The sequence below is a fragment of the Pseudomonas sp. Pseusp11 genome (genome assembly GCF_047304405.1).
Lineage (GTDB): Bacteria > Pseudomonadota > Gammaproteobacteria > Pseudomonadales > Pseudomonadaceae > Aquipseudomonas.
Genome location: NZ_JBGLZF010000006.1, coordinates 1 through 113,706, shown reverse-complemented (window position 1 = coordinate 113,706; position 113,706 = coordinate 1). Strand labels below are relative to the sequence as shown.

Sequence of the window (113,706 nt, the reverse complement as noted above, 5' to 3'; positions counted from 1 at the left end):
GGCGACAGTTTTGCATGCTCCGCCTTCCACTCCAGTTCATCGAGTACGACGTGCCGGCTTTCATCCTTCCAGTGAAATTTGAAGACATCCTTGAATAGAGGGCACAACTCCTCGCGCGGTGCGATGCTCTGTGTGTAGTGCGCCTGAACAAACAGCTCGATATGACAGGTCAACGCCAGCACCGACCAAGTACTGGCTGCAAGTACCGCACGCGCCACATCGTTTGGATCGGCAACTTGACGATATCCCGCTGGCAATTGCGAACCAATCATCGCCTCCATGCGCCGGAATAATTCCTGGTGCTTGATCTCGTCGTTGGAAAAGCGCACCAGCGCTTCGAGTGCAAGCTGATCGTCAAATACATGGGCTCGACCTTGATCGAGCATTTTGGCACTGATAAACCGCTCGACCAGGCCAAAGATGTACGCATAGGTCCGGCCCTGAATCTGACTGAGCAGGCGTGCCTCGGCCTCGGCGAGAAAGGTCAGGCGGTCGATCTGCGAGAGTCCATCGGGCAAGAATTTGCGCGAGAAGTCGAAGCTCCGGTCCTGTAGCAAATCGCGATCGATCTGCCATTCGGCTTTTTTCGATGATCTGACCATTTGAGCATAACGGGCGGCGTTGCCTGACTCTGAGCCGGGTAGGGTAGCGATGGTGTTCATCTAGATCTCCTGCTGCCTTGGTCGAGTTGGAATGGGGCAATTACGGTTGACGTCGGAGCCAATGACCATCGATCTCTGAGTCCGCGTTGGTGCTAATCTAGGCATCGCGGTTCAGGTGGTGAATGACTGATGCGCCTGAATACCTGCTCCGGAGTCCGGAAAAGAGGACGGGCAAGTGTTGGATGCGCTTTCTGATGTCTTGCGTGTGATCAGGCTGTCTGGAGGGGTCTTCCTAGAGGCGGAGCTCACTGCGCCCTGGTGCATCAACGGCAGAATCTCGGCGGATGATTGCAAACCGTTCCTGGCGGCACCTCGACATATCATTGCGTCGCATTTTGTCGCCGCGGGGCACATGCAAATACGAATAGACGGTGGTGCCGCCCTCGACGTGGGGGCAGGCGAACTCGTTTTGCTTCCTCGCAATGACGCCCATTCCTTTGGCAGTGACCTGAGCATTGCGCCCATGCCGGCGAGGGACGTTATTCAGCCGCCGGAAGTCGGCGGCATTTCACGAATCAAGTATGGCGGGGGCGGCGAGGCCACGCAGTTATTGTGCGGATTCCTCGGCTCTGAAACACCCTTCAGTCCGTTGCTTTCGTCGCTGCCATCCTTATTGAAACTGGACCTTCGCGCGACGGCTTCGGGCACCTGGATCGAAAGCTCATTCCGTTTTGCTGTGAGTGAAATCGCGGCGGGACGCGTCGGCTCGACAACGGTTATCGCCAAGCTATCCGAATTGCTATTCGTCGAAGCCGTCAGCCAGTATGTCGCAAGTCTCCCCGCTGAGCGGCGCGGGTGGCTGGCGGGGTTGCGAGACCCGCATATCGGGCGCGCACTGGCGCTACTCCATGCTCGTCCAACCGAGGGCTGGACTGCAGAAGCCCTGGCGCTTGAAGTGGGCATGTCGCGCTCGGTATTCGCGGAGCGATTCACGGCATTGGTCGGACAGCCACCGATGCAATACCTGACGCTCTGGCGTATGCACGTGGCGGCTCAACACCTGCGCGAAGGTCGCGGCAATGTGGCGCAAATTGGCTTTGCAGTTGGCTATGAGTCCGAAGCCGCGTTCAGTCGCGCATTCAAACGCCAGTTCGGCACGTCACCCGGCACTTGGCGCAGACAATCAGCATGAGAAGATCCGGAGCCGATGGAGACTCACTCATCTAAATCGAAAGACCAAACCGACATTCGTGCTCTGCCCCTTCTCGAGACACATGTTCGATCAAGAAGCCGCACCGTTCGAGTACTTTTGCCGATCCGATATTTTCAGCGTATACGGTGGCCACCAGTTGTTTAAGGTTCCAATGCAACTGCGCCTGCTGGATCAGATGCCTCACCGCCAGCGTTGCCAGTCCCTGTCCGCAAGCGTTTTGGGCAATCCGGTAGCCGACTTCTGCCGACCGCTCGGTCATATCGATGCCTTTGAGGTTCGCTCGACCCACTATATTTCCAGCGTCATCTTCGATGACGAATGGGTGCCAGGTTCCGGCGGCAAAATCAGCTAAATAAGCGTCAATGTGGTCGGTGACGCCCTGCATCGAGTAAAAGGCAGAACCGCGCGCGTCAATGTGGCGCTCGAACCATTCGCGATTGTCCAGCTCGAACGCCAGCAACGCCTCGGCATCAGTACTTTGCAGGGTACGAATTCTGACGGGCTTCATAAGGTCGCTCTCCTTGCTGGTAGCACTACTTGAATAATTGCTCGATTCAATCCCGGGAAGGCGCAGACTATCACTTCAACCCGCAGTGACGGGTCGGCCAATTTTGCCTCGCCACAGGACCGGGCGGGGGGCATAGCCTGTCGGTATCCAGGAATCGCATTCGGTATGCCATGATCTATACTCGCTCGTTAGTTGAATTCCTCATGCCTAGAAGTTTGCCGTTGGGCGGATTGATCTCTTCCTTCAGGAGAGTTTCGTATGCCAGATGACGCCAATTTTGAAGCGCCCGTCGCGCCCGATGTAAGCGGTGTAACGGACTTGCCTCCGGAAATGATTCAACAGTTGAAGGTGCGATTGACAGACGCGGCCAAGTTGCATGATGTCTTGGCCGATCCGATCATGTTTAACGGCGGCACTATCCTGGTGTTGCTGTTGACGACACTGGCGACGCTGTTACCCGCTACAAACTTTACTTGGGTGGCACCTTTGTGTTCTGCGCTCGCTGGGTTGTTCGTCGCAATGGAGCGAGCCCTCGGATTCGGTGCCCGTTGGCGTTATCACCGTGAAATGCGTTTTGCCTATGAATCAATTATCGACATGCTGGATTTTCTTCCGGTAATTCCCGCCTCCGAACGCCCGAAATATATCCGCGATATCTTTACGGCATTGTATGCGGTTCGATCTCGGGAGTCGGCGATCCCGAATGCAGGGACTAATTCAGCACCTACCTGATTACGATTCCAAACTACCTGCTTCGTTTCGGCTCAACCGGGGGGGCTTCAGTCGGCTTCATATCTTTTAGGCGTCGGTTAGCCACGACGTTATAAATGGCTGCTTTGCGATTCACCGCACCAGTTGCTCCAGCAACTCAGGCGTCACGTAGTGCGGTCCGTCGAACAGGTAGAGCGGATAACCGTCATAGGCCGCGAGTTGCGGTTTGAGTTCGGCCGCGGTCGCGGAGCGGAATCCGCCGCCGAAGTTGGGGCGAAAGGCTTCGACGATGATTCGCACACGGTCCTTGCCCAAGCGCTGGCGCATGGCGTCGGCGTAGGTTCGGGCCACCGGTGCGGTGCGGGCGTAGACGCCGACGCCATCCTGGAAGAACACGCCGATGTCATCCGGCAGCCATTGCTTGAGCCAATCGGCGGTGGCGGCGGGGCCGATGTTGGCGCCGTCGTAAACACTGATCCATAACGGTCGCGGCAGCTTGGCCAGCAGGGCGGGCAGTTCTTTGGCGCGGGTCCAGCTGGGGTCGACTTCGGCCGGGAAATACCAGCCGGTGACGTGTAGCGGCGTAGGCAATTTGGCGATGCGTTCCGAGACAGCGGCCAGTTGCTCGATGTTGTCCCGTGAGCGGTTCTCGCTGAAGTAACCGGCCAGCCCGAGAATGACATCCTGCGCCCAGGGCGCCTTGGCGATACGGGTCCAGTCGGGCAACACCGGCACGGTGGGCAAGCCGGTACCGGGAACGAATGCCTGATCGTCGACGACGGTCCATTGCACCAGCAGCTCATGGGCGCCGAGTTTTTCCCAGTGGCCGTTGATGCCGACGGTCTTGTTGTCCGGCTGCCAGACGATGCCGACAATCCCCGGGTCAAGAGCCTTGGTGTGTGTCACGTAGAGCATGCCGGAACCTGCGCCGAGGGTAGCGATAAGCAACAGGGCGACAACGGTCGCGCGACTGGCGGTATAGCCAAAGATTTTCACAGGGCTGCCTTTTTCAGGGGCGGGGGATATGCCCACGTCGAGGGCAGGTTAAACCCCAGGCACAAATAAACTCGAACGTTCATACCAGTCCTCAATAGGAATACGTCAGGCGAGCGAACACGCCTTGAGCGCGGTCATCGCCCAGCACCTTCACGCGGTACTGCAGAGAAAAATCCACGTAGGAGCGTGGGGCGTTGTAGGCATCTTCGCGGAACCAGTACCGGACGTTGTTGCCGACGCCGATGCCTGCGGCCTTGCCGGATGATGAGCTCGTGCTGCCGTCGGTATCGGTCTCGCTGTTCATCTTTGAGTCATAGTCGAATGCGGCCACGACATGGGGGAAGCTCACCCAGTGTGAACCTGCGCCGCCGATGGCGTAACTGCGGCCGACCTGCCATTCGCTGTTGAAATAGTCACGCGAGTCATTGATGTAATGACCGCCTTCAGCAAACAGCTGCGAAGTCCACCAGCTGGAGGTATCGACCCGCAAATCGGTCCCGATACTTGAGCTATAGCCCAGGCGCACCAGCCAGTCACCGTTGACGTCTGACGACCCCAAGGGGACTGTGCGCTCAACGGCAGCCATCACGTTCAGCGCCGTGAACGGCTTGACCCGCACACCAACGGCGCCTTGCAGGGCATCGATACCGCTAGCCGAATCGCTGTTCTTGCTCCATAGCGTGTCGGTGACGCGACCGTAGAGTTCGACAAAGCGTGCATTGCGATAGCCCAACGGGCGCCAGGACAGTTCGGTGCTGTTTTGCAGGCTGTCGTTGCTGTTACTGCCGCTGCTCGGCGCTGAACTCAGACCGCTGCTGGAACTGTTGCCGCGATAACTGGTAGTGCTGATCAAGCCCCAGGTACGCGACACATCGGCCACCGCGCGACGGGTGTCGAAGAGCTGCTGCGGGGACGTGTCGAGTTCACCGGCATTTTTTGCGTCGATGACTCGCTTGAAATAGGTGACGGCTTGCTCATCGTCATTGACCCGCATGGCGTTGTAGGCGGCATCCTGCGTTGCCGTCGGTGAGAGTCGGCTGCCAGCATCGGCCTTGCGAAACGATTCACGGGCGTGGTCATCGTCGCCGGCCTGGACCGACAAGTAGGCGATCTGCAGGTCGCTCATCGTTTCCAGTTCGCCGGTGTCCCGCGCCTGTTGCAGCCGTTCGCGCGCAGTTCTTCTCTGGCCGATGGCGGCGTACAGACTGGCCTCTTCGTAAGCCGGCAAGCTGCCCAGGGCCAAGGCCCGGGTAAAATCCTGGCGTGCCCCGGTATCGTCCCCCGATTGTTGACGCAAGAAGCCGCGCTGGCTCAGCAGCCGGGCGTCATCGCCATTGGCCTTGAGACCATCGCTGGCCGCCGCGATGGCTTCGGGCACATGCTTCTGCTCGGTCAGGGCGCTGACCAGCAGGCGTCGATACGCCGGGTTCTGCGGTGTGCGGCCGACGGCTTGGTTCGCCTGGGCAACCGCCGTTTCGAAGTCCTTGCGGGCCAGGGCCGCGTAAGCCTGGGCGGCGAGGTCAGTTCCGCCGTCGCGCTGGTTGCCCGGCCAGATATCACACACCAGGCCAAAGGCCGTTTCCTGACAGTTCAGGGCCGGAGCAGGGACGTGAGCGACAGTGTTCAGATCCCCATTGTTTTTCTGCCGCAGCGCTATTTGTGCGGCGCTGCGTCGGCGGGCTATTTCGCCACCTTCATCATCGACCAGTGGCTGCAGATCATCGAGCGCCTGCTGAGGCTCGCCATGGGCCAGTGCGGCGTCGGCGGCGAAGAAACGAATGTTGCGGACTTGCGCTTGCGGCAGGCCATCGATGGCGAGGGCCTGCTTCAGGTCAGTTTGAGCGGCTTGAGTCTTACCCTGCCGATCAAGGGCGTAGCTGCGCAGAATCCACGGTGCGATTTCCCCGTCATCCTGTGCCAATGCAGCGGACGCGGCTTGCTCGGCCCCAGGGTAATCGTTGGCGGCGAGCAGGGCGCTGATCAGCAGTTGCTGGTTGGCGCCGATTTCCGGGGCCCAGGCGACGGCTTTTCTGGCCTGGTCCACGGCCAGCGGCACATGGCCTTGCTGCAGGGCGCGATAGCCCTGAACCGCCAGCGGCACCGCCAGTTGACGACGAATCGCTGCGCGACGCGTCAGCAATGCGTCGTCGTCCGGGAACATCGCAAGCGCCTGGGTGGTGGCTTGATCCGCTTCCTGCAGATGCGGTTGGCGCTGCAAGGACTCGATCAGCAGCAGTCGATAGTCCATGCGTTTGGGCGCCTGAGTGATGGCCTTGCGTGCGGCCTGGGCAGCAGCGCCGAAGTCATCGCGGTCATAGGCCTTGAAGGCCTGGGCAGCAGCACCGAAGCCCGGAGCCTGACGTGATTGCGGGTAGCGCCTGGGATGATCACGCAGGTCCTTGTCGCGCTGAGCCAGCACAATCAGCGTGTTCAAACGCTGGATATCGGCGCGCTGACGTAGCGCTTCGCGAGCCTTGGCGATGGCCAGGTCATAGTCTTTGCGCTCGTAAGCGCTGTACGCCTCGTTGGCGGTGACATAGGCCGGACCGGTCAATGGCAATGGCAGCGTCTGGGCATGAGCAAACGCAGGTATCAGGCTCAGCCCCGTGGCCATGAGGGTCAGTAAGGGGCGATTCATGCAGGAAGCTCCGCAGGGTAGTGGCTGTGCTGACGTGCCACGGCTTTTTCGATGGTGGCGCGAGGCAGCACGCCGCTGTCGACCAGATAGTCGCCAATGCGGCCATGATGCTGCGGGCGGTACTGCAACATCGCGCGGCTGAACACATCGCGATCCAGCAGGCCCATTTCGATCAACAGGTCGCCCAGCAATGGAGCTCGGGCATCCGGCACGGATTGGCCTTCGCGCACGTTCAGTTGACGCAATTGCGCGACGATTTCGCTCTCCCGGGCAATCAGCTGCACCGGTTCGCTGCCCAGTTCGTCGCTGACCTGTTGCAGGCCTTCGGCCGGCAGTGGGCTGGCCACGGCGACTTGCGCACAGCCGTCGGCATTCAAGCCAAGCGGCACCACGCGCCAGCGCAGGGCGAATTCATCGTCCAGCATCTGGTTCGAATCCCGCGCCTTGGCGGCCACATCGAACACCCGCGGCAAGTCGTTCTGAAAGGCGATGGCTTCCGCGAGCGTTTCGTCGTCCAGCCAGCCGTTGCTGAGTAAAATCCGCCCCAATGGGATGTGCCGGGTTTTCTGTTCGACGAGAGCATTTTGCAGGTCGGTTTCGTTGATCGCCTGCCAGGACAGCAACACGCTGCCCAGCTTGCGAGGTGCGGCAGCGACCAGGTCGGTGGACGGGAAGTCGTGCATGGTCTTGTCCCACACCAGTTTGCGGTTCAGCGCCTTGCCAACCAGGAACATGCGCCAGGCCCGTGACGCGGCCATGAAGTTGACGAAGTTGCCCACCACCATGCGCGGGATGGACAGCAAACCATGCTGCCAGCCGTATAGCACGGTAGTGAAATAGCAGCGATGCGCGATGCGCCAGGCCAGCGCGAGACCGTTGGCCAGCAGCAGGTATTGGATAAAACCGTTGGTTTCAAACGGCGTCGGGAAACTCACGTCCCACAGTCCGCTCTGGCGCAAAACAATCAGGCCCAGCAACTGCACCAGAATCACGTAGGCGATGATGCTGACGAACGCCGTCACTACGCCTTTGCGGTCGCGAAACAGTAGATAACGGTTGGCCAGCGAGCCGCTCCAGCCCATTTGTTCCCAGCCTTGCAGCCCGATGCCCAATGTCCAGCGGGCCTTCTGGCGGAACGCGGTGCGGAAGGTGTCGGGAAAGAATTCGCGCACGCACAACGGCATCTTCAGGGTCGATTCGTAAGGCTTGCGAAACCATGATTTGCGCAGCACGCGAAACTGCACCGGGAAGCGCACGAAGATCGCATTCATACCGACCTTGGCCAGGCGTGCGCCGACGTCGTAGTCCTCGGTGAGGCTGTCGGTGTTGAATGGCTGGTTCTGGGTTTCCCCGGCCAACACTTGCAAGGCACGATGTGAAAAACAGGTGCCGACCCCGGCAGATGGCACGGTATCGGTCATGCTTTCTCGCACCACCAGATCCTTGCCATGCCATTCGGCGAATTCGTCCATGTAGGTGCCGGCCACCCATTCGTACCAGTTGCGCTCCAGCGAAACCACGGGCAACTGGATCATGTCCTTGCGCGGCAGCAAGTAGTTGAACAGGCGCAATTCCAGCGGGTGCAGCACGTCTTCGCTGTCGTGCAGCACGACGCCGGCGAAGGTCATGCCGTGGGTTTTCTCGTGCAGGAAAATCGCCTGGATCACCCAGTTCAGGCAGTCGGCCTTGCAGGTCGGCCCGGCATGCGGGACTTCCACGCGATGCAGCTGCTTGTAGCGCCGACGCATGCGCTCCACTTCATCGATGGTGCGTTGGTCGTTGATGTAGGTGCCGACAAAGACCACATAGTTCTGGTAGTCCAGGGTCGACACCATGTTCTCGATCATCGGCGCGATGACGTCGTATTCCAGCCAGGCCGGAACCATGATTGCCAGCGGTTGTTCATCCCGGGCCATCAGTTGCTCGGCGGTCAGCGGCCGGTACTTGCGACCCACGGTGAATTTGCGGAACAGGCGACGAGACCAGTACCACAGGTCAATGAACAGATCGTCCAGGCTGGAAATCAGAATCAGCACCGCGACCACGATGGTCGAGGTCTCCAGGAAGCTGTAGTAGTGGGCCAGCCAATAGGGCCAATAAAGCGACGTCATCGAGGGTTACCGTTACTGGCGATTGCGACGGGCGTTACGGCCGGCCAGCAACAGGATGAGGACCAACAGGATGCCACCGGGAATCAGCCACAACAGCGACGGTGTGCGCCAGGCGTCCAGCCCCTTGGGTTCTTCGTGGTCGATCAATTGGCTGCCACTGGGGTCCTGGGTGTCGAAGGTGGTCAGCGTACCGTTGTCACCGAGGATGGCGACGTCGCCGCGACTCAGCAGAACCTGCCTGGCGAAGTGGGGGGCGTCGGTGCCCAGTGTGCGATAGACCAGACCGTGCTGGCCGCCGCTTTCCACGGCTTGCAACGAAGCCAGGTGGTTGAGGGGATGCACGTCGAGCAACACCTGATCCTTGTGATTGATACGCAGGCGGCCCTGCTCGTCGACCTGCACCGACTCTTTACTGTCCTTGATCGGCAACTCGAAGGCCAGGAAGGCTTTGTCTGGCGTGACTGAGACTTTCGGGTCTGCGCTGATATTCAATTGCGCACGCAGCGGCGAAACACCGGCGGCGTCAGCCACCGAAATCACCTGCGGCAAACTGCTTGCCGGGTGTTCGAGGTAGGCCTGCGGCACGAGGATCTGCGCGTTCACGGCAAAGCGTGCAGCCATGCCGGAAAAGTCATCATCCAGCGCAGTCTTTTCCAACACGATATGGCTGGTCGGCAGCACCGAGACCGGGAAGGCTTGTGGCGTTTCGAGGCAGCGATCACTGACCGGCTGGCGCTGGAACGACACACGCAGCACGTTGGTCGAGCCCACGGCGTAACGTGGTATCCGCGCTTCAATGCGTTGCTTTTCTCCGTTGGCCACGAGCTGTTGTGCGCCAATCAGATAATCGTTGAGAAACAGCGAGGCCACCGGCGCGGTGTCCGAGGCGCCGGGTGCGGCGGACACATCGATCACCGCCTTCACCGGCAGACGTCCGTCGTAGGCCACGCTGCCCAGAGGGAACGAGGTGCTCCAGTCGGATTTGGCCAGCACGTCGATCGCGCCGGGTTTGCCGCCCAGGCGCGACAAGGCCACACGGCCGTCGGCGCTCAATGGCAACTGTGCTTCGCTGACGGTCAATTGGCGGCTGCGTGCCAGTGTGTTCCAGGCCGAGCTGAACAAGGCCAAGGCCTTGCCGGTCGCTTGCGGCGCGATCGTCAGCACCGGGCGTGTCCCCAGCAATGCCAGTCGCACATTGTCCGTGCCGGTGGCGGCCAGGCCTGCATTGATATGCCGTACACGCCATTGCGCGAAGGCGCTGGCTGCGGTGGCGTCGAGACCTTGAATCTGACTTTGCAGCGCATCCAGAGACTCATTGACGGCCTTGAGCAGTTGCGGGTCGTTGATGGCCAGATCCGCCTGGACGTTCGGGGTTTGCCCCAACATCAGCAGCGCGCCGATTTGCGCCGGGTTCTCCAGGACGTGCGGGCCTTTGCCGTTGAGGCTGGCGAACGCTGGAATAGTTTGCAGTTCGGCCGGGATGCGCAGGCCGGTCAGGTCAACGCTGTCCTGTACGGCGGGAAAGGGCAGGATGTGGCTGTGCTTGCCGATCCGTTCCAGTGCCACGCCCAGACGCCAGGCGGCGTCGTAGCTTTCGGCGGATAAGGTGCCCGGCGCAACCATGATCCCCGGTTTGCCAGGTAATGCCGTCCAGGCCGCACCAACGTCCTGTAACTGGCTGGCGTCGTAGCTGTAGTTGAGGCGGGTGTCCGGTTCGATACGCAATACGTTGCCGATGGCGCGTTCGTCTTCGCACAACACGCGGGACACGATCGACGACCAGGCAATACCCAGGCGCACCGAACCGCTGTCACGCGCGGTCTTGTCCACGCCCAGCGTGGCGCTGGCGTCACCTTGAGCTTCGCTGAGCCCTTCGGCGCGCACCGGATAACCGTCCAGCGACAGCAGCAAGGTGTTACGGCCGCCTTCGCCGTTGAGGTAGCTGGCGTCGAAATTCAGCGTGGCATCGGTCAGTGGTACACCCGCCGGCACGGGTAAATACAATTCGCGCCGGGCATCGGTGGAACCCAGGATGATGGGGGCGTCGATCCCCAGATCGCTCAAGCGGATCTCACGCTCCTGCCGAGTGTCGGCGTTGAGTCGGTTGATCGCCTGGGTGAGCGGGCTGTCCGCGGCCAAGGCGAAGGTCGGCATGAGCGCGAGCAGGCTCACGCCACAGGCAAGGGCGCTGAGCGCACCCGTATGGATGGCAACGGAAGACTTCATTCAGGTAGATCTCGAGCTGATAAGGGGAGGAGCGGTTCGGTTTAGAGAGAGGTGAAAGCCGGGTAATTTTCCTCGGGCACAGGCACCGCTGTCGGGTAATGCAGGAACTTGGGCAATGACTGCCGAGCGACGACGAACTCATCGACCGGACGCCCCATCAGCGCGTCGACGATGCGCGCGCTGGCGCTGCCATCGCCGTATGGGTTGGCCGCCTGGGAGCATCGACGCCACAGCAACTCGTCATCGAACAACGCGTTGACACTCGCGATGATCGAGTCCGGCGAGGTCCCGACCAGGCGCACAGTGCCCGCCGCGACCGCTTCGGGGCGCTCGGTAACGTCACGCATGACCAGCACGGGTTTACCCAGTGAGGGGGCTTCTTCCTGCACACCACCGGAGTCGGTGAGGATCACGTGTGCCCGTTGCATCAGTCGCACGAAAGCCAGGTAGTCCAGTGGCTTGATCAGGTGCACATTGGGCAGGTCGCCCAACTGCTCGGTGACCGGGCCCATGACATTGGGGTTCAAGTGCACCGGATAGACGATCTGGATGTCGGCACGCCGGGCCAAATGGCTCAGGGCCTTGCAGATGTCGAGGAAGCCTTCGCCGAAGTTTTCCCGACGATGCCCGGTGACCAGCAATACCTTGCGGCCGGGTTGCAGGAACGAGAATTGCTCATCCAGGCCTGCACGCAGGTCAGCGTCCTGTTCGATGCGCTGCGCGGTCATCTGCAAAGCGTCGATCACCGTATTGCCGGTCACGAAAGAGCGCCCCTGCAAGTGCTCGTCGAGCAGGTTTTTTTGCGACTCGTGGGTCGGCGCAAACAGCATGTCTGCACCCAGGTCGATGCAGCGACGATTCATTTCTTCCGGCCACGGGCTGTAGATGTCACCGGTACGCAGGCCGGCTTCCACATGGCCGACCGGGATGCGTCGATGGAACGCAGCCATCGCGGCCACCATGGCCGAGGTGGTGTCGCCATGTACCAGCACCCGGTCCGGGTGGGCCATTTCCAGCACGGGATCAATCGCCTCGTAAAGCGCCGCGGTCAGCGAATTGAGCGTCTGGCGCGGCGTCATCACATCGAGGGTGTAATCGGCCTTGAGGTTGAACAGATCCAGCACCTGTTTAAGCATGCTTTGATGTTGGCCGGTGATGCATATCTGCGAATGAATGCCAGGTTCCGCAGCGAGGGCTTTGACTAAAGGCGCCATCTTGATGGCTTCAGGACGGGTACCGAAGATCGAAAGGACTTTAAGCCTTGAATGATGGCGGACGATGATGCCTTCCTCGCGCAGTTCTAGTGCGCAACACAAAAGCTGCCCCAAGTTATATTGAAACTTGAGCCACGCTAGCGTTATTTGAGTTTAGTAAAGGCCGGGATAGTCAGCGTGAGCGCTGATGTTCACTTCATGTGAGAGGGGACGTCGCCTGGAAACCCGGAAGCTGCCGGATTATTAGCATCAAAGGTGAATATTTTAAAGCGTTATGTGTGGGTTTTTATTTAATTATAAAGTTTGAAACTTTTATATTCGTGGTCGGTCACTTATGGTTTTTAATGATTTTATGAGGTTTTTATTTAAGTATTATTTAGGATTTATATTGTTGATTTGTATGGCTATTTTATATTCTTACTCCGTTCGTCAGTGCGTATGAATTGTTCATGGGTTGTAACGGTCGCGTCGGCGCTGTTAAGGGTCTGTCTCTCTGAAGAATGGTGGTTGTAGCGGTCACTTAAATGACGCCTGAATATTGTCGCGATGCAGTAGGGTAATAAGTTTTTGTGAAAGGGTAAATAACGTATTAATAGGGGATGATGTTTGAAGAAAGTGTTCGTCAGTGTAATTGGCCTGTATTTCAACAGAGTCAGCCGATAGCAGTTCCTTTGCCATCAGCGATTTCTGTGAGTCGAGCGCAAGTCCGCTCCAGGCCTATCGCAGCCTGTCATGGCTGACAAAAATAGACCTTGGCGGACAGTCAGGACACTAGCGTCAGGCTTCGGATTGATGAGCCGCCCAGTGTTTCATCTCTTCGGCAATGAAGTGGTTCACCAGGTCGCTGTACATCTTCTCGATGGCATCCGGGCTCAGGCCCTCGGCTTCGGCCCATTCACGTCGTGTTGCCAGCATGGCCTTGAAACGCTCCGGAGCGCGCACCGAAGTCACCGAGGTCTTGAACTTCGAGGCGGCCAGTACGTAGTGAAAACGCTTGCCCAGCAGCTTGATGACGGCCTGATCAAGGGCGTCGATTTCGCGTCGGATATCTTCCATGCCTGCACACTCTGCGGGCTGCAACTGATTGATGACTTCCATGTAGGTGACTCCGTTTGTTGAAAAAATCGTGGGATTCAAGTGCCGATTTTACGACGGCTACGCAGCCGCGCGAGCTCTGATAAATTCGATGAGCGCTTTCAAGGCGGGTGGCACATGGCGCCGGCTTGAGTAGTAAAGAAAGAACCGGCTGGGCGGTGCTTTCCACTCCTGGAGTATTTCTCTGAGATGCCCGTTCCGGAGATCGTCGCGCACCAGCTCCTCGTAGACATAGGCAATACCAGCGCCGTCTTTCGCTGCCTGGATCATCAGCGCATCGTCTTCCAGAATCAGCGGGCCGGTGACGGACAACCGTATCGGTTGACCGTCGGCTTGATACTCCCAGGCGTAAAGTTTGCCACTGGGAAAACGCCTGGCAATGCACGCATGGTCGAGCAAGTCGCGGGGGACGTGCGCGGTTCCCTTCGCGGCCAGATAGGCGTCCGCAGCAACGGTCACGAACGATTGAGGTGCGCCGACAGGGACTGCGATCATGTCACCGGCCAGGCTTTCACCAAAGCGAACTCCAGCGTCAAATCCCTCATTCACGATATCGGTCAATCCATCATCGGTGATCAGGTCCAACTGAATACGTGGATACCTGGCCACGAAGGGCGCGAGCACTTTCGCAAACACAATGCGAGCCGCCGGGCGCGCCACGTTGAGGCGAAGTTTGCCAGCGGGCACTTCCTGCATTGAGGTCAATTGCGCCAATGCATCGTTAACCTGGCTCAGGCTCGGGACCAGCGTCGCCAATAACTGCTGGCCGGCCTCGGTCGGGGTCACGCTGCGAGTGGTTCGGTTCAGCAGTCTGATGCCCAAACGTGCTTCCAACGCTCGCATTGCGTGACTCAACGCGGAAGCCGAAACACCACGCTCGTCGGCGGCTTTGCGAAAGCTGCGATGGCGAGCGACGGCGGCAAAGGCGTCGAGTTCAGAGAGATCGGGGTGATAACTCATGAATGTCGCTCAGTAGTTCAAATACGATTACCTATCTTATCGTCATGAGACCTCTGCCGGATACTTCCTCCATCATTGGTGGAGAGGTCGCTATGCAAAACAATCGTCTTGGATCGTCGGATTTTCTGATTTCGCCTATTGGCCTGGGGACATGGGCAATCGCCGGCACCGGTTGGGAGTACAGTTGGGGAGCGCAGGATGACAAGGACAGCCTGGGCGCACTTGAATATGCCATCGAACGCGGCGTGAACTGGATTGATACCGCTGCGGTTTATGGCTTGGGCCATGCGGAGCAATTAGTGGGGCAGTTGCTGCGGCGGGTGCCGACCTCACGGCGTCCTTTGGTGTTCACCAAAGGCAGTTTGGTCTGGGACCCGGTCACGAAGAAGATTTCGCATTCGCTGGCCCCTCAATCCTTGCTCGCCGAGATCGACGCAAGCTTGCACCGGCTTCAAGTCGAGACGATCGATCTTTATCAGATCCACTGGCCTGCTTTTCCTGCTGATGCCAGCAGTGAAGGCATTGAAATGGCGCTTTCGGCTTTGGCCGCCGCGCGCGATCAAGGAAAGATTCGCGCGATCGGTGTATCGAATTTCGATGTCGCTCAACTCAAACGTGCGCAGGCGGTGACGGAGATCGTTTCGCTCCAGCCGCCGTACTCGGCCTTGATGCGGGACATCGAGCAGGACGTTCTGCCATTCTGCGAGCAGGCCGGGATGGGTGTGCTTGCCTATTCCACGCTTCAATCAGGGCTACTGTCCGGCAGCATGACGCGCGAACGCATCTCGCAACTGCCCGATGACGATTGGCGCAAGGCCCGAAGTGCTGATTTCCAGGAACCCCGTTTGAGTGCGAACCTGGCATTGGTTGACGTCATGGCTCGCATTGGAGAAAGGCACGGGGTGAGCGCTGCCGCGGTCGCCATCGCCTGGGTACTTCGCAAACCGGTCGTGACGGGCGCCATTGTCGGAGCCCGCCATCGCGCACAAGTAGACGGGCTGATTGCAGCCTTGGAGTTGCGCCTTAGCGCTGCGGAAATCGACGAAATCCGACCGTTCCTGCCGGCGGGCATGGGAACAAATGTCCCTGGCGCCGCCTGACACTATTGAGCGGAGGGTGAGGGTTCGCTCCCGCATATTGAATGCAGGCATTCGATGGGTAGCAGAACGGTCGATCAAGATCGCAATGCTACCCATCACATGGGCGGGGGCACTCGTCACTCAGAAGCGAGCGCGGCATCCCCCAGTTCCTGCCGGGTGTCAGCGGCCGTCTGGCGACTCACCTTGAACCATGCGGCATACAACGCCGGGACGAAGAAGATCGTCAGTAGCGTCGCCACGGTAAGGCCGCCCATGATCGCAATTGCCATTGGTCCCCAGAACACACTGCGCGTCAGCGGAATCATTGCAAGCACGGTGGCCAACGCCGTCAGCATCACCGGACGGGCCCGGTGAATGGCGGCATCCAGCACGGCATTCCACGGGTCGCGCCCTTCGGCGATCTCGGTTTGCACCTGGTCGATCAGGATCACCGAGTTGCGCATGATCATGCCACCCAGTGCGATGATGCCCAGGATCGCGACGAAGCCCAGCGGCGACTGGAACACCAGCAGCGCCGGCACCACACCGATCAAGCCCAGCGGCGCGGTCAGCACCACCATCCACATGCGAGAGAAGTTCTGCAGTTGCAGCATAAGCAGCAGCAAGATGCTGATCATCATCAGCGGGGCCACCGCCAGCAGCGCCTTGTTGGCCTTGTCGCTTTCTTCCACCGCGCCACCCACGTCGATGCGGTAGCCCGACGGCAGTTTCGCTTCGATCTCCTTGAGCGACGGCTGGATCTCCTGCGTCACCGATACACCTTGCTCGCCATCCTTCACGTCGGCACGCACCGTGATCGCCATGTCGCGGTTGCGGCGCCATAGCACCGGTTCTTCCAGCTCAGAGTGCACCTGTGCGACTTGCGACAGTGGCACCACCGTGCCCTGGCGTGTGTAGAGGTTGATGTCTTTCAGTGTGTCGAGGTTCAAGCGTTCCTCAGGCACGGCGCGGGCCACGATGTCGATCAGGTCCTCGTGTTCACGCAGCTGCGACAGGGTTGCGCCGTTCATCACGGTCTGGGTCGCCAGCGACACGTCGGCCGGCGTGAGGCCCAGCGCGCTCGCCTTGTCCTGATCAAGCTGCACTTTCAGCGTACGCACCGGGTCGTTCCAGTCGAGCTGGAGGTCACGCACCTTCGGGTTGGACGCCACCACCTTCTCCACGTCGCGGGCGATCTGGCGCACCATTTGGGTATCAGGGCCGACGACGCGGAACTGCACCGGGTAGCCGACAGGCGGCCCCAACTCGAGCCGGGTCACCCGCACCCATGCCTGCGGGAATTGTTGGTCGGCCGAGGTCACCAGCCGCGCACGTACCCGCTCGCGTGCATCCAGGTCCTTGGTCATCACAACGAACTGGGCAAACCCGGGATTCGGCAGTTCGGGGTTGAGCGAGAGATAGAAGCGCGGTGCGCCGGCGCCGGTGTAGGCAGTATAGAAACGCACGTCCTCGTCCTTCGCCAGGATCTCTTCCATGTGCTTGACCTGCTCGGTCGTCGCGGCAAACGAGGAGCCTTCCTTGACGCGCAGGTCAATCACCAGTTCAGGGCGCGAGCTGTTGGGGAAGAATTGCTGCGGCACTAGCTTGATACAGGCCAGCGCCAGCACCAGGGCGCCAAACGTCGCGCCGATGACCACCCAGCGGTGCTCGATGGCGGCGTCGATCAGGCGGCGCAGGCTGCGGTAGAACTTCGTGTCATACAGATCACCATGCTGGTGCTTGCCCAAGTCGTTGGGCAGCATCTTCACTGCCAAGTACGGTGTGAAGATGCCGGAGCAGATCCACGAGAACAGCACTGCGGCACCGACGATCCAGAAAATGCCACCTGCGTACTCGCCGGTAGTGGACTTCGAGAGGCCGATCGGCAGGAAGCCCACGACGGTGATGAGTGCGCCGGTCAGGCGCGGCATGGCGGTGGACTGATAGGAGAAGGCGGCCGCCTTTACGCGGTCCATGCCGGTTTCCAACTTCGCCACCATCATCTCGATGGCGATGATGGCGTCATCCACCAGCAGTCCCAACGCGATAATCAGCGAGCCGAGCGAGATACGCTCGAGGTTCCAGCCCATCGCCAGCATCACCAGCGCCACGCCACCCAGCACCAGCGGCACCGTGGTCGCGACCACGAGGCCGGCGCGCCAGCCCAGGCTGGCCAGGCTCACCGCGATCACGATGATCAGCGCCTCGGCCAGCGCATGACCGAAGTCCAGGATGGCGTCCTTCACCGTGGTGGGCTGGTCGGCCACCAGCTCCAGCTCCACGCCGTGTGGAAGTTCGGACTGGATCTTGGCGACTGCCGTATTCATCGCCTTGCCAAGGTCCACGATGTTGCCGTCGCTGGTCATCGTGATGCCGAGCATCAGCACTGGCTGGCCGTTGTGGCGTACCGTGTAGGTGGGCGGATCTTCGAAGCCACGGGTAACGGTCGCAATGTCGCCGAGCTTGATCAGTCGACCGCCCGCAGTGATGGGCACGTTGCGGATAGCCTCTTCACTGGCGAATTGGCCGCTCACGCGCACCATGACGCGGTCGCCGCGGGTGTCGATCTGGCCTGCGGGCAACAGGGCGTTCTGGCTCTTGAGGCTTTCGGCGATGGCCAGCGGTGTAATGCCCAACGCTGCCAGGCGCTCGTGCGAGAACTCGACATAAACACGCTTGGCCTGTTTGCCGATGAGGTCGATCTTCTTGACCATCGGCACCTTCAGCATCTGGCGCTTGACGTCTTCGGCCGCGTCCGACAGGTCGGCGTGACCGATGCCGTCGCCCTTGACGGCGTACATCAGGCCATACACGTCGCCGTACTCGTCGTTTACGATCGGCCCGATCACGCCGTCAGGCAGCTCGAGGCTCAGGTCGTTGAGTTTTTTACGCGCCTGGTACCAGGCCTCGCGCTGGTCAGCCTTGGAGGTGCCGCCGCGCACGGTGAGCGTCATGCCCGCGTAGCCTTGGCGCGCGTAGGTGACCACCTTTTCGAAGTTGTCGATCTGCTCGAATTTCTTCTCCATGCGATTGAGGACCTGGTCCTGCATCTGCTGGGCGGTAGCGCCCGGCCAGATGACCATGGTGGTCATGGAGGGCACGGAGAAATTCGGATCCTCGAGCTGGCCGAGCCGGGTGAAGCTGAAGGCACCGGCCACCGCGACGAGGATGAGCATGAACAGGACGATGGCGCGGTGACGCAGCGCCCAGTCGGTGAGGTTGAAGTTGTTCATCGGGCGGCCTGCTGCGTGGTGTTCGCGTCAACAATCGACGCGCCGGGAAGCGCGACTTTCAGCCCGGATGCCATCTTCTGCACCCCGGCGGTGACGACCAATGCGCCGGCCTGCGGTCCGGAGACGAGCACCTCGTCATTGCGATAGCCCCACACCGCCACCTGCACCAGTTCGACGATGCCCGCCGGACCCTTGCCCTCGGGCGTGACCACCCACAGCGCTGGCTGGCCGCCGATTTGTGTCAGTGCCGTGGCTGGCACCGCCGCCACGGAGACATTTGTCATCATCCGCTCGGCAGTTACCGTGGCAGTGGCGCCCAGTGGCAGCGCCTGCACCGGTTTGAGCCGCGCGCGATAGGTGCGTGTCTGCGCCGCAGCCTGCGGCGACAGTTCACGCAGGGTGACATCGAAGACGTCGTTCGGCGCACTGGCCAGCGAAGCCTTGAAACGTGCCTCCTTGAAGACCGACAGCTGATCCTCGGGCACATCGATGACGATCTCGGACTCATCCGGATTCGCAACCGAGACGATCGGTTGGCCCTCGGCCACGACCTGTCCGGCCTCAAAGCGTACAGCCGTGACAACACCGCTACGCGAGGCGCGCAGCACGGTGTATTTGAGCCGGTTGCGCGCGAGTTCGAGCTTTCGTGCCTCGGCCTCGGCGGTCGCATGCGCGGTTTGGGCGTTGGTCTGCGCGCGCTCGTCATCCGCTGCACTGACCGAGCCGTCAGCCTTCAGCGCGGTCAGGCGCTGGCGGTCCGAATCGGCCTGGTGCGTCTGCTCGACGGCAACCGTCCATTGTTGTCGCGACGCGTCTTCAGCGAGGCGGTAGTCGCTGTCATCCAGCACAGCCAGGATGTCGCCTTCGCGCACAAACTGGCCGACATCGACCTTGCGCTGGGCGACCTTGCCGCCCACGCGGAAGGCCTGGTCGACTTCGTGCCGCGACTGTACGGTGCCGACATAGCGACTGATATCGCGGGCATTGTCGTAGCTGATTTCAGCGGTGCGAACCGGTCGTGGTGCCTGCACGGTGGGTTGCTCCGGGCTGCACGCGGACAGCATGACGGCTACGGCCAGGGCGCCGGCCGTAGTAAGGGAGGTTTTCAAGGCGGTTCCTCTTTGGAAAACGACAGATTCTTAGGAAAGTGGTGGCCGGTCGGCTTCGATGGTTGCGGTGGGAGTGGCGGGGTGTTCGAACACCTGCCAGCCTCCGCCCAATGCCTTGTAGAGCTGCACGCTGTCGAGCAGCAGGCGGGTGTTGCTTTCGTTGGCGTTCAGGCGAGCCGCCAGACGCGCTCGCTGTGAGTCCAGCAGCGGCAGCAGGTCGATTTGCCCTCTATCGTAGAGCGACTGCGCGTGGCTCAGTGCAGCCTCCGCGGACTCGGTGGCCGACTGCAACGATTGGGCACGCTGACGCTCCTGGGTCTGGGTGACGAGGGCGTTCTCCACGTCCTCGAGCGCGCGCACAATGCCGTCCTCGGCGCGCAGTAGCGCCTCACGTTGGCCGCTCTCGGCGACCTCGTTGATCGCGCGCGTGCGCCCGGCGTTGAAGATCGGCATCGTGAGCAGGGCGGCCACGTTGGTGAAGCGGGCGGCACCCAGGTCCAGACCGTTCATCTCAAGGCCCTGGCGACCATAGGATGCTCCGAGGAACAGCCGCGGAAACCACTCGGCTGCGGCTTGTTGACGGCGCGCATTGGCGGCATCGAGTTGCGCCATCAACGCCAATACATCAGGCCGGCGCTGTAGCAGGGTGGCGGGCTGCCCTTGTCGGGCCTCGGGCGCCATCACGTTGCCAGGGGAGGGCTGGATGCTCGCGGCATTAAAGGCCTGGTCACCGACCAATACCGCGATGCGGTGCCGCGCCACAGCCGCCTGGGTTTCCAGCGCAGGGATCTGCGCGCGCGCCGAAGCGGCATCGGTCTGTGCGCGCTCGACGTCGAAGGCGGTGGCCAGCCCGACACGGTGGCGGGCATTGACCAGGCGCAGTGTCTCGTCCTGCGCGGTCGCGATCGCGCGTAGCGTTTCGGCCTGGCGCAGCGCACCGACCAGTGTGAAGTAGTTACTGGCAACGTCGCTCATCACCAACAGACGCACGCCACGCACGCCGTCCTCCGCGGCCAGTGCCTCGGCCTCGGCTGCTGCCGCGCCAGCGCGCAGGCGTCCGCTGAGGTCGAGTTCCCAAGAGACGTCCAGGCCTGCGCCGACGGTCTTGGTGTCCGGGACTCCCTGCTTCTTGGCCGTGCTGTAGCCGCTGCTACTGTCGGAGCCGAAGGCGGACATTCCGACGCTCGGAAAGAGCCAGGAGCGACTGATCGTCTCGCCGGCGCGAGCGGTGCGCACGCGCTCGGCCGCAATCTTGATATCACGGTTCTCGTGCATTGCGCGGCGCACCAGATCGGTCAACACCGGGTCGTTGAACGTTTCCCACCACGCGGCTTCGGGTTCCATCTCGGAGGCTGTGCTTGCAGCGAACTTGGCCGCCAGGGGCACCGACGGTTTGGCGGTCTCCGTAGAGCAACCGGTTAAGACCAGGGCGATAGACGCGGCGAGCGCCGCACCCACGACGACGCCGAGCAGGCGTTCGGCATATTGCAGGGGCGTCAGCCCGGCGTAGCGGGTCAGCGGATGGGAGGTTGGAAGTCGCGGCATCGGATTGGACTCGTGTAGATTCGAGGTGGCATCAGCGTAGGGCCCGGTGTGTGCGAAGTCGTCAGCGAAGCGTCGCCGTTCGGTCGCCATATCGAGTGTTGATTCAGGTTGGAGGTGTCACTCGCTGTCGGCATCTGCCGCGTGCTCGCCGGTCGCTGACGCGAGGTCGGAGTCAATCGACTCCAGCAACGCTTCGGCGGACGAAAACTCGCTTTGACGCCCGGTGACCAGGTTTTCGAGGCGGCCCGCGAGCGCCCCGGGCGTGGCGTCGCTACGCAGCTTCACGACATACGAGCGGCGGTTCGGGTACTTGGATTCAGGGTTCAGGCTCATTGCAGACCAGGGGATCAGAAAGTTCGACGACAGCGTAGGCCGTCCCCCTGGTCGAGTCGTAAGCGAAAGGTCGTACTTCGGTCGGGAACACTGCAGCCCTTGTGGGAGCCTGCCTCTGTGGCGAGGGGGCTTGCCCCCGTTCGACTGCGAAGCAGTCGTAAAACCGGTCGCCGCTTTCTAACTCAAAATCGCGGTGACTGGATTCGGGTGCGCTTCGCGCCCCAACGGGGGCAAGCCCCCTCGCCACACACGCTCGCTCCCACAGGTTTTGCGTCTTTAATTCACGGGCTTTGCAGCCTGAAGCAGCGAGCGCGCACGTTTCACCAGCTCGGTTCCATCGGTTTCGGGCAATTGCTCAACCAGCGCCGCCAGGGCCTGGCGGTCCTCGGTAGCCGCGTCGTGGTGCTCGCACAACTCGACCAGCGCGAGCAACTCCAGCCACGGTGCCGCCTGGGCGCGCGACTCCTCAATTGCCCGCCGCGCTGCGGTATTGCCGGCATCGAGCCGGCCCTGCATCCGCGCAATCGCTGCTTCCAGCAGCAACAGTTGCGGCAGGTACACGCGCTCGCCCAGTTCTTCCCCCACTCGCAGTGCTTCCTGTAGCTCGACTTGCGCAGCGTTTAAATCACCCGCCAGCAGCAGCGCCTCGGCGGCGTAGCCGAGCACTTCGCTGGCACCGGAGCGCATGCCGAGTCCGGTGTGTTCGTCGTAGGCTTCGCGGATGCTGCGGTAGCCGTCACGTGGTGCGCCATTGCGCGCCTCGGCCCAGCCGCGCCACCAGCGACAAGCCGTGCGCCCCAGTGCCAGCGAATACTCGTCGACCAGCGCCTGCATGTCGTCAGCCAGCGCTGCCACCCGCACAGGGTTGCCCATCCGCACCTCGATCAACACCTCTTGCCAGGTGGCGACCAGCCAGGTCATGGGCTGGCGAAGCGCCTGCGCGCGGGTCCGCGCCCGCTGCATGTGATCCCGGCCTTGCACAACAAGACCGGAACGCACGAGTTCTATGGCCAACATACCGTGCAGCATGACCTGAGGATCAGCCGCAAAGATTTCGTTTGCCCCGATGTCCAGCGGCTCGGCGATTGCGAGCGCGCGCTCCAGCCAATGGCGGGTCGCTTGCGTGCGCCCCTGAAGATGATGCACCTCGCCCTGTACGATGCATGCCACCAGCATGAGCGTTGGATCATTCGCCTCGCACGAGAGGGTTTCGGCGCGTTCTGCTACCGCCAGCGCCTGCGCATAGTCGCCGCGCAGCCCGAGCAGATAGCCGAAGCCGTGCAGCAGGCGCCCGCGCATCGGATGTTCGGGTAGCTCCGCTAGCCGCGTGTACGCGCGTTCGAATGCGTTCCTGGCTTCGTTGCCGACACCAAGCGTATGGAACGCCGATACGCCCTGCAGCGTCGCCAGGGTAATTTCGAGCGTATCGCGCTCGATCCCTTCCGGTGCTTGCCGCAGCAGGACCAGCGCGCGCTCGGTGAGACCGATGCATAAGGCCGGGCTGAAGTGCAGCAGTGCGGCTTCCGCGGCTTCGGCGTAATAACGCAGCGCGATCATCGGCTGCCGAGCCCGGTCGAAGTGTGTCGCCAGTTCCGAGGCCGCCACCGGCACGCCGGCCATGCGTTCGTGTTCGAGCGCAGCGCCAACCTGGTGATGAAGGTGGGTGCGCAACGAGCGCGGCGTGCGGTCGTACAGTACCTGGCGGAAGAGGGCATGGCGGAACGAGTAGGGCAGCTCCGCCATTTCATCAGGTTCGGCGACCCGCGACCGCGTGAGCCACATCTGCTCACGCACCAGTTCCTCGCAGGTGTCGACCACGCAAGCGATATCGCGCTCGAGGGCCAGCGAAACCGTCTCGACCCGAAATTCGACGCCGCAGACTGCTGCCGCCGAGAGCAGCGCACGCTGCTCGTGCCCGAGCCTGGTGATGTAGTGATCAATGATGGCCGCGAGGTTTTCGGGAACCGCCATTCCCGCCAGCCGGGCTTCGATGGTGGCGTCGTCGTCCGCAGGGTCCATCACTTCACTGATGACTGACGACACGAACAGCGGTACACCGTCGGTGCGCTCGTGCAGGGCACGCACGAAGGATTCATCGCGCGCCAGCGACGTCGAACGTAGCGCGACATAGTCAGCGACTTCGGTTTCCGAGAACGGATCGAGCACCACTTCCTCGCACAGACGTTGTTGGCGCAGTTCGTGGCGCAATGAGTTAAGCGGATGTTCGAGCGCTACCACCTCGGCGACACGGAAGCTCGACAGCCACATAAGCCGCGCGCGGCCACGTCGCCGCGCCACATAGTCGATGAGCTGGACCGTGGCCCGATCGCTCCAGTGCAGGTCTTCAGTCACCAGCAACAGCGGTCGCTGCTCTGTGTAGCGGTCCAACAGTTCGCCCATTTCCCGCAGCATGCGATCCGGGCCGATGCCGGCAAGCTCGCGCCGCAACGCGTCTCGCTCTTGCGCTGTGCTCAGCCACGGCAGTTGCAGCAGCCAGGTCGGCGCCACGGTGCGCAGCAGTGCCGGCAGGGCAGGGTCGCTGCGGCACAGATCGGCCAACGCCTCCAGCACCGGCAGGTACGGTTCGCCGGTGCCGTAATGCTCCACGCAGTGGCCGCGGGCACAGGCGATGCCGCCAAGGCTCGCGAGGAAATGCTCGATCAACGTGGTCTTGCCAATCCCCGGTTCTCCGGCCAGCCAAACCACCGCACGCTGCCCACCGCAAGCCCGCTCCCATGCCCGTTGCAGTCTTGAGAGTTTGTCGGTGCGACCAATGAATGGTGTCGACGGATACGCGCCGACCACCGGCGTCGTCGTGGATGCAGACGGTATCGAAGGGGCAGGGGATGGCCCGGCGATGAACCGATAGCCGCGCCGCGACACCGTCTCGATGAAGCGGGGCTGCCTGGGGTCGTCGCCCAGCACCTTGCGCAGATCGCTGATGGCCGTCTTCAGCACCGAATCGCTGACAAACCGATGCCCCCACACTTCATCCAGCAAAGCATCCTTGGTCACCAGCGATCCCGGTTGGCGTGCAAGCGCGCAAAGCAGCATGAAGGGCGTTGGCGCCAACGCCACGGCTTCTCCATTACGTGACAAGCAGGCGTTGGCTTCGTCGAGTTCGAACTCGACGAAGCTGAGCTGGACCGGGTTCGGATGGGGCTGCGGACGTGCCACGTTGGATTCCTGAAGACTGAAACAAAGTGATGCGCCGTGAGGCATGGCACGTGGTCACTCCAATAACAACGCTGATTGGCTCAGAAGCCAAGCTTCACCGGTCGGAAACTGGCTCTGAAAAATTAATGACAGTAATTTCAATATTGAAATATGTTTCAATTTTACATACCTTCACCTTGCCTGACGATGAGACCTGCGCGTCTTACGACTTCAATCACAACAAGGGCTCGAGATGAACAACAACAAGAAAGGTTCCGAATTGCCTTCCACCGCTGTCGATGTGCTGGTCGTCGGTAACGGTCCGGTAGGGGCGACCATCGCGGCGTTGCTCGGCCGCTATGGTGTAAAAACGCTGGTATTGGACAAGTCCCATGAGGTCCTGCTGATGCCCCGCGCCATTGCCCTGGACAACGAGGCGCTTCGCATCCTGCAACTGGCCGGATTGTCGGAAGACGCGTTCGAGAAGATCGTTATCCCTGAAGTGAAGATGCATTCCCCGGTCCTCGGGCAATTCAGTCGGGCCAATACCGCGGGGTGCATCGACGGTCATCCCAAACTGGTGACGTTCTATCAACCCGATCTTGAACATGCGATGCGCAACCAGGTCTCCCGACTGAAGACAGTGACCAGCCTGGGCGGATTCGAGCTTGAGAATCTGGTCGAGGAGTCGGAGGGTGTCGTGGCCTCCGTACGGGATCAGGATGGCCATGTGCATTCCGTTCGCGCCCGATACGTGATAGGTGCCGATGGTGCAAGTTCCAGGGTCAGGGCCTTGATTGGCCAGGAATTCGAAGGACAAACCTATGCAGAGGATTGGCTGATTGTCGATACCAGGAACCGGCATCAATCAGCGATCGATCACGTTGAATTTATCTGTGATCCACGACGCCCAACGCCGCACATGCCAGCTCCTGGCGGAAGGGAACGTTGGGAGTTCATGCTGCACCCCGGCGAATCCCGGGAAGAGCTGGAAAGCCCGGAAAGCATCGCCCGGCTGATTGCGCCATGGATCAATCCGCAGGAGCTGGAAATCGAGCGCAAGGCGGTGTATCGATTCCACGCGCGCTGCTGCAACCGATTCAGCAAGGGGCGAGTCTTCCTTGCAGGGGATGCGGCCCACATCACCCCGCCCTTTGTCGGGCAAGGTCTCGTCGCCGGACTTCGAGATGGCGCCAACCTAGCCTGGAAACTGGCTTGGGTCCTTCACGGGCAAGCCGCGCCTTCAATACTCGATACCTATGACGTGGAGCGCCGGCCCCATGCCCAGGCGATGATCAATCTGGCGAAACTCATGGGCCGCCTGGTGATGCCGAGAAACAAGGTCGCCGCTTTCTTCATCCACGGCATGATGCGCACGCTGGCGTTGACGCCCGCGTCCAGAAAATACTTCGAACAGTTGGACATCAAGCCGAAGAATATCTTCAAAAACGGTCTGTTCATGCAGCATCGTCGTGGCGACAAACTGGTTCGTGGCAGTCTGTTTCCCCAGGCCTGGGTGCGCAATACGCAACAGCGGATCCAGCTGAGCGATGATGCGCTCGGACACAACCTGACCCTGGTCGGGTTCGGTGTTGACCCGTTATCACTGCTGAGCACTGCTCAAGTCTTTTCCTGGATAAAGATGGGCGGTCACTTCTTGCAGATCGGCCCCTGCGGTCAGCGCTCCGACAGCGGTTGCGACTTCATCGAAGACCTGAACCATGAGATCCTGCCGCTGGCCGGCAAAGGCACGCTCGTTGCGATTCGCCCCGACCGTATCATCATGCACCACGCTCCCGGCACAGAGGCAGACAGTCTGGTTCGAGAGTGCCAGATCCTGATGGCCAGCGTCGATTCCACTGCCGATAGCGTTTCCATTACCATCAACGAGCCCCCTCGATTAAGAGCGTGAAGATGCCATCCCCCACTTTTCCTTCAGAAGAAACAGCGCAAGAACCTCTCACTCGAGGTCACAAGAAGCGTGAACGCACCCGTCGCGGCCTGGTGGACGCGGCATTGCGTCTTGTTGCGCGCAAGGAGGTGGGGGAGATTGCACTGCTCGAGGTCGCCGCGGAGGCTGCGGTATCCAACGGCACCATCTACAACTATTTTCGAACGCGCGACGAAGTGCTCGAGGCGGTTGGCATCGCCATGGCGTCCGAGTTCTCCGATGCCATTTCCGCCTTGAGCTCGGACGTGCATTGCGGCGCACAGCGGCTTTCGATCGGCGTGCGCATGTTCGTCCGTCGGGCTGCCTACGACCATCAATGGGCTAACGCACTGCTGCGCATCATCCATTCCGATCAGGCCATGCGTTCGCGCCTGGCTGACCATGTGCTGGGCGACCTGCGTGACGGTCTGCGCGCGGGCACTTTCGCTTACGAGGACGAAGGGGTCGCCCTGGACATGGTCGTATCGTGCACAACCGGTGCCATGCGCTCGGTTGTCGAGGGGCGTGCGGCGGCAGAGCACGATCTGCTGGTCGCCGAGATGATTCTCAAGGCGCTGGGCGTAACGCCGGCCAGAGCCAAGAAAATCGCCGGTAAGCCGCTACCTTAGCCCCTGATGTCATTCTCGATTCGCCAGGCCTTCCGCTGAACATTAATGTTCATTTTTGTTGGTGAATAGAACTCCAAATCTTTTCGTGGACCTTGAAAAAACATTCGAGAAATCCGTTTTTATGCGGCATAGAACGGTTTTTTTGGATGGTTTCGTTCTTGATTCAAAAAACCTTGTTGACTGCGACTGAACACGAGTGTTCAATTGGGCCATAAGGTAATTTTGGAGAGAGAACGTGGAATCCCTGAATCCGACACAGCGCCGCATTCATCAAGCCGCTTTCCGTCTGTTCGCTGAAAGAGGTACCTCCCAGGTGAACATCCTTGACCTCGCACAAGAGGCAGGAGTAGCGCGCGGAACGATCTACAGCAACATCGACAGCATGGAAAACCTGTTCGAGGCAGTTGCCAGCCATCTCGCCAGGGAGATGCATGAGCGCGTCAACAAGAGCTTCGACGCTCTCACCGATCCGGCTCAGCGTCTTGCCAATGGCATTCGACTCTTCATTCGTCGCGCTCATGAGGACTCCCATTGGGGGGCGTTCATCCATAAGTTCGCCATGAGCAATGCTTCGTTGCGCGAAATGTTCAGCAGCCAGGCGACGACCGATCTTCTGAGTGGACTTGCCAGTGGGCGGTACACGTTTGCGCAGGAGCAATTGCTCTCTGTCTTGACGCTGATATCGAGCAGTGTGCTGGGCTCGATTTTCCTGGTGCTGGAAGGGCATAGAACGTGGCGCGAATCGGGCTCTGACACGGCCGAGCTGGTGCTGCGGGCATTGGGTGTGGCACCAGAGGAGGCCCGTGCGCTGGCGACTACAGAGCTGCCAACACTTCCTTCTCTCGACTAGTTCGTAAGCCGATTCAACTAAACGCCTCTGGATTTTCAGGGGCGCGGGGACGGCTTTACCCTAAAAACCCGGAAAACAAGAACAATGAACAACAAAAACCAATTGCACCGGTTGGCAACGCAACAACCCGCCCGGCATCCGCAGCCGACGGTGAAGGCCCAGGGGCTGACTCACCTGATCTTTCAAAGGCCGGACTTGAACGAGGCGGCGCGGTTCCTGTCGGACTTCGGCCTGACAGTCAGTCAGCAGGACGCCGATACACTTTATCTGCGCGCCACCGACCCCACTGCGTACTGCTACCGAGTCCATCGTGCAGAACAGGCACGTTTTGTCGGGTTCGCACTGGCCGTCGAGTCGCTTAAGGATCTGCAAAAACTGACGCGCATCCCAGGCGCCTCACCGATAGAAAAATCGGAACATCCTGGTGGCGGGTATTACGTCAGGCTGACCGATCCTTCCGGTTTCATCGTGGAAGCTGTTTGTGAGCAGATTCCAGGTAAAACGCTGGTACACAGAGCGCCTCTTGCCTGGAATCTGGCGCACGAGCAACCGCGAATCAACGCCACGCAGCGTCCGCCGATCGCTCCCCCTGAAGTACTCAGACTCGGTCACATCGTCATCGAAGTGGCCGACTACCAGGCGACCTGTGCCTGGTACACCAAGCATTTCGGGTTCATTCCCAGCGATGTGCAGGTGCTCCCCGATGGCACACCTATCGTCACTTTCATGCGCCTTGACCTCGGTGAAGTTCCCGCCGCTCACCATACGCTCGCGATAGCGCAAGGGTTCATGGCCACCTATAGCCATAGCGCCTATGAGGTTGTCGATGCCGATGCGGTGGGAATGGGGCAGCGCGTCCTGCGCGAGCGCGGTTGGGAGCACTCATGGGGCATTGGCCGGCACATTCTGGGCAGTCAGATCTTCGATTACTGGCAAGACCCTTGGGGCGATAAGCACGAGCATTACTGCGACGGGGATGTGTTCACGGCCGCACAGCCTACGGGTATTCATCCCGTAAGCCCCGAGGCAATGGCGCAGTGGGGGCAGCGCATGCCCAAGAGCTTTACAAAACCCAGGATGAGTTTGAGCAAGCTGCGTGCGCTGATCCGGAACCTGCGACGCAGCCCCGACCTGACCCTTCGCAAGCTGGTAACACTCATGCGGATGTTCGGGTAGGGCTGCCAGCCTTTCCACAGAACAACACCACAGATCTCGCGCCGCCGCGGGCGGGACAAACGCTGCTCCAGGAGTACCTTCAATGTCTGCTGTACACGTAGTCCACTTTGAATTTCAGAACGGTATCCACTGGGGCGTGCTACGCCAGGGCCGTATCACGGTTGTCCCCGGTGTTTTTGAAACCACCGGTGATTTCATTCGCCAGAACAGCCTCGACGACCTCGCTCAAATAAAAGGTACGGAGCTTGCGGAGGGCGAAGTGAAACTGCTGTCGCCGATCACCCGTAACCAGCAGTTCGTCTGCCAGGGCGCCAATTACCGTCAGCACATGATCGAGTCGGGCATGGACCCGGATGCGAAGAAATTCAACATGATCTTCACCAAGGCGACCAGTTGTCTGGTGGCAGCGGACAGCGACCTGATCAAGCCGCGCACCGTGCGCTTCCTTGATTACGAGATCGAACTGGGGCTGGTGATGAAACGCGCGATCACCGGCGCGGTGGCTGTTACCGACGCCAATCTGCATGAGTTCATCGCAGGCGTCGTCATCGTCAATGACTACTCGGCTCGTGACATTCAGATTCCTCAGATGCAGTTCTACAAGGGCAAGAGCTTCCGCACATTTGGCCCGGTCGGCCCGTATCTCTGCCTTCTGGATGCCAAGAGCATGCCTTACCTCAAGGCATTGCAGTTGCGCCTGACGGTCAACGACCAGGTGCGCCAGAACGACAGCACGGCCAACCTGGTTTACGGCCCGGCCGAAACCCTTACCGAACTCTCCGCCGTGCAAGATCTTGCCGTTGGAGACCTGATCGCCACCGGTACGCCCGCCGGCTGTGCGCTGACCGTTCCTTCGCCTGCCAAACAGCGCATTGCGGCCCTGATGCCAGAAGCTGCCAAGTGGAAGCTGTTCCTCAAGGCGCAGGAAAGCCGGACGCAGTATCTCAAGCCAGGTGACGTGGTCGAGGCGCGCATTCGCAGCGCTGATGGTGTGATCGACCTCGGCGTGCAACGTAACCGTGTCGTGGAGGAAGCCTGATGACGGTGCAGACCCTGAGTGACATCGAAAGTCTCGAACGAGTCCCCTTCTCGGAGCGTGGCCTGGCATCCAGCACTTATGAAGCGCTGCGGCAGGCCGCCAAGTGCACCCCCCGGGCGCCGGCGCTGAGCTTCTTCGCCAATGCCGCCGATTTCAAGCGCACCTGCGAGTGGAACTACTCCCAGCTCTTCGCGGATATCACCCGCGCGGCGAATGCCTTCCATGACCTGGGCATCAAACCGGGTGAGGTGCTTGCCTTCATCCTGCCCAACCTGCCGGAAACCCATTTCACCATATGGGGCGGGGAGGCGGCTGGCATCGTCATGGCGATCAATCCTCTGCTCGAGGCCAAGCAGATGGCCGGCTTACTGAATGCCGCGAAGGCCTCCGTGGTGGTGACGCTCGCACCGACTCCGGGTAGCGATCTGTGGCCAAAACTGGCTTCGCAGCTGGATCAGTTGCTCGCGGTCAGGTCTGTCGTTTGGGTCAGCATGGAGCCCTATGTCGCCGAACCGGTGCGCGGGATCCTGCAAGCCATGGCACTGAAGGAGCGAGACTTACACAGCGGTATCGCGATCCACGATTGGCTATCGTTGATGAATACTCAGCCGCACACACACCTGATTAGCGGTCGACAAATCCGCCAGGATGAGTGCTCTTCCTACATCTGTACGGGTGGTACCACCGGGCTCCCCAAGATCGCTGCGCGAACCCATGGCTCGGAAGTATTCAATGCATGGGCCATGGCCGCTCACATGCAACCTCGCACGAGTGGCCAGGTTATCTTTTGTGGCCTGCCGCTGTTTCATGTCAATGGACAAATGGTGACGGGACTAATGCCTTGGACCCAAGGCGACCATGTGATCCTCGGGACGCCTCAAGGGTATCGTGGCGAGGGGGTGATCCCGCGATTCTGGGAGATGGTCGAGCACTTCGGTATCAACTTCTTTTCCGGCGTGCCAACGGTCTATGCCGCACTTCTGCAAAATGAATGGCAGGGTCGCGACCTGTCCAGTCTTCGCTATGCAATGTGTGGTGCCGCGCCCATGCCGGCTGAGCTTCTGCGAGAGTTCGAGCGCCGGACCGGGTTAAAGATCCTTGAAGGTTACGGTCTTACCGAGGGCGCCTGCGTCTCCTCAATCAATCCGCCCCATGGCGAGCGCCGCATCGGCTCCATCGGGATACGGATCGTCTACCAGAATATGCGCGCGGTCGTGCTCAATGACGCGGGTGAATACCTGCGCGATGCCAACGTGGATGAAATCGGGCTCATCACGATCAGTGGTCCGAACCTCTTCGATGGCTATCTGGAGGAGCGTCATAACCAGGGCCTCTGGATCGATATCGACGGTCAGCGCTGGCTGAATACGGGTGATTTGGGTCGCCAGGATGCGCAGGGTTACTTCTGGCTGACCGGGCGCAAGAAGGAGTTGATCATCCGCGGCGGCCACAACATCGATCCGAAGCAAATCGAAGAGGTTCTGCAGGCGCATCCCGCCGTCGCCCTGGCCGCTGCAATCGGCAGCCCCGACGTCTACTCGGGGGAGGTGCCGGTGGCCTACGTTCAATTGCGCCCCGGGCAAGTTTGCAAGGCCGAAGAGCTGGAGGCGTTCGCCCATCTCCACATCAGTGAGCGGGCCGCCGTTCCCAAGCGCATTGAAATCCTCGAAGCATTGCCACTGACGGCCGTGGGCAAGATATTCAAACCCGCTTTGCAGCAGCGGGAGATTGCCAGAGTCGTCCAGCAGGAAGCGGGGCGCCTGGGGCTTTCGGATATTGCTGTCGAGGTCGTGCAGGACACTCGTCGTGGGCCTGTCGCCTGCATCCGGGCCGGAGCCGGCCAGGAAATCCTGGCGCCGCTCCTGGGACACTACAGCTTCCAGATCGAGTGGCTTGATTGAGTCTCTGATTCGCATCTGTCAGTCCAGCAGCCATGCCCTGGCGCTGTTCCGCCAGGGTCTTTTACACAACTTCGATTCAACTCCAACCGGTGCTGAAAAGTTCACAGGAAGGCGAAGCCTTGCCTGCGTGCAATCAACAAAAACAATAAACAGAGGTGGAAAATGAAACTGAATAGCCGTGTGATTCCGTGTCTTTCTGTTCAGCGAAAGCGTGCTGTCTGGATTAAGTTCGCCAGCGCCATGGCACTGCTCAGCGCCTCGACCATTGCCGGCGCCAATGGCATTGGTCTCAACGAACAAAGTGCGAGCAGTGCGGGAACTGCTTATGCGGGACGGTCGTCATCGGCGCTGGACGCCAGCACCATTTACGGAAACCCCGCAGGCCTGACCAAGTTGCGGCGCAGTGAGATTTCCGGCGGGGCCGCAATCGTCTCGGTGAGCGACGACATCAGTGATGCACAGAGCAGTGCCACAGGAACGAACAAGGGGGATTCGGTTCCTTTGGGGGTTGTGCCCTTCGCCTATCTGTCGACACCACTTGATGATCGTTTTTCGGCTGGCTTGGGCCTGTATGCGCCGAGTGGCCTGATCAATGACTACGAGAGCACTTTTCAGGGTCGTTACCATGGTTCCTACAGCACGACCAAGGAGATAACCCTGCAGCCCACACTGGCCTATCGGATCAATGATTACGTGTCCATTGGTGGCGGACCGACCCTGAACCATTTCGATGCAAAGCTTCAGAATTACATGGCAACCGGCGCCCTGAACAACGGCCAGGACACTCTGGTCACCATCAAAGGCGATGACACGGCAGTTGGCTACAACGTCGGCCTCTTGGTTGACTTCAGTGAGGCAACCCGTTGGGGGATTACTTATCACTCGAAAGTGAGCTATCACCTCAAAGGGCATACCGAGGTTTCCGGCTCCCCGAGCGTTATCCCGCTGGACGGAAACTATGACACCCGGATAGATCTGACGATGCCCGAAAAAGTGGATACGTCCATCACCCATCATTTCAATAGTCGCTGGACCGGATACCTGGGGACCACCTGGACGCGTTGGAGCCGGATCCAGAAGGTCGAGGCAATCAACAGTGGTGTTTCCGCCATGGGCCAGGCTGCCGGCCTGGGGAATGTGGCCGAACAAATGAACTGGCACGACACATGGTCCACCGCGGTTGGCGCCTCCTATCAATTGAACCCGCAATGGCTGATACGCGCAGGCTATGCCTATGACCCGGCGCCTGTTGGAAATGCCGATCGCAGCGTGCGCGTTCCGGTCGGCAATCGCCAGGCGGTGACCCTGGGCGGCGCTTATTTGCCGAATCCCGATCTGACGATCGACTTTGCCTATGGTTATCTCTGGGATTCAAAAGCCTCCGTAAAACACTCGAACGACTCCGGTCTTCAACCGGAATACAGTGCCCATTACAAAAACAGTGCGAATGGAATTTCAGTGCAGGCAACGTATCGGTACTAATTGCCGCTCCTATCAGTTTTTGCACTCCGCCATCACCACATGACAGGTCGTCGGCGTGCCACCGGATTGGCCGGCATAGCGTATGCAATTATCCATGGACTTTTGGCGAGCCATGTCCAGGGTCGAGCCCCAGGCCAGGCCGCCCTCGCCAGCGGTGGGTAGCGCTTTTGCATAGCAACTTGAGCCTGCGCTTGAGTCTGTACTTGAGGCCGAGTAGCGGGCCGTGGAAGTTTTGCCCGCACAGCCCGCGGTCAGGGCCAGGTTGATGGCGAGCAGGGAAGGGAGGATCCATGACGAGCATTGGCGTGCTGTTTTGCCGATCATCCCGTTTCCCCTGTATCAAGAGGCTGGAGGCGTGTTTGTGGTCGTGTTCTATTCAGATTAGACGGTGTTGCGCCTGCCTTGGTTAAAACGGCTCGTTAAATAAACGAGCCGTTGTTGTGAAGGTGTTCAGCGGGGCAAGTGCATGGATGTCAGATAACCTCAAAGGTGATCCGCATCAATCACAGCCTTGGCGAACGCCTGCGGATCTTCCTGCGGCAGGTTGTGGCCGATGCCGCCGCTGATCAGCCGGAACTCGTATTTGCCGGTGAAGCGCTTGGCGTAATCCTCGGGGGCCGGGTGCGGCGCACCGTTGGCATCGCCTTCAAGGGTGATGGTCGGCACGCTGATGGAAGGCGCCGTGGCCAGTTTCTGCTCCAGCGCTTCGTATCGGCTCTCGCCCTGGACCAGGCCCAGGCGCCAGCGGTAGTTGAACACGGTGATGTCGACATGGTCGGGATTTTCCAGCGCCTTGGCGCTGCGGTCGAAAGTGGCGTCGTCGAACGCCCATTTCGGCGAAGCCAGTTGCCATATCAACTTGGCGAAGTCGTGGGTGTTTTTCTCGTACCCGGCGCGACCGCGATCGGTGGCGAAGTAAAACTGATACCACCACTGCAATTCAGCCTTGGGTGGCAGCGGGTTCTTGCCGGCCGCCTGATTGCCGATCAGATATCCGCTGACCGAGACCAGCGCCTTGACCCGTTCTGGCCACAGCGCCGAGACGATGTCGGCCGAGCGTGCGCCCCAATCGTAACCACCGAGCACGGCTTGTTTGATCTTCAGCGCATCCATGAAGTCGATGACGTCACTGGCCAGCGCAGCCGGTTGGCCATTGCGAACGGTTTTATCGGACAGAAAATGCGTATCGCCATAGCCACGCGCATACGGCATCAGCACTCGATAGCCCTTCGCGGCAAGCAACGGGGCGACCTCGTCATAGCTGTGAATGTCGTACGGCCAGCCGTGCAGAAGAATCACCACTGGCCCATTAGCCGGGCCTGTTTCGGCGTATGCCACGTCCAGCAGGCCGGCGTTGACATGCTTGAGCGGGCCGAACGGGGAGGGTGTTGCATGAGTGGCACCAGCATTGACCGAGGTTGGCTGCGCCGCGGCGGTCGTTTGTGCGTGGGCCGCGCCGAGAATACCGAACAGGGTAAACGCGAGGATCGATGAACCGAGCAGGCGGTGGCGGGTTTTGCCGGTTTTGTTCTGCAGTGCCATCTTCATGTGATGTCTCCGTTGCAAGCCGTTGGCCAGGGGTTCTGGCTGATCCCCTCGAAACCTTGCTTGCATTTGAACGCGGCGACGTATCTGGCCTGTGTCGAATCGCAGGCCTGGTGAAAAATCATGTATCAAGAGGCTAATCAGACACACTGTGATACACAGCGGGGCGCACAGAGCCTGTTTCTGGTTAACTACGACTACTCAAATTATGGAGATATGTGGATGGCCGAAGGGATTTTGAAGTCGAAGCTGGTCGGTTTTCTGGTGGCCGACGCCCAGTTGAATCACGACAACGTGGACGATCTGTTCTCCATAGCCGGGAGTGGCAGTGTGGGTGCGTTGGCTGGGGTGCTGGAGGCCTTCAAGAACGCATACGGAGGGTTGTGGGTTGGCGGAAAGTTGGTGGTTACCGAAACCATGGTTCGCTTGAACGCCAATGCCATGAACCGCCTCGTTCAGGATGGGACCCTGGATATTGAACTCCCATTGGCAATGATCCGAAAGGTCAGCGTTGAAGGTGGGTTTGTGACGAAGATCGTCCGTCTGGATACCGACGCGGGCAGCGTTAAATTCCGGTGTTACGGTGCGAAGGACGTCGCCGCGCTGATAGAGAAGTTGACCCACTCGGCGACCTCGATACCCGCCAGGGGGCCATTGAAATTAAAGTTCAGCCACGTTGATGTTCTCGTCAAAGACCTCGAGGAAGCGTGCAGGTATTACGCCCGTATCTTCAGCGCCAAAATTTCAAAGACACTTGATTGGCAGCGCAACGGTTTGCATGTGCGCTATGCGATCGTCATGTTTGGTACGGAGCGCCTTATGCTGGTGCAACCGTTTACCGGAAATCTCAAGGCTCTGATGGACGCCAACGGCGAAGGCACCATCTACCGGCACTGCTATTCCACACCGGACATCGAGGCAGCCTACGACGAATTGATCGACGCAGGCGTCCAGCCGGAAGATGAAAACGGCAAGCCGCTGTCTCGCGATAATCTCCAGTCGCCAAGTGGGACACGCATACTCTGGTTACCGAAACGCTTCGGGCATTTTTCTATTGAACTGCTTGAAGAGAAAGAGCTGGAGGCATTTATCAAGGATGCATTTGCCGAGGAGGGCTGAGGGAGGGCGCTCGGCATTGCCACGCTGACTAGCCGATTGGTCCAGGCTCTACGTGGTCACTGCGAGCGGATGTCGAGACTGACCCCCATAAACCGTGGCGCTAAGGAAGAGCGTGGGCCATCGACTGTCGTAGAGTGAAATTTTGCTGGTTAGCGCCAGGGTGCTTCTTCATTGTGTCCACTGGCAACAAACTATGGTCGCTTGCTCCCGACAAAATAAAAAACAGCGCTGAGCAAGAAAAACACTATGCCAGCGATGATCAAACCGTACAAAAAGTAATGCTCATGGGACGTTAGATATACAACCGAACCGTGCGTATCCAGCGGGTAGGTTTTTCCACTTTGAAGATCCGGCGTTCTCAGTCCGTGAGCATCAAAGTATTTCCAGGCAAAAAATGAAGAAAACCAAAAGCCTAAGGCCAGTACTCCCACGACGCGTTTAAGTGCATTCATTCTCTCACCTCCCAGATTTTGTATCGCCAGATTGCCTCTGATTACAGATTGATCTTGTGAGCCGCTATCGGTATATCCCTCTCCTTCGGTGGTTTCGTCTTTTAATTGCAGCGTAGAAGATAAGGAAGATGGACGCGGCGTGCTCGATGGAGAATGCAATAAAGAAAAAGTTGTCAGTCATTGGGTGCGGCATAGAAGTGATTATTGTGTAAGCTTCCATTTGTCCGAATGTCACTGCGAAAATGGTCGCAATAGATACGGCTCCTCCTATTAATCTTTTCAGAAAATTGTCACGTAATCGCCGCAATGAACTCACATACCAAAGCAAAACGCCCCACTGAACAAAGGCAAATGGCAGGATTGCCAGCCTTCCGATAAATAAGTGTTCGCTTCCGTCGGTCATTTTTACACCCTGACTTTGATGGCTCACTTTCGCCCGCTAGCACCGCACCAATTGCGGGCAAGCCAATGGCCGGGCCGGACATGCTTTCTGATCTGGAAGCTCGCCGGGGTGGGGTATTTCCATGCAGATGCCAGGAGTGATCTCCATCTGTGTGTATATTTTTTATAAGTTATTTATCAGTCCCCATGTTAAGAAAAAAGACATTAGAAGAGCTAATGCGCCAACTGATCTAAGAATATATAGATAATTGCTTGACCTGATCAGGCTCTTGAATGGGTAATTTTTTGATGCGCCTGCCTGGTCAATCAACTTGATTATAATGCCTTGCGTTTTCTCAGAAAAAAAACAAGCACATTATTCCCAGTAAGCACATTGATATAATAAAAACTAACAGCCCAATACTCTTCATTCTCACCATCCTGATCCAATCTTCCATGCAGCCAGGAAGGAGTAGTTATAACTAGCACCTAGTTGTGGAGAAACGAATCCAAACCCTGATGCGGACCCATTACCTAGTGACCACGAATCAGAAACGCCCCCCAGTAGCCAGCGGTAGCGTTAATTCCATTTCCCGACAAGCGACGCCCTTACACACCACCACCAAAAAAAATAAAAACCGTAATAATAGCGATGAATTGAATCGGTATAAAAACAATCAACAACCAGTTCGGCAGTTTTTTTGAGAAGGTCAGCATTAAAGCGCTAATAAGAACTGATGCGGCTGGAAATAATACATAAAGCTTAAGTTGGCCGGAATCGGGGTGGCCAACGGCTTTTTGTGGTGCAATTCCAGAATACAGCTCAATGCCAATAAAAAAAACAATGCATGTCAATAACAAGACAATAGTTAATGCAATACGGACTCCTAATTTGCTCCTTTTTTCTAGTTGACTCATGGTCCAGTTCCTACACTAGGATTAAGCGCGTTTCAAAGAGCAGTACATGGCCAGTTATGGCGATGCCCAATAAGCTTTCTTAACTACTCGGCCACCTTCATCCAGTTCTATCGACCATGCTTCTATATCAAAGGATAAACGGTTTTCAAACCATAGTCGCTCAACGCAAGGATGTTGACAGTGGTGCGATGCGTAGCGGGTAAATAAAGTGCTTGGTTTTTCTACATGAGAAGGGATCCCGAGTCGGTTGATAACAACCCCTTGTGTATCGCCAATATTGATTGCTTCAAAAGCTATGCTTTTCTGTTTTGAAATAAATATGCATGATGTGACGTATGATGTTATGGCGAGTAGTAGCATCCAAAGCAGTATTTTTTTGATAGTGGTTTTTGGTGCGCTGCCTTTAATAGTATTCATCATTTTCTCTTCGCATCATTGCCCGCTGTACTTGGGGAGTGCATACAGTACAGGTCCATGAATCGGGCCACCTTGGGGGATGAAAAAGGTGGTTGTGCCTAGTATTGACTGTACATCTCGAGCAGTACCTCCGGGAAATGGAATGTCATCAGCCATAACCATGCCGGCAGGCAGGCAACAACACTAGGCACATGCTCAGGCAGTGCACTCTGCGCATGCTCAATTACTGGTACGTAGCGGGCTGAAATAGGGAGCCAGGATGCGAGGGGAGGTAGGGGAGAAAAGCAGAATGTTTTATATCAATACATTGGTGAATACTCAGCATTTGCTGCCGAAACTTTAGACCTGAAACTACCATAAGCACCTCCCTGTGAACCGGAGCCACATTGGGCTCGTCGTACACGTCGTATGCACAGCGGTTGGAACACTTGTGTGTTCACGATGGGGTCTTCATTCCATGACCTTGGGGGAGATCGAACGTCCGCGATCCCGAGCATCCAGCACGAGATGACAGTAGTACAGGGTTTGAAAACTTGCCAATGGGACTGGAAAGCGACCGGTCAGGATGGCTTTCTGCAGTCGAGGATTTCGCGGGTTTGCGCTTTCCCCTCGTTGACTTTGTCGCGAAGCGTTAACAGGCCCTGGGTTACGGGCAAAGAAGCTGTCGTCGTTGATGTGGATGCCAACCCTGAGCGGACACTCGTCAATGTCCGTCAGGGTCGAAAGCTGCTCGCTCCGCTATTGAAGCGGAACATACACGTCAGTTTGCCATTGATCCTGCGGCGTCTCGGGATAGACGCTCAGGTAATTGAAGAACAGCGGGTGGTCACGGAGTTCCTCGCCACTGGCAGGAAGCCAATCGCGGTAAATCGGATAGATCGTTTCGCCGATGTGATCCGGTGACCCCGTATGTCGCACCACGACGCAGCGACCGCCAGGAATGATGATCTCGCGTACGCCGAACTCATTCGGCGCCACAGCCTCGTGAATCTCGCCGCAGATGGCGAAGCGGAATGCTTGTGCAGGTGTCGTGTCGGGGTTGCCATAGGGAATGCCAAAGCTGCGACTCGATGCCACCGGCGACTGTCCGCTCTGCATGCGCCACTCGATGAACTTGCGCACGCTCTCATTGACGAGCCCGGGTGGTCCGCAGTGCTCAAGCGCTGCGACCCTGACTTCTGGGAATTCCACGATTCGTACTTGCATGATGATAGTCCTGGAAAAATGAGGGATGGCGAATACCGCATTCCAGACCTGCCAGTTCGGTTCCTTCCTGAACGCACTCGGGGTCATACCGAACGCCCGCCTGAACGCCCTGCAAAATGCCTCGGGGCTTTCAAAGCCGGCACCGAGCGCCGCGTCCAGTACCGAGTGATCAGCGAGGGAGGCCAGGCGATGTGCCGCGCGTCGTAGCCGCATCAGTTGCACATAACGTGAGACCGGCACACCTGCGAACGCGCTGAATTGTCGATGGAAGTGAAACACCGAAAAGTTCGCCACATGACTCAACGTCTTCACCGACAGGTCACCTTCAAGATTGGCATCGATGTAGGCGAGTACGGCGTTGAAGCGTTTTGTGTAGGCGAAGTTGCTCGGCATGTCAGACACTGGGAAAAGGCTCCTGGAAGTACGGTCGGCAATAGAATCGACTATAGCGGTGTAAACGCGCCTAGCCGCGTTTGCTCAAGGTACGTTTTGGGTTGGCCGATGCGGTTTCTTCCACGGCGATGTAAACGGTTAAAAATGCCAGTCCTCAGCGCGAACGACGCGACAGAATGGACCCGCCAGGGTCGCATTGTGATGAGCGATGATATGTTCGGCCTTCAACTCAGGGGTATCGGTGCAGGTATGACCATCGGCGATCAGTACTGCATCGAATCCAAGATCGCGTGCGGCGCGGCAGGTGCTGTCGACACAATACTGGGTCTTCATTCCGGCAATAACCACACCTTGAGATCCACAAGTCTTTAGCCGGTCGGCCAGGTCAGTCATGGCGAAAGCGTTGGGTCGGTTTTTTTCGAAGATTACTTCGTCGCCTTGTAGCAGCAGTTCCTGTACCAGTTGCGCCAACGGGCTTGCAGGTTCGATTGGCGAGCCAGGTGGGCCGACGTGGCGAGCAAGGAAAATTGGCGCGCCAGCCGTGCGGGCCTTGCTCAACAGGTTGTTCAAAGTGTTCAGCAGCGCTTCGCCAGCCCATGGTTTATCCGGACCATGAAACAATCCAACCTGCATATCGAGAATCAACAGTGCGTACATAGTGCTTTCCTTGCGTTTGGACCAGCGACACAAGGGCAAAAGAAAAGGCCCTGTCCATCGCTGGCGGGCCTTTGAAGTTCGTGCGTTATTGGCTCACGACACCTCTCACGACCCGCCTTGGGCGGTCGTGGTCGTGGTGGTCGAGGCAATGCGTGGCTGATTCATAAAGTGGACAGTATCTGCACGGTATCTGGTTGGCAAGGGGGCGTGACCTGCGTGGCGGTTACTGCTTGTATTGATCGTTGAGGTCCGTTTCTAGTCGGTGACATCTGTTGCGAAGGGCTGCAATCGACCCAATACGCCCGTGATTGCGCATTATTCTGCCGCCCTGAGCGTGTTGACCTGGACTATGAGTTTAGAAATATCGGCGGTTTCCACGAACAGATCATAGGCCTCTAGATAGAGGTATTCGTTACTTGTCTGCAGGGCATTATTGGTGACGCAAGTAACCTTGCGGGCCATGCCTTGCAGTGAGGCGACTGTATGTGTGGCGGGAAGGGATTCGCCTACCGAACACTCAAATTTCTGCACGAATGGTTTGCCGGTGCTCTGAGTGAAGTGTTTGCTGTAAGTGACAACACTCCCAGGTTTGAGTTTTTGCCAATCACCATCCAGGTCGATGTTCGTGAGGGTGCTTTGCTGGTCGGTTTTGCCAGCGAGCTCAGTGCTGCTCGTCGCGGCGAGTTCGATCAGCCCACGCCAGCGTAGGCTTACACGCTGGCTGCCCAGTGCTCCCGTCGCTTGCTCACGCCATATGCCGCGGGCCGGGCCCGATTGCAAATACAAGTCCATTGGATGGTCGTTGACCACGGCGCGCGGCACGAGCGGAGAGCTAGCGTTGTAGGTGAATTGCAAATGGTTGAGCGTGTGGGTCGGTTGTCCCAGGGGGAGGGCGCTGACCTGTGCCAACAATGTCGCCGGTAGCTCCGGTGTACGCATGTCCGGCGGCAATTTTTGCCGAGTGACTGGCGTGGCGAGTTTCGCCAGGTTGGTGGGCTCGGCGCACATGGCGCCAATTAGCCGGGCACGTTGTTCAGTGTCCAATGCACTGTCGATTGGCTTAACGGGCGGCGGCAGCAAAATCTGATCGCCTAAACGATAAGCCTGGCGAGTGCTGGCCTGGCGGGTTGCACAGTCCACCTCGACACGCTCGAACTGGCGGTCGTAGGGCTTTCCTTCGCTTTCGTCCAGACGGGTGCGCCTGAAGTCGATGCCCGCCCAGATCGAGCGTCGGGAATTCACGATGCCCAGGGTGCCAGGGTCCAATAACAAAAGGTCTTCGCTGTCACCGGGAAGCTGCTTCCAAACGCTGTCTCGGACCGCTTGGCACATCTGCTGAGCGATGTTCCGCGCCTTGTCTGCTGGCAGAACATAGGGACTGCTCCACCTCTTTGCCTGTCGATAATCCATCGCCAATGTCAACGAACCGCAGGTCGCGAAAAGCCGGGCCTGGGTAGCTGGCTCGGTGCCTTCAGCCGGTACGTCAACCGTCAGCACGGCAGTTTGGTCGAGTCTGAAAGTGCTATCCAACGGCAGCGGCCGGGATTGTACTCGGGTCGCCATGGCTCGATTTTGCGCCTCCTGCTCGGCAGCGTTGCGCTTATAGTAGTTGGCCATCCCGTTGCCTTGCAGGGCACAACCCGCCAGGGTCACAGCGATGGCAACACCCGCCAGGCGAAATAGAAGATTCACTGCAAACAGCTCCTTGGCGCACCCGTAATTCATCGTGATAGCGGATGCATCTTGTGAGGGGATCGAGGTTTTGACATTGTTGCGACGTGGTCGAGACAATGCCCGTGGTAGTCGAAGGCCAAGAAATATCGAGGGGAGACGGTCCTTCGTCGGTATCTGAGTATCGAGTTCATCTGATCGGCTTGACCATCAAAACCTTTAGGACGGGGAGAGGGCGAGGCTCGAAAGAGGCTTCTCCGGGCGGGCAGCAAAAGACCCCAAGCATCCATCGAAAAGAGACCCGACAGGGATACGCTAAAGTTATGCGGGTCGTCGATTGTCCGCCCTGCTTCCGTCCCTGGAGGGTCCGATGCCGCCCATCATTACATGCCTGGTGGCGCTGTCTGTTCTTGGCCTGACTCCTGTAGTGCAAGCCCAGACTAACGCCTGCCCACCTGGCGAGAAACAAGTGTGCCTGAACGGCTGCATCTGCCTGCCAGATTTGGGGCAGATGCCTGATGGCGTCTACCAGGTCGCGGCACCTGCCCTGGCGCTGTGGCTGACCCAGGCACGCGCTGAAGCAGCCAGCGCCGAGATCCAACCCATTCCACCGCACATCCGGGAGCAACTGCTGCGCTGGTACGACCCCAGCGTCCTCGATGCCGCGCACTACAAAGTGAGCGACAACGGCCAATTCAGCGCCGCCACTTCCATGCTGCAAAACCCCGACGTCGGTGCCGTGACGCTGATCGACATCATCCTCTTCCGGGACACTCAAACCGCAGAACAGGACATCGCGCTCTGGGCTCACGAACTGAAGCACGTGCAGCAGTTTCGGGAATGGGGAGTAGAAGGATTTGCCCAGCGCTATACACAAGATTTCAATGCTGTGGAGGCGCCGGCTTATGCCATACAGGCTGAAGTTCGACGGTCGGTGCGGGGAGGGACTCAATGAAGGGTAGCGAAGCCGCCTGACATTACAGGCATAAAGCAGTCATTATTGGCTGAAAGCAGCCTGTCAGTTAGGGAAGAGTTGAATGGTGTTCAGGGTGATGGTGGTCGGTGGCTATGGAAACTTCGGTAGCATCGTTTGCAGGCATTTGGCGGTGATGCCTGATGTGGAACTGGTGATCTCGGGCCGCGATCCACACAAGTTGCAGCGCAAAGTCGATGAGTTGAAAAGCCAATCGGGCACTGTCGCCGAAAGTTGGTGCGGCAATGCCATGGGCACTGAGTTCAAATCCGTTTTGGGCTCGATGGACATCCAGTTGGTCATCCATACTGGCGGCCCGTTTCAGGGGCAATCCTATGCGGTCGCCGAGAGTTGCATCGAGGCTGGCGTGAACTACTGCGACCTGTCTGACTGCCGAACCTTCGTCAACGGCGTTGGCGTACTCGATGCCTTGGCGAAACAGGCAGGAGTGGCGATCCTCAGTGGCTGCAGTTCGGTGCCGACGCTATCGTCAGCCATCATCGATCAGCAGCGCTATCGCTTCAGTCGTATCGACTCGATCGAGCATGGCATTTCCTCTTCGGCGAAGATGCCGGGATTGTCGACCGTCGAAGGCGTACTCGCCTACGCTGGTAAACCGATCAGGCAACTCAAGAATGGCAAGGTGCATGAAGTGTCGGGTTGGCAGGATCTGACGCTGCGCAAGATGCCGCATCTGGGCACTCGCGTGCTGGCCAATGTCGATGTGCCGGACATGGATATTTTCGCCAGCCGCTATGGCGCGCAAACCCTGAGCTTCAAGGCCGGCGCGGGCTTGAAGCTGGGTGGTGTCGCCAACTATCTGCTGGCTCAGGCGTTGAAGATCGGGCTGGTTCGCGACCATGCCCTTTGGGCCGCCAGACTGCATCGGCTGGGGACCCGGTTTGAACGTTTCGGCGATGGCAAAAGCGCGATGTACATCGACGTTCAGGGCAGGGGAGTTGACGGGAAACCGCTGGCCATGACGGTGCAACTGACGGCCATGAATGACAAGGGACCGCAAATTCCAAGCTGCGCATCCGTAGCCTTGACCGCAAAAATGACCCAGGGCTATGTGCCGCAACCCGGTGCCAGGGCTTGCGTGGGCGAAATTACCGTCGATGAATACATGGCAGCGATCAACGATCCGGACAATTTGAGCCTGTCTGTGCAGTTCTCTGGCGAGCTGCGCTGACATGCTCTATCTATGCCTGAAGTACCTCCACATCATTGCCGCGATTTTCCTGTTCGGATTCGGCATGGGCTCCTACCTCTACCTGATCGCTGCCAGCCGCACGGCCAATCCTCAAGTGATCGCGCATGTGGCCCGAATGGTCGTGCGCTTCGACACCTGGATTACCACGCCGGCAGGCTTTGTTCAGATCATCACGGGTTACCTGCTGATGAGGCTCTCCGGACTTCCCATGACCACGGAGTGGGTGCTGACTTCGTTGATTATCTTCTTCTGCGTGGGTTCGCTTTGGCTGCCGGTGCTGGTGTTGCAGAAGCGGCTGTACCTGATGGCGTCGTGCGCAGTTGAGGCCGGAAGCGGACTCGATGATGAATACCGATCCGTGTACAAAAAATGGTGGTGGATGGGGGTGGTCGGTTTTGTCGGGATGTTTGTGATTGTGCTGATGATGGTGACGAAGATGACGCCGGTGCAACTGGTTGGGCTATTGGGATAGCAGGATCGGCTGGCTCAAGACCTCTGCCAAACATGAACGCGAGGCGATCCAGTTAATGCGGGTGAGGGCGTTCATAGGGGCGCTTTCAAAAAGCGCTGTTCATGATCAGGATCCGGCAAAAGGCACGTGTCGTATTTCCCGAAGAGCCGATAACGATTAAGCGCAATGCGGTCGTATGCCCAATCTCGAAGCATGCGAGGGAAGATGCGCAACAGGTTCACTGGGCGCCAGAGTGCGGGTAACTGGGCGATGACTTCGAAAAATGCATCCGAACGCTCCCAGTAGTGTCGGTCGCGGATCACCGCCATGGTGTCGAACTGATTCACGGGTAAACCTGCCCACGCGAGCAGAGCTTGTCCCTCGGGTGACTGAACCGCCGCTAACCGCACGCGCTGCTGGCGGTCATGGCGAATCAAGAACCTCGCCCAGCCATTGCACAGCTTGCAGACACCGTCGAACAAGACCACCGTCTCTCTTGGTTTGAGCAGCGGCGCGGGTGAGGGGCGGATTTTCGAGGTGGGCATAAGCGTGGATCCAAGGGAACCTGATTATCCCGGATCATAACCGCGTGCCAGCGTTAAAGTCTGCATTTCGCCGAAGGGGGCTGCTCCTTGCCGACAGCTGCAATATCATTGTTCCTTTGAAATCAGCCAAGGAGGCATCCATGAGTGTGCGTGGTAAAGACCGGCAGATCGACAATATTGAATTTAATGTTGACGACATTGCCCGCAGCAAAGCTTTCTACGGCAGTGCGTTCGGCTGGACATTCATCGACTACGGCCCAACCTATACGGAATTCAGTGATGGTCGCCTTACCGGTGGCTTCACTACGGGAGAGCCGGTTCGACCTGGTGGCCCTTTGATCATTTTGTATTCGGATGATCTCGATGAGGCGCAGCAACGCCTCAAAGCCTTGGGCGCTGTTATCACCCGCGAAATATTCTCGTTCCCTGGTGGAAGCAGATTCCACTTCATTGATCCGGATGGCTATGAACTGGCCGTTTGGACATCTCGGCAGTAGGTCTCAGGTCGGCCCAAAGCGGTCCATTACCAGGGTTCGCTTTGGGCCGATACTCAAGCGGTAGGTGCGGGTCGAGCCATGACCCTGGTCGCATAAATTTGAAATGCACAGCGTTGCTCGCCAGAATCGCGGGCCGATCTGGTCAAAGGTGCCGGACGCTCGTGGTGAAAAGGGGCAGCAGTTGAACCAACAGACATTGTCCATGCGCCTGGAGCGCGTGGCGGCACATGTGCCAGCAGGTGCGCGCCTGGCCGATATCGGCTCGGATCACGGCTACCTGCCGGTGGCGTTGATGCGCCGTGGTGCCATCGTGGCGGCGGTGGCCGGAGAGCTGGCATTGACGCCATTTCGCTCGGCCGAACGCACCGTGCGCGAGAACGACCTGGACCAGTGGATCACCGTGCGCCTGGCCAATGGCCTGACGGCAATCGAGCCGGGAGACGGGATCACGGCAATCAGCATCTGCGGCATGGGCGGCGAGACGATCCGCGACATTCTCGACAGCGGCAAGGCACGTCTGAGCGGCCAGGAGCGGCTGATCCTTCAACCCAACGGCGGCGAGCAGCCACTGCGCCAATGGCTGATGGAAAATGGTTACTGCATCCTCTGCGAGGAAGTGCTGCGGGAAAACCGCTTCGACTACGAAATCATCGTCGCCGAGCGCACCGGGCCGGTGATGTACACCGCCGAGGAGCTGTATTTCGGTCCGCTGCAGATGCAGGCACGCAGCCCGGCATTCCTGATCAAGTGGCAGCGCCTGTTGCGCGAGAAGCAGCGGACCCTGAGCAACTTCGCCAAGGCGCGGCAGGCCGTGCCCGAGGAGAAGGTGCAGGACGTCGCCCGGCAGGCCCGGTGGATCACCGACCTGCTGGCTTGTGCCCTTGACTAAGTAATTATTTCAACCTGACTGTTGCTGCCCTTATAGGGTTTGCGGTCAGCGGCAGCACAGGCAACCGCTGATCAGCGGTTGGTCGGGGTCGTTTTCGAGAAATGTAACCATGACTTCCATACCCGTTCGGGGGGGCGTCATTTCACAACTCCAATTGGAGGTCGCCCTCAGCCAACAACAACTCTTGTCGTCAAATCTACCTTCGCGGTCCCAGGGGAACTTGACCTTGACCCTTCCGAGGCGCCTATCACCCTGGATCTCCTCGTCTTCCAGAGCGATGACCACTGCGGTGTGGTTGCTTGGTGCCTGAGGTTTCTTGTGAGCCAAAGGCGGACGATAGGACACCTCCCACGGAAGAACGATAAAGCGGTTGCGGTAACCCTGATGAAAGTCATCCTCGTTGTCTGTGCTGCCACTGGCGACGTTCTCGCTCAATACCTGTGGTTGCTTGCCTTCGTGGATGACCTGAGTCAGTAACCATAGGTCGTTCCATTCCTGGCGCGGGTGGCCAGAGATCTTCAGAACATGGCCACTGACTAACCGGGTCTGGTCACCTTGCCCTTCAGCTTGACGATAAGCCGCGTGGCGACGCTCCATAGCACGCAGACTTATCTGCTTGCCGTGCTCATGGCTTGTGAAAGGCTTCAGCTTGTTATCGTTCTCCATGCCTGGCTGTTGCTCGTTTCTCCCCAGGCGTAGGTTGAAGCGCTTGATCAGTGGCTCGTTGGCCACTCTATCGCTCTCTTGTCCATAAGCAGTGGGTTGCCTAATCCTGGGAAAAGCTGCCTGATCATCGCCAAAGACCAGCACGTGGCCTTGAGCGCTGTGTTGGAAGTGGAAGTGGATACCTTCTTCTTCGCACAAGCGCTGAATAAAGTGCAAATCCGTTTCATCGTACTGGGTACAGTAGTCGCGCTCGGGGTAGGTCGACCCCAGATGAAACCGATAAGCCTCACCGACAATCCCGTGTTCTTCCAGTATCAAGGCGACGATTTTCGGCACCGAGAACTGTTGATAGATCCTCTGGTTGATGCGGTGGCGCAAGTAGGACAGGTGCGGTACGAGGGCCAGATTGTAGCGTGTCAAACGCTGATCCTTACCGCTTTGGGCGATGTGATAGACCCGTCCATGGATGCCGTTGCCCTTCGTGTCGAAGGTCAGAAAAGCCTCTACGTCGAAGAGGCTTTCGAGATCCAGGTCAGACCGCTCGCTAACAAGCTCAACGTTGAAGAGGTAAGGCCTGCTGATCGCCTCATCTCCGGTGAATGCGAGTACTTGAAAATCGTGCGCAAAACCGTCGATGGTCAAACTGAAAGGCGTCTGATTGGCTGGGCTGAACATCCACTGTTCTCTTCTTGCATAAGGTGTTGAATCGGCGCTGTCGCAGATGTCAATGTCAGGAAGCCGGGTAAGTCCAGCTCAGGGCAAGAGCCTATAACAGGCACTAATCCACTAATTTGGCGCCCCTGTATATCGGCGTTTGCGTCTTACTTTCCGGACATAATTAGCCTCAGCCTGCTGCTCACAGCATGTCCGCGTATAAAACAAAGACATGCATGGAGCAACAGGTGACAAATCAAGTCAGATCACACACCACTCTTCACTTTGGTCCAAATCCGTGTGCGGATTCGCTCCAGCTTCAATGGCAATGGCTCAAGTGGGATAAGTGTGGCAACAGTCTTTTTATCTGGATAAATCCAGGGGTTGTCTCGCAACTTCTGTTCGACAAACTCAGCGGCATCTTTATTAGCGTTAGGGTAGAGAGTGTGGTTTGAGGTCTTGGCAATAATTTCTGGTCGCAACATATAATTAATAAACGCCATACCTTCCTTTGGGTGGGGCGCGTCTTTTAGAAGAACCAGATTTTCCGACCAGACCAGCGCTCCTTCGCGAGGAAGGCTGTAGGTAATCTTGCGTCCAGTGTTGGTCTTCTCGTTTATGGCCTGCGCAGCAAGGGCACCATTAGCCCATCCCACGACTGCACAAATATTGCCGTCAGCCAAGTCAGCGTCAATTCGGGAGGAGTCGAAATAGAGGACGTAGGGACGGATTTTTAACAGTAGGGCTTGAGCTTTCTGATAATCATCCGGGTTCCTGCTGTTGCTGGGGAGCCCAAGGTAATGCAAAGCAATCGAAATGATCTCACTTGGAGAGTCAAGCATTGCCACACCACACGACTGGAGCTTGCTGATATTTTCTTCTTTGAAGATCAAATCCCAGCTATTCACCGGAGCATTATCACCCAATGCCGCTTTGACTTTGTCAACGTCATAGCCAATGCCGGTAGTGCCCCATAGATAGGGCACGGCGTAGCGATTACCAGGATCATTGACCGCGACCTGGGACAAAATATCAGGATCGATATGGGACAAATTACTCAGTTGATTACGATCCAGCGGCTGAAGTACTCCCGCCTGGATCAGGCTTGGCAACACATTGGAGGTGGCCACAACCACGTCATACCCCGTGCGCCCAGCCATTACCTTGCTCTGCATGATTTCGGCGCTGTCGAAAGCATCCATATGCACTCTGGTGCCGGTTGCCTGCTCAAACTCCTTTGGGGTTTCCGGTGCGAGAAGCCCGAACCAGTTGTACAGATGCACCCCAGGCTCTACAGCTCCCACTGATGTGCTCATCCCAGCACAGAGAAGCGAGGCCGAAAAAATGGTTCGCAAACGTGATTTTCTCATGCAACATCCTTGTCAAGACGATGTGCCCTCATGGCCATCGTAAGTCCTGGTAGCGAATATACCGGGCGTTACCAAATAGTAAATACCTACGAATACTTACCTCTGACCTACGAATCCCTAACCCAAAAGGGGTAGAAAATGCCGTTCGACCTTCATAGCCTGGCTTGGCACCGATCGATTGGGAAACTGATCATGCAGTTGAACCGTCCAGAATTCTGGAGTTCGCTTGTTCGTATATTAAACGAATACGTGCAAATCGATAATTGGGTTGTATTGATCTTTAGCAATCAACAAGTGCAAGTTGTTAGTCTTCCTGAGGTCGCAGATGTCGAAGAGGTGGACGCGTTCACTCACCGCTATGTGAAGGGGCTTTACCTGTTGGATCCATTTTATATAGCTAATCGAGAAAACCCCCAGAGCGGTTTCTTTCATTTGTTGGATATTGCACCGGAATACTTTCTTGAAACTGAGTATTATCATCAATATTTTGCACAATATATCTCTGTGGATGAGGCTCAGTACAATGTTCAGCTCGACGCCGATAGAACGTTATGCATTTCCGTTGGTAGCAAAGTCCGTTTTAGTCAAGAACAAATAACAATGCTTGATATTATCAAGCCGTGGGTGACTGCGTTAATGCATCAGCGCATGTGTTTTGAAATTGATGTAGAGAAAAATCTCGCTGAGCCACCTCTATGGCCAGAAACGATTACCCAGCTTGGCACGCAAATAACAGCGCGCGAAAGCGATGTGCTCAGATTGTTGCTCAGTGGCTTCTCTAATAAAGAGATAGCCGGAAAGCTTTCCCTCTCGGTGGAAACGATAAAGGTTCATCGCCGTAACATTTATGCAAAATTAAATATCAAGTCGCAGTCCGAGCTGTTTGCTCGATTTTTTATGCCAAAACAAGATGTTTTCTCTACAAGTTGAAGTCGGTGTTTTAGTCTGGGTATTACCGTTAAATGGGCTCACGGCTTCAGGTGCGAACCTGGCCTGACCTCTAATCCTGGCTCGGGATGAGGGCATCACGCTAATTCGCGCGGGTAATCGGAGTCATGTTCCTGCAAGCATCAAATCCAGATTCTGCACTGCTGCTCCAGCGGCTCCCTTCCCAAGATTGTCAAACACCGCAGCCAACAAAACCTGGCCCGTCTCATCATTCTCAAACACTGACAGTCGCAAATCATCAGTCCCGTTAAGTGCCTGAGGATCAAGGTACGTCAGCCCTTTAGCCTCCAGCATCGACATCACCTGTACATGGCTCGCATCGGCATAGTGCCGCATCAGACATGCATGCAACTGCACCGCACTCACACCTGGCGCCAACAACCGGGTTTGCAAGGGGATGGTTAGTACGATCCCCTGCCGAAAAGCGCCATAGGCCGGCACAAACATCGGCCGCTCTGTCAGACCGCTTTGCTGCTGAATCTCCGGAATATGTTTGTGTGCCAGCCCCAGCCCATAGACCTGAAACGCCGACGCCTGTGCTGCGCCTTCTCCCTCATGCTCTTCCACCCCGACACGTCCTTTCCCGGAATAACCCGACACGGCATGAATGTTCATCGGGTAATCCTTGGGCAGTAATCCGGCCTCCAGTAAAGGGCGCAGCAACCCTATCGCCCCCGTTGGATAGCAACCGGGATTGCTGACCCGTCGTGCGGCGGCGATGCGTTGGCTCTGCTGCGGATTCATCTCCGCGAAACCATAGGTCCAGTCTGGATGGGTACGGTGCGCCGAACTGGCATCGATCACCCGAACGCCGGGGTTTTCGATGGTTGCTACAGCGTCGCGCGCGGCTTGGTCGGGCAAGCAGAGAATCGCGATGTCGCAGTTATTGATGGCTTCGGCGCGACGTTGCGGATCCTTGCGATATTCGGGGCTGAGAGTGATAAGCCGCAGATCGCTGCGGTCGCGTAGGCGTTGATGGATTTGCAACCCGGTGGTGCCTTGGTCGCCATCGATGAATACAAGGGGACTTGCCATGGAATGCTCTCGGACGTTGGAAATCAGGAGTTCCAATCTTCAGTGAGGCGCTAAGATAGGAAAAGTTGAATTTATAAACGATGAAATTCAGTTTTTCTGAACGAGGAGTCACTCATGCGCGAAATCAGCCTGGACCGTCTGCGCACTTTGGTGGCGATTGCCGACCTGGGTTCATTTGCCGAGGCGGCCCGCGTGCTGCACTTGGCGCCACCCACGGTCAGTTTGCATATCGCCGACCTGGAAGCGCGCGTGGGCGGCAAGCTGTTGTCGCGCACGCGTGGGCGCGTTCAGCCTTCGGCGATTGGGAACACACTGGTGGAACGTGCGCGGCGTCTGTTGGCGGATGCGGAGCAGGCGCTTGAGGACGTGGAACGTCAGGTGCAGGGATTAGCCGGGCGTGTGCGGCTAGGCGCTTCCACGGGGGCCATCGCACAGTTGATGCCGCACGCTTTGGAGACGTTGAGCCAGCGTCATCCCGCTATCGATGTGCAGGTCGCGGTGCTCACGTCGCAGGAAACTTTGAAGAAGCTTGCCGAGGGCGCTTTGGAGATCGGTTTGGTCGCGCTGCCGCAGTCCCCGGTGAAGGGCTTGCGGATCGAGCCATGGCGACGGGACCCGGTCATGGCCTTCCTGCCGGCTCGCTGGGAATCCCCGGAGGTTGTGACCCCCGACTGGCTGTCCACTCAGCCATTGATTCTGAATGACAACACCACTCGTCTTTCGCGTTTGACTGCGGAGTGGTTCGCCAGTGGTGGGCCGCAGCCTGCGCCGCGTATTCAACTCAACTACAACGATGCGATCAAAAGCCTGGTGGCGGCTGGCTATGGTGCGACGTTGTTGCCGCATGAAGCCTCCACGCCATTGCCCGATACCAGGATCGTCATGCGGCCATTAAAGCCCTTATTGTGGCGGCAACTGGGTATTGCCCACCGTAGTCGAGACATCGAACGGCCTACGCAACATGTGCTGGATGTGCTGTGGGAATTGAGTGCGGGGTAGGGGATTTTGTCAGAGGAGGGACAGCTTCTGGCCGGTTCCGGCCTGTCTCGACCGCAATAAAACGGCAAAAAAGCAGATGCTTGATTATGAAGCAGTTAAATCCAAAATTTTTACTAAAAGAAAATGTACATGAAGAAGCTAAGTAATGATTTCAGTGGAGCACTCCGAACGTTTGCATACTTCATGGCAAGTGGAAGCCATTACATGCTTGAAAACGTTGAGTACCTCGACATTTATGGCTCTGAGCCGAGTGCAATTGAGATGGTTTTCGCGATATTCGCGAACGTGATAGAGATGGACAGTGAAGGCAACGTGCTCAATTTCACCTACGCCCAAAGGAGAGCGACTGACTACTTAAGGTCATACTGCGACCCATTTTTCAAAGTAACGCCACCTCTTGAAGACTGGGAAATTGAGCTCTATGGGCCGCCCTCACTCGGACGCTAAGAAATGGCGTTAGCTCGCAGACACGAGGAACCGGAAAGGGTCGAAAGTATCTAGCCGAATGGCTGCTTTTGGCCGTTATCTACCTGATGCAAAAGCCAGTTTTCCCTGACAACGCAGCCGGCTATCGGTCCTGCAGAGGTGCCAGCAGTGCCGCGCCAGTGCGAACCTCCCAGTAAATCCGTTGGCGGGCGTCGCAGCGCAGGAAGTGCGAATCAATCGTGGGATTGCTAAACCAACTGGCGGACCCCCAGAGACAAAATCAAACCGCCGCACAGTCGATCGATAGCTTTTTTCCTCCCTTGATACGCGGACGCAATCTTGGGTTGCGAAAGAGTGATTGCAACCATTCCATACCAGGTCATTGAAATCACCACGACAACTGCCAGCATCGACAAAAACGTGCCTGGTGAAACGTGGGCGGGGGCTGCTGCTGAAAAAACAGCGGCATAGAAGGCCATGGACTTGGGGTTGCCGATGTTGGTAACCACCCCCTGAATGAAGGACTGCCGGCAACTACCGGCGACGGAATCATTTAGCGGGCCAAGCGCATTCTTCCCCGCGTTGATCAGCAGTCGGAATCCGAACCACATCAGGTAGGCGGCGCCCAGAACTTTTACAACAAGCGCAGCCCAAGGGAGCGCAGCAAATACAACCCCGAGACCTGCAATTGCACAGGTGGACCAGAACAAATTGACCAGTACGATGCCTGCTACCAAGGCCAGAGCTTCTGACCGTGTAGCAGCTACCGCTTTATGGACCACTGCAACGAAATTTGGCCCAGGGATAACGACACCGGCCAAGTAGACCAAAAAGACCGTCAAAACGGCGGAACCATCAATCATGTGTTTCCTCGCGAGTCCTGTGGACGGTGTTCATTACGCAAATGAGTGTTCTAAGAGCAGGGCACTTACCTGAAATGCCAATGGTAGTCAGTTTGTTCTAGATCGATGGCAACTCAGACATCTCCACCAGCAGTTGTCCAAATGCATTGGCCGCGGGCGTCTTTCCCGTGACACTCCATATCAGTCTGAAATCAGCATCCAGCAGCGGTGGCAGGCCATGTTGGCCGTCAATGACCACCATGCCAGGCTCTAGATCGCCCAGCGGTAGAGCGGTGACGGCAAGTCCCGCCAATACCGCCGCTCTCAGTCCTTGTTGACTTGGAGAGGTAAAGGCGACCCGCCAATCTACGGTGGAACTCTCCAACGCATCTACGGCCACCTGGCGGTGCAAGCAGGGTGCTGGGGCAAACGCCAGTGGCAAAGGGGCATCGCCGGTAAATTCGAAATTCTGCGCAGCGGCCCAGACAAACCGGGTTTCGCGCAGCACGGTACCGCCGGCCTGGCTGCCCGGCAGTGCCATGACCACGGCCAGATCGAGCCCGTCGGCATCAACCAGTGCGCGCAGATCGAGGTAGGTGCCGACGGTTACATCCAGGCGTACGGCGGGAAATTGTCTGGCGAACCGAGTCAGTAACGGCGGCAGGCCGTCGCCGATAAAGTTTTCTGGCACACCGAAGCGCACGGCCCCGAATACCGACGACGCTTCGAAACGTCGGGAGAGGGCGTCTTGTGCTCTGAGGATTTGTTCGGCATGGCGCAGAAAATCTTCACCATCTTCCGTCAGTGTCAAACGTCGGGTAGTGCGTACCAATAGCGTGGTACCGACCTGTTCTTCCAAACGCCGGATCTGATGACTGATCGCTGACTGGCTCAAATGCAGCCGCTCTGCGGCACGAGTGAAACTACCGGTGTCCTTGATCGCGACAAAAGCACGCAACAGAGCTGGGTCGAAGTCCATTAAGTCAACTCATGACGAATATTAATAAAACCTACGAAATTAAATCATTTCTGTCATTTTTTAATTGCTTCCAGAATGCGGCCGGTCACTTGGACTTGTGCCGGGTGACGCTGGCGAGGCTATCGCGTCTCTACTCCTGACGGCGTTCAGAGCGGTCTTGCCAGTGCCCATCAACTTGATCTGGAAGATCACGATGCAGTTCTCTTCTTCGCAAAAGGATATTTTCACCATCGCCGCCGTGTGCCTGGCGTCGCTGATGTTCGGCTTGGAAATCTCGAGCGTGCCGGCAATCCTGCCGACTCTTGAATCGGTTCTGCACAGCGATTTCAAAGATATGCAGTGGATCATGAATGCCTACACCATCGCCTGCACCACGGTGCTGATGACCACCGGCACATTGGCGGATCGGTATGGGCGCAAGCGAGTGTTTGTCATCAGCCTGGTGCTTTTCGGCATTACCTCACTGGGCTGTGGATGGGCACAAAGCGCCAGTGTGTTGATCGCAAACCGTTTCCTGCAAGGTATGTCCGGTGGTGCCATGCTGATCTGTCAGGTGGCCGTGCTGTCTCACCGGTTCCAGTCGGGAGTTGCGCGCGGAAAAGCGTTCAGTGCCTGGGGAATCGTGTTCGGTATCGGTTTGGGGTTTGGCCCGATAATCGGCGCCGTTATCGTGGCGTTGTCGAGTTGGGAATGGGTGTTTCTGGTGCATGCGCCCATTGCCGTGCTCGCGCTGGTGCTGGTGATCGCCGGTGTCGATGAGTCACGTGATCCGCAGCGTCGCAGGCTGGATGTGTTGGGCATTATTTCGCTGTCACTGGCAGTGTTTGGCCTTTCCTGGTTCATCACCCAGGGCGCGGGGGAGGGTTTCTCCAGCGGTTCGGCCATCACTTGTCTGGTTGTGGCAATGCTCAGCTTTATCGTCTTTGTCGTTGCGCAGCGACGCTATGTCGATCCGATGTTCGACTTCTCGGTATTGCGCATCCGTCGCTTCTCGGGTGCCTTGCTAGGGTCGGCAGGCATGAACTTCAGCTTCTGGCCGTTCATGATTTACCTGCCGCTGTACTTTCAAAATAGCCTGGGCTACGCCAGTGTCGGCACCGGTCTGGCACTGCTGGCCTATACGCTGCCGACGCTGGTTGTTCCCCCGTTAGGTGAACGGCTGGCGCTGCGCTATCGACCTGACGTGGTGATTCCCGCAGGTTTGTTCACCATAGGATTGGGGTTCCTGCTGATGAAATGGGGCAGCAGTGTCGCGCACGCCAGCTGGCTGACGATGCTTCCAGGCTGTCTGATCGCCGGAATCGGACTGGGGCTGACCAATACACCTGTGACCAATACCACCACCGGATCGGTGCCCAGTGAACGTGCCGGCATGGCATCGGGCATCGATATCAGCGCTCGCATGATCAGCCTTGCAATCAATATCGCGCTGATGGGATTCATCTTGGTGGAAGGTATCCTGTCTTCCCTGCGCAACCAGTTGTCTGGCTCGCCCGATGATGGGCAACTGAGATGGCTGGCGGAGAATATTTCGGCCGGCAACTCTGCCGTGTTGGTGCCGACTGGCCAAGGGATCACGATTCCGGTCGATGTCGCCAACGCAGCTTTGGCGCATGGGTTTGGCTGGGTGATGCTGTATGGCGGTATTGCTGCATGGGTGCTGGTGGTGGCAAGTTACCTGGTCTTTCGTTCGAGCAAAGCCGTTCATTCTCACCGCTGACTGTCATTCGAAGGACTGCTTCTGGCCGTTATCCATCTGATGCAAAAGCCAGTTGTCCCTGACCATGCAACCGAGCCGATGCGCTCGACTATCGGTCCAGCAGAGGTGCCAACAGCGCACACATGCCGCGCCAGTGCGAACCCTCCCAGTAAATCCGTTGGCAGGTGTCGCAGCGCAGGAAGTGCGAATAGAGGACGCCAACGCGTGGCGGCACTTGCGGCCGGGCCAGTTCCGGGCTGATTTCGTGCAGCGGCAGGTTGCAATGGAGGCACAGGCTGAAGGGGCGCGCGCTACGCGCCAGGTCGAGGCGCTCGTACAATTCGCGCAGCTGCAGCGACGGTTTCAGGGCATGCACGTAACAGCCGTGGCTGATGATCCGCCGCTTGAGCAGTTCGCGGTCGCGGGTTAGCACGATGCGTCCTTGCTGCGCGGCGATTTCGGCGATCTCGGCATCGTCGAAGCCATTGTCGTAGAGGGTGTCGAAGCCGCTCATGCGCAGCAGACTGGCCAATCCGCCAAGGTGCGCATCAGCGACGAAGCGCAGCACCCGTAAAGGTTGCGTACGAACCTTGAGCAACGGACTGATGTCCAGCGCTTCGAACTTGGGATACACCGCCAACCGGTCACCGTCGAAGATCACCCGCTCGAAGCCCACCGACTCGCCGTTGAGCAGCACCATCTCTACTTCGGTGTGCGGTATCCCGAGCGCCTCGATCATGTGCTTGACCGTCGCCCCTCGCGCGCACTCGCAAGTGAAGGACTGCCGCCGTCGCTCGGCCGGCAGGAAATCGTTGAGCTCCTCGTAGAAGCGGAAAGTTGCACGGGTCATGCTGAACAGTATGGCAGGGCTGCAGGAAGAATGAGTCCAGCGGCTCAGGGAGGGGTGGACTATCCGGTTGAGCCAGCGCCTTCGAGCAACCCTGCGGTCGCTCGAAGGCGCTCCGGTTACTTCAGGTTGCCGCTGAGGAATTGCTGCAGGCGCTCGCTTTTGGGGTTGCCCAATACGTCCTCGGGCGCACCTTGCTCTTCGACCCGCCCCTGGTGCAGGAACAGCACCTGGTTCGACACTTTGCGCGCAAAGCTCATTTCGTGGGTCACCATGATCATGGTGCGGCCTTCTTCGGCCAGCCCCTGGATCACCTTGAGCACTTCGCCCACCAACTCCGGGTCCAGGGCCGACGTCGGCTCGTCGAACAGCATGATCTCCGGTTCCATGCTCAGGGCACGGGCAATGGCGACCCGTTGCTGCTGACCACCCGAGAGAAACGCCGGGTATTGATCTGCAACCCGTGCCGGCAAACCGACCTTGTCCAGGTAGCGCCGGGCGCGATCCTCTGCGTCCTTCTTGCTGACACCCAGCACCCGGCGTGGAGCCATGGTGATGTTTTCCAGCACCGTCATGTGGCTCCACAGGTTGAAGTGCTGGAACACCATTGCCAGGCGAGTGCGGATGCGTTGCAGTTCGTTGGCGTCGGCCACGCGCATGCCGTGGCGGTCATGGACCATTCGAATCGGCTGGTTGTCCAGACTCATGGCGCCGTCGTTGGGCGTTTCCAGGAAGTTGATGCAACGTAGAAAGGTGCTCTTGCCCGAACCACTGGCGCCAATCAGGCTGATCACATCGCCGGTCCTGGCGTTCAGCGAAACGCCCTTGAGGACTTCATGGTTGCCGTAACTTTTGTGCAGGTTTTCAACGGTCAGTTTGTACATGAACAAGCATCCTGAATTAGTGAGCCGGGCCGAGGAAAGACAACCAACGGCGTTCAGCCAGGCGGAACAGGCCGACCAGGGAGAACGTGACTGCCAGGTAGATCAACGCGGCGAGGCCGAACGATTGGAAGGTCAGGAAGGTCGCCGAGTTGGCGTCCCGCGCGACTTTCAGGATGTCCGGGATGGTCGCGGTGAAGGCCACGGTGGTCGAGTGCAGCATCAGAATCACTTCGTTGCTGTAGTAAGGCAGCGAGCGACGCAGGGCGGACGGCATGATCACGTAGGTATACAGCCTCCAGCCGGTCAGCCCGTAGGCTTTGGCCGCTTCGACTTCACCATGGTTCATGCTGCGAATCGCCCCGGCGAAGATCTCCGTGGTGTACGCGCAGGTGTTCAGGGCGAAGGCGAGGATGGTGCAGTTCATCGCATCGCGAAAGAACGCATCCAGTACTGGCTGAGCACGCACCGCGGCCAGGCTGTAAATGCCGGTGTAGCAAATCAGCAGCTGGATATACAGCGGCGTACCGCGAAACAGGTAGGTGTAGAACTGCACCGGCCAGCGCACCCAGACATTGCTCGAGACCCGGGCAATCGACAACGGGATCGACATCACGAAGCCGAAGAGGATCGAGGCACTGAGCAGCCAGAGGGTCATGGCCAGTCCGGTGATGTGATTACCGTCCTGGAACAGAAAAGGTTTCCAGTATTCCTGCAGTAGCTCGATCATCGAACGGCCTCCCGGGTGCCTGCGGCGTAGAAGTTTTCCATCCGGCGCAAGACGTAGTTCGAAACGGTGGTGATCACCAGATAGATCAAGGCGGCCAGAATCAGGAAGAAGAACAGCTGATAGGTGCTCTTGCCCGCGTCCTGGGCCACCTTGACCAGATCGGCCAGGCCGATGATCGACACCAGCGCGGTGGCCTTGAGGATCACCATCCAGTTATTACCGATGCCCGGCAGGGCAAAACGCATCATTTGCGGGAACACCACCAGGCGAAAGCGCTGGGCGCGGGTCAGGCCGTAGGCGGTAGCCGCTTCCATCTGCCCTCGCGGTACGGCAAGGATGGCGCCACGGAAGGTTTCGGTGAAATAAGCCCCGTAGATGAAGCCCAGGGTAATGACCCCGGCGCTGAACGGGTTGATCTCGATGTATTCCCATTCCATGAAGTCGGTAAACGAGGACAGCCAGGTTTGCAGGCTGTAGAAGATCAGCAGCATCAGCACCAGGTCCGGCACCCCGCGAATCAGCGTGGTGTAGGCCTGCGCAGGGACGCGCAGCAGTGCCGATTTCGAAAGCTTGGCACTGGCGCCGATCAGGCCCAGGCCAACGCTCACCAGCAAGCACAGAAAGGATAATTTGACCGTCATCCAGGAGCCTTGCAGCAACAATGGGCCGAAACCCTTAAGGCTAAAGTCTGACATACCAAGAATCTGCAATAGGTTTTCTAGCATTGAGCAGCCCTACGTCAAATCAAAAAAGCGCCCATCGGGAAATGGGCGGAGGGTCATTATTTGCCGCTGTAGAGATTCAGATCGCCAAAGTGCTTCTGCTGGACAGCCGCATAGGTGCCATTGTCGTGCAGTGCCTTGATACCTTTGTTCAGCAAGGCCTGGAGCTCGGCGTTGCCTTTGACCAGACCCACGGCGGTCTTGGCTGGAAGCAGGGGATTTTCGACCGGTTCGCTGACTTGGAAGTCGGCGCCTGGTGGCGATTTCAGGAAGCCCAGTTCGGCTTGCAGCATGTCCTGGATCGAGGCATCGAGGCGTCCGGAGATCAGGTCAGCGTACACCTGGTCCTGGTTGGCGTAGGCCTGGGTCTCTACCCCGGCCTTGTCCAGCACGGCCTTGGCGTAGGCTTCCTGGATGGTGCCTTGCTCGTAACCGACTTTCTTGCCCTTGAGGGAGGCCGGATCGGTGCCGATGGCCGCGCTTTTCTTGAATACCAGCGCGGTCGGGCCAGAGAACAGCTCGTTCGAGAAATCGATGACTTTCTCACGCGCCGACGTGACGGTCATGGAAGAGATCACGCCATCGAACTTGTTGGCCTTGAGGCCGGGAATCATGCCGTCGAAGTCGCTTTCAACCCACTTGCACTTGACCTTCAGCTCTGCGCAGATCGCGTTGCCCAGGTCGATATCGAAGCCTGCCAGGCCACCATCGGCGGCCTTGGACTCGAACGGCGCATAAGAGGGGTCGACGCCAAAGCGCAACTCCTTGTACTCCTTGGCCAGCGCAGAACCGGCAGCCACACACAAAGCCAATGCAGAAAGAGTGAGAAATGCTTTTTTCATTATTTTATTCCCAGGGACCATCGAAAGCGCTTGTGCCGCAAGAGCGCGTGTACTGCGTTGCGAAATGTCCTATGCACACGCAAGTACTTGTACAGACAAGCATATGCAATCACCCGGCCAATTCGCCGATTGGGCGTTTGAGAAAACGCGTACAGCGCTCTGGGATGGGCTTGGCAGGCAGGTGAACGCTGGGGGGAGGCAGCCTGCGGGGCTGTTACCTAAGCAGGTTTTTACACCCGGCTGGGGTATGCGGTAACAAAGTGTGGGTTAAGGGTGCCGACTTTCCTGGCTCAAGCCTTGACCCAACGCTGACGGCTCCAGCTACTCAATGTATCGACGGCCAAGACCAATAACAGCATCGCCAGAATAACCGTGCTGGCTTGAGCTTCCTGGAACAGGCTGAGGCTGACATAGAGCATTTGCCCCAAACCACCGGCGCCGACGAAGCCGAGCACACTGGCCATGCGGATGTTGTTTTCCCAGCGGTACAGGATGTACGCCAGTAGCTGTGGCAACAGGTTGGGCAGGGTGCCGTAACAGAAAGCCCATACGGCATTGGCGCCCTGCAAACGGATCGCGTCGGCGGGTTCGGGTGGGGTATTTTCCAGTGCTTCGGCGAACAACCGGCCGAGCACGCCGGTGGTGTGCAGGGCTAATGCCAGGGTGCCGGCGTTGGGGCCGAGTCCGGCGGCCAGGACCATCAGCGCGGCCCATACCAGTTCCGGCACCGCGCGCAAGGCGTTGAGCACCAGGCGTGACGCGCTCTGCAAAGGCCAGCCGTAGCGCCCGGCTGCGGGCAATGCCAATAGCAGGCCGAACACCGCCGCGAGCAGGGTGCCAAGGGCCGACATGGCCAGGGTTTCCAGGGCGCCGTGGCCGATGGCTTGTAGATGGCTCGAGCTCAGGTCCGGGCTGAGAAAACGCCGGGCATAAGCGCCCATCTGCTTCAGGTTGCCGGTGCCGCCGAGCTCGCCGAGGTCGATGCCCAGGTAGTTGAACGAGGCGATGACCGCTGCGCCGATGCACAGAAGCAGTGCCAGGTTGAACAGGCGATTCATGTCAGCCTCCAGCGCAGCAGGCGGCTGAGTTGATCGGCGAGCAGCACCAGGACGAGGAACGTCAGTAACAGACTGGCCACTTCACCGCCGGCGAACATGCGCAACGACAAATCCATTTGCTGGCCCAGGCCGCCGGCACCGACGAAGCCCATCACCACCGAGGCGCGGATTGCGCATTCCCAGCGGTACACCGTGTACGACAGCAGTTCCGCAGCGACATTGGGCAGGATTCCGTAGCAAAAGGCCGCGAGCCGACCACTGCCGGACTGCAGTAGCGCGTGTACCGGGCGCTGGTCGACCGACTCGAAAATTTCCGCGTAGACCTTGCCCAACATGCCGCTGTAGGTGATGGCAATGGCCAGTACCCCGGCCGTCGGGCCGAGGCCGACGGCGCGCACGAACAGCAGGGCCCAGACAATTTCCGGCACGCTGCGCAGGAAAATCAGCAAGCCGCGTATGGGCCAACGCAGCAGTTGCCCCCAATAGCTCGGGTGGCCTGCGCGGGAGGCAGCAGACAGCGACAGAGCACGACTGGCGAGCAGGCCGGCGGGAACAGCCAACAGCAACGCCAGGGCCATGCCGGCCGTGGCGATGGCCAGGGTCTGCAGGGTGGCTTGCAACAACAGCTGGATGAACTCGTCGCCATGGGCCGGTGGCCAGAAGGCGGATACAAACCGGCCCATCTCGCTCTGACTGTCACTCGCCACCAGCACGCGGAGGTCCAACTCGCTGAAGCGGATGCCGGGCCACAGCAAGGCAAGGGCCAGCAGGGTGAGCAGCAGACGGGGCAGGGCGGCCGGATCGCGGGTGTCAGACGTCAGCATCGGGGGATCTGCACACTCAAGGGAGCCGGAGGAATCGGCGAGGATTGCAACTGCTCATTGGCGTAGAGCTTGTCGAGCAGCTCGCGGTCGACGGCGCTGGCCGCAAGGTCGAACAGGATCTGTCCATCACGCAAGCCGATGATGCGCGAAAAGTGCGCCAGGGCCAGCTCCACCGCGTGCAGGCTTGCGACCAGGGTGACGTTCTGCTCCCGGGCATGGCGGCACAGCACCGAAAGCGTGTGCTGGGCCAACACCGGGTCCATGGCCGATACCGGCTCATCGGCCAGCAACACCTCGGGCGCTTGATATAACACGCGGGCAATGCCTACGCGCTGTAGCTGTCCACCGGACAGTTGCTGGCAATGCGCGAACAACTTGTCACTCAGGTCCAGCCTGGCCAATGCCGCGCGTGCGCCCGGAACATCCAGCGGATGCAGCAGGTTCAGCAGGCTCTTGCCCAGACCCCACTGACCCAGCTTGCCGGCCAGCACCGCGGTGACCACGCGCTGGCGCGGGGGCAGGGGAGGCGCCTGATGAATCAGGCCGATGCGCGCGCGCAGCCGCTGACGCTGACGGGCAGAAAGCTGCCAGACGCGCTCGCCGAGCACCTGCAGCTCGCCGTTGCCCGGTCGCAGGGCGGTGGCCAGCAGGTTGAGCAGACTCGACTTACCCGCGCCGGACGGGCCGATGATCGCGACCTGTTCGCGTGCACCGATGTGCAGATCCACGCCACGCAGCGCCTGGACACCGTTGGCGTGGGTAAGGCTGACCTGGGTCAGATGCAATGTCATTTGAGCAGTTCGGCGGCGCGTGCGGCTTCCTCGATGCCCTTGTAGTTCTCAGGCTTGGTTTCGATGAAGCGGCTGGCGGCCTGCAGGTCCAGAATCTCCTTGTCCCTCGGGTTCGCCGGATCGAGTGCAAGGAAGGCTGCCTTTATCTTGGCTGCCAGTGCCGGGTCGAGGGTTCCGCGCACCGTCCAGTTGTAGTCGAAATACGCTGGGGTGGTCGAAAACACTTTGACCTTGGTGGTATCGACCTTGCCGGCGGCGACCAGTTTTTCCCACACGCTGGCGTTGAGCACCCCGGCGTCGACCTTGCCGGCCTGGACCCAGGCAACGGTGGCGTCATGGGCGCCGGAGTAGCCCACGCGGCTAAAGTACGTTTCCGGCTTGATGCCCTCCTTGAGCATGAAATAGCGCGGCATCAGACTGCCGGAAGTCGAGGACACCGAGCCGAAGGCAAAGGTCTTGCCCTTGAGATCGGCGAGGGACTTGACGGCTGGGTCGGCGGTGATGAATTTGCTGGTGAACTGGGCGTCCTGTTCGCGCTGCACCAACGGAATGGCATTGCCGGTTTTCAAGCGTGCCTGCACGAACGTGAAACCGCCCAGCCAGGCCAGATCGATGCGATCGGTAGCCAGTGCCTCGACCACCGCCGGATAGTCGCTGACAGGTACGAACTCGACCTTCATGCCCAATTGTTGTTCCAGATAGGCGCCAAGCGGCTTGAACTTGCGCAGCAGTTCGGTAGGGGCTTCATCGGGAATCGCGCTGACTTTCAGGGTCTCGGCGGCTTGCGCCAGCAGGGTGCAAAAAGACAAGGACAAGCCGACGGCCACTGCCAGGGTACGCTTGAGCATGGAACATCTCCGGTGCATTTACGAAAGAGTGTCGAGGCGCCTGGCACACGGTGATTGCTGCGTGGCGCTTTGTGAGGGTAGCCGAAATGGAGCGAAATTGACTGCTTTTGGGCTATTGCGGTTTATTGCGAAGGGCGGCATACGACCTGAAGCTGCCCGTTGAATCAGGCTGCAATCGGCCGCAGTCACCGGCAAGCAGCAGTTCGTAATTGTTATCCGATGCAAAGTTTGGCCATTGAATTTATAAAGGCGGCAAAGCACCGTATCAGGACGCCGTAAAGGTATTTACCATCGGCCAGCGCATTTCCAGATGTTCAGTCAAATAATTCATAAAAGCTTTGACCTTGGGTGTGATGGCGGCGCGTTCCTGGACGCATACATAAATATCGAGCGGTTCAGCGTAGGCATAAGTTGAAGCGTGGCGATGTTCAAACAGAGGAACGAGTTGGCCACTTTCGATAAAGGGCGCCGCCACGAACTCCGCCAAACGGGTTATTCCCGCGCCACGGACGGCCATTTGGGCTAGAGCGTCAACATCGTCGCTGATTGCGGTCGCATTGAGAGTAGCGTCGTAACGTTGTCCATCCCGGATAAAACCCCAACGTAGAAAGCGTCCGTCTAGCGGGTAGCGAAACGGTAGACAGGCGTGGTGCTGGAGTTCTTCAGGATCGCGTGGCCAGCCGGCTCGTTCCAAATAGATGGGTGACGCGCAGATGATAAAAGGGACTGAAACGATCTTGCGAGCGACGATCCCCTCTTCTAGTTGTGGTTTTATCCGCAGGCTCAGATCAATGCCTTCTTGAATATGATTAATTTTGCGATCTGTGGTTGAGAGTTCAAGTGTCAGGCGTGGGTAACGTGCAGCGAAGCCGGCGATTAGTGGCGCCAACACATGCCGCCCGAAAGCGGAGGTAGAAGCGATGCACAGTCGCCCTTGGAGTTGAGTCTGCGCGCTGGTGATCGCGCTTTGCGCCGATTCGAGATCACGCGCTATACGTTTCACTTTTTCGTAGTACACCATGCCGCTTTCGGTTAACGCCATGCTACGCGTGGTGCGCTGGAGAAGGCGCGTACCCAGGTGGGTTTCCAAGCGATTTAGGGTCTGGCTAATGGCTGCCGCACTGACGCCCAGGGTTTTGGCCGCGCCCACGATGGAGCCCGCTTCAACCACCTTGATAAAGCTAGCAATCGCCCCTAACAGGTTCATCTTTGTTCCAGCGAGAAGAGTCATTCATAAGATTTTATTTATAAAGCAACCACTGCTAGCCGTCTAGTTGCTAATTTTTGATCTTGCTATGGTGTTCATCACCTACTAATCGAAGATCAAAAAGGTCTGATATGAATCCAAAAACATCCTCTAAAGCTCTATTTTTCAACCAACGTAAGCTCTCGGTTCGCGCTACGCCTTATGTTTTCGCACTGTATATGGCCACCATCATGGCGCTCTTGATGTCATTCGTGATCACCGCGGCAAATTCCGGTATTGAGAATGATTACCTAAGTAATGCGCTGCACGCCTATAAATTGGCCATGCCAGTGGCATTCCTGTGCATACTCGTCGTTCGCCCCATTGTGCTCAAACTGGTGTCTTTGACTGTACACCCACATCGTTAAGGGCGGCCGCTTGCGGCCCAATTGATGGGGCGTTGTGGACAACCTTATTGGGTCGACTGTTGCCGGCCGTCACAGGTCGGAGTCGACCTAAAGCTGACACTGTCCGCAGTCAGCTCCAAGCCTTCTCTCGATCCAGCAGGTTGTGGGCTATTCAGCGGCGCCACGATCCCTCGGGCAATTCGACCTGCCGATGGGCCGCAGCCAAGGCAACCTTCAGCCCCTCTTTATCCAGCGGTATGCAGTAGGCGGGTTTAGCCCGTTCGAATCGCCAGCTTTCATCAAGACTGCCCGCATCTACCGCGTCGAATCCAATCTCGTCCAGTAACTTGATCACCAGCGCTTTCGCCGCCGGATCATCCGCCGCGATCGGCAGTGCGCGTCGGTCGGGCGCTGCTTTCGGACGCGCGTCTTGCACCAGGTCCTGGGCGAGGATTGCATTGAACACCTTGACCACACTGGAGTGGGGCAGATGCTCGGCGAGCAGGCGGCTGGTGGTGGTTTCGAATCGGTCGAGAGCGGCAATGTGACCGTCGCGCTCCGGGTAGTAATTATTGGCATCCAGCACAGTTTTGCCCTCTAGCCACTTGGCCGGCACGCTTCGGTAATGCTCAAGAGGAATTGCCACGAGTACAACTTCGCCAAATTGTGCTGCGTCCTCGATAGTGCCGACCTGACTGCCAGCAATGCCACTGCGCACGCTGCTCATGGTCTGCGGCCCACGTGAATTGCTGAGCATCGCCTCGTGTCCCGCGGCGATGACCAATTGCGCCACTGCACGTCCGATGAAGCCTGCCCCGATAATGCCGATACGCATGTCCTTGCTCCGCTGATTAAGTAAGAAGAAACCATGATGATTGCCAACCAATGGCAGATAAATAATCATCGACTACTTAGTCTCGTTACCAGGAGTGTTGAATGATGGACCGTCTGACGAGCATGGGAGCGTTTGTGATGGCGGCGGAATCCGGCTCCTATGCCAGTGCTGCCGAGCGATTGGGCCTGTCGGCGCAGATGGTGGCCAAGCATGTTGCCGCGCTTGAGCAGCGGCTAGGTGCGCGGCTACTGAACCGTACCACCCGACGCCAGAGCCTGACTGAGTTGGGCAGCGCTTACTACGAACGCTGTAAGCACATTTTGAGCGAGGCTCAGGCTGCCGACTCCCTTGCGCAGATCATGAACGACACCCCGCGCGGCAAACTGAAAATCAGTGCTCCCGTCACGTTCGGCTCCTATAGCCTCATGCCTTTTGTGACGGAGTTTTTGCGTCAACACCCGGAAGTCGAAATCGATCTGCATTTGACCGATCGCTTCGTCGATCTGGTGGAGGAGGGTTATGAGGTGACTTTCAGAATTGGCCCGTTGACCGCGTCCAGTTTGACCGCCAGGCCGTTGGCGCCTTATCGGTTGGTAGCCTGTGCGGCACCGAGCTACCTGGCCGACCGCGGAGTGCCGCAAATACCGGATGATCTGAAGAACCATGAGTGTCTGGGGTATGCCTATTGGTCCCGGCCGGCCGACCGCGAATGGGTATTCTGCAAAGGCTCCGCAGTTGAACGGGTACAAGTCGTCAGTCGATTGCAGGTCAATGAGAGCAAAGCACTGCTGTCGGCAGCGCTGGACGGGTTCGGGATTGTCCTTGGTCCGGAAGACTTTCTTGAGCCCGCGTTGCGCAGCGGTGAGTTGGTTCGACTGTTAGCTGATTACGAAGCACCGAGCCGACAAATGCATTTGCTCTACACGGCCAATCGTCAGAGAACAGCCAAACTCCGACGATTTATCGAGGATGCGCTCGCCCGCTTTGGTGCTCCTTGAGCAGGCTTTTGAGTTGTCTCAACCGCATTGAATGGTGATTAATCGCGGTCGCAGGCCGCGTCGTGCAAGATCTACCCGGTTGCGCCGCACTAGAGCATCACGCTGCGTCAATGCCTGTTGCAACCGCCGAGCCACTGCTACGCCAGGACAATACGTTTGAGCTTGGCGTTCAGTGCGGCGAACGCCGCTTCGGTACTGGCCTTGTGGTTGGTGATAAGCACGTCGATGCGTTCTGGCGGGCAGAAAGCGACGCGGCTCTCCACGCCGATCTTGCTGTAGTCGGCGAGGATGACCACGCCTTCGGCATTGTCGGCCATGGCGCGCGCCACTTCGGCTTCGCGGTGGTCGTAGTTGCTGGCACCGCGCTGGGCGTCGATGCCGACGGGCGATAACAGCGCGAGGTCGGCCCGATAGCGGCCAATTTCCGCCACCGTGGTGCCGCCAACCGTAGCGGGAGCACGGTCGCCGAGCGAACCGCCCAGTACGATCACCTCGTTGTGCTGGCCGCCTGGCACAGCGGGATTACGCAATTGCAACGCCACGTTGAACGAGTTGGTGATCACGGTCAGCCCTCCCAGCTTGGCCAGCTCTTCGGCGAGGATGACGGTGGTGGTGCCCGCGTCGATAAACACAGTCTGTCCGTGCGACAGCAGACTGACCGCTGCGCGCGCGAGGTCACGCTTGAATTTGACGTTGATGTTCGCCCGCTCGGCGATGGGCGCTTCGTCCTCAACGCGGATGGCGCCGCCGTGTATCCGCTTCAACTCCCCCTGTTCTTCCAGAGCGACCAAGTCGCGTCGCACCGTCTCGCGTGAAACGTTCAGCTCCGTGACGATGCGGTCGGTGGTGACGCGCTGCAAAGTCGATAGCAGTGCGCGGATCCGCTGGTAACGCTCTTCTTGCCACATACCGGGTGTCCCTGCTGTTCGAGTCGCTGTCCGAGCACGCATTGTGGAGAGGCGTCAGTCGCTGTCAAGTTTGGCGCGGCCTCATGATCATTGGGCTGGCGCAGCCTGCGCGTCATATTTGTGTGATATTGAGGCATTATTGTTTTTTTGTGTATTTGGAGCTAGCCTCGTGGCCGGACGGTTTCTTCCCCTCGTCCGCATTTCGAAACACGCTTTCGCCATCGCCTCGGTTGTAACCTCTCATCTAGAAGTAGGAGCAATGCCATGCAGCGTCGCCAGTTTCTGAACACCCTCGCCACCGTTTCCGTTGTCAGTCCGCTGTTGTTGTCATCCCGCATAACGCAAGCCGCCACGCCCCCGGCCACACCAAGTGCGCTGGACCCGGCGCGCTGGTCGCCGCTCAACCAAAAGCGTCTGCAGGCGGTGATCGATGAGCACGGCGTCAAGAGCGCGTCCTACCGCCCTGACCAGCGCCCGTACGCGGTGTTCGACTGGGACAACACCTGCATCATGAACGACTGTGAAGAAGCGCTGCTGGTCTACCAGATCAATCATCTGCAGTACAAGCTGACGCCCGATGAGTTCGCTGAGGTGGTGCGTCAGGACGTGCCGAACGGCGCGTTCATGAAGGACTACGCCACGGTGGACGGCAAGCCGGTCAAGATGGAAGACATCGCCAGCGACGTAGAAGCGGATTACCGCTGGTTGCACGCCAACTACAAGGGGCTCGCCGGCGACAAGAGCCTGGAAGAGATTCAGGCCAGCGAGCAGTACAAGGATTTTCTCGCCAAGCTCTACTTTATGTACGACGCGATCTGCGACAGTTACCCGGTGGAGATCGGCTATAAGTGGATTCTGTATTTCTACAAGAACATGACCACGGCTGAGTTGCAGGCGATGGCCGAGGCTTCCAACAACTACGCCATCGGCGACGCACTGCGCAAGGTCAAGTACGAGAGCTCACGCACGTTGCCGGGCAAGGCCGGGGTGGTGGCGGATACGCACTTTCATGGCATCCGCATCCATGAGGAAATCCGCGGCCTGATGCACACGCTGCGCGCCAACGGCATCGACGTCTATGTCAGCACCGCCTCGATCGACGATGTGGTACGCGTGTTCGCGGGCAATCCTCATTACGGATACGACGTGCCGCCTGAGAACGTGATCGGCCTGCGCATGGCGATGGAAGGCGGCAAGTACACCACTCGCTATCAGCCGGACTGGCACTTCAACTACGGGCCGGGCAAGACCGTCGGCATCAAGAACGTGCTGGTTAAACGGAAGGGCTATGGCCCGGTGTTGGTGGCTGGCGACAGCGATGGCGATGCCTGGATGCTGCGCGACTTCAACGATACGGCGGTGGGGGTGATCGTCAACCGCATGAAGAAGGGCGAGATCGGCGCCGACAGCCAGCAGGCCGCTACCCAGTTGGGCACCCCGAACGCCCGCTTCATCCTGCAGGGGCGCAACGAGCACACTGGCCTGATGATTCCAGACGAGAAATCGCTCAAGTACGGTAAAGACGAGCTTAAGCTGCTGGCTTGATGGCACTGGCTCGCGGGTGGCCGGCGGCCATCCGCGAGCCGCAGTGCAACTCGCCTTGTACCTGCGGGAATGATGATTCTGCGCCGGAAAGTCGTTACCGCTACCGGCCCGAGTGAGTCAGTCGTATCGAGTCAAAATTGTGAGTGGCCCTGGAATTACGAGGAGCGCCCCACAGACCGCTTTTTGGCCGTTTGCAGCCGGTCGCGAAGGGCAGAAATTCATCGCGTTCACTAAGATCTGAGGTGTTGGTAGTCAAACGGAGGCGCGCAATGAATCGGTCATCGCTATTTTTCGGATCGTTCAGCATCGCCTTTAGCGCGACAGCCGCTGTTCCACCGCCCATGGGCCCATTCGATGTGATCGAATGGCCGGCCACTCTGAAGGAGGCCCCTTCGCAAGGCGCTACGCTTGGGGCGTTCGTCATTCAATTCGAGAAAACAACGCTAGCGCAGGTGTTGAGCGAAGCTTCCGTTGGCACCCTCGCACATCGAGGCGATGCAGGTGCAAGTGTGTATTGGTTGTGCTTCACCCAGCCAAGTGTCGGCGTGCGGATATGGATTATCTCGAATGCCGAGATGGGCGGGGACAGCCACTATGTGACCAGTGTCGTCGCCGAAAAACTCAAGACTGCACAGCCGAGCAGTGACTGTCCTGCGTTACCGGCACAGTTGCATCCTGTGTCATTTGCCAATCACCTATGGCCAGGTTCTACAGATATAGATATTCAAAGAGTGCTCGGGATGCCTTCACATCAGAATGGCGCATGGCGGACTTTCGACTTCCAGGGCAGAAAGCAAGGCAAGTGCGAAGGCGGATACGACGTGTCTAACTGGCTGTGGACCCGGTCGGACAACGGGCGCGTCAACAGGATTGATGCGGGTCAAACAACCAGCTGCTAGCCGCACTGTTGATATCGCTTCTGGCCAATAGCTGCTTCTGATCAGAGGCAGCTTCACGTACTGAGGCAGTCAGACAACGGATATGGCCACCTTGAACGGCTGCCTATGGGCTAGAGGCAGGATGAATAAGCCAGACATATTGCGCCAGCAGTGCCGCAATCAAACCGATGTATGCGGGTGACGGACTTATGAAATAGTGCTTTGTAAAGGCGTACGGGGCCACATGTAATAGTCATGTGAGCCGCGCATGAGGCGGCTTTCAACCCAGAATGGATGCGACGGACAAACAATGAACACTGCTCAACTATCGATTCGACAGTACATCAAAGCCAAGGACGGCAACCGTCCACATTTGTTGCACCAGGCCTTTACGCCAGACGCGATCCTGGACATGGTCGTGCGCACCGGATCCATCTCGTTTCCACCCCACGTCGAAGGCCTTGGGCCTATCGGTGATGTGCTGGTCAGGCGGTTCGGCCAGACCTTCGAAAACGTCTATACCTTCTGCCTGGGACACCCACCTGAACCGCAGGCCAAAACCTTCCAGTGCAAATGGCTGGTCGGCATGTCCGACAAGCACTCCGGCGACGCCCGGGTCGGTTGCGGTCTGTATGAATGGCAGTTCAGCCCCGAGTCGGGACTTGTCCAGAGGCTCACTATCACCATCGAGCACATGAAAACCCTGCCAGCGACTGATCTGCACTGCATCATGGAGTGGCTATCGCATCTGGATTACCCATGGTGCCGCCCGCAAGCGTTAGTGAGCAATGCTCCAGACATAGACACGCTTGAAGAGGTGATCCAGTACGTTACGGCCAATATTCCAACTCGCTCCTCGCCGGTGGACGGGTCGTCGCTATCTCAATAGTCGCTCAACCTGCGCCAACTCCCAGGTGCTCAGCAAACTGACCGGGTCAGTGCCGTAACGCCAGGCCTGGAGCGTGCCTTCGCGACCGTCCGGACTTCGGCAGTGTTGGCAGTGGTGCAAGCGGTTGCCGTCGAAGTCGAGGGTCAGACGCCAGCCTTCGATATCGACCTGTACCTGACCGGGTTCACTCGGTTCGTGGAGGCGCCGCAACGGGAGGACTTCCAGGGCGGCGTCTCGCAGGCGTTGGCAGACTTCGCGGGCGGTGAGGGCGGGTATCGGGGTTAGGCTCTGCAAGGTCATTCTCATTCTAGGGAGTAACTTTTGGAGCATTGTAGCGGTCGTTTAGCCGCATTAAACAAGACTTCCAAACACCCCAACCTCCCCGTAGGAGCTGCCGAAGGCTGCGATCTTTTGATCTTGATTTTTACCAGGACCGCCGAAGATCAAGGTCAAAAGATCGCAGCCTTCGGCAGCTCCTACAAGGGGATTTGTTTCGCCATTCCGCTATCTGTGGCTCCGGTGGGGTGTCATTTACCGGATACGGATTTTCGGTGTCACGGACATTCCGACTCGCAGCTTCGCCGCCGCGGGCTGATCGGGATCGATGCGAATGCGTACAGGCAAGCGCTGGACGATTTTCGTGAAGTTGCCAGTGGCGTTGTGTGGCGCAATGGCGGAGTAGGTGACTCCGCTGGCCGGTCCCAGGCTGTCCACCGTTCCTTGCAGCGTCTCGCCCGGCAAGGCATCCACCTCGATATCCACGGCTTGACCCTTTTGTACGCGCGCCAGTTGCGTCTCCCTGTAGTTGGCCGTGACATAGACGGCATCAAGCGGAACAATCGCCAGCAAGGGTTTTCCGGCATTGACGAAGGCGCCGATACGTACCGATTTCTGCCCGATCGTGCCGCCGATCGGCGCAGTGATGCGGGTATAGGAAAGTTTCAGCTCTGCGGTGGCTTGTGCGGCTTGCGCGTGAGCAAGAGCCGCCCTGGCTTTCTCCAGATCAGCTTTCAGGATATCCACTTGCTGCCGAGCGGCCTGTAAACCTGCCTGGCTCGTTTCCCCACGGGCCTGTTGAATGCTCAATTGCGCTTCGGCCTGTTGCCGCGCTTGCACCGTTCCCGAGCCGTCGGTAGCCAGGTTGCGATAACGGGTCTGATTGACGCTGGCCAGCTTGAGCGCAGCATCGTCTGCGGCAACGGCCGCTTGGGCCTGGCGGATGGCGGTTTCCTGCTGAATCAGGTGCGCTTGCAGGCTGGCGATGCCGGCCCGGGCACTGGCGACCTCGGCCTTCGCCGCGTTCAGGGCCGCAACGAAATCACGGTCGTCAATGATCGCAAGCAGATCGCCTTTCTTGACCAACTGGTTGTCTTCGACCATCACTGAGTCGACCGTTCCCGACACCTGCGGTGAGACCGTGGTGAAGTCGGCGTGGACATAGGCATCGTCCGTGGACTGGGTCGATGCGCTGGATTCGGGGCGATTGAGATAGAGAACACCGCCGATCGCCACTGCAAGCAGTAGCACCGCGCTGATGATCCTGGCTTTCTTTGGCAAGGCCATGATGGGTTATCCGTGTGAGGAAGATGAAGGAGAGGAAGAGGGCGAGACCACACGCACATCGGGTGCGGGGATGTAGGTCAGCCGCAGCACCAGAGGAATCAATACCAGCGCCAGAATGCCCAGCACGCGATAGGCATCGGCGATCGACAGCACCAGCGACTGCTGGCCGATGAGGTCCATCAATTGGGAAGGCTCAAGCGCCAGGGCGTTGTCTGCCAGGGCCGCATGGTCCAGCAGCAATTCCCCATGGAAACGACCACGCACGGTCATCAGCTGTCCGACCACTGCCGCACCGGCCAGTGAACCGAAGGCGCGCAGGGTGTTGATGGTGCCGGACACATATGGTCCTTCGGGGGGCTGCACAACGCTGGTGACCAGAAACAGCATCGATACCACCGCCATTGGCTGGCCGAACGCTTGCAGCGTTTGCACCACGACGAACTGCTCGCGGTTCCAGTCGGAGGTCAATTGCGCGCCGCAAAAACACGCCAGCGCGATCAACAACAACCCCAAGGCGAACACGAGGCGCGCATCGATCCACTTCTGATACAGCAGCAGCGCCACGACAGGCCCCAGTACCAGTTGCGGCAAGGCGACGATCAAACCGATCGATGCCATTTGCAGGGGCCGGTAGTTCTGCAAAGGGCCGAGATAACTGGCCGGCAAGAGTGAGCTGGACATCAGCACCACCAGCAGGCAGACGAACAGAATGCAGCCCAGTCCCAGGTTGCGGCGGCCGAGGATCTGCAATTTGATGAACGGTGAGGGGTGATACCACTCGGTCAGCAGGTAGACGGCCAGCAGGGCCAGCCCGGCCACCAGCGATAACGTGATCAAGGGCGAATGAAACCAGTCCAGCCGCACGCCTTGATCCAGGGCGACGGTGATCAAACCGAGCGCCGGCACACCGCAGGCCATGCCGGACCAATTGGCCTGCCCAAAGCGTGGGATCTGGATGGGCTCTCGTGGCAATCCCCATCCGACCAACAATCCGGCGATGAGGGTCAGGGGAATGATCTGCCAGTACACCCAGCGCCAGTCGAACAGCCCATCCGTCCAGTACCCGGCCAGCCAGATCGAGAGATTGGGCGCGAAGGTCGCGGTCATCGCATACAGCGCCAGCCCATACAGCCGTATGGGCGCTGGCAGGAATTTCAGCGCCGCCATCATCAACAACGGAATCGTCGTGCCGCAGGCAATGCCTTGCACAAAGCGCAAGGTCAGCAGCAGGTTCAGATCGTGGATGAAGGGCAGGATCACCGCCAGCAGTGCACAACTGCCGAGCATCCACAGTTCGAAGCGACGCAGCGAAAGCGTAATGGCGAACCACGCCGCAAAGGGCATGGCAATCAGTTCCCCGGCGCTGTACGCGGTGGTCAGCCAGGAGGCATCGTCGAGGCCAAAACCGAGTGCACCGCGTACATCGGCCAACGCCAATGCGCCGACGCGGGTGTTCAAACCCGCCATCATGGCCGCGAGAAAAATCCCGACGAGACCTGCCATTGGGCGTATCGAGGGCTTGGCCACGGGCGCTGCGGTAGCAGGGACGCCCGCTGGCGACAACGCGACGCCGTTCATTGGTCGGCCTTCGAGGGTGCAGCGACCGGAGACGCGAGGGCAACCGATGGAGGTGCCGTCGAATGATCGATGCCAGCCTGTGGGTCCCAGCCGCCACCCAGCGACTTGTAGAGGTTGACCACGGTGAGCGTGGCGTTGGTTGCGCTGTCATTGAGACTGGTTTGGCTGGCAAGCACATTGAGCTGCGCCGTCAGTACGCTCAGATAGTCCGTAGCGCCTTGCTGATAGCCGCGTTCGGCAGACTGCAGTGCTTGCTTGTTCTGTTCATACGAAACCAACAATTCACCGTGCCGGCGTTGTTGGGCCGCCCAGGCATCCAGGGCGTTGTCCACTTCATGCCAGGCTCGCAATACCGTTTGCCGATATGCCAGCGCGGCGGTTTTTTGCCGTGATTCGTTCAGGGCCAGGCGTTGCGTCAACCGTCCCCCCTGGAAGATCGGAAGGTAAACCGTCGGGCCTACGGAAAAGAAGCGCGAGTCCCAACTCGCGAGATCGCTGCTTTCGAAGGCTTCCACGCCGACTTTTCCTTTCAAGCCGATGCGTGGGTAGAAATCAGCCTTGGCCACACCGATGGCGGCTGTCGCGGCATGCAGCTGGGCTTCGGCGCGCAGGATGTCGGGTCGCCGGTGAGCCAATTCCGAAGGGACGCCGACCGGTACGCGGGTCGGCAGCGACGGCAAGGGCATGGCGTCACGCAGTTGCGCATCGAGCGCGCGTGGCTGTTCTCCCATCAACAACGCCAGCGCATTCATCAGGGCGTTGCGGCGCTGGGTCAGTTCGGGAACCAAGGCCTTGATCGTCGCCAGTTGCGCGCGAGCGGACGAGGTTTCGAAGCGCGTCGCGACGCCGTTACGCTCGCGGCTTTCGGCCAGGCCGAGGGTGCGTTCGGCAATCCTCAGATTTTGCTGCGCAATGTCCAGTTGTGCCTGCGTTCCGCGCAACTGCAAATAGGTGCGCGCCACTTCGGCGGACAAAGCCACCCGTGCCGCTTCGCGGTCATACACCGTGGCTTCCAGGGTCGCCGCAGCACCTTCGCGCGTGCGCTGGGCACGGCCCCACAGGTCGAGCTCCCAACTGGCATCGAATCCAAGCTGCCAGAAATTATCGGGGGCAGTAGGCGCTCCCAGGGCGGCGAACTTGCCATGTTCGCTGAGCCCCTCACGCGTGTAGCTGGCATTGGCCGCCACGCTGGGCAGCAACAGCGAGGAGGCGATGCCCAGTTGCGCCCGGCTTTGTTCAATGCGTTCGGAGGCTATGAGCAGATCAAGGTTGTCAGCCTGCGCACGTGATTGCAGCTCGGCGAGCACGGCGTCGTTGAACAACAACCACCACTGGGAGGGCACTGCGGCGTCGGAAGTCAGGGGGATGCTTGGGTGGTCCTGTCTGGGCGCCAGCACCACTTCGCGAAGACCATTCTCAGGCTTCACGAAATCGGGGCCGACCATGCAGCCGGCCAGCGAGACGGCGCCTAGCGTTGCGATTGCGCACTGCCGAAATTGTGAAAGCAGCCGTTGAGAAGTCATTGCAGCGTCCTGTCGAGGAAGGGATCGCCCCAGGCCGATATCGGATGATGTCGGCCGAGCAGGGCGTCACCGAGCACGCAGCTGGCCGCGTGTGCGGGCGGTGCTGTCAGTGCACCGGAGTAAAAATGGGCTTGCTCTTGTCCTTCAACAGGACGACCAGAAACTTGGCGGGTTTGGTGAGGCTGGCGTTGCGCCCGACCGTGTGGATGTCGTCCGGGCCTTCGTAGAAGGTCTGACCCGGTGTCAGCGTGACGGATTCGCCACCGCGCACACCCATCACAATCGAACCCTCCAGCACATAGATGAATCCGTGTGCATTGTGCCGATGCACGGGATCGCCTCCACCCGGTGGAAACTCCACCGTGATCATCACCGCTTCCTTGCCGGGATAGTCCGCCAGTGCTTTGGTCATCAGCGGTGTTACCTGCGCCGGTGGCAATGCCTCCTGTGCGCCGGCGGTGCCGGTGGTCAACAGGAGCCCTATGGCGAAGGTTCTGAAAATGGACATGGCGTGTTCCTCGTTGTCGATTAGTAGATGGCGCAGCACCCTGGCGGGGCTGCGCCTGTGTGCCGATGCCTGATCAGGACAGGCCGGACTTGTCTACGCCGAATGCCTTGTCGTACGAGCCGGGCACGACCTGGAAGCCCACGTTGATGCGATTCCAGGCATTGATCGACATGATCAGGAAGGTCAGGTCCGAAAGCTCTTTCTCGGACAGTTGTATACGAACACGCTCATAGAGCTCATCAGGCACGCCATGGGCGGGAATCTGGGTGAGGATTTCGGTCCATGCCAAGGCCGCGCGTTCGCGTGGGCTGAACAGCGTTGACTCACGCCAGATGGCGACATGGTGGATCCTGAGGGGCCGCTCGCCATGGATCGTGGCTTCCTTCACGTGCATGTCCACGCAGAAGGCGCAGCCGTTGAGTTGCGATGCCCTGATATCCACGAGATCGCGCAGCGACTCCTCGATGGCGCATTGCTTGAAGGCAAGGCTGAACTCAACGAACTTCTTGAACAGCTCCGGGGATTGCTTCTGGTAATCGATGCGCTGGGTCATGGTGAATCCTCTGTGTGAGAAATACGTAGGTGGAGATTCGATAGCGTCCTGCCTGGCTGACTGGCGCGGTCCTTAAGCCGATGTGCGGCTGAGCCAGTTCAGGAAGCGTGTCGGACCGATGTGCGCGTCGTCGCCCGCGACCAGGGATCGATCATTCAACTCATCGCCGAAGTAGCGCGCATGCACGTCGGCGATGACCTGCCGCTTGTCGTGGTGCGCGGCAAGAAACTTGCGCGCCAGTTCATCGAGAGGGAAACGATCAGGTCCGCCCACTTCGACGATGCCATTGACCGGTGCCCCGACCGCGAGATCGGCCAGCACCGCCGAGACGTCATCCGAGGCGATGGGCTGGATAAGGGCAGGCGAGAGGCGAATCGTGTCGCCGTCGGCACCCGAATTGACAATGCCTTCGATGAACTCGAAGAACTGCGTCGAACGCAGGATGGTGTAGGGGATCTTCGACGCCTTGATCAGCGCTTCCTGGGCGACTTTTGCCCGGAAGTAACCGCTTTGCGGAAGACGATCGGGGCCTACGACAGAGAGCGCGACATGGTGCTCCACCCCAGCGGCCGCTTCGGCTGCAAGCAGGTTTCGACCGGACGTTTGAAAGAACTCCATGACGGCCCGGTCTTCAAACGAGGGAGAGTTCGCCACATCGACGACGACCTGAGCACCGGCAAGCGCTTCGGCCAGCCCCTCGCCAGTGAGGGTGTTCACGCCCGTACGTGGCGAGGCCGCCACCGTCTCGTGTCCATAGAGACGTAGCCTGCTGACAATGTTCGACCCGATCAGTCCGCTACCGCCAATAACGACAATTTTCATGTCCCGCTCCTCGGTTGGGTGTCGATCAAATTCGTTGCAGTGATCGATGTAGGGAGCATGCTCGCCAGCCGGGCGCGATACTTTGTCGAAGCCTTGGGTTTCCATTGAATTTGGCTTGGCTATTTGTCCAGGAACCCGTGTTATAAATCACGTCGCCTGGTCGCCAATCGTCGGCCGGTAACCACGGGCATGTGCCCGGCGCGTGAGTACGGGACAGGAGCCCTGAATGCTATTGGTGTTTGATGACTGCGTGCTCGACCTGGACCGGCGAGAACTCCTTCGGGCCTCCCAGGTCGTTGCCACTGCGCCCCAGGTTTTCGACCTGCTGGTTTACCTGGCGCAGCACCGCGAGCACGTCGTTAGCCGGGACGACCTGATCAATGCGATATGGACTGGCCGAATCGTCTCGGAGTCGACCCTTGCCAGCCACATCAATGCGGTGCGCAAGGCGGTCGGTGACAACGGTCAGCAGCAGCGTGTGATTCGAACGGTGGCCCGCAAGGGATTCCGGTTCGTCGCCGACGTCAAGTCGCTGGATTGCGTTGGCCTTCCAGGCACCGAATCCGCCCCCTCGGTTCAAGCTTCTGCTCCCGAGCCGGCGCTGCCGGCCAAACCGTCCATTGCGGTCTTGCCGTTCGTGAACTTGAGCGGGGACGAAGAGCAGGATTACCTGGCCGACGGCGTGGTAGGGGACATCATCGCGGCGCTGTCGCAGTATCGCTGGCTGTTTGTCGTCGCGCGCAACTCGAGCTTTACCTACAAGACCCGTACGGTGGACGTGAAACAAGTCGGTCGCGAACTGGGCGTTCGCTATGTGCTGGAGGGCAGTTGGCGCAAAGCCAACAATCGCGTGCGCATCACCGCCCAGCTGATCGATGCGACAACCGGGGCTCACCATTGGGCGGGTCGTTTCGAAGGTGTGCTGGGAGACATCTTCGAACTGCAGGACCAGATCACCGAAAGCGTGGTTGGCGCGATCGCGCCAGAGCTTGAGCGGGCGGAGATCGAACGTGCCAGGCACAAGCCCACCGAAAGCCTCGACGCCTACGATTATTACCTGCGGGCAATGGCCAAGCTTCATCATGGCACCCGGGAGGCCATCGACCAGGCGCTGCCGCTCTTCCATAGGTCCATAGAGTTCGACCCGGATTTTGCATCGGCCTATGCGATGGCGGCCTGGTGTCATAGTTGGCGCAAAGCCAATCGCTGGATGACTGATCACCCGCGGGAGGTCGCTGAGGGTATCCGACTCGCTCGCCGGGCAGTGGAGTTGGACAAGGGCGATGCGGTCGCTCTCACCAGAAGCGGCCATACGCTTGGCTATCTTGCCGGCGACCTGCGGGGTGGCATTGCATTGCTGGACAAGGCACTCGTGCTCAATCCGAACCTCGCCGCCGCGTGGTTCCTCGGCGCGTTCCTCAGGCTCTGGCACGGCGAAACCGATGCAGCCATCGAGTACTTTACGCACGCCATGCGGTTCAGCCCCCTCGACCCGGAGCTGTATAGAATGCAAGCCGGAATGGCAGTCGCGAATCTCTTCGTGGGGCGCTTTGATACGGCGTCGTCATGGGCAGAGAAAGCACTTCGGGATTTGCCAGGTTTTCTGTTGGCCGTCGCCATCCTCGCAGCGAGCCATGCGCTTGCCGGACGGATGGCCGAAGCGCAGCGTGCGATGGACCATTTGCGTAAGCTCGATCCTACGTTACGCCTCAGCAATATCTCTGATTGGCTACCGATCCACCGGCCGGAGAATCTCGCCACACTGGTGGACGGTCTACGCAAAGCGGGACTGCCGGAATAAAGGAGAATCATCCATGTTCACGTTCTTGCAGGCTCACCCCTTGATCTGCGCCGCCACCCTGATAGTGATTGAACTGGCGCTCTGGCAGTTCATTGGTGCCTCGCGGCGAAACCTGCGGATGTGTGTGCGCGTCGGTATTTTTGTGCTGTTCTGCTGGGTCATGCTGTCTGTCGGTATCAGCCCCTTGCAGCCACCACTCTGGCCGGAGGATCCGGTACTGAACCTGATCGCCACGGTGTTGGGCATCAGCTGGTGGCTGTTTGCGGCCAGAGTACTGACGGTGATCCTGGGCAATGGCCTGATCTCGCGCGCCGGTCACAACGCTCGATTTCTCTACGATCTGATGGGGGCGTTGATTTTCCTGATCGGCATTGTCGGCGCCGCGGCCTATGTCTTGCAGCTGCCGGTCAAGGGCTTGCTGGCAACTTCCGGGGCGATGGCGGTCATTATCGGTCTGGCGGTGCAAAGCACATTGAGCGATCTGTTTTCAGGCATCGTGATCAACACCACCAAGCCTTACCAACTGGATGACCAGGTTTCCATTGATGGTACTCAGGGGAAGGTCGTTGAGATTGACTGGCGCTCGACGCATTTGATCACCGAGATGGGCGGCATGGCGGTGGTCCCCAACTCTCTGGCAGCGAAAGCGCGAATTATCAATTTCAGTCGTCCCGGAAATGTGCACGGGGTCAGTGTGATCATTGCAGTACCCAGCAGCGTGCGTCCGCGCCGCGTCATTGATGCCCTGGAAAAAACCTTGCGCGGGACCCAGGCGTTGTTGCCCGGGTTGTCCGCTAAAGTTTCGGTAAAGAGCTCTCATCTTGAGTACACCGAGTACGAACTCAAGGGCTATATAGCGTCGGATCAGAACAAGACCGAAGTGTGCAACCTGATGTTCGATCTCGCCCACCGTCACCTCGAAGCGGCGGGTGTCTCCTGGGATGCCGGTCAGGAAAACCAACCCTGGAACCGTCAACGCCAGTTACTCGAGGACGTGCGTATTTTCCGCTCGCTGAGCAGCGATGAGCGTGAACGGCTCGCCAGTGACATGACCCCAGTGGACTATCAGGCTGATGAGGTGATTCTGGCTATCGGTGAGGTTGCCGATTGCCTGATGGTCATCAGTACCGGGGTGGTCTCCGTCTCGATTCACGATGGTGAAAAACTGATTGAGGCCATGCGTATGGGGCCGGGGGAGGTCATGGGCGAGGAGGGGATTCTCGCCGCAGGTCCTTCGCGAGCGGAGTTTCGCAGTATCACCAGTGGCCGACTTTTCAGGATTGAAAAAAACACGCTCGAAAACCAGTTAGAACACCTCAGCGATTTGAAGTCTGCCCTGAGCACTCTACAAGACAAGCGCCTGGAAATCCGTCAGGCCGTGGTCATGCAAAAGCCCGTAGAGATCAAGAAAAGCGGGTTGTTGCACTGGTTGCTGCAACGGAAGTGAAAATCGCCGCCAGTCGTCAGACTGTCGGACTTGCAACCTCCAGATTATTCAGCAGCCACTCGCTGAAGCTTCGCGCCAGCACATTGTTTTCACTGTCGCGATGGGTCAGCAAGGCCCAGTTCGGGCCGCGAATGGTTTGCTCCACCAAGGGTTGCAACAGCCCGTTGGCGCGCGCCTGCCGACTCAGTAATTGGCTGACCAGGGCGATACCGAGCCCCGAGCACGCGGCATCCAGCAGCAGGCCGGGGTCGGAGAAATTCAGTCCTTGATCTTTCTGCCCGACATCGATGCCGGCCTCTACTGCCCAGTGACTCCAGTCCATTTCCCGCTCGCCATGAAGGGTGGTGCGTTGCTCGCGGGGCACCGCCAACAGGTGCGGGTGACAAGCCGGGTAGAGGCGGTCTGCGTGCAGCACCTTGAAGCTGCATTCGGCTTGAGAACTGATGTCGTCACGCACGGCGAGGTCGATGGTCTGGCTGATCATGTCCGGGACTTCATCGGTACTGAAAATCCACAGATCGACTTCCGGATGCTCACGGCGAAAATCCCCCAGGCGCGGCAGCAGCCAATGACGGGCGAACGCCGGAGTGGTGTTGAGCACCAGTTGGTTGGGCTTCTGATACTGCCCAAGCCGGCGTATGCCGACGGCCAGTTGTTGCAACAGCGCCTGGGTGGTACTGAGCAGATCGTGACCCGCATCGGTCAGGCTGACGCTGCGGCCACTGCGAAAGAACAAGGGCTGTTCAAGGTACGCCTCAAGGCTGCGGATTTGCTGACTGATTGCCGATTGGGTGAGGTTCAGTTCGGCAGCAGCCTTGTGAAAACTGCCCAGCCGGGCAGCGGCTTCAAAGCCGCGAAGGGTGCTGAGAGGCGGCCAGTGCTTGAGCATGCTGATAAGTTCCTCTAATCATTTATCTACAAAATCCATCGTTTGTTTGCCCGTTTTTACAGCCGTAGCATGCATGCCAAGACCGCCAAGGCAGTTTTAGTGAACACAATAACTTAACTAAAAGGGCTTTTTGTCATGCAGCAGAATGAAATTCGAAACAGTGGTTGGTGGATGCCGGCAGAGTGGGCCAGGCACGCCGCGACCTGGATGGTCTGGCCGCACAACAAGGCACTCTGGGAGTCGGGTTGGGGCGTCACATTGGCGCTGGTGCAAGAGGACTTTGCTCGTGTGGCCAACGCCATCGCCCGTTTCGAACCGGTGAAAATGGTCGTCGACCCATCTGCTGTCGCCAGTGCCCAAGCGTTGTGTGGGCCCAACATCGAATTGATTGAATTGGCGGTGAACGACAGTTGGTGTCGAGACTCCGGTCCAAGTTTCGTCTGCCACCCGCAACAAGGGTTGGGCGGTGTGAGCTGGCGCTTCAACGCGTGGGGCGGCAAGTCGGCCCATGATCTGGATGAAAGCCTGGCGCGCCGCGCACTCAATCACCTCGGCGTGCAATGCTTCGGCACACCCCTGAGTAACGAAGGCGGTGCCATTCATGTGGACGGCGAGGGCACGCTGATCACCACCGAATCTGTATTGCTCAACGCCAATCGCAACCCGGGCATGAGCAAGGCGCAGATGGAGGAAATCTTCACGCGTCTGCTGGGTGTGAAGAAGACCATCTGGCTGCCGGGCGATCCGGACCATGTCACCGGCGACATGACCGACGGCCATGTCGATGGTGTGTGTGCTTTCGCCCGCCCTGGTGTGCTGCTGGTGGACGCCACTCACGACAAGCAGTCGGTGTATGCCGAGGTGGTACGGGAAAACCGTCGTGCTTTGGAGCTGGCAACAGATGCCCAGGGCCGACAGTTTGAGCTGATCGAGTTGTATGAAGCGAGCGATGCCGTGGACACCGACGCTGAAGTGTTCTGTGCTTCCTACACCAACTTCTACATCGCCAACAACGCCATCATCATGCCGGCCTATGGCATCAATGCCGACCATGCGGCTGCGAACGTGTTGGCTCAGGCTTTCCCCGAGCGCGAAGTGGTACCGGTGCGAATCAATCATCTGGCCCATGGCGGCGGCGGTGTGCATTGCATTACCCAGCAACAGCCCGCTTGGCCACTGGAGGGTTGATGCCATGACTCTATTGACGATTGCCACTACTCAGATGCCCTGCACCTGGGACTTGCAACACAACCTCGATCAGGCTGAGCAGTTGGTACGTGAGGCGGCGGCCAAGGGTGCCCAGGTCATCCTGCTGCAGGAACTGTTTGCCACACCGTATTTTTGTATCGAGCAAAGTCACCAGCACCTGGCGCTGGCCGAAGAATATCGAGACAGCCATGTACTCAAGCGCTTTGCCGCACTGGCCAGGGAGTTGGGTGTGGTGCTGCCGCTGAGCTGGTTCGAGAAGGCGGGCAATGCGTACTTCAATTCCTTGAGCGTGGCCGATGCCGATGGGCGCCTGCTGGGTGTGTATCGCAAGACCCACATTCCCAACGCCATCGGTTATCAGGAGAAGGAATACTTCAGCCCCGGCGATACGGGTTTCCGTGTTTGGGACACCGCTTTTGGGCGCCTCGGTGTGGGCATCTGCTGGGATCAGTGGTTCCCCGAGACCGCACGCTGCCTGGCGTTGATGGGCGCGCAAGTCTTGCTGTTTCCCACCGCCATTGGCTCTGAGCCTGGCTGCGCAGCGCTGGATTCACGGGACCATTGGCAAATGACCATGCGCGGTCATGCGGCTGCCAACATCCTTCCGGTCGTGGCAGCCAATCGCGTCGGCCGAGAAGTAGCGACCACCGATCCGACCCTGCAGATGAGCTTCTACGGCTCGTCCTTTATCTGCAACCACAAGGGCAAATTGCTCGCCGAGGCCGACCGTGACAGCACCGGCGTGCTGGTGCACAGCCTGGACTTGACCGCCATGGGCGAAGAACGCCAGAGCTGGGGCATCTACCGCGACCGCCGCCCGGAGATGTACGGGGCGCTGTTAAGCCAGGACGGTCGTCACATCCATGCACGCTGGAATACTCAGGGGATTTGACATGCGCATTTGCAAAAAGCTGTTGATCGGCACCCTGGGATTGGCACTTGGCGGTGTCATGCCGTCGCTGCACGCCGAGGAAAAAAACTTAAGGCTGTACAACTGGGCTGACTATTTCGCCGAGGACACCCTGACCCGATTCACCGCCGAAACCGGGATCAAAGTGATCTACGACGTCATGGATGGCAGTGAGACGCTGGAAGCCAAGATGCTCGCCGGCGGAAGCGGTTATGACCTGATCTTCCCCGGCGATACCGTTGCCGAACGCTTGATGCGCGCCGGCAGTCTGCTGCCGCTGGACCGCTCAAAGCTCGCAGCTCTGGATGACATCGAACCCGGCTTGCAGAAGCTGCGTACCCATTATGTGCATTCGAGCCAGGCCACGGTTCCGTATACCTGGGGCACCATCGGCCTGACCTACAATGCCGAGCAGGTCAAACAGCGCATGCCGGATGCGCCGGTCAACAGCCTGGACATGCTGTTCAAACCGGAACTGGCCGCCAGGTTTGCCGATTGCGGTATCTCGATAATCGATTCGCCCGATGAAGTGTTGGCGGTGGTGCTCAATTACCTGGGCCGGGAGCCACGCAGCGCAAAACCTGAGGACCTGGTCGCAGCGAGTGAGCTGCTGCTCAAGCTACGGCCGTACATTCGCAAGTTCCAGTCGCAGCCGGTGACCGATCTGGTCAACGGTAACTTGTGCCTGTCGCTGGGTTACAGCGGGGACATGACTCAGGCGCAACGGACGGCGGATACCGCGGGCAAGAAAACCACGTTCCAATACCGCATTCCCCGGGAAGGCACTACGGTGTGGATGGACACCATGGCGATTCCGGTCGATGCCAAACATCCGGAGTACGCCTATGCGTTTATCAACTTCATCATGCGCCCGGAGAATATGGCCGCGATCAGTAACTTCACCGGCTACCCCACCTCCAACGCCAAGGCACGTCCGAGCGTCGACGCAGTCATGCGCAACAACCCGGATATTTATCTCGACGAGGCCACGTACGAACGGCTGATCCCTGGCAAGGACATTCCCCAGCCCGATATGCGGGCGCGCATGCGAACCTGGACCAAGTTCAAGACGGCCACCGTGAAATGAGTACATATTCCAAGGATCAACCCATGTCGACTCGTCGCGAGTTCATTAAGCAGGCTTCGATCGTTGCCGGTTTGGGCGCAGTCGCGTCCCTCGGACTGGGCCTGACACCTTTGCGCGTGCAAGCAGCCACTCAGGGCCGTTGGCGTATGCCCGATGAGGCCGACAAACACCAGCGCGCCTTCGTCGCTTTTGGCGCACAGGAGGCTATCTGGAAAGACTTCACCCCTCACGTGCAAGAAGCCATTGGCCTGATCGCGAGCACCATTGCCCGATATGAACCGGTGACGGTGTTCTGTCGCGAGCACGAGCGGGATCTGGCCGAAGAACACTGCGGCACGCTCAATATCACTTACGTCACCACCGAACTCGACGATATCTGGATGCGTGATACCGGGGCCAACTTTGTCATCGACGGGGAGGGCGGGCTCGGCGCTGTGGATTTCAACTTCAATGGCTGGGGCAATAAACAGCGACATGCCGAGGATGCACAGTTGGCCGCTTTGGTTGCCCGCACCGTGGATGCCCGCCACATGCGCAGCGAGTTGGTGGGAGAGGGCGGTGGTATCGAAGTCGATGGTCACGGAACGGGGATCATGACCGAAAGCAGCTGGATCAATAGCAACCGCAACCCCGACTGGAGCAAGGCCGAGGTCGAGCAAGAACTGAAAGCCCGCTTGGGGTTGCGCAAAATCATCTGGCTGCCAGGCATCAAGGGCAAGGACATCACTGACGCCCACGTCGATTTCTACGCCCGCTTCGTCAAGCCAGGCGTGGTGATCGCCAACCTCGACAACGACCCTGAGTCATACGACCACAACGTGACACTGGCCCACCTGGAGATTCTCAAGCAGGCCACGGATGCCGACGGCCGCAAGCTGCAGGTGCACACAGTGTCGCCACCGCTCAACCCACGAAAGAGCCAGTTCAGCCGCAACAACCCGGACTTTGCCGCTGGCTACATCAACTACTTCGTCATCAACGGGGCGATCATTGCGCCGGAGTTCGGTGACCGGGCGGCAGATACCAAGGCCTTTGATTTGTTGTCTGAACTCTATCCGGAACGTGAGGTGGTACAGCTCAACATCGACTCGATCGCCGCCGGTGGTGGCGGTATCCACTGTGTGACCAGCCACCAACCGCAGGCTTAGTCTGAACCCGCGCGTCGGCGTGCCCTCGCATCCGACGGCGCTGGTTAACGCTCCAGAGCCGCTTCGATCGCTGCGATGTCGATCTTGCCCATCCCCATCATGGCGTCGAACGCGCGCTTGGCCGCCGCTCGATCTGGATTGGCTATCGCGGCGCTGAGGACGCGTGGCGTGATCTGCCACGACAGTCCCCACTTGTCCTGGCACCAGCCGCATACATTTTCCTGGCCGCCATTGCCAACAATCGCGTTCCACAAGCGGTCGGTTTCGGCCTGGTCGTCGGTCGCCACCTGGAACGAAAAAGCCTCGTTGTGCTTGACCCCCGGCCCACCGTTCAGTCCGAGACAAGGGATGCCCATCACCGTGAACTCCACCGTCAAGACATCACCCTGTTTACCCGCCGGATAGTCGCCCGGCGCGCGAAGGACAGCGCCCACCGAGCTGTTGGGGAACGTCTCGGCGTAGAACGTCGCAGCGTCCAGCGCGGCGCCGTCGTACCAGAGACAAATCATGTTCTTGCTGATCATCTTGGTTCTCCAGGGTTGTGATAGGTAGGTGGATTTTAGCAGTGCAGGTAACCGTATATCCCTGGTCTACGCTACAGGGCAGAACCGAGCGGCATATCTATGAGGTTGGGTTATGTCTGAGGATGGTTGTGGGCGCAGCAGGACAAGTATTTTCTTTCCGGTTTTCAGTATCGGACAGGCAAAGCTGATCATTGTAGTGCTTATCCTTTTACTGGTTGTGGTCAGCGCCGTTGTGCCCGATACGGCTAATGACGAAGGGTGGTTGCTAGTCCAGCAGATGATCTTGGTTGGGTACAAGGATATTGGGAGCCTTAGTGAAGGTTCAAGTTATAGGTTGGTAGTAATGGTTGGTTTTTCTATGGCGGTTATTCTGTCTTGGGTTGCCGCCATTGTGATGTCGTTGACTCGTATTAATATGCATGCTTTTCAGCCTATTGAGAGAAAAAGCTATTTATCAAGAGTTTCGACTGTTGTGGTCATGCTAGTACTTTTGTTACTTCCTATTTTTCAAGAGCTGCCAAACAATGATTTTAACTTCTCATATCATGTGTTTAAGGCGATGTGGGAAAGTAGATCTTTGATAATCGGGGCGAGCGTTACGTATTTTTTGCTCTCTTTGTCGTTTTGGGTGCTGATTTTATTTGAGGTTTCTAACTTGTTGGGTCGGAGGTCGTTATGAATGTGGCGACGGGCGAGCAAGCCCGACACCGGTCAGGTATACGAATGCAATCGCACTGGCGACAGAGTTGGAAAAGCATTACTCACCACTTGTGGGGAGAGTTCATGTACGACTTGTTAGCCGCTTTAGAAGCCCCCGAAACCGATAAACCAGGGAAACATAGCCCCGCCTTTATGCCCTTTATACTCCGACTTCCTTCTAAGCTGCCTTCGACAATAAAGCAAGCTGATCATTGCTGGGATAATTAATAAATTGAACAGCCATTGAAATGCATCTGTTGATTTCAAGGTGGTCGCCGCAAGTAGATTAATTAGAGCTATGCCAATGATTATAAGGTTGTATTTAATATGTTGGCGATTGATTAAGGCAAAACTTTCCCAATCATAAATCAGCCAGTCGATGGAGAATTCGTCGCATTTAGGGCACTTATGGGTTGGAGGAGGTTTGTCTGCGATATAACCACAGCCAGGGCATCGAACTTTCATGGCGCTATCCTGACACTCTCTCATTAGGTGACATGCCATGTCGCGTCTCTTGTCGCGGTAAGCGCGAGACCTATCGAGGGGAAACGCGACTGGGGCGACGGCAAGCCCGACTATGGTAAAGAGGGTAGCAGGGCACCCCCTGTTTGCCACTAGTCTGTCCACCGGTTGAATCCACAATCCAAAGCGGACCTAACCGGTTTCTGAAGCCATCCAGGTCAAAAAATTATGGAGCTGAGTCGTAAACTCTTTTGGCTTAGCGTACGGGTTCCTGGCCTGGGACAAGAAAAAAGAGATATGCATTCTCATGCACGGGTAATGCTGAACAAACAGCTCGGCATGCTCTTCCAGTGTTTGCGGCCACATCAGGTCCCGTTCAGAGCGAAGTACTTGAGTTGACCGGATGAGCTTGCGCGAGGCTTCGCGTTGCAAACGTAGCGATTGCGTCGGTGTGGTCGCCTGATCGATAAGATCGGCATATCGGGTCAGTACGGATTCAAAGTCACCATTCACGGCAATGGCAATATCACGCGACGGCTTGAACCGGTCGAAGCGCTTGGTCAGATCATTCCCCCATAAGCAACGACAGTGATGCTTGAGCCAATACCCCCAGCTCAATCGATTGTCAGCCGCCAATACTTCAGAGCGACTACCGATGTCGAAATCGATCTTGATGACTTCGGCATGCCGACTTTCCAGCGTGCGCCTTTTCGACTCCAGCATTTCCAGATCCTGCGACGTCGGAGGGCTGTGCAGAACAAGGGTCAGGTCCAGGTCAGAAACCCCCGGCACAGCGTCACCTCTAGCGACGCTGCCATAAAGATACATCCCGTCCAGCAGAGGTTCCGATCGAGCGAGCATCATGCAAACGTCCACCAGTAAACCCTGAAACTGTGGCTGCACCTCGACGTTGGGCACGGTGAGGATATAACCGTCTGCATCAATGCCACGAGGATGGAATCGTTCCATGAAGTCTTCCGTGAGTGGTGTTCAGAGAGGTACTTTAACAGAGCCAATAGTGGATGCTTCTGGTCGTCGAGCCTCGTGGCATCCACTTTTCCCTCCTGCTGACTCTTTCAATCCCACCTTCAAGGACCGAACCCGTGATCGCATCCCCCGACAAATTCCTCTTCCTGCCCGGAGCCTCAGGTAACACCCGGTTTTGGCATCCGGTTGCTGAGCGCCTGGCCCACCCGGCGCAGCAGGTCCATATCGGCTGGCCCGGCTTTGGAGACACTCCGCCCTTGCCTGGCATGACTGGCATGGATGATCTGGTGGCTCGCGTGCTGGCCGAGATCGACCGGCCCACAGCGCTGGTGGCGCAGTCCATGGGCGGCATAGTCGCTGTGCTTGCAGCGCTTGAACGCCCTGAGCTGATCACGCACCTGACGCTGACCGTCACCTCTGGCGGGGTGGATATGTCTGCTCTGGGCGCGCATGACTGGCGCCCGGATTTTGCTGCCGCCAACCCGACACTGCCGAGTTGGTTTCTCGACGACCGCACCGACCTCACGCTTCGGTTGGTCGAGTTGCGCATGCCAGTCCTGCTGCTCTGGGGAGATTCTGATCCGATCAGCCCCGTTCGCGTCGGCCAGCGCCTTGCTCAACTGTTACCCCGTGCTGAACTACACGTTTTCCCTGGCGCCGATCACAGTCTGGGCTTTACTCACGCAGCCGAAGTGGCGAGGTTGATCGAGAGACATCTGGCCTGCTGGTGAGCGCCTCGCTTAGATATGCAGCCAAGCCAGCGAACCCAACATGACGCCAACACCCGCTGCCCCAAACGAGAGCCGCTTGAGCCATTCCTTACGCGTCAGCAAGGTAATGGCCGCCAGTGAAATTGCTATTTGAATCGCTGTCATTGCCTGGGCCCAGCGGTGATGCTGATGCAGCGCCTGCTCTGACTTCTCGTCCCACTCTCTTGCCCCTTGTTCGAATGCTTCAGCCTTCTTGCGCGCCTCCTCCTTCTGTTCCCCGTACCGCCGCGCCTCAGCAACATAATGGGCGGAATCCAGCCCTGGGAGATGGCTTGCCAGATCCGACAGGTTCTGCCGGCTGGACTTGGCCTGGTAGTAATTCCACTCGTTGGCGGCTTCGGTTTTCTGGATGGCGGCGTTGTTTTTGTCCATGGCCGCCTCATTCTCCGTTGAGCCGGCCTGATAGCTCATCAGGGCGCCGACGGTCGCCATGATGGCTGTCATCACCGCAATCTTGCTGGCAAAGCTGTCGCCTTGTGCATGCGCATGATGGGTGGTGTGCTCAATATGTTGCTCGTGTGGGCTGGGGACTTCGAACTCTTCAGGCATGGGTGTCGATCTTGGAGGCGTTAGTGGAGATGGACAGCATTATGAATTGTCCCTGATTCTTTGGACACAGATGACTGGCAGTTAGTGGTCGGTTGTAGCCCTTCGTGACGGGCAGTAATCGGCCAGAAGCGGACATCTCGTCGCTTCGAGAACCGTGGCTACTCTGTATCGGGGTGATGAACGGAGTGGATTAATGATGAAGGCACACTCTATTTCTAGCTTCTGAATTGATAAGCTCTAGACAAGAAGCGTAGTGTTTGCTGCTAAATTCTCACCTATGGAGTTGGGTATGAGTAAAAGCTTTCGTGACCGCATCCAGGCAATGAATGAGATGTATAAGCTTCCAATCCACGAAACCCCGCACCTTTTTCCGGATGCCGAGGATCGTCTCTTGAAATTCAAGCGAACCCTGCTCGATGAGGTCGCCGAAATCGATGATATTGCGGAACAGGTTCGTCGAGGTGATGATTCCATAGATGTTCAAGTCGCGATTGCAGATCTCCTAGGTGATGTCATCGTCTACTGCCGTTCTGAGGCCATGAAATACGGTATCCCTTTAGAGGCCGTCTTGGATCTAATCATGGATAGTAATGAGAGTAAGCTTGGAACAGATGGCAAGCCGATTTACGATGAAAATGGGAAGTTTCTCAAGGGGCCAAATTATTGGAAGCCTGAGCCCCAAATCAAACAACTCCTAGCAAGCCTTTCGGCCCCAAATAATCACAAAATTCTGAGGTGATTACTTGTCAACTGTTAAAAGTGTTGGGAAGTGCCGGAGTTTGGTTGATATTGAAAAGATCATCTCCCAAATCGAGTCATCCGACAGCGATACGATCTTCCGCTTTCCTACAGATCCGCTCGAAGCTCGTCATAGCCCGATGCTCGATGCGTCTCGACTGCAGATGATCGTTACGCTCGCACGCCAAAAGCTTGAAGATGATTATCTGGACATTCATCCGAACACTCCAGACTTGAATGCTCTTCAGGCGGTTTGTGATTACTCACCCGGCATTGCGGGTGTCCGACTGTCAAAGGGAATACGCGTTGGGAAAAAAGAAGTCGATCGCCGAGATGTCCTAGTCTTCGCCGCCGAAAGAATGAAAGCTATGGACGCCCAAGACTTTGACCAAGTCATTAAGGGGCGGTGCATTGATCTCCTGTGCGTCAGCGGCTCAAGAGTCCAATTTTTGAAGCCTCTGTTCGCTTCACGAGGTAAGGCCAAAGAGAGGGATGACATGGCCCCAGTGATGCGCAAGCTGATTGATTGTGCCATGAAACAAACCAAGGATAAGGTGGATGAGCCTTTGACCAACGCGCTCGCATTGTTCTCTGCTGAACTCATCCAGAATACTCAAGACCATGCACTCAAGGATCATACCGGTAGACCGTATCTCTCGCATGTCGAGGGAATGATGATGGGATGGACACGGCTGTATGACTGGCTCCATTCCGAAGACTTCTCTGGTCACCCCCTCCTCAAAAGTTACTGGGATGGCGAGTCCACCAAGACAGATACAGGGCTCACAAGTCTAAGGGTATTCGAGGTGAGCTATTTTGACTCTGGACCTGGTTTAGTTAGCCGATACACCGGAAAGCCAGTGCAGGAGATGTCTCTCGACGATGAGCTGCAGGCACTCCTCACATGCCTGCGACACAAATCGACCTCGAAACCCCAAACCGCGGCAGGCGAAGGATTACCGTCCGTATTGCAACAACTGAGACAAATAGGCGGGATGATGAGAATCCGCACGGGAAGACTGTCGGTGTTCAACGCATTTGAGCCTGCCGACACTCGTGACATCTTTGACTTCCGTCACTGGGCTCAAACCAACCTTTCGCCCGTTCAAGGTGCAGTTATTTCCATCCTTGTACCGCTGAGGGCTCACTGATGGAACGGTTTTTTTCTTGGCGAAACCTAGAACACCGTCCCTCGCACGGCAGCATTGAAACTTTGGTGCTCTGCTACAAACGCTGCCAACTGACCGAAGGGAATGTATATGCAGATGTGGAGACAGCCCTCAAAAGTGATGCCAATCTTCCAGATTGTGTATACATCGTGGGCACTACCCAGCAATACAACATCTTCAAGGCAGCCTGGGACCCCACCAATATTCACCTGCAAACCATGATCAAACGTGGCATGAAGGCTGGCTTCGACTTCGTGAAGCAGTACACCTTCGCCGAATGGAATGGTGCAAATTTCCAACAACATAGCCTTGGACAAGAGCCAGGCCCTTACAAGATGGATCTGAAGCGTTTGATGAGCCGGGCCGTATACAGCCTCATCGAAAAAAACAATGCCGTCCACCAGGCTCCCTCCGGGCATGTGTTCAAGCATCCTTCCCAGAGAAGGAACAAGGTCTTCATCCAAGCAAGGGAGATCGCCTCCGGCGAGGCAGAACTGTATGTCGTCGCGTACTTGATCGCTCTATGCCACGGGGAGGCCCTGCAAGGCAGCTGCAAGGTCTTCATCGATACGATGGGCATCTATGCCTACGTTAAGTGCGCTCTGGCCCTGTGCCGATCCGAGGCAGAAATCGTAAGCTTCCACTCGTATGATGAGTTGGAGAAAATCAACCCGCCGCCGGAACCCTACTTCTGCATCATTTCCGCCTCCACCTCCGGCAGCATGGCAGGCAATATGGCAAGCAGCGTGTGGGATCCCGAGCGAATCGCCACTATCGTCGATGTGACGTCACAGGGGCGAGCCGGTGACGTGATGGTCGCGCTTGACAGTATGGGCGTCGCCTTTCCTGATTTGAAAGTCAGCGACGGTACCCTGATCGAGATCATCGGCGAAAATTTCTCGTCCAAAGCCAAGCCTCCTCGACCAGTCGTTATCGGACAGCCACATACCCCGAAGGCCTTAGCTGATTTCCACGAATACTTTGGTTTCTCGATATACCCCTTCAACACCCGCATCGCGACGAAGAGTAAGCTGCTGCAACTTGATGTCACGAAGGTGCTGGAGCACAAAGAATTTCAGAAATGGCTCAACGCAGAAATTGACTGGTCATTCCCGCTGACCGTCAGTCACGTTATCCATGCTGATGATGAAGCATCCAAGGTTCTGGCGGGGATCGTCGTAGATCGCCTGAGCGCTCGCTTGGCTGCAGGTTTGTCGATCACAGTGACTCCGTATCATGAGCTGGAGAAGGACAACTGCAAGGACGCCACTGGTGTAGTGATCGTTTCCACTGTCGCGAGGGATGGAGGCGTTCTTCGGGAAATCAGTCGCGATCTGCGCTCGTATATCAACGCTGACATTCCGAGGCATTTCCTCTCCCCAATCGGAATCCCCCAGACGAACGAGTCATGGAATCAATTGCGGATGTTTTTGGTACGCAACTCTACGCCCAGAGAGTACGGTTTCGCCAACTGGATCCAACTACCTCTCGGAGAAGACTCAGACGACAACTCATGGTATCGCCTGATTACGGCATATGAGGCACATTCAGACAAAAACATCCATGACCTAGAACTGGGATCCCTTAATGACACATCCAATATATTCCCCTCGCTTGAATTGGCTGGTAAGGCAGCATTAAACGCGTTTAATGGTTTTTTGGCGTCGCCGCGAGGCAACAAGCTCTCTCTATCGGAAGGCTTTCTCTTTTTCGGAGACAGTACTGATATTGCTAAGCGATATGCTGAAGTTGAGCCAAGCATGGTGTACCTCACTATCTCTGCTGTACTCCAAAGCGCTCGCGAATATAAAGAGCACGAAAGGCGCCTCCGCCCCAATGGCTACGAGTCAGTTGTGCTGGCACCAGAGTGCTTCCTGAGGTTCAACGACGCAATCTTGCAAGCGTGCATGCTGAGGGCGTGCCAGCCTGCGGAGTTGGACTACTCATCCAGCCCAGAACTCAGCAAGATAATGAAAGAGTTGTTGGTGAAGGTTTTTGTACGCTGTGACAAGGACTTTGGCGACGCAGCCCTGGAATTTGCCGCTGCCATTGCCGTGGGCTCACTTCGTCTTGCCAAGCGAGATATGGAGACATTGCTGGACGATGCGTTGGAACAGCACGCTAGCAAGCAATCTGAATTGCTTGGGATGCTCGTGTTGGCTAAACAAGCAAGTCACTAGGATCACTCGCTGAGTGTTGGCTTGTCATCCACAAAATGCCGAAAAAAATGGGGAACTAAAACTAGTTCCAGCTACAAAGATGAACGCAGTAGGCCGTACAATCGGTTCACTGTATATAGTCAATCAGGAACAGGCCATATCTGCTCCTAGCCGGCCTCTGCGATTATCACAGTTTAGCGTTCGCCGATTAAAGCGATATAGAAACTGCCGCTTTCAGTAGCGGCAGTCTCCATTGGTCTATCCTTCTGACTTAGACAGCGCTCTGAATTTTTTTTCCTTTCAGTTGGATGGTCAAGTGAGGGGCACCGACCACGCTACCCTGTAGTTCAAGGGTTCCAGCTTCGTAGTTCACGTGTCCCTTTGCGGAAAGGGTGTAATTATCAACGCCCACTACGTTTGTATTACCATCGCGCCACTTTCTTACATTGAATTGACACTCAAACGAGCCCGACTCAGTAGGCACTTGTCCTTGATACAGATAGTGAGGATCACCTCCATTTACTGATCCATCCTTCACAACCACCAATCCATCACCGTAGTCACCGGTGCTTGAGCGAAAGTCAACGTGAAAAATTCCATTTGTCATAATGAAACCTCAGCGGTTTAGGATCCCTTAGCGTAGTCGCACGATTGAGATGGCTGGAGGGCATTTTGTAACAAGGTAAATTGCTCGTCACTCCCGATGCGTCGGGCTGACCGCTATTGGCCGATAGGAGCCTGTCCTGACGGGCTGCAATCGTACTGATTCTTTTGAAAAAATCGGTCTGCCCAAACTGCCAGATCATTGACTGGTGAAAATGCCTGTTTTGCACGCTGCTACGTGAAATCCGAGTCCGGAAGCCTTTGCAAAAAGTAAAGGTTTCAGTTTCGGACGCGTACTTTTCTGATGCGCAAACGATTGCCGACTTTTTTCAACGGAATCGTACCCATAGCAGGAATTCATGCCCCTAGGAAAGACCTTCCTCGAATAGCGCGGGATGATTTTCAATCAAATCACTCCGAACATCGAAAAGTCTAATTGCGTGAATTTTAGCTTCTAACTCATCGCGTAGTGTTAAGGCCATGCACTTGCGTGCCATAAGCCAAAAAGTCTTTTCGTTGGGAGGGGTTTCACATGAAATCAATGCAATGTTGTCAAATAATTTTATAAAGCAATCAGCCATTTTTATGACAAAGTCAACACCTTGCTTGGCTAGTCGATTCCTAACAAGGAAATCTACATCTGAATAGAAGTGATTAATATGGGCTTTGTTGGGGGATGAATGACTATTGTTAATTACTTTTTGTACGTTTATTAAAATTGTATAGAGGTCATGATCTAGACCCAAAAGTGGAGTCTCTCTTAGGCAATCTTCTACGTCGTATCGCTTCAGATTCAAATTTTCTGGAATAAGCCTAGTAATACTATGGCCTTCCCAGCCGCCATCGATGGTGGTTGTGCTGCTCTTGGCCCATCCATTTAACCGTTCGAACCATTTAGGGTCGTTCGCATAGGCTGCTCGCTGCGAAGACCAAAGCATAAAGTCTACAACTTGTGATCCAGGATTGCTTTTGTCGGAAATTTCGAAGTTTACATCTGGGTAATATTTGACGATAAATGGAGCTGAAAAACAGTTTTGGCTCAATCCTTTCCACAGGTCTGGCCACCACTTTTCAAATAGTGTCTGCACACTTATTCCATGCCTACCCTCAAAAATAAATGTGAGCTCTCGCGCTTTTGAAAATAACCCCACTACAGCAAGCTTTGATGCGAGATCGTAAATCTCTTCAATGCCAGAAAAACTGGTTTTTCTTGCATGAAAAATATGTGATTTAAAGTTTCCGGTAATGTGCTTGTTTATAGCGTTGCAAAGATGGGAATGAGCATTTTTGCTGTCATCGGCGGCGTGAAAGTATCCTCTTTCAAGGGTTCTATCATCCATAGCTTTTTGAGGCGCCAGGAAACGGTCGGTATCGATTCGAAGATTTTCTAATGCATCATCGATAACCTCCTGGCCGATGCGCTCCTCAGTTATTAGGCTGGCATATCCACTAAATGCGCCTTCTCCGAATTCAGTCTCATCGAGGTATACGAACATCCCGCACTTCCTTGGCCATAGTAAAAACAAAATCAGGTGCACACACCATAGCATCCCGATGAATTAATTTAGCTGGAGTAACCCAATGACCGCATTTGGCCGATAGTCGCCCGTCGCAACAGAGAACCTTCAACCCAAAGCTGCCAGCCACTGACTATCGGTGGCTGCATTACGACCGTCACAACGACTGGCATCTCGCCAGAAGCAGACGGTCGTGAATGACTTCATCCGCAGCGGATCACCGTCGTCCGGTCCGGGTGCTCACATCTACCCACACGGCCAACACCAGAATGCTGCCCTTGACGATCATCTGCCAATAACTGTCGACGTCGAGCATGGACATGCCGTTGTCCAGGCTGGTAATGACCAGCGCGCCGAGGAGGGCGCCGTAGACAGTGCCGGAGCCGCCGCGCATGGAGGTGCCGCCGATGAAGCAGGCGGCGATGGCGTCGAGTTCGCCCATGCTGCCGGCCGAGGGCGAACCGGCGGCCAGGCGCGCGGTGTTGACCACGCCGGCGAGGGCGCACATCACGCCCATGATCCCGAAAATCCAGAGCTTCACGGCCTGCACATTGATACCGGACAGGCGCGTCGCTTCCATGTTGCTGCCCACGGAATAGACGCGTCGGCCGAAGACGGTCTGACTGGTCACGTAGCTGAACCCGCCCAGCAGGATCAGCAGAAGCAGGACCGGCACGGGAATGCCGTCATAGCTGTTGAGGGTCTGGACGAAGCCGGCCAGCACCGCGCCGATCAGCAGCACGCGTACGACGTCACGCACCAGTGAATGTGCCGCCAGGCCGTGAAGGGCGCGATTGCGCCGTTGTTTCCAGGTCAGGAACAACGTCAGTGCGAACAGCAGAACGCCCAGGCCCGTGCCGATCGTGTGTGGCAAATAACCCTGGCCAATGTAGACGAACTCCGGCGACACCGGGGCGATGGTCGTGCCGCCGGTAATCCCCAGCAAAATGCCTCGGAAAGCCAGCATACCCCCCAGCCCCACGATGAAAGACGGAATGCGCAGGTAGGCGGCCATGTAGCCGTTGGCGAGGCCGATCAGCAGTCCGCACAGGACGACAAGGCTCAGGTTCGCCAGCAGCGGTATGTGGTAGATAACGTCGAGAATCGCCGCGACGCCACCGAGCAGGCCCAGCAATGAGCCGACCGACAAATCGATCTCGCCGCTGATGATGACCAGCACCATACCGCAGGCGAGAATCCCGGTAATGGACATCTGGCGCAGCAGATTGGAGAGGTTGCGCGGTGTCAGGAATCCGCCCTCGGTCTGCCAGCTGAAGAACAGCCAGATAAACGCCACGGCAAACACCAGCGCGAGCATCTTGTAGCGGGTGAAGAGTTGTTTGACCTGATTCATTTACGCGGATTTCCGATCTTTATTGTTATGGCTGTCAGGCTGGCTGAGTGCGGCGGCGAGCACCTGTTCCTGAGTGAGTTCATGGTTGATGAAGTCGCCCTGCAACCGGCCTTCGCCGATCACCAGTACGCGGTCGGAAACGCCGAGCACTTCGGCCAGCTCCGAAGACACCATGATGATCGCCACGCCTTCGGCCGCCAGCGCCCCCATCAACTTGTAGATCTCGTACTTGGCGCCGACATCCACCCCCCGGGTGGGCTCATCGAGAATCAGCACCCGGGGTTTGGTCAGCAGCATCTTCGCCAATACGGCTTTTTGTTGATTGCCGCCGGACAGACTGGTGATCGGCAGGAACGGGCTCGCGGTCTTCAGGTGCAGGCGCGAAATTTCCCGATCGATGCTGGCCAGTTCGGCTTCGGTATCGATGCGGGTCAGTTTCGAGTAACTGTCCAGCACGGCCAGGGTGATGTTCTGGCCGACTCCCAGGTCTGGAATGATGCCCTGGCGCTTGCGGTCCTCGGGCACCAGGCACAGGCCGGCACGGATTGACTTGAGCGGCGTGCGGGTGTCGATGAGTTGGCCGTCCAGCCAGACTTCGCCTTCGTGGCGACCGGGGTAGGCGCCGAACAGCGCGGTCACCAGTTCGGTGCGGCCTGCACCGACCAGCCCGGCGATGCCGAGAATTTCCCCGCGTTTGAGGACGAACGAAATATCGTCGACCCGTTTGCGCCTGGGGTTGTCGACGTCGTAGCAGGTGATGTGGCGGGCCTCGAAAATCACCTCGCCAATGTCGTGTGGCTCGGTGGGGTAGAGGTTGCTCATTTCCCGTCCGACCATCTGAGTGATGATCTGTGGAATATCCATGTCCGCCATGGCGGTCGTGGCGATGTGTTTGCCGTCCCGGATCACCGAAATGGTGTCACACACGGCGGCCACTTCATCGAGCTTGTGGGAGATGTACACACAGGCAACACCCTTGGCCTTGAGGTCGCGGATGATGTCCAGCAACACCTCGATTTCCGAACGGGTCAGGGCCGATGAAGGCTCGTCGAGGATCAACAGGCGCGCCTGCTTGTTCAGTGCCTTGGCGATTTCCACCAGTTGCTGATAGCCGCCGCCGTACTGCGAAACCGGCAGCGATACGTTCATGTCCGGCACTTTCAGTTCACGCATCAGGGCTTCGGCGCGGTGGATCATCGCCGGGTAATTCATCCGCCCACCAGGCAGCGTCAGTTCATGGCCCATGAAAATGTTCTCGGCCACCGACAGGTCGGGAACCAGCGTCAGCTCCTGGTGAATGATGACGATACCGGCGGCTTCCGTTTCGCTGATCGATTGCGCCTTGAGCGGTTGACCGTCCCAGAGGATTTCACCGTCCCAGGTGCCATGGGGGTACACCGCGGAAAGGATCTTCATCAGCGTGGACTTGCCGGCGCCATTCTCGCCGCACAGCCCGACGCACTCACCCGGCTTGACCTTGATGTCGATGCCATTGAGCGCTTTGACACCGTCGAAGGTTTTGACGATACCGTTCATTTGCAGCAGATAGTCGGACATGGCAGAGACTCATAAGCGGCACGTACGAGGCTGGTCCCGCAGGAGCGAGCTCCTGCGGGGGCATTACGGAGTGATGATCACTTTCCGGCAATCTGCGCCTTGGTGTAGAACCCGTCCTGTTCCAGCAGGTCGATGTTGTCCTTGGTCAACGGAGTCGGAGTGAGCAGGATGGTGTCGACTTTTTTGCTGCCGTTGTCGTACTGCGAGCTGTAGGCGGGTTTCTCGTTACGCGCCAGTTGCACCGAGAGCTTGGCGGCTTCGGAGGCGATGAGTTTCAGCGGCTTGTACACGGTCATGGTTTGAGTGCCGGCGATCACTCGCTTGACCGCTGCGAGGTCCGCGTCCTGCCCCGAAATCGGCACCTTGCCGGCCAGTTGCTGAGCGGCAAGGGCCTGGATGGCGCCGCCTGCCGTGGCGTCGTTGGAGGCGACGATGCCGTCGATTTTGTTGGCGTTGCGGGTCAAGGCGTTTTCAACAATGCTCAGCGCTTCGGTAGGGTTCCATTCCTTCACCCATTGTTGGCCGACGATCTTGATATCACCCTTGTCGATGGCCGGTTGCAGCACTTTCATCTGACCTTCGCGCAGGACTTTTGCGTTGTTGTCGGTGGGCGCACCACCGAGCAGGAAGTAATTGCCCTTGGGCGCTGCGTGCAGCACGCCGCTGGCCTGCATCTCGCCGACCTTTTCGTTATCGAAGGAAATGTAGGCGTCGATATCCGCGTTGAGTATCAGACGGTCATAGGACACGACCTTGATTCCGGCTTTCTTCGCTTCGGCCACTGCATTGGTCAGGACCGTGGCGTTGAACGGCACGATGACGATGACATCGACGCCACGGGAAATGAGGTTTTCGATTTGCGAAATCTGCTTTTGCTCGTTGGCATCGGCCGACTGTACGAAGACCTTGGCGTCCATTTTCTCCGCCGCCGCAACGAAGTAGTCGCGGTCACGTGACCAGCGTTCCAACCGCAGATCATCAATGGAGAAACCGATTTTCGGATGGGCAGCATCGGCCATCACCGGCAGCGACAGCAGGGCCAGGGCGCTGGCAAATAGCGCGCGTTTTACGTTCTTCATGGTGGTGCGTCCTTTTATTTTTGTTTGAAAGACACGGCCTGACGATGAGTATCGGGCTGGGAGAACTGTAGAGAATCGGCAGACGCAACGGACTACAGATTTGTCGCGCAAATGTCACAGCGCCCGCAGTCACCGTTGGCGATCAGCGATAGATAAACCGGTTGACGAGGTTTTCGAGCATCTCCTGCCTGCCGCTGACGGCCTGCGGATTCAGCTCGTTGGCGAATGCATGTTCGGCCAATGACTGGAGGTTGAACTCACCCGCCAGCACCGCCTGCCCGAACGGCTGCTGCCAGCCGGCGTAGCGTTGATCCTTGAACAGCTGAAGCTGGTCGTTCTGCACCATGGCGGCTGCCCGCTCCAGGGACTGGGCGAGGACGTCCATTGCGCCGACGTGACCATGGAACAGATCGATCTCATCGAGGCTCTGGCGGCGAACCTTGGAGTCGAAGTTGAACCCGCCATTCTTGAACCCGCCGGCCTTGAGAATTTCATAGGTGACCAGGGTCATTTCTTCGACGCTGTTGGGGAATTGATCGGTGTCCCAGCCGTTTTGCGGATCACCGCGGTTGGCGTCGATGCTGCCGAAAATCCCCAGCGAGACGGCCGTCGCAATCTCGTGATGAAAGCTATGACCGGCCAGGGTCGCGTGGTTGGCCTCGATGTTGACCTTGATTTCCTTTTCCAGGCCGAACTGCTGGAGAAAGCCAAACACGGTGGCGCTGTCGTAATCGTATTGGTGCTTGGTCGGCTCCTGCGGCTTGGGTTCGATCAGCAGGTCGCCTTTGAAACCGATCTTGTGCTTGTGCTCGACCACCATGCGCATGAAGCGGCCCAGTTGTTCGCGTTCACGTTTCAAGTCGGTGTTGAGCAGGGTTTCGTAGCCTTCGCGACCGCCCCACAACACGTAGTTGGACCCTTTCAGGCGTTGGGTCGCGTTCATGGCGCTGAATACCTGGGCAGCGGCGCAGGCGAACACTTCGGGGTCCGGGTTGCTGGCGGCGCCTGCGGCAAAGCGTGGATTGCTGAAGCAGTTGGCGGTTCCCCACAGCAGCTTGATCCCGCTTTCTTCCTGGTGTCGTTCCAGGTGATCAATCATTTGCGCAAAGTGGTTGCGGTACTCCTTCAGCGAATTGCCTTCCGGGGCGACATCCGTGTCGTGGAAGCAGTAATAGTCGATACCCAATTTGGAGAAGAACTCGAACGCGGCTGCCGCCTTGCCAATGGCCAGCTCCATCGGGTCGCCGGCGTGTTGCCACGGGCGTTTGAAAGTACCTGCACCGAACACATCCGAACCCGGCCAGACGAAGGTGTGCCAATAACAGGCGGCCATGCGCAGGTGTTCGCGCATGGGTTTGCCGAGGATGATTTTGTCGGCGTCGTAGTGACGGAAGGCGAGGGGAGAATCACTGGCAGGGCCTTCGTAGCGGATCCGGTCGACATCGGGGAAGTACGGCATTGGCAATGTCCTTGTTGTTCTTGGGCGTGTCTCGATACTAACAACGGCCCCATGCCTGCTGATTATGAAAATCACCAACAGCGGGTGCGATTTTGCGTATTGAGATTCGCCGTCTGCGCGCCTAGTCTGTGCAAACCGCCTCCGTGACAAGGGGCCCGGAACAAGCCTGAAAACAATGAAAACCGTACCGCCTGTTCACCGCATCGCACTGTTGTTCAATGGGAGCAAGATTTATGACCGCGGCATCATCAGCGGCATCGGCAACTACCTGAGCAGTACTCGCGCGTCCTGGGACCTGTTCCTGGAAGAGGATTTTCTCTGCCGGCTGAAAGGGATCGAGCGCTGGCAAGGTGACGGAATCATTGCCGACTTCGACGATCCGCTGATTGGCGAGGCGCTGGCCGGCATCAAGTTGCCCGTGGTGGCGGTGGGTGGTTCCTATCAGGATGAGCGGGCCTATCCAAAAGGCATTCCGTACGTCGCTACCGACAATAACGCACTGATCACACTGGCTTACGCGCACTTGATCGAGGCAGGACTGCAGCGTTTTGCCTGCTTCAGCCTGCCTGAAGCGCAGGCAAATCGTTGGGCTCAGGAGCGGGAAAAATCCTTTCGACGACTGATGCAACGTGACGGCTTGCACGCCGAGGTCTATCGCGGCATGGGAACCAGCGCACCGCTCTGGGACAGTGCCGTCGAACAACTGATCGCCTGGCTCCAAAGCCTGCCCAAGCCCATTGGCATCATCGCCGTCAGTGATGCCCGCGCCCGGCAGTTGCTGCAAGCCTGCCTGACCGCCGGAATCGCCGTACCGGAGCAGGTGGCGTTGATCGGCATCGACAACGACCCCCTGACACGCAGCCTGACCCGGGTCCCCCTGAGCTCGGTCATCCAGGGCACCGAAACCATGGGCCGCACCGCCGCGCAACTGCTGCACCAGATGCTGCACGGCAAGCCTTCCACGGGCACGCACATCCTGATCCCGCCTGATGCGATCAACGTGCAGGTGTCGAGTTTGCACCAACCCTTGGGCAACCCCTACGTCATGCAAGCGCTGCTGTTTATCCGCCAATATGCCTGCCAGGGCATCAAGACGGCGCAAGTGGCGGCTTATGTCGGCGTGTCGCGCTCATCGCTGGAGTCGCACTTTCGCACTGTGCGAGGCTGCAGCGTGCACGACGAGATTCTGCGCTTCAAACTGGCGGCCGCCACCAGCGGGCTGGAAAATACCGACACAGCGATTGCGGACGTTGCCCGTAATTGCGGTTTCAAATCCGCACAATATCTACACACGGTGTTTCGTCGCGAGTTTGGATGTACACCCCGTGAATACCAGCAGGGCGCGAGATAGCGATGCGGGGTGCAATTGGTCGATTGTTGTGTGGTGCAAAGGGCTGGTTTCGACTGTGGATTCAACCGGTCGATGCAACACGACTAAATTCTGTGTAAGCAGAAGGAGCGTGGCAAATGAGGAAAAAACCAAAGTACTTTCCGGATATTGTCAGAGCATTAGTTTTGGTCGTCATTGGCTGTTTCGTGGCAGTGAAAGGCGGAGATTGGCTTTTTGAATGGTGGGGTATACGAATTTCGCCGGGGCTTTACTTTTGCATGGCTTATCTATTCGTAGCCTTCGTAGTGTGGATAGCGACAGCAAAGCTGCTTAATGAACTGCGGGCTGAATCGATGGGGCAACAAGAGCGACTAGCATCTGTCGGTGATATGCCGGTTCGCGCCCCAAATGAAGGGAAGGCTGTTTACCGATATCCCTTCCATGTTGTATTTCTGGCAGTTGCCGTTTCTGTGATTTTCATAATCGTTCCAGCCATTTCAGATAATCCTGCGAAACCGATTTCGTCGGTCGGGTACCTGATGTGCTTTGGTTTTGCCACGATTGTAATCATATACGCCGCCTATCTTTTCAAGTTTTCAGTTCGCGTTGATGAGACACGTGTGGAGATTTACGGATTCACGAAAAAAACCTTCCTGTTGAGGGATGTTTTAGACGTTCAGTTACGCCGAGATAAAGGTAGCCCACGCGTGGTGGTAAAGCTTACGAATGGGGGGGTGTTTTCTTTTTCAGGGATGCTGAGAAACTTTTCCAGTTTGACAAAAACATTGCAAACGAAAATCAGATAGGACGGAATTGTACCGTCTCGGCTCTCTCCTGGTGGCTACTCTTGCGACGGTGTTCACAGGGTGATGTGGGAAGTCCTATTTCGGAATAGGGCGCGGAATTATTTTTAAGAAAATAAATCCGTCTTTTTTTTATTCAGTCTGGGCGGAAAAACGCCGGTTTAGTAAGGACTGCTCTCAACCCATGGTGATCATCCATCAGAACACTCCCCGTTTGTGGGATCACCCTCGGCCAGCATCTGCCTCATGATTCCTCTCTCCCTTGGGCCAGGTAATACGCCACTGGTTTCTCCCTCCAGCACAGTAATGCCATCCTCGTTGATCATCGTGATAACCGCCGTCGCACGACCTTTTTCATCCACGTCCTTGATGAGCCAATGGCAGGTGACGGTGTCCCCAGGATAAACGGGGCGCTTGAAGTGGAACGTCATCGCCGAGGCCAGCCAGCCAATCTGGCCGCCGATTTCAGTCATCAGGCTGGCCGTCAGCAAGCCATGGGAGACCGGTGCCTTGAAGTGTCGCGCTTGCGCGAAATGCGCATCGAAATGCACCGGATTGTAGTCGCGGGAGATCTGCGCAAAGCGCTGGATGTCTTCCTGCGAGAAGCAGCGGGAGAGGGTGAAGTTATCGCCTGTCTGGAGCCCTTCGGCTGCACGCTGTCTGAAGCTTTTCATTGAAGCGCTTTCTCCTTCGACTAAAAAGAATGCTCGGTCCCTGGAAAGTCGCCTGCTTGCACATCGCCGGCGAAGTCGCGGGCGGCACCGAGCAGCACGCCTCGCAGGTCGGCGTATTGTTTGACGAACCTGGGCAGAGGTCCGGTGCGCAATCCCGCCATGTCCTGCCACACCAATACTTGAGCGTCACAACCGTTGCCGGCACCGATGCCGACGGTAGGAATGGCGACGGCGGCGGTGATCTGTGCAGCGACCTCTGCGGGCACCATTTCAATGAGCAGCGCGAAGGCGCCGGCAGCCTCGAAGGCTCGGGCACTGTCGATCAGTCGCTGCGCATCGTCACCTCGCCCTTGAACACGGTAGCCGCCCAGTTGATGTTCGGCTTGCGGGGTAAAGCCGATGTGAGCCATCACTGGAATTCCCGAGCGCGTGAGTTTCTCGACCTGCGGCAGCATCTCGATGTCTCCCTCGATTTTCACCGCATGGGCGCCGCCTTCCTTCATGAAACGCACGGCGGTGTGGAAACACTGCTCGGCCGAAGCCTGGTAGGAGCCGAAGGGCAGATCGGCAATCACCAACGGCCTGCGGGTTGATCGGGTGACGGCGCGTACCAGTGGAATCAGCTCGTCAACCGTGACTGGGAGCGTGGATTCATGGCCGTAGACGTTGTTGGATGCCGAGTCGCCCACCAGCAGAACAGGAATGCCGGCTTCTTCGAAAATCGTGGCTGTGTACATGTCGTAAGCGGTCAGCATCGCCCACTTCCGGCCACGTACTTTCATCTGTTGCAGATGAGGAATCCGGATGCGTGCTTGCATATTCGACACTTCGTTGTTGCCATAAGGCGAGAACGTTTCACTCATTATCTTTTCCTCCGAGATGAAATAACGGTCAGCGCAAGATCTGCTCGATCAACAACAGCACCGCGATGATGATCATGATCGCTCCCGAGAGCCGACTGACCACTTGAGCCGCAACGGGACGTGCCTGCAACACGACTCGAGAGCCGAACCCCACCAGCAAATAAACCACGCCACAACTGAACGCATGGAGCAGGCCTAACGCGATGATCTGCATCGGCACCGGCCAGGAGGCCGTCGGGTCAGTGAATTGAGGCAGTAACGCCAGGAACAGCAGAAAGACCTTGGGGTTGAGGCCGCTCACGCAAACCCCTTTAAAGGTCCAGCGCGCCCAGGAGCCGGATTGCTGGGCTTGTCCCGCGCGAGGAACCGAAGGATGCAGGAGCATGCTGACGCCCAGCCAAAACAGATACGCAGCCCCGCCGACGGTAAGCACCGAAAGGGCAACGGGGTTGCTTGCAACAAGTCCGCCGACACCGGCCGCCACGACCAGCGTGGCGACTAAATGCCCGATCAGTAGCCCGGCCACGGCGGGCATCACCACACGCCCGAATAATCCTGCCGATATGGCATAGGCCCAATCGGCCCCCGGTGTAATCACGAATAAAAACGACACGGCCCAGAAGGCGGCGAAAACACTAAGGGTCATGATCGCCACCTTCTAATTACAACGGGTTTTTGCATTTTTCTATCTCGCAGACAGGAAGGGGCGACCGACTCGTTTCCAAGTGCGGACGACCAACAGCGTTAAAGTTCGAGAAAAAGAATAATTGAAACCGGCTAGAATATTTTCCCTATTATTCCAATGCAGATACTGGTTTGAGGGAGATTCTTCTATATGGACAGAATTGATCTGAAAATTCTTGCCGAGCTTCAGGCAGACGGGCGCCTGTCGGTGACTGAACTGGCAGAGCGGGTCGGTCTCAGCCTGTCCCCCTGCCATCGTCGAGTGCGTGCTCTGGAAGAATCAGGCGTGATCCTGGGCTATCGCGCACAACTCGCCCCCAGTGCACTTGGCCTTAACTTTTCGGCAATGGTGTTTGCGACGCTTCGCGAGGGCGATCACCGGGCGGTTGAAGCATTCGAGGTCGCGCTTCAGGAGATACCCCAGATCGTGGAGGCGCAAAGGCTTTTTGGAGAGCCCGATTACCTGCTCCACGTCGTCACCCGGGATCTGCCGGCTTTCCAGCAGCTTTATGATGAACGCCTCTCCACACTGCCCAACGTCCAGCGCCTGACATCCACCCTGGTGATGAAACGGGTCATTCAGGACCGTTCCCTTCCTCTGTGATTGAACCTGTCTGTTGGGTGGTGCCGGATCGGCTTTCAACTGGCTTGATCGGTCGCATAATGTTGCTAGGGCTTTTTGCGCTTCTACAGTTAGCATTAGGCTTTATCTACGCAGTAACCGAGTGGGTCGAACATTGATCGAACGACGCCAATTCAGCGGAGGCATGAAGGGAAAAAATCTCCGCTATCTGAATGAAAACCCTGATGAGCTTGCTCGAATGACCCGGGCAGGCTTTGTGCTGCTCGAGCATTTCTCGCTGCCTGCGTTCACCCAGGCACTGGACACCATTGTCACCGCGAATCTTCTACGACCCAGGCTGTTCTCTTCGCGAACGTTCGGCTTGAACGACGGCGAGGTCATCAGCGATCTGGGCCTGGTCATCCGGCCGGATGCACGTCTGGATGCTTCAGCCATTCACGACTTGGATCTGCTGGTGATTTGTGGCGGCTACAGGACAGAGCTCAAGGCTGATGATGAGTTCATCAGCCTGTTGCGAATGGCGGCGAACCAGGGTATCTGCCTGGCTGGGTTGTGGAATGGCGCATGGTTTCTGGGCAGCGCAGGTTTGCTCGATGGGTATCGTTGCGCCATTCACCCCGAACATCGCCCCGCACTCGCGGAAATCTCCAAGGCGACGCAAGTCACCAGTGAACCCTATGTCATTGATCGCGACCGCCTCACCGCGTCCAGCCCCTCGGGGGCATTTCATATGGCGCTGGACTGGATCAAGGGCTTGCACGATAAAGCCCTCGTCGAGGGGATCGAGGACATTCTGGCGTTCGAGGAGTCTCGCTATCGGCGCATCAAACCGGCCGAAAATATCTGTGTGAGCGCGCCCTTGCGCGAGGTGGTCAAGCTGATGGACGCCAACCTCGAAGAGCCTCTGGAGCTGGAGCAACTGGCGGCCTATGCCGGTCGTTCCCGGCGGCAACTGGAACGCTTGTTCAAGGAGCAACTCGGTACAACGCCGCAGCGGTATTACATGGAGCTGCGGATCACCGAAGCACGGCGACTGCTCCAGCACACCGAACTGTCCCAGGTCGACGTGTTGGTGGCTTGTGGCTTCGTGTCGCCGAGCCATTTCAGCAAGTGCTATAGCTCGTACTTCGGTTACAGACCTTCCAAGGAAAAGCGGCTCGTTAAATAAAGGCTTTCCTTCGAGTCTGCACACCTGACTTCCGGCCCGATTGCTGCCCCGTCCCGCAGGGCAGCCATCGAACGGCTTTTGACGCTATTTGTAATGCTGCTCAAACATCGCCACTTGATCCGGCGTGATCAGCTGAAAGGGTACCCAGACATCCGCTTCGACCGGCTCGCCCTTGATCATCTTGATGGCCGCTTGTACCGCGCTGGTCGCCTGGGCCTTGGGGTCTTGAAAGACGGAGGCGACCAGCATCCCGCGCTTGATTGCCGCCAGGCCGTCGGGCAGGCCATCGATGCCGACAATCGCAATTTCGCCCTTGGCTTTGCCGGCTTGCTGCAGTGCCATGGCCGCGCCGATGGCCATCTCGTCGTTGTTGGCGACGATGGCATCGAAGCCAGTGCCAGCCAACAGCCAGTTGCTGGTCAGGTCCATGCCTTTGTTGCGCTGCCACTCGGCACTTTGCTGTTCGATGATCTTGATCCCGGGGTAGTCCTTGAGCACCTGTTTGACCCCTTCGGTGCGGTCGTGCGTGGAGTTCTGTGCCAGGTCGCCCATGATGATCGCGATGTTGCCTTTGCCCCCCAGCTTGTCGGCCAGGTAGCGCATTTGCAGTTGCCCGGCCTCGATGTCATTGGACGCCACCGTGACCACGCCTTTGGGCAGCACGCGCTCGTCCGGGTGGCGGTTGACATAGACCAGCGGAATCTTCGCCTCGACGGCGGCGCGGGTCATGTTGGCGGTGGCGGCGGTGTCCACGGGCAGGACGATGACGGCATCCACCTTTTGACCGAGAAAGCCCTGAATCTGATTGAGCTGGCGAACCACATCACCCTGGGCATCCTCGAACTGGATCTGGACGTTCTCCTTCCTGGCGGCATTTTCCAGGCCGCTGCGCACATAGGTCATGAAGTTGTCGTCAACCCTGGCAATGCTGACGCCGATGCGATAGCTGGCGGCGGCCCATTGGCTGGCGAGTAATAACAGCGTGGCAAATAGAAGTGTGCAGCGACGCATGATGGTTTTCCTTTTGTTGTTATGAGATGAGCCAGTCAGTTAAGCCGTAATGCGACCCGTAGCAGCTGTCGAGCCCCAGCGAGGCTGCGTTCGGCGGCGAAGCCGTCGTGAATCCGGCTGATGCGGTCTGCCTGAAGCGCCGCGACTTCTGGTTTGACGACGGCTTCGCCGCCGAACGCAGCCTCGCAAGCTCGGCAGCTGCTACAAAGAGAGCGGTATTTCAATCCAGCGTGAAGGCTTGCCGAAAACGCTCAAGTGCCGTTTCGCTGTCGCCGCTGGCCCAGCCCTCGAGCCCGACGACCCCGGTGTATCCCATGCCGAACAAGGCCTTGGCAATGGTCGGATAATGGATTTCACCGGTGCCGGGCTCCATGCGGCCGGGGACATCGGCCACCTGGATTTCGCCGATGGCGCTGCCGGCGCGCTGGATCAGTTCGATCAGGTTTCCTTCGCCGATCTGGGCATGGTAAAGGTCCAGGTTCATCTTCAAATGCGGGCTGCCCACGGCCTCGATCAGCGCCAGGGTATCGTCGGCGCGAGCGAAGGGCGTGCCGGGGTGGTCCACTTCGGTATTGAGGTTTTCCAGCAAGAACACTCGGCCCGCGTCTTCGCCCAGGCGAGCGATTTTTTCCAGGGTCTTGCAGGCACTCAACCACATGCGTCCGGTGGTGTGGGCCACGGGTTTGACCGGCAAGCCTTTATCGCCCAAGCCAGTGCCATGCAGGTTGAGGCTCGGGCAATTCAGTTGTGCGGCGACGGCCAGCGATTCCCGTGCGCTGTCGAGCAGGTGCTGGATGCCTTCGGCGTCGGTCAGGTTGCCTGAGATGTAGCCGGTCATCGAGGTGAAGTCAGCGCCGGTGGCGACCAGAGCCGGGATGTCTTTCTGGGTCCAGTCCCAAATTTCGGCGCTGAAACCCAGCGCGTGAATCCGTTTGACGCGTTCGGTGAACGGCAGGTCGAGGAATACCATCTCGGCGCTGATCGCCAGTTTGAACGGGATAAAACTCATGAACGGGCTCCTTGCACGCGCACTGCTTTGCCCTGTTGGACGGACTCGATACACGCGCGGGCAATGGCCAGTGCCGCTCGGGCATCTTCACCGCTGGCCAGTGGTTTTTCACCGGTGCGCAGGCAGTCGACAAAGTGATTGAGCTCGGCCACATAGGCATCCCGCAACAGGTCGGTGTCCATGCGTTGGGTGTCGGCCTGGATGCCATTAGCCAAGTAGCGCACCAGGTCTGAGTCATTGACGCTGCCCATGGTCAGCATGCCGGCGCTGCCGAACACTTCCCCTCGAACATCGTAGCCATAAACGGCCTGGAAATTGGCCTCGGCCGTGGCGATGGCGCCGTTGTCGAAACGGATCGTGACCACGGCGGTGTCCAGAAACCCTTTGCTCTTGTAGTCCGGTGCAATCAGCGCATCGGCCATGACATAAACCTCGACCGCTTCGGCGCCGGGATTGAGGTAGCGCAGGGTATCGAAGTCATGGATCAGGGTTTCGAGAAAAATCACCCACTGCGGCGAAGCGGCGGGATTGTTCAGTGCCGGATCGCGAGTCAGCGAGCGCAGCAGTTGCGGCGTACCGATACGGCCGGCGACCACGTCCAGATGGGCGGCGCGGAAGCTTTTGGCAAAACGACGATTGAAGCCGACCTGCAATGGCACGCGGGCATCGGTGGCTGCGGCGATGGCGCGGTCGGCCTCGTCCAGGGTGATGGCCATGGGTTTTTCACAGAACACCCCTTTGCCGGCCCGTGCCGCGCTGATTACCAGTTCGGCATGGCTGCGGGCCGGGGCGGCGATCAGGACGCCGTCAATTTCCGGGTCATCGAGCAGTTGCTGTGGATCGGTATAGACCTTCTGCACACCCAACTCTGCCGCCAACCGAGCGGCCTGGCCGGGTGTCGGGTCGGCGATGGCGGCCAGGCAGGCGCCGGGAATGTGCCGGGCGGCCGTCTGACCGTGAAAACTGCCCATGCGGCCGGCGCCGATGAGGCCCAGGCGGATGATCTTGGACGTACTCATGAATTGACTCCCTTTTATTGTTGTTCAATGACTTGGCCGCAGGAATGTCCTCGCTGGCATAACCCTCGGAGCAAGCGCTGTGCCAATATTTAAATCATTGATATTTAAGGGTTTAATCAATATTTTCTGAAAGAAGTGTTCATTCTCAGGACATGTCTACACTGACATGTCAAAAACATGAACATGGAAGCGGATGTCGATGATGGTCAACCCACAGGTAACAGCCTTCAGCGCGCAAGACCTCGATTACATCACCGCTCTCGGCCCTGCGTCGTTGAACGAAGGCTCGATCGCCGCGCTGGAACAGGCCTGGCTGGCGTGTCTGAACGGGCGTACCGATCGACCTGCCGGGGTCAGGCCGGTGATTTGGGATTCCTGGCGGCGCAGCGTCGGCATGGGCCTCGATCCTGAGGATGGCGAATATCGATTTGTTGCTCCTGCGGTTCTGGCCGCGACGCTGGCGGCCAATCGCACGTTGATTGCAGCGGCGGCGCAGGTCATGGGGGGATTGCTGGCCTACAACCCCAGGGGCCATATCAACCTGACCGATGCTCAAGGCACGACCCTGTACTTCTGCGGCCTGGACCTCACACCGGTGGGCAGCCGGTTGCTGGAGTCGGTGCAGGGCACCAACTGCACGGGGCTGGCGCTTGCCGAAGATCGCTTGGTGTATGTGCTGGCCGAGGAAAACTTCGCCAGTGGCTTGCGTCGACGGCGCATGCACTGCGCCGCCGCGCCGATCAGGGATGCGCAGGGCAGGACGCTCGCCATGCTGACCCTGACCGCTGAGCCGGGCTGGTTTCATTTTCATACGCTGGGCACCGTCCAGGCCGCGGCCGAAGCGGTCTCGCGGCAGATGGCGCTGCAAGCCCTGCTGGAAGAGCAACAAACCGTGCTTGAAGTGCTCAACGAAGGGCTTGTGGTGCTGGATGAGCAGGGCTGCATCAAGGCGCTCAACCGTTATGCCCGGCAATTGTTCCGCGTGGGCCAGGATCTGCTCGGCAGCCCGTTCCAGCGTCTGGGGCAAAGCGAACTGACCGATAAGATTCTGCTGCATGGCGGGGAAGGGCTACGAGATTTGGATTGCACGTTTGAACTGCATGATCGCAGTCACTTGGTGTGTCTGGTATCGGTGTGCCCGCTGGAGCAGGGTGGACGGATTGTTTCGTTGCGTGAGAACCGGCGCATCCGCGAAATTACGCGCCGGGTCATCGGCACTCAAGCCAGCTACACCTTCGAGACCATTCAAGGTAATTCGCGAGCGATACAAGACGCCTTGCACCTGGGACGGATCGCCAGTCGCAGTGAATCGACCACGCTGATTCTGGGTGAGAGCGGTACCGGCAAGGAGCTGTTCGCCCAGGCGATCCATAACGCCAGCGAGCGTTGCGACGGTCCTTTCGTGGCGGTCAATTGCGGAGCCATTCCGCGCGATCTGGTGCAAAGCGAACTGTTTGGTCATGTCGAGGGCGCCTTCACCGGATCGGCTCGCGGCGGATCTGCCGGGAAGTTCGAATTGGCCGATGGCGGCACGATCTTCCTCGACGAAATCGGCGACATGTCTTTCGATGCCCAGGTCAGTCTGCTACGGGTCTTGCAGGAAGGCGAGGTGACGCGCGTGGGGGCGAAAAAATCGCAGCAGGTGGATGTGCGCATCATCGCCGCCACCCACCGCAACCTGAGCCAGGCGGTGGCCGATGGCGCTTTCCGTGAGGATCTTTACTACCGGCTCAACGTCCTGAACCTGACGGTTCCGCCGCTGCGGATGCGCCGGGAAGATGTGCCCTTGCTGGCGCGACATTTTCTCGGTCGTTGCGCGCGGTCATTGCGCAAATCGGTGCAGGGCATCTCGCCAGAGGCGCTGGATATTCTTTCGGCCTACAGCTGGCCGGGTAATGTTCGGGAGCTTGAAAACACCATCGAGCGCGCAACCAATCTGGCGATGACCGAGATGATCCAGCCGGGTGATCTGCCACTTGAAATCAAGCAAAGGCTGCGGCCATCGGTGCCGGGAAGTGTGCCCGAACC

The 113,706-nt window shown here is 58.1% G+C and carries 105 protein-coding genes and 1 pseudogene (1 of these 106 only partly in view); 41 read left to right on the top strand and 65 right to left on the bottom strand.

The genetic code is table 11. The features are described from left to right. Positions 1–662 carry the 5' portion of a diiron oxygenase gene (locus ACCC96_RS07050; RefSeq protein ID WP_413695311.1) on the bottom strand. The gene continues 292 nt to the left of window position 1, outside the view, so only the first 662 of its 954 coding nucleotides appear in the window; the start codon lies at positions 660–662; the stop codon falls past the left edge of the window. A 175-nt stretch (positions 663–837) separates the two neighbouring features. Here ACCC96_RS07050 and ACCC96_RS07045 point away from each other — a divergent pair, with 175 nt between their 5' ends. Beyond that, entirely contained in the window at positions 838–1,794 is a 957-nt protein-coding gene (locus ACCC96_RS07045) for an AraC family transcriptional regulator (RefSeq protein ID WP_086944951.1), read from the top strand. Positions 1,795–1,825: 31 nt separating this feature from the next. On the opposite strand, the gene ACCC96_RS07040 is transcribed toward ACCC96_RS07045, so the two are convergent. Further along, on the bottom strand, positions 1,826–2,323 hold the full coding sequence (locus ACCC96_RS07040) for a GNAT family N-acetyltransferase (RefSeq protein ID WP_258612336.1): 498 nt from the start codon (positions 2,321–2,323) through the stop codon (positions 1,826–1,828). A 258-nt stretch (positions 2,324–2,581) separates the two neighbouring features. On the opposite strand from ACCC96_RS07040, the gene ACCC96_RS07035 reads away from it, so the two are divergent. Beyond that, positions 2,582–3,055 (top strand): hypothetical protein, encoded by a 474-nt coding sequence (locus ACCC96_RS07035; RefSeq protein WP_018925608.1) that lies wholly within the window; start codon positions 2,582–2,584, stop codon positions 3,053–3,055. 111 nt (positions 3,056–3,166) lie between these two features. Here ACCC96_RS07035 and ACCC96_RS07030 read toward each other — a convergent pair whose 3' ends face one another. The 7 genes from ACCC96_RS07030 to ACCC96_RS07000 all read right to left on the bottom strand — a co-directional run bounded on the left by ACCC96_RS07030 (position 3,167) and on the right by ACCC96_RS07000 (position 14,274). After that, positions 3,167–3,949 (bottom strand): hypothetical protein, encoded by a 783-nt coding sequence (locus ACCC96_RS07030; RefSeq protein WP_225609300.1) that lies wholly within the window; start codon positions 3,947–3,949, stop codon positions 3,167–3,169. Between the two features lie 172 nt (positions 3,950–4,121). Continuing rightward, positions 4,122–6,668, bottom strand: coding sequence for an NfrA family protein (locus tag ACCC96_RS07025; RefSeq protein ID WP_413387319.1), 2,547 nt, complete (start codon positions 6,666–6,668; stop codon positions 4,122–4,124). Next, entirely contained in the window at positions 6,665–8,779 is a 2,115-nt protein-coding gene (locus ACCC96_RS07020) for a glycosyl transferase family protein (RefSeq protein WP_258669203.1), read from the bottom strand. The genes ACCC96_RS07025 and ACCC96_RS07020 overlap by 4 nt, the downstream gene beginning before the upstream one ends. A gap of 12 nt (positions 8,780–8,791) precedes the next feature. Next, complete coding sequence (locus ACCC96_RS07015; protein WP_413695310.1) at positions 8,792–11,005, bottom strand: hypothetical protein; 2,214 nt, start codon at positions 11,003–11,005, stop codon at positions 8,792–8,794. Positions 11,006–11,046: 41 nt separating this feature from the next. After that, on the bottom strand, positions 11,047–12,285 hold the full coding sequence (wecB, locus tag ACCC96_RS07010; RefSeq protein WP_258674197.1) for a non-hydrolyzing UDP-N-acetylglucosamine 2-epimerase: 1,239 nt from the start codon (positions 12,283–12,285) through the stop codon (positions 11,047–11,049). A gap of 711 nt (positions 12,286–12,996) precedes the next feature. Continuing rightward, a complete protein-coding gene (locus ACCC96_RS07005; protein WP_019580154.1) occupies positions 12,997–13,317 on the bottom strand; it encodes an isochorismate lyase in 321 nt (106 codons plus the stop codon). A 57-nt stretch (positions 13,318–13,374) separates the two neighbouring features. After that, entirely contained in the window at positions 13,375–14,274 is a 900-nt protein-coding gene (locus tag ACCC96_RS07000) for a LysR family transcriptional regulator (protein WP_413695309.1), read from the bottom strand. A 92-nt stretch (positions 14,275–14,366) separates the two neighbouring features. Here ACCC96_RS07000 and ACCC96_RS06995 point away from each other — a divergent pair, with 92 nt between their 5' ends. Further along, positions 14,367–15,374 (top strand): aldo/keto reductase, encoded by a 1,008-nt coding sequence (locus ACCC96_RS06995; RefSeq protein WP_413695308.1) that lies wholly within the window; start codon positions 14,367–14,369, stop codon positions 15,372–15,374. A gap of 116 nt (positions 15,375–15,490) precedes the next feature. On the opposite strand, the gene ACCC96_RS06990 is transcribed toward ACCC96_RS06995, so the two are convergent. From ACCC96_RS06990 to ACCC96_RS06970, 5 genes are all read right to left on the bottom strand, one after another. Further along, positions 15,491–18,586 (bottom strand): efflux RND transporter permease subunit, encoded by a 3,096-nt coding sequence (locus ACCC96_RS06990; RefSeq protein WP_413695307.1) that lies wholly within the window; start codon positions 18,584–18,586, stop codon positions 15,491–15,493. Further along, complete coding sequence (locus ACCC96_RS06985) at positions 18,583–19,695, bottom strand: efflux RND transporter periplasmic adaptor subunit (protein WP_413695306.1); 1,113 nt, start codon at positions 19,693–19,695, stop codon at positions 18,583–18,585. Before ACCC96_RS06985 ends, ACCC96_RS06990 begins: the two co-directional genes overlap by 4 nt. Before the next feature lie 30 nt (positions 19,696–19,725). Further along, positions 19,726–21,240, bottom strand: coding sequence for an efflux transporter outer membrane subunit (locus ACCC96_RS06980; protein WP_413695305.1), 1,515 nt, complete (start codon positions 21,238–21,240; stop codon positions 19,726–19,728). A 117-nt stretch (positions 21,241–21,357) separates the two neighbouring features. Then, the gene (locus ACCC96_RS06975; protein ID WP_413695304.1) at positions 21,358–21,573 is read right to left on the bottom strand and encodes a hypothetical protein; all 216 of its coding nucleotides are present in this window, start codon (positions 21,571–21,573) and stop codon (positions 21,358–21,360) included. Positions 21,574–21,849: 276 nt separating this feature from the next. After that, positions 21,850–24,750: an AAA family ATPase gene (locus ACCC96_RS06970; RefSeq protein WP_413695303.1), complete on the bottom strand. Its 2,901-nt coding sequence runs from the start codon at positions 24,748–24,750 to the stop codon at positions 21,850–21,852. A 232-nt stretch (positions 24,751–24,982) separates the two neighbouring features. Between ACCC96_RS06970 and ACCC96_RS06965 the strand changes: the two genes are divergently transcribed. The 7 genes from ACCC96_RS06965 to ACCC96_RS06935 all read left to right on the top strand — a co-directional run bounded on the left by ACCC96_RS06965 (position 24,983) and on the right by ACCC96_RS06935 (position 33,736). Further along, a complete protein-coding gene (locus tag ACCC96_RS06965; protein WP_413695302.1) occupies positions 24,983–26,641 on the top strand; it encodes a bifunctional 3-(3-hydroxy-phenyl)propionate/3-hydroxycinnamic acid hydroxylase in 1,659 nt (552 codons plus the stop codon). 2 nt (positions 26,642–26,643) lie between these two features. Then, entirely contained in the window at positions 26,644–27,288 is a 645-nt protein-coding gene (locus ACCC96_RS06960; RefSeq protein ID WP_413695301.1) for a TetR/AcrR family transcriptional regulator, read from the top strand. Between the two features lie 235 nt (positions 27,289–27,523). Then, a complete protein-coding gene (locus ACCC96_RS06955) occupies positions 27,524–28,138 on the top strand; it encodes a TetR/AcrR family transcriptional regulator (protein ID WP_019580165.1) in 615 nt (204 codons plus the stop codon). 84 nt (positions 28,139–28,222) lie between these two features. Further along, positions 28,223–29,314 carry a VOC family protein gene (locus ACCC96_RS06950; protein ID WP_413695300.1) on the top strand — a complete coding sequence of 364 codons (1,092 nt, stop codon included), beginning with the start codon at positions 28,223–28,225 and terminating at the stop codon, positions 29,312–29,314. 82 nt (positions 29,315–29,396) lie between these two features. After that, entirely contained in the window at positions 29,397–30,353 is a 957-nt protein-coding gene (locus tag ACCC96_RS06945; protein WP_413695299.1) for a fumarylacetoacetate hydrolase family protein, read from the top strand. Further along, the gene (locus tag ACCC96_RS06940) at positions 30,353–32,254 is read left to right on the top strand and encodes an acyl-CoA synthetase (protein ID WP_413695298.1); all 1,902 of its coding nucleotides are present in this window, start codon (positions 30,353–30,355) and stop codon (positions 32,252–32,254) included. The genes ACCC96_RS06945 and ACCC96_RS06940 overlap by 1 nt, the downstream gene beginning before the upstream one ends. Before the next feature lie 162 nt (positions 32,255–32,416). After that, positions 32,417–33,736 carry an outer membrane protein transport protein gene (locus tag ACCC96_RS06935; RefSeq protein ID WP_413695297.1) on the top strand — a complete coding sequence of 440 codons (1,320 nt, stop codon included), beginning with the start codon at positions 32,417–32,419 and terminating at the stop codon, positions 33,734–33,736. Between the two features lie 12 nt (positions 33,737–33,748). Here the strand turns inward: ACCC96_RS06935 and ACCC96_RS06930 are convergent, their stop codons facing one another. Together ACCC96_RS06930 and ACCC96_RS06925 are read right to left on the bottom strand one after the other, a co-directional pair. Next, entirely contained in the window at positions 33,749–34,060 is a 312-nt protein-coding gene (locus tag ACCC96_RS06930) for a hypothetical protein (RefSeq protein ID WP_413695296.1), read from the bottom strand. Between the two features lie 159 nt (positions 34,061–34,219). Continuing rightward, on the bottom strand, positions 34,220–35,284 hold the full coding sequence (locus ACCC96_RS06925; protein ID WP_413695295.1) for an alpha/beta fold hydrolase: 1,065 nt from the start codon (positions 35,282–35,284) through the stop codon (positions 34,220–34,222). Positions 35,285–35,935: 651 nt separating this feature from the next. On the opposite strand from ACCC96_RS06925, the gene ACCC96_RS06920 reads away from it, so the two are divergent. Then, positions 35,936–36,400, top strand: a complete 465-nt coding sequence (locus ACCC96_RS06920; RefSeq protein ID WP_413695370.1) for a VOC family protein — start codon at positions 35,936–35,938, stop codon at positions 36,398–36,400. A gap of 191 nt (positions 36,401–36,591) precedes the next feature. Here ACCC96_RS06920 and ACCC96_RS06915 read toward each other — a convergent pair whose 3' ends face one another. The 6 genes from ACCC96_RS06915 to ACCC96_RS06890 all read right to left on the bottom strand — a co-directional run bounded on the left by ACCC96_RS06915 (position 36,592) and on the right by ACCC96_RS06890 (position 42,516). Then, a complete protein-coding gene (locus ACCC96_RS06915; protein ID WP_413695294.1) occupies positions 36,592–36,852 on the bottom strand; it encodes a hypothetical protein in 261 nt (86 codons plus the stop codon). A 990-nt stretch (positions 36,853–37,842) separates the two neighbouring features. Continuing rightward, complete coding sequence (locus tag ACCC96_RS06910; protein WP_413695293.1) at positions 37,843–38,151, bottom strand: hypothetical protein; 309 nt, start codon at positions 38,149–38,151, stop codon at positions 37,843–37,845. 54 nt (positions 38,152–38,205) lie between these two features. After that, positions 38,206–38,568, bottom strand: a complete 363-nt coding sequence (locus tag ACCC96_RS06905) for a hypothetical protein (protein ID WP_413695292.1) — start codon at positions 38,566–38,568, stop codon at positions 38,206–38,208. Between the two features lie 738 nt (positions 38,569–39,306). After that, complete coding sequence (locus ACCC96_RS06900; RefSeq protein WP_026345745.1) at positions 39,307–40,176, bottom strand: AraC family transcriptional regulator; 870 nt, start codon at positions 40,174–40,176, stop codon at positions 39,307–39,309. 129 nt (positions 40,177–40,305) lie between these two features. After that, a complete protein-coding gene (locus tag ACCC96_RS06895) occupies positions 40,306–40,824 on the bottom strand; it encodes an isochorismatase family protein (protein ID WP_019648561.1) in 519 nt (172 codons plus the stop codon). A 315-nt stretch (positions 40,825–41,139) separates the two neighbouring features. Continuing rightward, positions 41,140–42,516 (bottom strand): hypothetical protein, encoded by a 1,377-nt coding sequence (locus tag ACCC96_RS06890; RefSeq protein ID WP_019648562.1) that lies wholly within the window; start codon positions 42,514–42,516, stop codon positions 41,140–41,142. A 349-nt stretch (positions 42,517–42,865) separates the two neighbouring features. Here ACCC96_RS06890 and ACCC96_RS06885 point away from each other — a divergent pair, with 349 nt between their 5' ends. The 3 genes from ACCC96_RS06885 (at position 42,866) to ACCC96_RS06875 (ending at position 45,153) form a co-directional block, all read left to right on the top strand. Then, positions 42,866–43,450, top strand: a complete 585-nt coding sequence (locus ACCC96_RS06885) for a DUF4157 domain-containing protein (protein ID WP_413695291.1) — start codon at positions 42,866–42,868, stop codon at positions 43,448–43,450. 82 nt (positions 43,451–43,532) lie between these two features. Further along, positions 43,533–44,660 (top strand): saccharopine dehydrogenase NADP-binding domain-containing protein, encoded by a 1,128-nt coding sequence (locus tag ACCC96_RS06880; RefSeq protein ID WP_019648564.1) that lies wholly within the window; start codon positions 43,533–43,535, stop codon positions 44,658–44,660. A gap of 1 nt (position 44,661) precedes the next feature. Next, positions 44,662–45,153, top strand: coding sequence for a DUF2269 family protein (locus ACCC96_RS06875; RefSeq protein WP_018925626.1), 492 nt, complete (start codon positions 44,662–44,664; stop codon positions 45,151–45,153). A gap of 71 nt (positions 45,154–45,224) precedes the next feature. Here the strand turns inward: ACCC96_RS06875 and ACCC96_RS06870 are convergent, their stop codons facing one another. After that, positions 45,225–45,677 (bottom strand): thiol-disulfide oxidoreductase DCC family protein, encoded by a 453-nt coding sequence (locus ACCC96_RS06870; protein ID WP_413695290.1) that lies wholly within the window; start codon positions 45,675–45,677, stop codon positions 45,225–45,227. Between the two features lie 140 nt (positions 45,678–45,817). Here ACCC96_RS06870 and ACCC96_RS06865 point away from each other — a divergent pair, with 140 nt between their 5' ends. Then, on the top strand, positions 45,818–46,174 hold the full coding sequence (locus ACCC96_RS06865) for a VOC family protein (protein ID WP_413695289.1): 357 nt from the start codon (positions 45,818–45,820) through the stop codon (positions 46,172–46,174). Positions 46,175–46,355: 181 nt separating this feature from the next. Next, positions 46,356–47,063: a tRNA (adenine(22)-N(1))-methyltransferase TrmK gene (locus ACCC96_RS06860; protein ID WP_026345748.1), complete on the top strand. Its 708-nt coding sequence runs from the start codon at positions 46,356–46,358 to the stop codon at positions 47,061–47,063. Positions 47,064–47,108: 45 nt separating this feature from the next. On the opposite strand, the gene tssI is transcribed toward ACCC96_RS06860, so the two are convergent. Beyond that, a complete protein-coding gene (gene tssI, locus ACCC96_RS06855) occupies positions 47,109–48,404 on the bottom strand; it encodes a type VI secretion system tip protein TssI/VgrG (RefSeq protein WP_019648568.1) in 1,296 nt (431 codons plus the stop codon). 245 nt (positions 48,405–48,649) lie between these two features. Next, positions 48,650–49,753, bottom strand: coding sequence for a polyamine ABC transporter substrate-binding protein (locus ACCC96_RS06850; RefSeq protein WP_019648569.1), 1,104 nt, complete (start codon positions 49,751–49,753; stop codon positions 48,650–48,652). A gap of 138 nt (positions 49,754–49,891) precedes the next feature. On the opposite strand from ACCC96_RS06850, the gene ACCC96_RS06845 reads away from it, so the two are divergent. Continuing rightward, positions 49,892–50,683: a helix-turn-helix transcriptional regulator gene (locus ACCC96_RS06845; protein ID WP_019648570.1), complete on the top strand. Its 792-nt coding sequence runs from the start codon at positions 49,892–49,894 to the stop codon at positions 50,681–50,683. A gap of 123 nt (positions 50,684–50,806) precedes the next feature. On the opposite strand, the gene argC is transcribed toward ACCC96_RS06845, so the two are convergent. Continuing rightward, positions 50,807–51,736 (bottom strand): N-acetyl-gamma-glutamyl-phosphate reductase, encoded by a 930-nt coding sequence (gene argC, locus ACCC96_RS06840; protein ID WP_413695288.1) that lies wholly within the window; start codon positions 51,734–51,736, stop codon positions 50,807–50,809. A gap of 114 nt (positions 51,737–51,850) precedes the next feature. Here argC and ACCC96_RS06835 point away from each other — a divergent pair, with 114 nt between their 5' ends. Beyond that, positions 51,851–52,735, top strand: a complete 885-nt coding sequence (locus ACCC96_RS06835) for a LysR family transcriptional regulator (protein ID WP_111455132.1) — start codon at positions 51,851–51,853, stop codon at positions 52,733–52,735. Positions 52,736–52,864: 129 nt separating this feature from the next. Then, complete coding sequence (locus ACCC96_RS06830; RefSeq protein ID WP_413695287.1) at positions 52,865–53,182, top strand: hypothetical protein; 318 nt, start codon at positions 52,865–52,867, stop codon at positions 53,180–53,182. Positions 53,183–53,303: 121 nt separating this feature from the next. Here the strand turns inward: ACCC96_RS06830 and ACCC96_RS06825 are convergent. The 3 genes and pseudogenes from ACCC96_RS06825 to ACCC96_RS06815 all read right to left on the bottom strand — a co-directional run. Then, a pseudogene (locus ACCC96_RS06825) lies at positions 53,304–53,393 on the bottom strand (twitching motility protein PilT); the annotation flags it as partial. A 16-nt stretch (positions 53,394–53,409) separates the two neighbouring features. Further along, positions 53,410–54,024, bottom strand: coding sequence for a LysE family translocator (locus ACCC96_RS06820; protein ID WP_258669074.1), 615 nt, complete (start codon positions 54,022–54,024; stop codon positions 53,410–53,412). A gap of 97 nt (positions 54,025–54,121) precedes the next feature. Beyond that, positions 54,122–54,982 carry a LysR family transcriptional regulator gene (locus ACCC96_RS06815; protein ID WP_086944921.1) on the bottom strand — a complete coding sequence of 287 codons (861 nt, stop codon included), beginning with the start codon at positions 54,980–54,982 and terminating at the stop codon, positions 54,122–54,124. Between the two features lie 193 nt (positions 54,983–55,175). On the opposite strand from ACCC96_RS06815, the gene ACCC96_RS06810 reads away from it, so the two are divergent. Next, positions 55,176–56,702 (top strand): MFS transporter, encoded by a 1,527-nt coding sequence (locus ACCC96_RS06810; protein WP_413695369.1) that lies wholly within the window; start codon positions 55,176–55,178, stop codon positions 56,700–56,702. Between the two features lie 88 nt (positions 56,703–56,790). Here the strand turns inward: ACCC96_RS06810 and ACCC96_RS06805 are convergent, their stop codons facing one another. The 10 genes from ACCC96_RS06805 to ACCC96_RS06760 form a co-directional block, all read right to left on the bottom strand. Beyond that, positions 56,791–57,531, bottom strand: coding sequence for a Mut7-C RNAse domain-containing protein (locus tag ACCC96_RS06805; RefSeq protein WP_413695286.1), 741 nt, complete (start codon positions 57,529–57,531; stop codon positions 56,791–56,793). Between the two features lie 116 nt (positions 57,532–57,647). Continuing rightward, complete coding sequence (locus tag ACCC96_RS06800) at positions 57,648–58,412, bottom strand: ABC transporter ATP-binding protein (RefSeq protein ID WP_018925636.1); 765 nt, start codon at positions 58,410–58,412, stop codon at positions 57,648–57,650. 16 nt (positions 58,413–58,428) lie between these two features. Beyond that, positions 58,429–59,139: an ABC transporter permease gene (locus tag ACCC96_RS06795; RefSeq protein ID WP_019648573.1), complete on the bottom strand. Its 711-nt coding sequence runs from the start codon at positions 59,137–59,139 to the stop codon at positions 58,429–58,431. Beyond that, positions 59,136–59,864 (bottom strand): ABC transporter permease, encoded by a 729-nt coding sequence (locus tag ACCC96_RS06790; protein WP_413695285.1) that lies wholly within the window; start codon positions 59,862–59,864, stop codon positions 59,136–59,138. Before ACCC96_RS06790 ends, ACCC96_RS06795 begins: the two co-directional genes overlap by 4 nt. A gap of 56 nt (positions 59,865–59,920) precedes the next feature. Next, entirely contained in the window at positions 59,921–60,703 is a 783-nt protein-coding gene (locus ACCC96_RS06785) for a transporter substrate-binding domain-containing protein (protein ID WP_413695284.1), read from the bottom strand. A 290-nt stretch (positions 60,704–60,993) separates the two neighbouring features. After that, positions 60,994–61,761 (bottom strand): phosphonate ABC transporter, permease protein PhnE, encoded by a 768-nt coding sequence (phnE, locus tag ACCC96_RS06780; RefSeq protein WP_413695283.1) that lies wholly within the window; start codon positions 61,759–61,761, stop codon positions 60,994–60,996. Then, positions 61,758–62,585 carry a phosphonate ABC transporter, permease protein PhnE gene (phnE, locus tag ACCC96_RS06775; RefSeq protein ID WP_018925641.1) on the bottom strand — a complete coding sequence of 276 codons (828 nt, stop codon included), beginning with the start codon at positions 62,583–62,585 and terminating at the stop codon, positions 61,758–61,760. Before phnE (ACCC96_RS06775) ends, phnE (ACCC96_RS06780) begins: the two co-directional genes overlap by 4 nt. Next, the gene (locus ACCC96_RS06770) at positions 62,579–63,376 is read right to left on the bottom strand and encodes a phosphonate ABC transporter ATP-binding protein (protein ID WP_019648578.1); all 798 of its coding nucleotides are present in this window, start codon (positions 63,374–63,376) and stop codon (positions 62,579–62,581) included. Before ACCC96_RS06770 ends, phnE (ACCC96_RS06775) begins: the two co-directional genes overlap by 7 nt. Continuing rightward, positions 63,373–64,224, bottom strand: coding sequence for a putative selenate ABC transporter substrate-binding protein (locus ACCC96_RS06765; RefSeq protein WP_413695282.1), 852 nt, complete (start codon positions 64,222–64,224; stop codon positions 63,373–63,375). The genes ACCC96_RS06770 and ACCC96_RS06765 overlap by 4 nt, the downstream gene beginning before the upstream one ends. A gap of 265 nt (positions 64,225–64,489) precedes the next feature. Continuing rightward, positions 64,490–65,431 carry a LysR substrate-binding domain-containing protein gene (locus ACCC96_RS06760; RefSeq protein ID WP_413695368.1) on the bottom strand — a complete coding sequence of 314 codons (942 nt, stop codon included), beginning with the start codon at positions 65,429–65,431 and terminating at the stop codon, positions 64,490–64,492. Positions 65,432–65,562: 131 nt separating this feature from the next. Here ACCC96_RS06760 and ACCC96_RS06755 point away from each other — a divergent pair, with 131 nt between their 5' ends. Next, on the top strand, positions 65,563–65,838 hold the full coding sequence (locus tag ACCC96_RS06755; RefSeq protein ID WP_018925645.1) for a DUF2798 domain-containing protein: 276 nt from the start codon (positions 65,563–65,565) through the stop codon (positions 65,836–65,838). Positions 65,839–65,989: 151 nt separating this feature from the next. On the opposite strand, the gene ACCC96_RS06750 is transcribed toward ACCC96_RS06755, so the two are convergent. Further along, complete coding sequence (locus ACCC96_RS06750; protein WP_413695367.1) at positions 65,990–66,652, bottom strand: NADPH-dependent F420 reductase; 663 nt, start codon at positions 66,650–66,652, stop codon at positions 65,990–65,992. 101 nt (positions 66,653–66,753) lie between these two features. On the opposite strand from ACCC96_RS06750, the gene ACCC96_RS06745 reads away from it, so the two are divergent. Beyond that, positions 66,754–67,650 carry a LysR family transcriptional regulator gene (locus ACCC96_RS06745; protein WP_019648580.1) on the top strand — a complete coding sequence of 299 codons (897 nt, stop codon included), beginning with the start codon at positions 66,754–66,756 and terminating at the stop codon, positions 67,648–67,650. A 137-nt stretch (positions 67,651–67,787) separates the two neighbouring features. Here ACCC96_RS06745 and ACCC96_RS06740 read toward each other — a convergent pair whose 3' ends face one another. Beyond that, positions 67,788–68,600 carry a DeoR/GlpR family DNA-binding transcription regulator gene (locus tag ACCC96_RS06740; RefSeq protein WP_413695281.1) on the bottom strand — a complete coding sequence of 271 codons (813 nt, stop codon included), beginning with the start codon at positions 68,598–68,600 and terminating at the stop codon, positions 67,788–67,790. 222 nt (positions 68,601–68,822) lie between these two features. On the opposite strand from ACCC96_RS06740, the gene ACCC96_RS06735 reads away from it, so the two are divergent. The 3 genes from ACCC96_RS06735 to ACCC96_RS06725 all read left to right on the top strand — a co-directional run bounded on the left by ACCC96_RS06735 (position 68,823) and on the right by ACCC96_RS06725 (position 71,870). After that, positions 68,823–70,103: a haloacid dehalogenase-like hydrolase gene (locus tag ACCC96_RS06735; protein WP_413695280.1), complete on the top strand. Its 1,281-nt coding sequence runs from the start codon at positions 68,823–68,825 to the stop codon at positions 70,101–70,103. A gap of 269 nt (positions 70,104–70,372) precedes the next feature. Further along, positions 70,373–71,002: a hypothetical protein gene (locus ACCC96_RS06730; protein WP_413695279.1), complete on the top strand. Its 630-nt coding sequence runs from the start codon at positions 70,373–70,375 to the stop codon at positions 71,000–71,002. A 289-nt stretch (positions 71,003–71,291) separates the two neighbouring features. Then, positions 71,292–71,870, top strand: a complete 579-nt coding sequence (locus ACCC96_RS06725; protein ID WP_413695278.1) for a hypothetical protein — start codon at positions 71,292–71,294, stop codon at positions 71,868–71,870. Here the strand turns inward: ACCC96_RS06725 and ACCC96_RS06720 are convergent. The 7 genes from ACCC96_RS06720 to ACCC96_RS06690 form a co-directional block, all read right to left on the bottom strand. Then, positions 71,859–72,170 carry a hypothetical protein gene (locus tag ACCC96_RS06720; RefSeq protein WP_081628191.1) on the bottom strand — a complete coding sequence of 104 codons (312 nt, stop codon included), beginning with the start codon at positions 72,168–72,170 and terminating at the stop codon, positions 71,859–71,861. The genes ACCC96_RS06725 and ACCC96_RS06720 overlap by 12 nt on opposite strands. A 231-nt stretch (positions 72,171–72,401) precedes the next feature. Next, the gene (locus ACCC96_RS06715) at positions 72,402–73,433 is read right to left on the bottom strand and encodes an HlyD family secretion protein (RefSeq protein ID WP_413695277.1); all 1,032 of its coding nucleotides are present in this window, start codon (positions 73,431–73,433) and stop codon (positions 72,402–72,404) included. A 6-nt stretch (positions 73,434–73,439) separates the two neighbouring features. After that, on the bottom strand, positions 73,440–74,936 hold the full coding sequence (locus tag ACCC96_RS06710) for an MFS transporter (protein WP_413695276.1): 1,497 nt from the start codon (positions 74,934–74,936) through the stop codon (positions 73,440–73,442). A gap of 71 nt (positions 74,937–75,007) precedes the next feature. After that, positions 75,008–76,534, bottom strand: a complete 1,527-nt coding sequence (locus ACCC96_RS06705; protein WP_413695275.1) for an efflux transporter outer membrane subunit — start codon at positions 76,532–76,534, stop codon at positions 75,008–75,010. A 106-nt stretch (positions 76,535–76,640) separates the two neighbouring features. Beyond that, on the bottom strand, positions 76,641–77,042 hold the full coding sequence (locus tag ACCC96_RS06700; RefSeq protein ID WP_413695274.1) for a cupin domain-containing protein: 402 nt from the start codon (positions 77,040–77,042) through the stop codon (positions 76,641–76,643). A 73-nt stretch (positions 77,043–77,115) separates the two neighbouring features. Next, a complete protein-coding gene (locus tag ACCC96_RS06695; protein WP_018930043.1) occupies positions 77,116–77,595 on the bottom strand; it encodes a carboxymuconolactone decarboxylase family protein in 480 nt (159 codons plus the stop codon). Between the two features lie 72 nt (positions 77,596–77,667). Beyond that, the gene (locus ACCC96_RS06690) at positions 77,668–78,417 is read right to left on the bottom strand and encodes an SDR family oxidoreductase (RefSeq protein ID WP_111455145.1); all 750 of its coding nucleotides are present in this window, start codon (positions 78,415–78,417) and stop codon (positions 77,668–77,670) included. A 226-nt stretch (positions 78,418–78,643) separates the two neighbouring features. On the opposite strand from ACCC96_RS06690, the gene ACCC96_RS06685 reads away from it, so the two are divergent. Both ACCC96_RS06685 and ACCC96_RS06680 read left to right on the top strand, forming a co-directional pair. After that, positions 78,644–80,218, top strand: a complete 1,575-nt coding sequence (locus ACCC96_RS06685; protein ID WP_413695273.1) for a winged helix-turn-helix domain-containing tetratricopeptide repeat protein — start codon at positions 78,644–78,646, stop codon at positions 80,216–80,218. Between the two features lie 13 nt (positions 80,219–80,231). Further along, positions 80,232–81,665, top strand: a complete 1,434-nt coding sequence (locus ACCC96_RS06680) for a mechanosensitive ion channel domain-containing protein (RefSeq protein ID WP_413695272.1) — start codon at positions 80,232–80,234, stop codon at positions 81,663–81,665. A 16-nt stretch (positions 81,666–81,681) separates the two neighbouring features. Here the strand turns inward: ACCC96_RS06680 and ACCC96_RS06675 are convergent, their stop codons facing one another. Then, complete coding sequence (locus tag ACCC96_RS06675) at positions 81,682–82,554, bottom strand: LysR substrate-binding domain-containing protein (RefSeq protein ID WP_413695271.1); 873 nt, start codon at positions 82,552–82,554, stop codon at positions 81,682–81,684. A 135-nt stretch (positions 82,555–82,689) separates the two neighbouring features. Between ACCC96_RS06675 and ACCC96_RS06670 the strand changes: the two genes are divergently transcribed. From ACCC96_RS06670 to ACCC96_RS06655, 4 genes are read left to right on the top strand one after another with little or no spacing between them, the layout of a single operon-like run. Next, on the top strand, positions 82,690–83,742 hold the full coding sequence (locus ACCC96_RS06670) for an agmatine deiminase family protein (RefSeq protein WP_413695270.1): 1,053 nt from the start codon (positions 82,690–82,692) through the stop codon (positions 83,740–83,742). A 4-nt stretch (positions 83,743–83,746) separates the two neighbouring features. Next, on the top strand, positions 83,747–84,655 hold the full coding sequence (gene aguB / locus ACCC96_RS06665) for an N-carbamoylputrescine amidase (RefSeq protein WP_019648596.1): 909 nt from the start codon (positions 83,747–83,749) through the stop codon (positions 84,653–84,655). 1 nt (position 84,656) lies between these two features. Further along, positions 84,657–85,760 carry an extracellular solute-binding protein gene (locus tag ACCC96_RS06660; protein ID WP_413695269.1) on the top strand — a complete coding sequence of 368 codons (1,104 nt, stop codon included), beginning with the start codon at positions 84,657–84,659 and terminating at the stop codon, positions 85,758–85,760. 23 nt (positions 85,761–85,783) lie between these two features. After that, on the top strand, positions 85,784–86,908 hold the full coding sequence (locus ACCC96_RS06655) for an agmatine deiminase family protein (RefSeq protein WP_413695268.1): 1,125 nt from the start codon (positions 85,784–85,786) through the stop codon (positions 86,906–86,908). A 44-nt stretch (positions 86,909–86,952) separates the two neighbouring features. On the opposite strand, the gene ACCC96_RS06650 is transcribed toward ACCC96_RS06655, so the two are convergent. Beyond that, positions 86,953–87,432, bottom strand: a complete 480-nt coding sequence (locus ACCC96_RS06650; protein ID WP_019648599.1) for a VOC family protein — start codon at positions 87,430–87,432, stop codon at positions 86,953–86,955. Between the two features lie 112 nt (positions 87,433–87,544). Here ACCC96_RS06650 and ACCC96_RS06645 point away from each other — a divergent pair, with 112 nt between their 5' ends. After that, on the top strand, positions 87,545–88,111 hold the full coding sequence (locus ACCC96_RS06645; protein ID WP_019648600.1) for a hypothetical protein: 567 nt from the start codon (positions 87,545–87,547) through the stop codon (positions 88,109–88,111). Positions 88,112–88,236: 125 nt separating this feature from the next. Here ACCC96_RS06645 and ACCC96_RS06640 read toward each other — a convergent pair whose 3' ends face one another. Both ACCC96_RS06640 and ACCC96_RS06635 read right to left on the bottom strand, forming a co-directional pair. Continuing rightward, positions 88,237–88,596, bottom strand: a complete 360-nt coding sequence (locus ACCC96_RS06640; protein WP_033046852.1) for a hypothetical protein — start codon at positions 88,594–88,596, stop codon at positions 88,237–88,239. A gap of 189 nt (positions 88,597–88,785) precedes the next feature. Then, on the bottom strand, positions 88,786–89,562 hold the full coding sequence (locus ACCC96_RS06635) for a nucleotidyltransferase domain-containing protein (protein ID WP_019648602.1): 777 nt from the start codon (positions 89,560–89,562) through the stop codon (positions 88,786–88,788). A 134-nt stretch (positions 89,563–89,696) separates the two neighbouring features. Here ACCC96_RS06635 and ACCC96_RS06630 point away from each other — a divergent pair, with 134 nt between their 5' ends. Beyond that, positions 89,697–90,311, top strand: coding sequence for an alpha/beta fold hydrolase (locus ACCC96_RS06630; RefSeq protein ID WP_413695267.1), 615 nt, complete (start codon positions 89,697–89,699; stop codon positions 90,309–90,311). Between the two features lie 9 nt (positions 90,312–90,320). Here ACCC96_RS06630 and ACCC96_RS06625 read toward each other — a convergent pair whose 3' ends face one another. Then, positions 90,321–90,899 carry a DUF4337 domain-containing protein gene (locus ACCC96_RS06625; protein WP_413695266.1) on the bottom strand — a complete coding sequence of 193 codons (579 nt, stop codon included), beginning with the start codon at positions 90,897–90,899 and terminating at the stop codon, positions 90,321–90,323. A gap of 289 nt (positions 90,900–91,188) precedes the next feature. Between ACCC96_RS06625 and ACCC96_RS06620 the strand changes: the two genes are divergently transcribed. From ACCC96_RS06620 to ACCC96_RS06610, 3 genes are read left to right on the top strand one after another with little or no spacing between them, the layout of a single operon-like run. Beyond that, positions 91,189–91,638: a pyrophosphatase gene (locus ACCC96_RS06620; RefSeq protein ID WP_413695265.1), complete on the top strand. Its 450-nt coding sequence runs from the start codon at positions 91,189–91,191 to the stop codon at positions 91,636–91,638. Positions 91,639–91,642: 4 nt separating this feature from the next. Then, positions 91,643–92,788: a hypothetical protein gene (locus ACCC96_RS06615; RefSeq protein ID WP_413695264.1), complete on the top strand. Its 1,146-nt coding sequence runs from the start codon at positions 91,643–91,645 to the stop codon at positions 92,786–92,788. Further along, positions 92,788–94,986 (top strand): hypothetical protein, encoded by a 2,199-nt coding sequence (locus tag ACCC96_RS06610; protein WP_413695263.1) that lies wholly within the window; start codon positions 92,788–92,790, stop codon positions 94,984–94,986. The genes ACCC96_RS06615 and ACCC96_RS06610 overlap by 1 nt, the downstream gene beginning before the upstream one ends. A gap of 250 nt (positions 94,987–95,236) precedes the next feature. On the opposite strand, the gene ACCC96_RS06605 is transcribed toward ACCC96_RS06610, so the two are convergent. From ACCC96_RS06605 to xylA, 6 genes are all read right to left on the bottom strand, one after another. Continuing rightward, entirely contained in the window at positions 95,237–95,572 is a 336-nt protein-coding gene (locus ACCC96_RS06605) for a GrlR family regulatory protein (RefSeq protein WP_413695262.1), read from the bottom strand. Positions 95,573–95,933: 361 nt separating this feature from the next. Beyond that, on the bottom strand, positions 95,934–97,064 hold the full coding sequence (locus ACCC96_RS06600; protein WP_413695261.1) for a hypothetical protein: 1,131 nt from the start codon (positions 97,062–97,064) through the stop codon (positions 95,934–95,936). 238 nt (positions 97,065–97,302) lie between these two features. After that, entirely contained in the window at positions 97,303–98,439 is a 1,137-nt protein-coding gene (locus ACCC96_RS06595; protein WP_019580218.1) for a sugar ABC transporter permease, read from the bottom strand. Next, positions 98,440–99,996, bottom strand: coding sequence for a D-xylose ABC transporter ATP-binding protein (xylG, locus tag ACCC96_RS06590; protein WP_413695260.1), 1,557 nt, complete (start codon positions 99,994–99,996; stop codon positions 98,440–98,442). A 77-nt stretch (positions 99,997–100,073) separates the two neighbouring features. Continuing rightward, entirely contained in the window at positions 100,074–101,075 is a 1,002-nt protein-coding gene (xylF, locus tag ACCC96_RS06585; RefSeq protein WP_019648608.1) for a D-xylose ABC transporter substrate-binding protein, read from the bottom strand. A gap of 142 nt (positions 101,076–101,217) precedes the next feature. Further along, positions 101,218–102,534: a xylose isomerase gene (gene xylA, locus ACCC96_RS06580; RefSeq protein WP_413695259.1), complete on the bottom strand. Its 1,317-nt coding sequence runs from the start codon at positions 102,532–102,534 to the stop codon at positions 101,218–101,220. 175 nt (positions 102,535–102,709) lie between these two features. Here xylA and ACCC96_RS06575 point away from each other — a divergent pair, with 175 nt between their 5' ends. Together ACCC96_RS06575 and ACCC96_RS06570 are read left to right on the top strand one after the other, a co-directional pair. After that, positions 102,710–103,885 carry a XylR family transcriptional regulator gene (locus tag ACCC96_RS06575; RefSeq protein WP_413695258.1) on the top strand — a complete coding sequence of 392 codons (1,176 nt, stop codon included), beginning with the start codon at positions 102,710–102,712 and terminating at the stop codon, positions 103,883–103,885. A 116-nt stretch (positions 103,886–104,001) separates the two neighbouring features. Beyond that, a complete protein-coding gene (locus ACCC96_RS06570; protein ID WP_413695257.1) occupies positions 104,002–104,670 on the top strand; it encodes a hypothetical protein in 669 nt (222 codons plus the stop codon). A 188-nt stretch (positions 104,671–104,858) separates the two neighbouring features. Here the strand turns inward: ACCC96_RS06570 and ACCC96_RS06565 are convergent, their stop codons facing one another. From ACCC96_RS06565 to ACCC96_RS06555, 3 genes are read right to left on the bottom strand one after another with little or no spacing between them, the layout of a single operon-like run. Continuing rightward, on the bottom strand, positions 104,859–105,341 hold the full coding sequence (locus ACCC96_RS06565) for a MaoC family dehydratase (protein WP_413695256.1): 483 nt from the start codon (positions 105,339–105,341) through the stop codon (positions 104,859–104,861). A gap of 20 nt (positions 105,342–105,361) precedes the next feature. After that, positions 105,362–106,204, bottom strand: coding sequence for a 3-methyl-2-oxobutanoate hydroxymethyltransferase (gene panB / locus ACCC96_RS06560; protein ID WP_413695255.1), 843 nt, complete (start codon positions 106,202–106,204; stop codon positions 105,362–105,364). A gap of 28 nt (positions 106,205–106,232) precedes the next feature. Then, complete coding sequence (locus ACCC96_RS06555) at positions 106,233–106,850, bottom strand: LysE family translocator (RefSeq protein ID WP_413695254.1); 618 nt, start codon at positions 106,848–106,850, stop codon at positions 106,233–106,235. 189 nt (positions 106,851–107,039) lie between these two features. On the opposite strand from ACCC96_RS06555, the gene ACCC96_RS06550 reads away from it, so the two are divergent. Next, positions 107,040–107,492, top strand: a complete 453-nt coding sequence (locus ACCC96_RS06550) for an Lrp/AsnC family transcriptional regulator (RefSeq protein WP_019648613.1) — start codon at positions 107,040–107,042, stop codon at positions 107,490–107,492. A gap of 163 nt (positions 107,493–107,655) precedes the next feature. Beyond that, positions 107,656–108,639, top strand: coding sequence for a GlxA family transcriptional regulator (locus ACCC96_RS06545; protein WP_258668979.1), 984 nt, complete (start codon positions 107,656–107,658; stop codon positions 108,637–108,639). Between the two features lie 84 nt (positions 108,640–108,723). Here ACCC96_RS06545 and ACCC96_RS06540 read toward each other — a convergent pair whose 3' ends face one another. From ACCC96_RS06540 to ACCC96_RS06530, 3 genes are all read right to left on the bottom strand, one after another. Beyond that, entirely contained in the window at positions 108,724–109,650 is a 927-nt protein-coding gene (locus tag ACCC96_RS06540) for a sugar ABC transporter substrate-binding protein (protein WP_064618544.1), read from the bottom strand. Between the two features lie 220 nt (positions 109,651–109,870). Continuing rightward, complete coding sequence (locus ACCC96_RS06535; protein WP_413695253.1) at positions 109,871–110,659, bottom strand: TIM barrel protein; 789 nt, start codon at positions 110,657–110,659, stop codon at positions 109,871–109,873. Further along, positions 110,656–111,678, bottom strand: a complete 1,023-nt coding sequence (locus ACCC96_RS06530; RefSeq protein WP_413695252.1) for a Gfo/Idh/MocA family oxidoreductase — start codon at positions 111,676–111,678, stop codon at positions 110,656–110,658. The genes ACCC96_RS06535 and ACCC96_RS06530 overlap by 4 nt, the downstream gene beginning before the upstream one ends. A 193-nt stretch (positions 111,679–111,871) precedes the next feature. Here ACCC96_RS06530 and ACCC96_RS06525 point away from each other — a divergent pair. Next, positions 111,872–113,706: sigma-54 interaction domain-containing protein (locus ACCC96_RS06525; RefSeq protein WP_413695251.1), on the top strand; the 1,835-nt coding region annotated here is incomplete at its 3' end.

Coding starts and splice junctions, on each gene's coding strand:
- ACCC96_RS07040 (WP_258612336.1), bottom strand. CDS start 2,323: ATGAAGCCCGTCAGAATTCGTACCCTGCAAAGTACTGATGCCGAGGCG.
- ACCC96_RS07035 (WP_018925608.1), top strand. CDS start 2,582: ATGCCAGATGACGCCAATTTTGAAGCGCCCGTCGCGCCCGATGTAAGC.
- ACCC96_RS07030 (WP_225609300.1), bottom strand. CDS start 3,949: ATGCTCTACGTGACACACACCAAGGCTCTTGACCCGGGGATTGTCGGC.
- ACCC96_RS07025 (WP_413387319.1), bottom strand. CDS start 6,668: ATGAATCGCCCCTTACTGACCCTCATGGCCACGGGGCTGAGCCTGATA.
- ACCC96_RS07020 (WP_258669203.1), bottom strand. CDS start 8,779: ATGACGTCGCTTTATTGGCCCTATTGGCTGGCCCACTACTACAGCTTC.
- ACCC96_RS07015 (WP_413695310.1), bottom strand. CDS start 11,005: ATGAAGTCTTCCGTTGCCATCCATACGGGTGCGCTCAGCGCCCTTGCC.
- ACCC96_RS07005 (WP_019580154.1), bottom strand. CDS start 13,317: ATGGAAGTCATCAATCAGTTGCAGCCCGCAGAGTGTGCAGGCATGGAA.
- ACCC96_RS07000 (WP_413695309.1), bottom strand. CDS start 14,274: ATGAGTTATCACCCCGATCTCTCTGAACTCGACGCCTTTGCCGCCGTC.
- ACCC96_RS06995 (WP_413695308.1), top strand. CDS start 14,367: ATGCAAAACAATCGTCTTGGATCGTCGGATTTTCTGATTTCGCCTATT.
- ACCC96_RS06990 (WP_413695307.1), bottom strand. CDS start 18,586: ATGAACAACTTCAACCTCACCGACTGGGCGCTGCGTCACCGCGCCATC.
- ACCC96_RS06980 (WP_413695305.1), bottom strand. CDS start 21,240: ATGCCGCGACTTCCAACCTCCCATCCGCTGACCCGCTACGCCGGGCTG.
- ACCC96_RS06975 (WP_413695304.1), bottom strand. CDS start 21,573: ATGAGCCTGAACCCTGAATCCAAGTACCCGAACCGCCGCTCGTATGTC.
- ACCC96_RS06965 (WP_413695302.1), top strand. CDS start 24,983: ATGAACAACAACAAGAAAGGTTCCGAATTGCCTTCCACCGCTGTCGAT.
- ACCC96_RS06960 (WP_413695301.1), top strand. CDS start 26,644: ATGCCATCCCCCACTTTTCCTTCAGAAGAAACAGCGCAAGAACCTCTC.
- ACCC96_RS06950 (WP_413695300.1), top strand. CDS start 28,223: ATGAACAACAAAAACCAATTGCACCGGTTGGCAACGCAACAACCCGCC.
- ACCC96_RS06945 (WP_413695299.1), top strand. CDS start 29,397: ATGTCTGCTGTACACGTAGTCCACTTTGAATTTCAGAACGGTATCCAC.
- ACCC96_RS06940 (WP_413695298.1), top strand. CDS start 30,353: ATGACGGTGCAGACCCTGAGTGACATCGAAAGTCTCGAACGAGTCCCC.
- ACCC96_RS06935 (WP_413695297.1), top strand. CDS start 32,417: ATGAAACTGAATAGCCGTGTGATTCCGTGTCTTTCTGTTCAGCGAAAG.
- ACCC96_RS06930 (WP_413695296.1), bottom strand. CDS start 34,060: ATGATCGGCAAAACAGCACGCCAATGCTCGTCATGGATCCTCCCTTCC.
- ACCC96_RS06925 (WP_413695295.1), bottom strand. CDS start 35,284: ATGAAGATGGCACTGCAGAACAAAACCGGCAAAACCCGCCACCGCCTG.
- ACCC96_RS06915 (WP_413695294.1), bottom strand. CDS start 36,852: ATGAATGCACTTAAACGCGTCGTGGGAGTACTGGCCTTAGGCTTTTGG.
- ACCC96_RS06910 (WP_413695293.1), bottom strand. CDS start 38,151: ATGAGTCAACTAGAAAAAAGGAGCAAATTAGGAGTCCGTATTGCATTA.
- ACCC96_RS06905 (WP_413695292.1), bottom strand. CDS start 38,568: ATGAATACTATTAAAGGCAGCGCACCAAAAACCACTATCAAAAAAATA.
- ACCC96_RS06895 (WP_019648561.1), bottom strand. CDS start 40,824: ATGTACGCACTGTTGATTCTCGATATGCAGGTTGGATTGTTTCATGGT.
- ACCC96_RS06885 (WP_413695291.1), top strand. CDS start 42,866: ATGCCGCCCATCATTACATGCCTGGTGGCGCTGTCTGTTCTTGGCCTG.
- ACCC96_RS06880 (WP_019648564.1), top strand. CDS start 43,533: ATGGTGTTCAGGGTGATGGTGGTCGGTGGCTATGGAAACTTCGGTAGC.
- ACCC96_RS06875 (WP_018925626.1), top strand. CDS start 44,662: ATGCTCTATCTATGCCTGAAGTACCTCCACATCATTGCCGCGATTTTC.
- ACCC96_RS06870 (WP_413695290.1), bottom strand. CDS start 45,677: ATGCCCACCTCGAAAATCCGCCCCTCACCCGCGCCGCTGCTCAAACCA.
- ACCC96_RS06865 (WP_413695289.1), top strand. CDS start 45,818: ATGAGTGTGCGTGGTAAAGACCGGCAGATCGACAATATTGAATTTAAT.
- tssI (WP_019648568.1), bottom strand. CDS start 48,404: ATGTTCAGCCCAGCCAATCAGACGCCTTTCAGTTTGACCATCGACGGT.
- ACCC96_RS06850 (WP_019648569.1), bottom strand. CDS start 49,753: ATGAGAAAATCACGTTTGCGAACCATTTTTTCGGCCTCGCTTCTCTGT.
- ACCC96_RS06845 (WP_019648570.1), top strand. CDS start 49,892: ATGCCGTTCGACCTTCATAGCCTGGCTTGGCACCGATCGATTGGGAAA.
- argC (WP_413695288.1), bottom strand. CDS start 51,736: ATGGCAAGTCCCCTTGTATTCATCGATGGCGACCAAGGCACCACCGGG.
- ACCC96_RS06835 (WP_111455132.1), top strand. CDS start 51,851: ATGCGCGAAATCAGCCTGGACCGTCTGCGCACTTTGGTGGCGATTGCC.
- ACCC96_RS06830 (WP_413695287.1), top strand. CDS start 52,865: ATGAAGAAGCTAAGTAATGATTTCAGTGGAGCACTCCGAACGTTTGCA.
- ACCC96_RS06820 (WP_258669074.1), bottom strand. CDS start 54,024: ATGATTGATGGTTCCGCCGTTTTGACGGTCTTTTTGGTCTACTTGGCC.
- ACCC96_RS06815 (WP_086944921.1), bottom strand. CDS start 54,982: ATGGACTTCGACCCAGCTCTGTTGCGTGCTTTTGTCGCGATCAAGGAC.
- ACCC96_RS06810 (WP_413695369.1), top strand. CDS start 55,176: ATGCAGTTCTCTTCTTCGCAAAAGGATATTTTCACCATCGCCGCCGTG.
- ACCC96_RS06805 (WP_413695286.1), bottom strand. CDS start 57,531: ATGACCCGTGCAACTTTCCGCTTCTACGAGGAGCTCAACGATTTCCTG.
- ACCC96_RS06800 (WP_018925636.1), bottom strand. CDS start 58,412: ATGTACAAACTGACCGTTGAAAACCTGCACAAAAGTTACGGCAACCAT.
- ACCC96_RS06795 (WP_019648573.1), bottom strand. CDS start 59,139: ATGATCGAGCTACTGCAGGAATACTGGAAACCTTTTCTGTTCCAGGAC.
- ACCC96_RS06790 (WP_413695285.1), bottom strand. CDS start 59,864: ATGCTAGAAAACCTATTGCAGATTCTTGGTATGTCAGACTTTAGCCTT.
- ACCC96_RS06785 (WP_413695284.1), bottom strand. CDS start 60,703: ATGAAAAAAGCATTTCTCACTCTTTCTGCATTGGCTTTGTGTGTGGCT.
- phnE (WP_413695283.1), bottom strand. CDS start 61,761: ATGAATCGCCTGTTCAACCTGGCACTGCTTCTGTGCATCGGCGCAGCG.
- phnE (WP_018925641.1), bottom strand. CDS start 62,585: ATGCTGACGTCTGACACCCGCGATCCGGCCGCCCTGCCCCGTCTGCTG.
- ACCC96_RS06770 (WP_019648578.1), bottom strand. CDS start 63,376: ATGACATTGCATCTGACCCAGGTCAGCCTTACCCACGCCAACGGTGTC.
- ACCC96_RS06765 (WP_413695282.1), bottom strand. CDS start 64,224: ATGCTCAAGCGTACCCTGGCAGTGGCCGTCGGCTTGTCCTTGTCTTTT.
- ACCC96_RS06760 (WP_413695368.1), bottom strand. CDS start 65,431: ATGAACCTGTTAGGGGCGATTGCTAGCTTTATCAAGGTGGTTGAAGCG.
- ACCC96_RS06755 (WP_018925645.1), top strand. CDS start 65,563: ATGAATCCAAAAACATCCTCTAAAGCTCTATTTTTCAACCAACGTAAG.
- ACCC96_RS06750 (WP_413695367.1), bottom strand. CDS start 66,652: ATGCGTATCGGCATTATCGGGGCAGGCTTCATCGGACGTGCAGTGGCG.
- ACCC96_RS06745 (WP_019648580.1), top strand. CDS start 66,754: ATGATGGACCGTCTGACGAGCATGGGAGCGTTTGTGATGGCGGCGGAA.
- ACCC96_RS06740 (WP_413695281.1), bottom strand. CDS start 68,600: ATGCGTGCTCGGACAGCGACTCGAACAGCAGGGACACCCGGTATGTGG.
- ACCC96_RS06735 (WP_413695280.1), top strand. CDS start 68,823: ATGCAGCGTCGCCAGTTTCTGAACACCCTCGCCACCGTTTCCGTTGTC.
- ACCC96_RS06730 (WP_413695279.1), top strand. CDS start 70,373: ATGAATCGGTCATCGCTATTTTTCGGATCGTTCAGCATCGCCTTTAGC.
- ACCC96_RS06725 (WP_413695278.1), top strand. CDS start 71,292: ATGAACACTGCTCAACTATCGATTCGACAGTACATCAAAGCCAAGGAC.
- ACCC96_RS06720 (WP_081628191.1), bottom strand. CDS start 72,170: ATGACCTTGCAGAGCCTAACCCCGATACCCGCCCTCACCGCCCGCGAA.
- ACCC96_RS06715 (WP_413695277.1), bottom strand. CDS start 73,433: ATGGCCTTGCCAAAGAAAGCCAGGATCATCAGCGCGGTGCTACTGCTT.
- ACCC96_RS06710 (WP_413695276.1), bottom strand. CDS start 74,936: ATGGCAGGTCTCGTCGGGATTTTTCTCGCGGCCATGATGGCGGGTTTG.
- ACCC96_RS06705 (WP_413695275.1), bottom strand. CDS start 76,534: ATGACTTCTCAACGGCTGCTTTCACAATTTCGGCAGTGCGCAATCGCA.
- ACCC96_RS06700 (WP_413695274.1), bottom strand. CDS start 77,042: ATGTCCATTTTCAGAACCTTCGCCATAGGGCTCCTGTTGACCACCGGC.
- ACCC96_RS06695 (WP_018930043.1), bottom strand. CDS start 77,595: ATGACCCAGCGCATCGATTACCAGAAGCAATCCCCGGAGCTGTTCAAG.
- ACCC96_RS06690 (WP_111455145.1), bottom strand. CDS start 78,417: ATGAAAATTGTCGTTATTGGCGGTAGCGGACTGATCGGGTCGAACATT.
- ACCC96_RS06685 (WP_413695273.1), top strand. CDS start 78,644: ATGCTATTGGTGTTTGATGACTGCGTGCTCGACCTGGACCGGCGAGAA.
- ACCC96_RS06680 (WP_413695272.1), top strand. CDS start 80,232: ATGTTCACGTTCTTGCAGGCTCACCCCTTGATCTGCGCCGCCACCCTG.
- ACCC96_RS06675 (WP_413695271.1), bottom strand. CDS start 82,554: ATGCTCAAGCACTGGCCGCCTCTCAGCACCCTTCGCGGCTTTGAAGCC.
- ACCC96_RS06670 (WP_413695270.1), top strand. CDS start 82,690: ATGCAGCAGAATGAAATTCGAAACAGTGGTTGGTGGATGCCGGCAGAG.
- aguB (WP_019648596.1), top strand. CDS start 83,747: ATGACTCTATTGACGATTGCCACTACTCAGATGCCCTGCACCTGGGAC.
- ACCC96_RS06660 (WP_413695269.1), top strand. CDS start 84,657: ATGCGCATTTGCAAAAAGCTGTTGATCGGCACCCTGGGATTGGCACTT.
- ACCC96_RS06655 (WP_413695268.1), top strand. CDS start 85,784: ATGTCGACTCGTCGCGAGTTCATTAAGCAGGCTTCGATCGTTGCCGGT.
- ACCC96_RS06650 (WP_019648599.1), bottom strand. CDS start 87,432: ATGATCAGCAAGAACATGATTTGTCTCTGGTACGACGGCGCCGCGCTG.
- ACCC96_RS06645 (WP_019648600.1), top strand. CDS start 87,545: ATGTCTGAGGATGGTTGTGGGCGCAGCAGGACAAGTATTTTCTTTCCG.
- ACCC96_RS06640 (WP_033046852.1), bottom strand. CDS start 88,596: ATGAAAGTTCGATGCCCTGGCTGTGGTTATATCGCAGACAAACCTCCT.
- ACCC96_RS06635 (WP_019648602.1), bottom strand. CDS start 89,562: ATGGAACGATTCCATCCTCGTGGCATTGATGCAGACGGTTATATCCTC.
- ACCC96_RS06625 (WP_413695266.1), bottom strand. CDS start 90,899: ATGCCTGAAGAGTTCGAAGTCCCCAGCCCACACGAGCAACATATTGAG.
- ACCC96_RS06620 (WP_413695265.1), top strand. CDS start 91,189: ATGAGTAAAAGCTTTCGTGACCGCATCCAGGCAATGAATGAGATGTAT.
- ACCC96_RS06610 (WP_413695263.1), top strand. CDS start 92,788: ATGGAACGGTTTTTTTCTTGGCGAAACCTAGAACACCGTCCCTCGCAC.
- ACCC96_RS06605 (WP_413695262.1), bottom strand. CDS start 95,572: ATGACAAATGGAATTTTTCACGTTGACTTTCGCTCAAGCACCGGTGAC.
- ACCC96_RS06600 (WP_413695261.1), bottom strand. CDS start 97,064: ATGTTCGTATACCTCGATGAGACTGAATTCGGAGAAGGCGCATTTAGT.
- ACCC96_RS06595 (WP_019580218.1), bottom strand. CDS start 98,439: ATGAATCAGGTCAAACAACTCTTCACCCGCTACAAGATGCTCGCGCTG.
- xylG (WP_413695260.1), bottom strand. CDS start 99,996: ATGTCCGACTATCTGCTGCAAATGAACGGTATCGTCAAAACCTTCGAC.
- xylF (WP_019648608.1), bottom strand. CDS start 101,075: ATGAAGAACGTAAAACGCGCGCTATTTGCCAGCGCCCTGGCCCTGCTG.
- xylA (WP_413695259.1), bottom strand. CDS start 102,534: ATGCCGTACTTCCCCGATGTCGACCGGATCCGCTACGAAGGCCCTGCC.
- ACCC96_RS06575 (WP_413695258.1), top strand. CDS start 102,710: ATGAAAACCGTACCGCCTGTTCACCGCATCGCACTGTTGTTCAATGGG.
- ACCC96_RS06570 (WP_413695257.1), top strand. CDS start 104,002: ATGAGGAAAAAACCAAAGTACTTTCCGGATATTGTCAGAGCATTAGTT.
- ACCC96_RS06565 (WP_413695256.1), bottom strand. CDS start 105,341: ATGAAAAGCTTCAGACAGCGTGCAGCCGAAGGGCTCCAGACAGGCGAT.
- panB (WP_413695255.1), bottom strand. CDS start 106,204: ATGAGTGAAACGTTCTCGCCTTATGGCAACAACGAAGTGTCGAATATG.
- ACCC96_RS06555 (WP_413695254.1), bottom strand. CDS start 106,850: ATGACCCTTAGTGTTTTCGCCGCCTTCTGGGCCGTGTCGTTTTTATTC.
- ACCC96_RS06550 (WP_019648613.1), top strand. CDS start 107,040: ATGGACAGAATTGATCTGAAAATTCTTGCCGAGCTTCAGGCAGACGGG.
- ACCC96_RS06545 (WP_258668979.1), top strand. CDS start 107,656: ATGAAGGGAAAAAATCTCCGCTATCTGAATGAAAACCCTGATGAGCTT.
- ACCC96_RS06540 (WP_064618544.1), bottom strand. CDS start 109,650: ATGCGTCGCTGCACACTTCTATTTGCCACGCTGTTATTACTCGCCAGC.
- ACCC96_RS06535 (WP_413695253.1), bottom strand. CDS start 110,659: ATGAGTTTTATCCCGTTCAAACTGGCGATCAGCGCCGAGATGGTATTC.
- ACCC96_RS06530 (WP_413695252.1), bottom strand. CDS start 111,678: ATGAGTACGTCCAAGATCATCCGCCTGGGCCTCATCGGCGCCGGCCGC.